This is a genomic window from Candidatus Villigracilis proximus (genome assembly GCF_016717045.1).
Classification (GTDB): Bacteria; Chloroflexota; Anaerolineae; order Anaerolineales; family Villigracilaceae; genus Villigracilis; species Villigracilis proximus.
Map to the genome: position 1 here is coordinate 110,677 of NZ_JADJUO010000008.1, position 98,019 is coordinate 208,695.

General features: G+C 49.0%; 101 protein-coding genes and 10 pseudogenes (1 of these 111 only partly in view). 61 read left to right on the top strand and 50 right to left on the bottom strand.

The features are described 5' to 3' along the window. Positions 1–1,269 (top strand): annotated as a pseudogene (malQ, locus tag IPL71_RS10465) (4-alpha-glucanotransferase); it begins 236 nt to the left of the window's first position. 178 nt (positions 1,270–1,447) lie between these two features. Here the strand turns inward: malQ and IPL71_RS10470 are convergent. Genes IPL71_RS10470 through IPL71_RS10485 form a run of 4 tightly spaced genes read right to left on the bottom strand, consistent with a single transcriptional unit; the run spans position 1,448 to position 3,861 of the window. Further along, on the bottom strand, positions 1,448–1,966 hold the full coding sequence (locus IPL71_RS10470; protein ID WP_345321349.1) for a peptidylprolyl isomerase: 519 nt from the start codon (positions 1,964–1,966) through the stop codon (positions 1,448–1,450). A gap of 1 nt (position 1,967) precedes the next feature. Further along, positions 1,968–2,456 carry an aminoacyl-tRNA deacylase gene (locus tag IPL71_RS10475; RefSeq protein ID WP_345321351.1) on the bottom strand — a complete coding sequence of 163 codons (489 nt, stop codon included), beginning with the start codon at positions 2,454–2,456 and terminating at the stop codon, positions 1,968–1,970. Then, positions 2,453–2,935 (bottom strand): gluconokinase, encoded by a 483-nt coding sequence (locus IPL71_RS10480; RefSeq protein ID WP_345321352.1) that lies wholly within the window; start codon positions 2,933–2,935, stop codon positions 2,453–2,455. The genes IPL71_RS10475 and IPL71_RS10480 overlap by 4 nt, the downstream gene beginning before the upstream one ends. Further along, the gene (locus IPL71_RS10485) at positions 2,932–3,861 is read right to left on the bottom strand and encodes a DMT family transporter (protein ID WP_345321353.1); all 930 of its coding nucleotides are present in this window, start codon (positions 3,859–3,861) and stop codon (positions 2,932–2,934) included. The genes IPL71_RS10480 and IPL71_RS10485 overlap by 4 nt, the downstream gene beginning before the upstream one ends. Before the next feature lie 161 nt (positions 3,862–4,022). Here IPL71_RS10485 and IPL71_RS10490 point away from each other — a divergent pair, with 161 nt between their 5' ends. Next, positions 4,023–4,628, top strand: coding sequence for a superoxide dismutase (locus IPL71_RS10490; protein ID WP_345321354.1), 606 nt, complete (start codon positions 4,023–4,025; stop codon positions 4,626–4,628). 131 nt (positions 4,629–4,759) lie between these two features. Here IPL71_RS10490 and IPL71_RS10495 read toward each other — a convergent pair whose 3' ends face one another. From IPL71_RS10495 to IPL71_RS10515, 5 genes are all read right to left on the bottom strand, one after another. Then, positions 4,760–5,182 (bottom strand): hypothetical protein, encoded by a 423-nt coding sequence (locus IPL71_RS10495; protein ID WP_345321355.1) that lies wholly within the window; start codon positions 5,180–5,182, stop codon positions 4,760–4,762. A 76-nt stretch (positions 5,183–5,258) separates the two neighbouring features. Next, the gene (locus tag IPL71_RS10500; protein WP_345321356.1) at positions 5,259–5,795 is read right to left on the bottom strand and encodes a cytochrome b; all 537 of its coding nucleotides are present in this window, start codon (positions 5,793–5,795) and stop codon (positions 5,259–5,261) included. Between the two features lie 16 nt (positions 5,796–5,811). Continuing rightward, positions 5,812–6,192: a hypothetical protein gene (locus tag IPL71_RS10505; protein ID WP_345321357.1), complete on the bottom strand. Its 381-nt coding sequence runs from the start codon at positions 6,190–6,192 to the stop codon at positions 5,812–5,814. Between the two features lie 57 nt (positions 6,193–6,249). Beyond that, complete coding sequence (locus tag IPL71_RS10510; RefSeq protein ID WP_345321359.1) at positions 6,250–6,570, bottom strand: cupin domain-containing protein; 321 nt, start codon at positions 6,568–6,570, stop codon at positions 6,250–6,252. An 84-nt stretch (positions 6,571–6,654) separates the two neighbouring features. Further along, positions 6,655–7,341 carry a Crp/Fnr family transcriptional regulator gene (locus tag IPL71_RS10515; protein ID WP_345321360.1) on the bottom strand — a complete coding sequence of 229 codons (687 nt, stop codon included), beginning with the start codon at positions 7,339–7,341 and terminating at the stop codon, positions 6,655–6,657. A gap of 107 nt (positions 7,342–7,448) precedes the next feature. Between IPL71_RS10515 and IPL71_RS10520 the strand changes: the two genes are divergently transcribed. The 11 genes from IPL71_RS10520 (at position 7,449) to purB (ending at position 20,203) form a co-directional block, all read left to right on the top strand. Then, positions 7,449–9,275 carry a phosphoribosylformylglycinamidine synthase subunit PurS gene (locus IPL71_RS10520; protein WP_345321361.1) on the top strand — a complete coding sequence of 609 codons (1,827 nt, stop codon included), beginning with the start codon at positions 7,449–7,451 and terminating at the stop codon, positions 9,273–9,275. Then, positions 9,265–10,281, top strand: a complete 1,017-nt coding sequence (locus tag IPL71_RS10525; RefSeq protein ID WP_345321362.1) for an AIR synthase related protein — start codon at positions 9,265–9,267, stop codon at positions 10,279–10,281. Before IPL71_RS10520 ends, IPL71_RS10525 begins: the two co-directional genes overlap by 11 nt. Before the next feature lie 36 nt (positions 10,282–10,317). Further along, entirely contained in the window at positions 10,318–11,109 is a 792-nt protein-coding gene (gene purQ / locus IPL71_RS10530) for a phosphoribosylformylglycinamidine synthase I (RefSeq protein WP_345321363.1), read from the top strand. 23 nt (positions 11,110–11,132) lie between these two features. Next, on the top strand, positions 11,133–12,104 hold the full coding sequence (locus IPL71_RS10535) for a phosphoribosylaminoimidazolesuccinocarboxamide synthase (protein WP_345321364.1): 972 nt from the start codon (positions 11,133–11,135) through the stop codon (positions 12,102–12,104). Positions 12,105–12,106: 2 nt separating this feature from the next. Further along, positions 12,107–12,607 (top strand): AIR carboxylase family protein, encoded by a 501-nt coding sequence (locus IPL71_RS10540; protein ID WP_345321365.1) that lies wholly within the window; start codon positions 12,107–12,109, stop codon positions 12,605–12,607. Between the two features lie 24 nt (positions 12,608–12,631). After that, positions 12,632–14,080 carry an amidophosphoribosyltransferase gene (gene purF, locus IPL71_RS10545; protein ID WP_345321366.1) on the top strand — a complete coding sequence of 483 codons (1,449 nt, stop codon included), beginning with the start codon at positions 12,632–12,634 and terminating at the stop codon, positions 14,078–14,080. Between the two features lie 54 nt (positions 14,081–14,134). Next, a complete protein-coding gene (gene purD, locus IPL71_RS10550) occupies positions 14,135–16,378 on the top strand; it encodes a phosphoribosylamine--glycine ligase (protein WP_345321368.1) in 2,244 nt (747 codons plus the stop codon). 69 nt (positions 16,379–16,447) lie between these two features. Further along, positions 16,448–17,623 (top strand): phosphoribosylaminoimidazolecarboxamide formyltransferase, encoded by a 1,176-nt coding sequence (locus tag IPL71_RS10555; protein WP_345321369.1) that lies wholly within the window; start codon positions 16,448–16,450, stop codon positions 17,621–17,623. 1 nt (position 17,624) lies between these two features. Next, entirely contained in the window at positions 17,625–18,227 is a 603-nt protein-coding gene (gene purN / locus IPL71_RS10560) for a phosphoribosylglycinamide formyltransferase (RefSeq protein WP_345321371.1), read from the top strand. 49 nt (positions 18,228–18,276) lie between these two features. After that, positions 18,277–18,813: a hypothetical protein gene (locus IPL71_RS10565; protein ID WP_345321373.1), complete on the top strand. Its 537-nt coding sequence runs from the start codon at positions 18,277–18,279 to the stop codon at positions 18,811–18,813. Positions 18,814–18,844: 31 nt separating this feature from the next. Further along, a complete protein-coding gene (gene purB, locus IPL71_RS10570) occupies positions 18,845–20,203 on the top strand; it encodes an adenylosuccinate lyase (protein ID WP_345321374.1) in 1,359 nt (452 codons plus the stop codon). A 39-nt stretch (positions 20,204–20,242) separates the two neighbouring features. Here purB and IPL71_RS10575 read toward each other — a convergent pair. Next, positions 20,243–20,592: pseudogene (locus IPL71_RS10575) on the bottom strand (FKBP-type peptidyl-prolyl cis-trans isomerase); the annotation flags it as partial. Positions 20,593–20,813: 221 nt separating this feature from the next. Between IPL71_RS10575 and IPL71_RS10580 the strand changes: the two are divergent. From IPL71_RS10580 to IPL71_RS10600, 5 genes are all read left to right on the top strand, one after another. Continuing rightward, on the top strand, positions 20,814–21,494 hold the full coding sequence (locus IPL71_RS10580; protein ID WP_345321376.1) for a metal-dependent transcriptional regulator: 681 nt from the start codon (positions 20,814–20,816) through the stop codon (positions 21,492–21,494). Between the two features lie 12 nt (positions 21,495–21,506). Next, on the top strand, positions 21,507–21,758 hold the full coding sequence (locus tag IPL71_RS10585; RefSeq protein WP_345321377.1) for a FeoA family protein: 252 nt from the start codon (positions 21,507–21,509) through the stop codon (positions 21,756–21,758). Then, entirely contained in the window at positions 21,751–22,251 is a 501-nt protein-coding gene (locus tag IPL71_RS10590) for a FeoB small GTPase domain-containing protein (RefSeq protein ID WP_345321378.1), read from the top strand. Before IPL71_RS10585 ends, IPL71_RS10590 begins: the two co-directional genes overlap by 8 nt. An 11-nt stretch (positions 22,252–22,262) precedes the next feature. Further along, entirely contained in the window at positions 22,263–23,894 is a 1,632-nt protein-coding gene (feoB, locus tag IPL71_RS10595; protein ID WP_345321379.1) for a ferrous iron transport protein B, read from the top strand. Between the two features lie 63 nt (positions 23,895–23,957). Further along, positions 23,958–24,200 (top strand): FeoC-like transcriptional regulator, encoded by a 243-nt coding sequence (locus IPL71_RS10600; protein WP_345321381.1) that lies wholly within the window; start codon positions 23,958–23,960, stop codon positions 24,198–24,200. A 29-nt stretch (positions 24,201–24,229) separates the two neighbouring features. Here the strand turns inward: IPL71_RS10600 and IPL71_RS10605 are convergent, their stop codons facing one another. The 18 genes from IPL71_RS10605 to IPL71_RS10690 form a co-directional block, all read right to left on the bottom strand. Beyond that, positions 24,230–25,843: an ATP-binding protein gene (locus IPL71_RS10605; protein WP_345321383.1), complete on the bottom strand. Its 1,614-nt coding sequence runs from the start codon at positions 25,841–25,843 to the stop codon at positions 24,230–24,232. Positions 25,844–25,845: 2 nt separating this feature from the next. After that, a complete protein-coding gene (locus IPL71_RS10610) occupies positions 25,846–26,061 on the bottom strand; it encodes a PAS domain-containing protein (protein ID WP_345321385.1) in 216 nt (71 codons plus the stop codon). A gap of 71 nt (positions 26,062–26,132) precedes the next feature. Then, complete coding sequence (locus IPL71_RS10615; RefSeq protein WP_345321388.1) at positions 26,133–26,711, bottom strand: PAS domain-containing protein; 579 nt, start codon at positions 26,709–26,711, stop codon at positions 26,133–26,135. Beyond that, positions 26,671–26,973, bottom strand: a complete 303-nt coding sequence (locus tag IPL71_RS10620) for a hypothetical protein (protein WP_345321390.1) — start codon at positions 26,971–26,973, stop codon at positions 26,671–26,673. The genes IPL71_RS10615 and IPL71_RS10620 overlap by 41 nt, the downstream gene beginning before the upstream one ends. Then, a complete protein-coding gene (locus tag IPL71_RS10625) occupies positions 26,937–27,356 on the bottom strand; it encodes a PAS domain S-box protein (RefSeq protein WP_345321392.1) in 420 nt (139 codons plus the stop codon). Before IPL71_RS10625 ends, IPL71_RS10620 begins: the two co-directional genes overlap by 37 nt. Further along, positions 27,353–28,627 carry an oligosaccharide flippase family protein gene (locus IPL71_RS10630; RefSeq protein WP_345321394.1) on the bottom strand — a complete coding sequence of 425 codons (1,275 nt, stop codon included), beginning with the start codon at positions 28,625–28,627 and terminating at the stop codon, positions 27,353–27,355. Before IPL71_RS10630 ends, IPL71_RS10625 begins: the two co-directional genes overlap by 4 nt. After that, positions 28,624–28,998, bottom strand: coding sequence for a response regulator transcription factor (locus tag IPL71_RS10635; RefSeq protein ID WP_345321396.1), 375 nt, complete (start codon positions 28,996–28,998; stop codon positions 28,624–28,626). The genes IPL71_RS10630 and IPL71_RS10635 overlap by 4 nt, the downstream gene beginning before the upstream one ends. Positions 28,999–29,001: 3 nt before the next feature. Further along, positions 29,002–29,346, bottom strand: a complete 345-nt coding sequence (locus IPL71_RS10640) for an STAS domain-containing protein (RefSeq protein ID WP_345321398.1) — start codon at positions 29,344–29,346, stop codon at positions 29,002–29,004. A gap of 36 nt (positions 29,347–29,382) precedes the next feature. Further along, on the bottom strand, positions 29,383–29,604 hold the full coding sequence (locus IPL71_RS10645; protein WP_345321400.1) for an ATP-binding protein: 222 nt from the start codon (positions 29,602–29,604) through the stop codon (positions 29,383–29,385). After that, a complete protein-coding gene (locus IPL71_RS10650; RefSeq protein WP_345321402.1) occupies positions 29,601–31,286 on the bottom strand; it encodes an ATP-binding SpoIIE family protein phosphatase in 1,686 nt (561 codons plus the stop codon). The genes IPL71_RS10645 and IPL71_RS10650 overlap by 4 nt, the downstream gene beginning before the upstream one ends. A gap of 2 nt (positions 31,287–31,288) precedes the next feature. Further along, on the bottom strand, positions 31,289–31,624 hold the full coding sequence (locus tag IPL71_RS10655; RefSeq protein ID WP_345321404.1) for an STAS domain-containing protein: 336 nt from the start codon (positions 31,622–31,624) through the stop codon (positions 31,289–31,291). Positions 31,625–31,635: 11 nt separating this feature from the next. Further along, positions 31,636–32,556 carry a glycosyltransferase gene (locus tag IPL71_RS10660; RefSeq protein ID WP_345321406.1) on the bottom strand — a complete coding sequence of 307 codons (921 nt, stop codon included), beginning with the start codon at positions 32,554–32,556 and terminating at the stop codon, positions 31,636–31,638. Between the two features lie 322 nt (positions 32,557–32,878). Further along, positions 32,879–33,595: a dolichyl-phosphate beta-glucosyltransferase gene (locus tag IPL71_RS10665; protein WP_345321407.1), complete on the bottom strand. Its 717-nt coding sequence runs from the start codon at positions 33,593–33,595 to the stop codon at positions 32,879–32,881. Between the two features lie 101 nt (positions 33,596–33,696). Then, complete coding sequence (locus tag IPL71_RS10670) at positions 33,697–34,884, bottom strand: mannosyltransferase family protein (protein WP_345321409.1); 1,188 nt, start codon at positions 34,882–34,884, stop codon at positions 33,697–33,699. Then, entirely contained in the window at positions 34,884–37,352 is a 2,469-nt protein-coding gene (locus IPL71_RS10675) for a hypothetical protein (protein WP_345321411.1), read from the bottom strand. Before IPL71_RS10675 ends, IPL71_RS10670 begins: the two co-directional genes overlap by 1 nt. A gap of 41 nt (positions 37,353–37,393) precedes the next feature. Next, positions 37,394–37,792, bottom strand: a complete 399-nt coding sequence (locus IPL71_RS10680; RefSeq protein ID WP_345321412.1) for a hypothetical protein — start codon at positions 37,790–37,792, stop codon at positions 37,394–37,396. Positions 37,793–37,799: 7 nt separating this feature from the next. Then, positions 37,800–38,705: a hypothetical protein gene (locus tag IPL71_RS10685; protein WP_345321414.1), complete on the bottom strand. Its 906-nt coding sequence runs from the start codon at positions 38,703–38,705 to the stop codon at positions 37,800–37,802. Then, a complete protein-coding gene (locus IPL71_RS10690; RefSeq protein WP_345321416.1) occupies positions 38,702–41,464 on the bottom strand; it encodes a polysaccharide pyruvyl transferase family protein in 2,763 nt (920 codons plus the stop codon). Before IPL71_RS10690 ends, IPL71_RS10685 begins: the two co-directional genes overlap by 4 nt. Positions 41,465–41,678: 214 nt before the next feature. On the opposite strand from IPL71_RS10690, the pseudogene IPL71_RS10695 reads away from it, so the two are divergent. Next, a pseudogene (locus IPL71_RS10695) lies at positions 41,679–41,888 on the top strand (4Fe-4S dicluster domain-containing protein); the annotation flags it as partial. 249 nt (positions 41,889–42,137) lie between these two features. Here IPL71_RS10695 and IPL71_RS10700 read toward each other — a convergent pair. The 9 genes from IPL71_RS10700 to IPL71_RS10740 all read right to left on the bottom strand — a co-directional run bounded on the left by IPL71_RS10700 (position 42,138) and on the right by IPL71_RS10740 (position 47,361). After that, complete coding sequence (locus IPL71_RS10700) at positions 42,138–42,503, bottom strand: hypothetical protein (protein WP_345321418.1); 366 nt, start codon at positions 42,501–42,503, stop codon at positions 42,138–42,140. Beyond that, positions 42,475–42,951 (bottom strand): penicillin-binding transpeptidase domain-containing protein, encoded by a 477-nt coding sequence (locus tag IPL71_RS10705; protein WP_345321419.1) that lies wholly within the window; start codon positions 42,949–42,951, stop codon positions 42,475–42,477. Before IPL71_RS10705 ends, IPL71_RS10700 begins: the two co-directional genes overlap by 29 nt. Next, the gene (locus IPL71_RS10710) at positions 42,951–44,159 is read right to left on the bottom strand and encodes an FtsW/RodA/SpoVE family cell cycle protein (protein WP_345321421.1); all 1,209 of its coding nucleotides are present in this window, start codon (positions 44,157–44,159) and stop codon (positions 42,951–42,953) included. The genes IPL71_RS10705 and IPL71_RS10710 overlap by 1 nt, the downstream gene beginning before the upstream one ends. 142 nt (positions 44,160–44,301) lie before the next feature. Further along, complete coding sequence (locus IPL71_RS10715) at positions 44,302–44,523, bottom strand: hypothetical protein (RefSeq protein WP_345321423.1); 222 nt, start codon at positions 44,521–44,523, stop codon at positions 44,302–44,304. 76 nt (positions 44,524–44,599) lie between these two features. Further along, positions 44,600–45,463 (bottom strand): S-methyl-5'-thioadenosine phosphorylase, encoded by an 864-nt coding sequence (gene mtnP, locus IPL71_RS10720; protein WP_345321425.1) that lies wholly within the window; start codon positions 45,461–45,463, stop codon positions 44,600–44,602. After that, positions 45,460–45,852 carry an FHA domain-containing protein gene (locus IPL71_RS10725; RefSeq protein WP_345321427.1) on the bottom strand — a complete coding sequence of 131 codons (393 nt, stop codon included), beginning with the start codon at positions 45,850–45,852 and terminating at the stop codon, positions 45,460–45,462. The genes mtnP and IPL71_RS10725 overlap by 4 nt, the downstream gene beginning before the upstream one ends. 84 nt (positions 45,853–45,936) lie before the next feature. Beyond that, complete coding sequence (locus IPL71_RS10730) at positions 45,937–46,575, bottom strand: FHA domain-containing protein (protein ID WP_345321429.1); 639 nt, start codon at positions 46,573–46,575, stop codon at positions 45,937–45,939. A 55-nt stretch (positions 46,576–46,630) separates the two neighbouring features. Beyond that, positions 46,631–46,753: a hypothetical protein gene (locus IPL71_RS10735; protein ID WP_345321431.1), complete on the bottom strand. Its 123-nt coding sequence runs from the start codon at positions 46,751–46,753 to the stop codon at positions 46,631–46,633. Positions 46,754–46,773: 20 nt separating this feature from the next. Next, entirely contained in the window at positions 46,774–47,361 is a 588-nt protein-coding gene (locus IPL71_RS10740) for a zinc ribbon domain-containing protein (RefSeq protein ID WP_345321433.1), read from the bottom strand. A 47-nt stretch (positions 47,362–47,408) separates the two neighbouring features. On the opposite strand from IPL71_RS10740, the gene IPL71_RS10745 reads away from it, so the two are divergent. Continuing rightward, complete coding sequence (locus tag IPL71_RS10745) at positions 47,409–48,020, top strand: SH3 domain-containing protein (protein ID WP_345321435.1); 612 nt, start codon at positions 47,409–47,411, stop codon at positions 48,018–48,020. Between the two features lie 820 nt (positions 48,021–48,840). Here IPL71_RS10745 and IPL71_RS10750 read toward each other — a convergent pair. Continuing rightward, positions 48,841–49,257 carry a HesB/IscA family protein gene (locus IPL71_RS10750; protein WP_345321436.1) on the bottom strand — a complete coding sequence of 139 codons (417 nt, stop codon included), beginning with the start codon at positions 49,255–49,257 and terminating at the stop codon, positions 48,841–48,843. 206 nt (positions 49,258–49,463) lie between these two features. On the opposite strand from IPL71_RS10750, the pseudogene IPL71_RS10760 reads away from it, so the two are divergent. The 16 genes and pseudogenes from IPL71_RS10760 (at position 49,464) to IPL71_RS10835 (ending at position 64,389) form a co-directional block, all read left to right on the top strand. Further along, positions 49,464–51,837: pseudogene (locus IPL71_RS10760) on the top strand (sodium-translocating pyrophosphatase). Positions 51,838–52,034: 197 nt separating this feature from the next. Beyond that, complete coding sequence (locus IPL71_RS10765) at positions 52,035–53,357, top strand: GH1 family beta-glucosidase (protein ID WP_345321442.1); 1,323 nt, start codon at positions 52,035–52,037, stop codon at positions 53,355–53,357. A 47-nt stretch (positions 53,358–53,404) separates the two neighbouring features. Then, on the top strand, positions 53,405–53,737 hold the full coding sequence (locus tag IPL71_RS10770) for a GNAT family N-acetyltransferase (protein WP_345321444.1): 333 nt from the start codon (positions 53,405–53,407) through the stop codon (positions 53,735–53,737). Then, entirely contained in the window at positions 53,689–53,955 is a 267-nt protein-coding gene (locus IPL71_RS10775) for a hypothetical protein (protein WP_345321446.1), read from the top strand. The genes IPL71_RS10770 and IPL71_RS10775 overlap by 49 nt, the downstream gene beginning before the upstream one ends. 34 nt (positions 53,956–53,989) lie before the next feature. Continuing rightward, the gene (locus tag IPL71_RS10780; protein WP_345321448.1) at positions 53,990–55,678 is read left to right on the top strand and encodes a beta-L-arabinofuranosidase domain-containing protein; all 1,689 of its coding nucleotides are present in this window, start codon (positions 53,990–53,992) and stop codon (positions 55,676–55,678) included. Further along, on the top strand, positions 55,647–55,841 hold the full coding sequence (locus IPL71_RS10785) for a hypothetical protein (protein ID WP_345321450.1): 195 nt from the start codon (positions 55,647–55,649) through the stop codon (positions 55,839–55,841). Before IPL71_RS10780 ends, IPL71_RS10785 begins: the two co-directional genes overlap by 32 nt. Positions 55,842–56,577: 736 nt before the next feature. Continuing rightward, positions 56,578–57,362, top strand: a pseudogene (locus tag IPL71_RS10790) (glycoside hydrolase family 38 N-terminal domain-containing protein). Continuing rightward, the gene (locus tag IPL71_RS10795) at positions 57,359–57,697 is read left to right on the top strand and encodes a hypothetical protein (protein WP_345321452.1); all 339 of its coding nucleotides are present in this window, start codon (positions 57,359–57,361) and stop codon (positions 57,695–57,697) included. Before IPL71_RS10790 ends, IPL71_RS10795 begins: the two are co-directional and overlap by 4 nt. A gap of 4 nt (positions 57,698–57,701) precedes the next feature. Next, entirely contained in the window at positions 57,702–59,006 is a 1,305-nt protein-coding gene (locus IPL71_RS10800; RefSeq protein ID WP_345321454.1) for an alpha-mannosidase, read from the top strand. 34 nt (positions 59,007–59,040) lie between these two features. Continuing rightward, positions 59,041–59,445 carry a YbaK/EbsC family protein gene (locus IPL71_RS10805; protein ID WP_345321456.1) on the top strand — a complete coding sequence of 135 codons (405 nt, stop codon included), beginning with the start codon at positions 59,041–59,043 and terminating at the stop codon, positions 59,443–59,445. Positions 59,446–59,523: 78 nt separating this feature from the next. Further along, positions 59,524–59,858: pseudogene (locus IPL71_RS10810) on the top strand (family 4 glycosyl hydrolase); the annotation flags it as partial. A 48-nt stretch (positions 59,859–59,906) separates the two neighbouring features. Further along, entirely contained in the window at positions 59,907–60,671 is a 765-nt protein-coding gene (locus tag IPL71_RS10815) for a family 4 glycosyl hydrolase (RefSeq protein ID WP_345321528.1), read from the top strand. 418 nt (positions 60,672–61,089) lie between these two features. After that, positions 61,090–61,575, top strand: coding sequence for a hypothetical protein (locus IPL71_RS10820; protein ID WP_345321458.1), 486 nt, complete (start codon positions 61,090–61,092; stop codon positions 61,573–61,575). An 11-nt stretch (positions 61,576–61,586) separates the two neighbouring features. Next, positions 61,587–61,886 carry a hypothetical protein gene (locus IPL71_RS10825; protein ID WP_345321460.1) on the top strand — a complete coding sequence of 100 codons (300 nt, stop codon included), beginning with the start codon at positions 61,587–61,589 and terminating at the stop codon, positions 61,884–61,886. Positions 61,887–62,153: 267 nt separating this feature from the next. Continuing rightward, the gene (locus IPL71_RS10830; RefSeq protein WP_345321529.1) at positions 62,154–62,477 is read left to right on the top strand and encodes a transglycosylase domain-containing protein; all 324 of its coding nucleotides are present in this window, start codon (positions 62,154–62,156) and stop codon (positions 62,475–62,477) included. Between the two features lie 10 nt (positions 62,478–62,487). Beyond that, positions 62,488–64,389: a penicillin-binding protein gene (locus IPL71_RS10835; protein WP_345321462.1), complete on the top strand. Its 1,902-nt coding sequence runs from the start codon at positions 62,488–62,490 to the stop codon at positions 64,387–64,389. Between the two features lie 7 nt (positions 64,390–64,396). Here IPL71_RS10835 and IPL71_RS10840 read toward each other — a convergent pair whose 3' ends face one another. Both IPL71_RS10840 and IPL71_RS10845 read right to left on the bottom strand, forming a co-directional pair. Further along, positions 64,397–65,437, bottom strand: a complete 1,041-nt coding sequence (locus IPL71_RS10840; protein ID WP_345321464.1) for a sensor histidine kinase — start codon at positions 65,435–65,437, stop codon at positions 64,397–64,399. After that, the gene (locus IPL71_RS10845; protein ID WP_345321466.1) at positions 65,434–66,141 is read right to left on the bottom strand and encodes a response regulator transcription factor; all 708 of its coding nucleotides are present in this window, start codon (positions 66,139–66,141) and stop codon (positions 65,434–65,436) included. The genes IPL71_RS10840 and IPL71_RS10845 overlap by 4 nt, the downstream gene beginning before the upstream one ends. A gap of 165 nt (positions 66,142–66,306) precedes the next feature. Between IPL71_RS10845 and IPL71_RS10850 the strand changes: the two genes are divergently transcribed. Then, positions 66,307–67,248, top strand: coding sequence for an alpha/beta hydrolase fold domain-containing protein (locus IPL71_RS10850; protein WP_345321468.1), 942 nt, complete (start codon positions 66,307–66,309; stop codon positions 67,246–67,248). A 63-nt stretch (positions 67,249–67,311) separates the two neighbouring features. On the opposite strand, the gene IPL71_RS10855 is transcribed toward IPL71_RS10850, so the two are convergent. Next, on the bottom strand, positions 67,312–68,544 hold the full coding sequence (locus IPL71_RS10855; protein WP_345321469.1) for an ATP-binding protein: 1,233 nt from the start codon (positions 68,542–68,544) through the stop codon (positions 67,312–67,314). A gap of 216 nt (positions 68,545–68,760) precedes the next feature. On the opposite strand from IPL71_RS10855, the gene IPL71_RS10860 reads away from it, so the two are divergent. Beyond that, positions 68,761–69,342 (top strand): LysM peptidoglycan-binding domain-containing protein, encoded by a 582-nt coding sequence (locus IPL71_RS10860; RefSeq protein WP_345321471.1) that lies wholly within the window; start codon positions 68,761–68,763, stop codon positions 69,340–69,342. Positions 69,343–69,466: 124 nt separating this feature from the next. On the opposite strand, the gene IPL71_RS10865 is transcribed toward IPL71_RS10860, so the two are convergent. Next, complete coding sequence (locus IPL71_RS10865) at positions 69,467–69,661, bottom strand: PspC domain-containing protein (RefSeq protein WP_345321473.1); 195 nt, start codon at positions 69,659–69,661, stop codon at positions 69,467–69,469. 142 nt (positions 69,662–69,803) lie between these two features. Between IPL71_RS10865 and IPL71_RS10870 the strand changes: the two genes are divergently transcribed. Beyond that, positions 69,804–70,463, top strand: a complete 660-nt coding sequence (locus tag IPL71_RS10870; RefSeq protein ID WP_345321475.1) for a response regulator — start codon at positions 69,804–69,806, stop codon at positions 70,461–70,463. A 69-nt stretch (positions 70,464–70,532) separates the two neighbouring features. Here IPL71_RS10870 and IPL71_RS10875 read toward each other — a convergent pair whose 3' ends face one another. Further along, on the bottom strand, positions 70,533–76,418 hold the full coding sequence (locus tag IPL71_RS10875; RefSeq protein WP_345321476.1) for an Ig-like domain-containing protein: 5,886 nt from the start codon (positions 76,416–76,418) through the stop codon (positions 70,533–70,535). A 424-nt stretch (positions 76,419–76,842) separates the two neighbouring features. Between IPL71_RS10875 and hisG the strand changes: the two genes are divergently transcribed. The 22 genes and pseudogenes from hisG to IPL71_RS10985 all read left to right on the top strand — a co-directional run bounded on the left by hisG (position 76,843) and on the right by IPL71_RS10985 (position 92,567). Beyond that, the gene (hisG, locus tag IPL71_RS10880; protein ID WP_345321477.1) at positions 76,843–77,844 is read left to right on the top strand and encodes an ATP phosphoribosyltransferase; all 1,002 of its coding nucleotides are present in this window, start codon (positions 76,843–76,845) and stop codon (positions 77,842–77,844) included. 2 nt (positions 77,845–77,846) lie between these two features. Continuing rightward, positions 77,847–80,300 carry a histidinol dehydrogenase gene (gene hisD, locus IPL71_RS10885; protein ID WP_345321478.1) on the top strand — a complete coding sequence of 818 codons (2,454 nt, stop codon included), beginning with the start codon at positions 77,847–77,849 and terminating at the stop codon, positions 80,298–80,300. Between the two features lie 82 nt (positions 80,301–80,382). Continuing rightward, positions 80,383–81,004 (top strand): annotated as a pseudogene (hisB, locus tag IPL71_RS10890) (imidazoleglycerol-phosphate dehydratase HisB). A 5-nt stretch (positions 81,005–81,009) separates the two neighbouring features. After that, positions 81,010–81,627: an imidazole glycerol phosphate synthase subunit HisH gene (gene hisH, locus IPL71_RS10895; RefSeq protein WP_345321479.1), complete on the top strand. Its 618-nt coding sequence runs from the start codon at positions 81,010–81,012 to the stop codon at positions 81,625–81,627. Beyond that, positions 81,624–81,695, top strand: a pseudogene (locus IPL71_RS10900) (hypothetical protein); the annotation flags it as partial. The gene hisH and the pseudogene IPL71_RS10900, both read left to right, overlap by 4 nt. A 22-nt stretch (positions 81,696–81,717) precedes the next feature. After that, positions 81,718–82,371 carry a 1-(5-phosphoribosyl)-5-[(5-phosphoribosylamino)methylideneamino]imidazole-4-carboxamide isomerase gene (locus tag IPL71_RS10905; protein WP_345321480.1) on the top strand — a complete coding sequence of 218 codons (654 nt, stop codon included), beginning with the start codon at positions 81,718–81,720 and terminating at the stop codon, positions 82,369–82,371. 44 nt (positions 82,372–82,415) lie between these two features. Beyond that, entirely contained in the window at positions 82,416–83,171 is a 756-nt protein-coding gene (gene hisF, locus IPL71_RS10910) for an imidazole glycerol phosphate synthase subunit HisF (protein WP_345321482.1), read from the top strand. 35 nt (positions 83,172–83,206) lie between these two features. Beyond that, positions 83,207–83,557 carry a phosphoribosyl-AMP cyclohydrolase gene (gene hisI / locus IPL71_RS10915; RefSeq protein WP_345321484.1) on the top strand — a complete coding sequence of 117 codons (351 nt, stop codon included), beginning with the start codon at positions 83,207–83,209 and terminating at the stop codon, positions 83,555–83,557. A gap of 65 nt (positions 83,558–83,622) precedes the next feature. Continuing rightward, positions 83,623–83,898, top strand: a complete 276-nt coding sequence (hisE, locus tag IPL71_RS10920) for a phosphoribosyl-ATP diphosphatase (RefSeq protein ID WP_345321486.1) — start codon at positions 83,623–83,625, stop codon at positions 83,896–83,898. Further along, a complete protein-coding gene (locus IPL71_RS10925; protein WP_345321488.1) occupies positions 83,895–85,169 on the top strand; it encodes a hypothetical protein in 1,275 nt (424 codons plus the stop codon). Before hisE ends, IPL71_RS10925 begins: the two co-directional genes overlap by 4 nt. A 272-nt stretch (positions 85,170–85,441) precedes the next feature. Further along, positions 85,442–85,945 (top strand): annotated as a pseudogene (locus tag IPL71_RS10930) (pyridoxal-phosphate dependent enzyme); the annotation flags it as partial. Positions 85,946–86,032: 87 nt separating this feature from the next. Next, a pseudogene (gene epsC / locus IPL71_RS25895) lies at positions 86,033–86,541 on the top strand (serine O-acetyltransferase EpsC); the annotation flags it as partial. 675 nt (positions 86,542–87,216) lie between these two features. Continuing rightward, positions 87,217–87,435 (top strand): hypothetical protein, encoded by a 219-nt coding sequence (locus tag IPL71_RS10940; protein WP_345321491.1) that lies wholly within the window; start codon positions 87,217–87,219, stop codon positions 87,433–87,435. A 565-nt stretch (positions 87,436–88,000) separates the two neighbouring features. Then, positions 88,001–88,165, top strand: coding sequence for a hypothetical protein (locus IPL71_RS10945; RefSeq protein ID WP_345321493.1), 165 nt, complete (start codon positions 88,001–88,003; stop codon positions 88,163–88,165). Next, a complete protein-coding gene (locus tag IPL71_RS10950; protein ID WP_345321494.1) occupies positions 88,135–88,356 on the top strand; it encodes a hypothetical protein in 222 nt (73 codons plus the stop codon). The genes IPL71_RS10945 and IPL71_RS10950 overlap by 31 nt, the downstream gene beginning before the upstream one ends. 3 nt (positions 88,357–88,359) lie before the next feature. After that, the gene (locus IPL71_RS10955) at positions 88,360–89,043 is read left to right on the top strand and encodes a hypothetical protein (protein ID WP_345321496.1); all 684 of its coding nucleotides are present in this window, start codon (positions 88,360–88,362) and stop codon (positions 89,041–89,043) included. 2 nt (positions 89,044–89,045) lie between these two features. Further along, the gene (locus IPL71_RS10960; RefSeq protein WP_345321498.1) at positions 89,046–89,378 is read left to right on the top strand and encodes a hypothetical protein; all 333 of its coding nucleotides are present in this window, start codon (positions 89,046–89,048) and stop codon (positions 89,376–89,378) included. Next, a complete protein-coding gene (locus IPL71_RS10965; RefSeq protein ID WP_345321500.1) occupies positions 89,333–89,875 on the top strand; it encodes a hypothetical protein in 543 nt (180 codons plus the stop codon). The genes IPL71_RS10960 and IPL71_RS10965 overlap by 46 nt, the downstream gene beginning before the upstream one ends. Next, entirely contained in the window at positions 89,872–90,378 is a 507-nt protein-coding gene (locus IPL71_RS10970) for a hypothetical protein (protein WP_345321502.1), read from the top strand. Before IPL71_RS10965 ends, IPL71_RS10970 begins: the two co-directional genes overlap by 4 nt. After that, a complete protein-coding gene (locus IPL71_RS10975; RefSeq protein ID WP_345321504.1) occupies positions 90,375–90,857 on the top strand; it encodes a hypothetical protein in 483 nt (160 codons plus the stop codon). Before IPL71_RS10970 ends, IPL71_RS10975 begins: the two co-directional genes overlap by 4 nt. Beyond that, positions 90,832–92,196, top strand: coding sequence for a hypothetical protein (locus IPL71_RS10980; RefSeq protein ID WP_345321506.1), 1,365 nt, complete (start codon positions 90,832–90,834; stop codon positions 92,194–92,196). Before IPL71_RS10975 ends, IPL71_RS10980 begins: the two co-directional genes overlap by 26 nt. Further along, a complete protein-coding gene (locus tag IPL71_RS10985; RefSeq protein WP_345321508.1) occupies positions 92,193–92,567 on the top strand; it encodes a hypothetical protein in 375 nt (124 codons plus the stop codon). Before IPL71_RS10980 ends, IPL71_RS10985 begins: the two co-directional genes overlap by 4 nt. 49 nt (positions 92,568–92,616) lie before the next feature. Here the strand turns inward: IPL71_RS10985 and IPL71_RS10990 are convergent, their stop codons facing one another. The 7 genes from IPL71_RS10990 to IPL71_RS11020 form a co-directional block, all read right to left on the bottom strand. Next, positions 92,617–92,946 carry a hypothetical protein gene (locus tag IPL71_RS10990; protein WP_345321510.1) on the bottom strand — a complete coding sequence of 110 codons (330 nt, stop codon included), beginning with the start codon at positions 92,944–92,946 and terminating at the stop codon, positions 92,617–92,619. Further along, entirely contained in the window at positions 92,927–94,744 is a 1,818-nt protein-coding gene (locus IPL71_RS10995; protein WP_345321511.1) for a VWA domain-containing protein, read from the bottom strand. The genes IPL71_RS10990 and IPL71_RS10995 overlap by 20 nt, the downstream gene beginning before the upstream one ends. Positions 94,745–94,927: 183 nt before the next feature. After that, positions 94,928–95,488: a VWA domain-containing protein gene (locus IPL71_RS11000; RefSeq protein WP_345321513.1), complete on the bottom strand. Its 561-nt coding sequence runs from the start codon at positions 95,486–95,488 to the stop codon at positions 94,928–94,930. A 41-nt stretch (positions 95,489–95,529) separates the two neighbouring features. Then, entirely contained in the window at positions 95,530–95,916 is a 387-nt protein-coding gene (locus IPL71_RS11005) for a four helix bundle protein (protein WP_345321515.1), read from the bottom strand. Positions 95,917–95,919: 3 nt separating this feature from the next. Beyond that, complete coding sequence (locus IPL71_RS11010) at positions 95,920–96,117, bottom strand: hypothetical protein (protein ID WP_345321517.1); 198 nt, start codon at positions 96,115–96,117, stop codon at positions 95,920–95,922. Between the two features lie 73 nt (positions 96,118–96,190). Further along, on the bottom strand, positions 96,191–96,829 hold the full coding sequence (locus IPL71_RS11015) for a hypothetical protein (RefSeq protein ID WP_345321519.1): 639 nt from the start codon (positions 96,827–96,829) through the stop codon (positions 96,191–96,193). Between the two features lie 246 nt (positions 96,830–97,075). Further along, complete coding sequence (locus IPL71_RS11020; protein WP_345321521.1) at positions 97,076–97,792, bottom strand: BatA domain-containing protein; 717 nt, start codon at positions 97,790–97,792, stop codon at positions 97,076–97,078. Between the last annotated feature and the right edge of the window lie 227 nt (positions 97,793–98,019).

The window sequence follows — 98,019 nt, forward strand, 5'->3', positions numbered from 1 at the left end:
TGATGGATTATTGACTCAGGAAGATCTAAACGGGATGAAAGACCTGCCCGCATCTCACGTGGACTTTGGCCTGCTCATTCCCCGCAAGCTGGATCTTTTACAAAAGGCATTTTCCACCTACCAATCCCAACCCGAACAGTTACGTCCAGCCTTTGATTATTTCTGCGCTGAGAATGCTTCCTGGCTTGATGATTACACTCTCTTCATGGCCCTCAAAGAATCCAACGGTGGCGGCTCATGGAGCGGATGGCCTGAACCATTGCGTTCCCGCAAGAAGACCGCTCTTCGCAAAGCACAAAGTGAACTTGCTGAAACAATCATGCGTTATGCTTTCTATCAATTTATCTTCTTCCGCCAGTGGAATAAATTGCGTGCCTATGCAAATGAACGCAGCATTCAGATCATTGGTGACCTTCCAATTTTTGTTGCCAACGACTCTGCAGATGTTTGGGCTCATCCTGAATTATTTTACATGGACAAAGCCGGAAACCTGACCGTTGTGGCGGGCGTCCCGCCTGATGGTTTTTCCGCTACCGGACAGTTATGGGGTAATCCGCTCTACAATTGGGAAGTCCATAAAAAGATGGTTATGCCTGGTGGCTGACCCGTGTACGTTCCTCTTTGCAGATATTTGATATTTTACGCTTTGACCACTTCCGTGGTTTCGCTGGTTATTATGAAATCCCAGCTGATCATAAGACTGCCGAATTTGGACGTTGGGTTACAGGTCCCGGCAAGGATTTGTTCCGCGCCATCGATAAGCACCTTGGTGATGGATTGCTTACTCCGGGTACCGGTCTGCCATTTATCGCCGAAGATCTGGGATTGGTCACACCAGATGTGATCGAATTGCTTGAAGCCTTTAACCTACCCGGTATGAAAGTTTTGCAGTTTGGATTCTCCGGGCCGGATAATCCCTTCCTGCCTCATAATTATGTTCCAAATTGCGTGGCCTATACCGGCACACATGACAATGACACTGCGCGTGGTTGGTTTGCTGCCGCTGAACCGCACGAACGTGAATTCGCTCAACGTTATTTGCGCGTTGATGGAAGCGACTTCGCCTGGGACTTGATCCGCGCGGTGTGGGGATCAGTTGCTGACATTGCGATCACTCCCATGCAGGATCTACTAAACTGCGGTGGAGAAGCCCGCATGAACTTCCCGAGTAAATTGGGTGGCAACTGGGAATGGAGAATGAGGGAGGAAGATATGAATGACGGTCTTGCCGGCGGATTACGTGAATTGAACTGGTTGTACTTAAGATAACTAAAAGACGCCTCATTTTCAGAGGCGTCTTTTTTATTTACATCATCTTATGCCGTATAACTCCGAAGAAGTGAAATGATTCTAGAATCAATGCAAAAATTTGTCCAACCCCGAAGGGGTGTCATATCATTCCCTAAAATAGATTTCTCGAAGAAAACAGCGTAAGGCGAATTAAAGATTAATCCCTGCTGATTTTTAATATCCTAACCTCAGGCGTAAGAGCCTGTTCAATTGCGGGTTGACTTTGTATTTTCCGCACAACATCCATGCCGCTGATTACTCTTCCAAAAGCGGCAAATCCCTGACCGTCGGGATTGCGCATGCCGCCAAAGTCCAGAGCCGATTGATCCCCGATGCAAATAAAGAATTCAGAAGATGCGGTGCCCGGTTCATTCCGTGCCATCGAGATTGTCCCGTCTGTGTGTTGGATTCCCGTTTGAGCGGTGGTCTCGTGCGGAATTAACGCCAGCACCAGCGGATGATCGTCTGCCTTTAGACCGCCTTGAATCACTTCGATTTTTATTTTGTTATTCGGCTGATTATCAGCGCGGACTGTGCGATAAAAGACCGCGTCTGTAAAACGATCTCCGTCCACATAGCGCAGAAAATTATCAACGGTGACGGGTGCCTGCTCTGGGAAAAGCTCAAGGATGATCCCGCCGAATTCGGTGCTGATCGTGATGCGTGGATTTGTCATCTTAAATCTGGACTGGTTTGTCGCGTTCGGTCAAGTTCACCACAATCGCATTGCTGGCTTTTATTAAATTTTCAGGCGTGATCATGATCTCTTCGCCCCATTGACCTCCGCCCGTGCCGAGGATGGGTTCGTTGAGTAGACTCGCCTCAAGGAAGGATCTGAAATTAACGGGCTGCCAGCCAAAAGCGGGAATGGATCCGATAATATATCCCGTTGTTTCCTTAACCACTTCCGGCGCAGCCATTTGAATATTGCGTGAGCCGATGGCCTTCTTCAAATTTCCAGAGACTGCATTCTGATCGCCGCCGAGCATCACGAGCACCCGTTCGCCGGTATCCACTTGAAATATGAGAGTCTTCACGGCTTGTCGTTCAGAGAAATTCAAAGCATGTGCTACATTGGCTGCACCTTTTTCTGTCTCAGGTGAAAAACTACGCGCTTCGTAGGGAATATTTAAATTGTCGAGGTGAATGTGCGAGGGGAGTTTCATAAGTTGAATCCTTTGCGTATGATGGTGAGAATATCTTGCGGGGTGTTTGTAATATCAACGATCAGTGCGTTTTCCGGTTCTTCGAGAATTTCAAACTGACTGTCCAACATGCCCGCGGACATGAAGTGACCGGGGCGGTTTTGCAGGCGTGTTTTGATCTGTTCGTAGCTTCCCTGTAGATAAACAAATTTTACATGCTCGTTTACTTGTAGTTTACTGCGATATGTATTTTTCAACGCCGAGCATGCAAGAACAGCCGATTTATTTTCCTGTAAATTTTCTTCGATCAGTTTTCTTAAGGAAGCCAGCCAGTCTGCGCGGTCTTCATCGGTCAACGCGATGCCTTGTGACATTTTTGTGCGGTTCGATTCAGAATGAAAATCATCTGCGTCATAAAAACTCCAATCAAGCTCTTTCGCGAACAGTGAACCGATCGTTGTCTTTCCTGAGCCCGCCACACCCATGATAACGATCATCATGGCTTGGACTGCCGTGATGCAAGATAAATCCCCGCGAGGATCAACACACCGCCAATAATGGTCACGAGTGTGGGAATCTCGTTCAAAATAAAGAATGCCAAAATAGCCGAGCCAACCGGTTCACCAAGAATGGTGATTGCCACAAAAGCTGCGGGCATATATTTAAGACTCCAATTAAAAGTAGAGTGACCGATCAACTGCGGCAGCACAGCCAGTAAAAATATCCAGCCGTATGTTTTGGGGGCAAAGCCGAGCGGCGAATTGCCGGTTGCAAACATAATGACGATCAATGCAATCGCGGCAACGCCATACACCATGAAAATATATGGGATGAGCGTAATACCGTCGCGCAATTTTCTGCCGATGATGAGATAACCGGTTAACGCAAACGCACCAAGCAGCGAGAGGAAGTTGCCCCACATTGCACGGCCTTGCAGGATATCTTGCATCGCCGGACAGGATAACCCAGACTCCCAGACACACGCATCAGACAAGCCGATAATTGTTCCGCCTGCGAGTGACAGGATCAACCCGAAGATGGCTGTTCGCGCGAGATGTTCCTTCAGTAAAAACGGAGATAGCAACGCCACCCAAAGCGGCCCCGTGCTGACAAAGACCACAGAACTCGCCACTCTGGTGTACTCAAGGGATGATATCCATGTGGCGAAATGTAAGGCGAGGAAAATGCCCGAGAAAACACCGAGCAGTATTTCGTTAAGCGTGAGGCGTTTTATTTCGTCGATATGTTTCGTGAGCGCAAGCGGCATCAGAATCAAAGTTGCAATTGACATTCTGAGCGCAGCGATCACCAGTGACGGCGCGCCATCATTCTGCGCAAAGCGGATAAAAATACTGGATGTGGAAACGGCAAGGATGGCGATGGTGATGGCAAAGGGGAGCAGCAGGCGGGCGCGGGTGTCGGTCATTTTTATTCCTAAAGTCAGGTTTCGCGGACTTGATTTATATGATATTTGTATAAAAATTGTCCAAATTCTTGTCGGGAACGTTATATCAAGGTAAAATCGAATTATACGTGGAAAGAATGTAATTTCATAAATTATCAGGATCAACTCTAAGGAGAAATACTATGGCTTTTGAATTACCCAAACTTGCTTATGCCTATGATGCTCTGGAGCCGCACATTGATGCGCGCACCATGGAAATTCATCACACCAAGCACCACAACACCTACGTCACCAATTTGAATGCTGCGATCGAAAAGACCCCCGAACTCGCCGGCAAATCACTCGAAGAATTGCTCGGTGACTTGAATGCTGTTCCTGAAGGCGTGCGTATGGTTGTCCGCAATCACGGCGGTGGCACATACAATCACAACTTATTCTGGGAAGTGATGGGACCCAACGCCGGCGGCGCGCCAAAGGGCGAGCTTGCCAAGGCCATTGATGCTTCCTTCACTTCGTTCGATGCTTTCAAGGCTGAGTTTGAAAAAGCCGCCACTACTCGCTTTGGCTCAGGCTGGGCCTGGCTCGTCAAAAAAGGCGACGGGTTGGCTGTTGTATCCACCCCCAATCAGGATTGCCCTCTCTCCGACGGCCTGACCCCGATCCTGGGACTCGATGTTTGGGAGCACGCTTACTATCTCAACTACCAGAATCGCCGCCCTGATTACATCAGCGCATTCTGGAATGTAGTCAACTGGGATGCTGTCGCTGCCCGCTATTCTGCAAAATAATTAACATACAGTTTTTACAAAAAGAGTCTCCGCTATTTTTGCGGAGACTCTTTTTGTTTGTGGCTATGAAAATCAACGGTTGAATTAAGTGGAGATCTTGTTTGTGGCAGGCCGGTGATTTTTGGCAGGTTCTAAATATCCTTCGCCTGTTTCATTTGGACAACCGCCACGCCCAGTACAACTGTCGCAAGAAACATGGAGAGTCCGCCGACCAGTACTGTATAGAATGGCAGCCCAAGATACATTTCACTCAAGATTCCCAAGGGCATGAGCAGACCAGCCAATGCCAGCCCGGAGACCCATTTTGCGTAGTTCTCTTTTACTTGCAGTTTGATGAGTAGAAAGCCAAAGACGATGTTCAGCAGAGAGAATAGATTTCCGTGGACGTGCGCGAGCCGTGCTTCAAAATGCGGGCTGACGTTGTACTCCGCGATCCATGCTTCTTTGCCGGGGGCAAAATCCCGCAGATAGATCAGTACAAAACCATAGATCATGAAAGATGCCATTACCCAAAGTCCGATGCCGATATTCCATTTACCAATTATGTTTTTCATTTTTTCTCCTTGCTGTTTTTCTAACTTACCAAACTCGTCAATGAAATTCACGAGTGAAACTCTGATTCGGGTTTAATTATTTTCCGTACCACATCCGCGCCAAAAGATTATCCTTAAGCATAAACTGGTGATACAGCGCCGCCCCGGCGTGCAGGAGGATTAACAACACCAGTGCGGATGCGATAAAGCCGTGCAGCATACGTGAGGTAAAGGCAAGAAAATCCACGGGCAGGGCTGCTCCTGAATTTCCAAAGACAATGGGCATTAACCCCGATTGAAATGAAAGCGCCATGCCGCTGATCGTCATTAGAAAAACGAACACGTAAAGTGCATAGTGAACCAGTTTGCCGATCTGATCGAGAAAGGCATTGCCTGTCGTGGCTGAATCAGGTTTGGGCAGGCGCAGACGCGTAATAAATCGGGCGATGATTACCATCAGTGTGATTCCGCCCAATAGCATGTGTATACCGAGTGGTGCAATTTTCCCCGCTTCGTTGTTGGGGAGGCTGCTTATGTACTTTCCAAGAATAAAAGCAATGAACACGAGAACAACAACCAACCAGTGAAAGCTGACTTGTAACGGGTGATAACGAACAGGTGCGATTTTTGACATGATTAACCTCTTGTGTCTATGATTGAGAGCTTTTCTTTCGTGCTCCGAAAAATATCAGTGCCAGAATGGTGAGCCAGACCATCAATCGAAACAACATGGCGTAGATACTTTGTGCTGCGGGTGTGCCGCGAAATGCAGAGAGCAGCAGCAATGTCACAACCGCGTGGATTCCAAATGTCGTCAGCGCTACTGGCATTGCGTATTGACTATTTTTCCAAATTAAAATGGCCGGGATAAAAACTGTCAGCACGCCCATGATGAAATTGTAAACAGGCAGCCAGTGGAGAACAAAATACCCCGGGCTCCAGCCCCGCATTGCCATTCCGCCGGCCAGTATTGATAAAGCGCCGACAATGAAGGCAAGAACGGCCGCGATCTTATTCAATCTTGTATTCACAGTGAACTCCTTGCAATGCATCAGGTCTTTGATGGGAAATATGACAACACAGTTTTATTACTCGCCTTTTGAGCCAAGAAATATAATTCGCGTCTTTGCGTTCATCCCGCGCTTTACACCGCTCGGCACAACCACTGTCACACCGGGTTTGATTTCAAAGGCATCTTCGCCGACTGTCATCAAGCCAGTGCCTTCAAGAAAATGATACATTGCCGCCTCACCAGGGTGAGCGGGGATTTGTCCGCCGGCTTCAAGCCCAACGACCAGCGCCTTAAATTTTGGCGTATCAATTAAAAATTGCGGCTTGGGTCCGCCTTCTGAAAATACAGCCTTTGCCTTTGTGTCTACGAAATAGAATTGTGAATTTGTGTCAGACATTGAAAACTCCTTTTGGATATATCTGACTTTATCTCTTTCCCCCGCATCCCGCCCCGACTTTTGTCGGGTTTTTGCCCCCGGTTATTATTTGCCCTGAATCATTGCCCGCTTCGTTAATCCCTCGCGATCCAGAATGCGGATGTGATTTTTGTCCATTTCGATCAACCCTGCTTTGGTTAACTCGCGGATCACGCGGCCTAACACATCCGGCACCGTGCCAAGATGCGAAGCCATTTCCGTTTGCGTTGTCCAGCGGCGACGTTCGATCACGCCTTCTTCGGCTTGCTCCAGTAAAAGATTTGCAAATCTGGCTTCCACGCTTTTCAAAGTAAGGTCAGCGGCAAGCGACACAAGCCCGATGATCTTATCCGCCATGTTTTCGATGATCTGCATCGCCGCCTGCGGGTGAGCAAGGATTACCTCCTCAAGCAGCTTGCGTGGAATCAACCATATTCCCGATTCTTCAAGCGCAACCGCCGTTGCCGGGTTTGGACGGTTCGCCAGCACACCCACCTCATTAAATATTTCACCGGCGCCAATAAATCTCAGCACCTGTTCGCGCCCATCGCCCGAAGATTTTAAAACTTTCAACGAGCCATATTGCAGATAATATAAATTACTTTCGGTATCGCCCTCCCAAAATATGACTGTGCCCGCCGCAAACACCTTCCAGGTGGAATGCTTTGCCATTTTTTCGAGAGTCTCTTCATCCAGCCCGCGCAAGAATTCAAAGGTCTGTAATCGTTTAAGTAGAACTTCGGTTTGCGCCATATGGCAAGTGTAGCATGGAAACATTCACCGGAATTTGAAAAAATTCGCATGTTGACTAGACAAGTTTCAAAGGGTAAAATGGCCTCGGTTTTCAAAAAGGATCACCCATGCCCACCTATAAATTCATCGTTCACTTTGTTAATCAAGACCCACGATCAGCCTCTTTTATGAAGGAGGCTCAAGCGCTGGGCTTTCACACCCTGCAACAGATCACAGTTCAAGACCTCTACTTCATCGAGGGTCAATTGTCTCAGGAGGATTGCAGACAGTTGACCCTCAAACTTTTAACCGACCCCGTGACTCAAACCGCTTCCTGGATGGAGATCCCGCATCTTTCTGCGCCCCAGCCTGATACGGTTATTCTGGAAGTAGCCCTGCGCCCGGGCGTCACCGACCCGGTGGCCGAGCAAATTGTCCGCGCCGCGCACGAGCTGGGATTCAACGGCGTCCATCACGCCGCCACCGGTCAACGCTTTCTTCTAACGTTCAATACATCCGTTGACCTTATCCGTTCATCCGATTCGCGAAGCGATCCGTTGCCTATTGCGTCTCTGTTCGCCAATCCCGTCATTCACCATTGGACAATTGGCGATATCACTCCGTCCTTTCCGCAGGAAACAGAATCCAGTGGGGCAGTGGAAGTTATTCCCGTTCGCAGTTTGACCGATAACGAACTGCTCGCTCTCTCCAAAGATCGCCGCGCCGCGCTTGATCTGGCAGAGATGAAAGCGATTCAAAATTATTTCACCAAAGAACAACGCGACCCCACCGATGTCGAATTTGAAACCATCGCCCAAACCTGGAGCGAACACTGCGGACATAAAACATTCAAAGCCAAAGTGACGATAGACGATAGACGACAGACCGCGTCTGCCGATGGTCAATTGTCCGTGGTCGATAGTCTGATCAAAACCTACCTCAAATCTGCCACCGACAAAATAAACGCGCCGTGGGTCATTTCTGCTTTTGTGGATAACGCCGGCATCATTGACTTTGACGACGAATACGAAATTTCATTCAAAGCCGAGACGCACAACCATCCGTCAGCCATTGAGCCGTTTGGGGGAGCCAACACAGGCGTCGGCGGAGTCATACGCGATGTGATCGGGGTCAGCGCAAAACCCATCGCCAATACAGATGTCCTATGCTTCGGTCCGCAGGATCTAAATCCAGATACTTTACCTGAAGGTGTTTTACATCCGCGTCGCATTCAATCGGGTGTGGTCGCGGGCGTGCAGGATTATGGCAACAAGATCAGCATTCCAACAGTGAATGGCGCGATTCTTTATGACGAAGGGTACACAGCCAATCCGCTCGTTTTTTGCGGCTGTGTGGGACTCGCGCCAAAAGGCAAACACGTCCGCACACCGCGCAAAGGTGACCGTGTGATCGTGCTCGGTGGCCGCACAGGTCGTGATGGATTGCGCGGCGCGACGTTTTCTTCAATGACCATGGATGCACAGACCGGTGAGGTGGCCGGCGCTTCAGTGCAGATCGGCGACCCCATCACCGAAAAAGGTTTGATCGATGTGATTGTCCGCGCACGTGACTTGGGCTTATACACAGCCATCACCGATTGCGGCGCCGGTGGACTTTCATCCGCGGCTGGTGAAATGGCTTCCACCATCGGCGCGGATATTGAACTCTCGCATGTGCGGCTCAAATACGCGGGACTCGCTCCGTGGGAGATTTGGCTTTCAGAAGCACAGGAACGCATGGTGCTGTCGGTTCCTTTCGAAAATATTTCTGACTTGCAAAAATTATGCGACACCTTCGATACTGAGTTAACCGACATCGGCGAATTCACAGGCGATGGCAGACTTATTGTCCGCTATAACGAAAATATCGTTGTAAATATGAACAACGAATTTTTGCACGATGGCATTCCGCAGAGAGAACTGAGAGCAGTAATCGAAAAACCGAGTGGTCAGTAATACGGTCCATCGTCCATCGTCCATTGTCAATGTCAAAGAAACCTTGCTTAATCTTTTATCATCTCCAAACATCGCCAGCAAATCAGCAGTGATTCGAATCTATGATCACGAAGTGCAGGGCGGTACAGTAGTCAAACCATTGACAGGTGTCGCAGCTGACGCGCCATCGGATGCGGCAGTTATTAAACCGATTGGCACAAGCGGCGTCAAAGGCATTGTGCTCTCCAATGGAATTAATCCCGAATACGGTAAACGCGATGCCTACAAAATGGCATGGTCAGTGATAGACGAGGCCATTCGCAACGCAGTCGCTGTCGGTGCCGACCCGCAGCGTATTGCCATTCTCGACAATTTTTGCTGGGGCGATCCGCTCCGCCCTGAGACGATGGGCTCACTCGTCGAAGCCTGCCGCGGTTGCTACGATGCGGCGCTGTTTTATGGCACACCTTTCATCAGCGGCAAAGACTCGCTCAACAATGAATACCTCGGCGCCGACGGTCAACGGCATGCCATTCCGCCCACGTTGTTGATCTCAGCCATCGGCATTATTCACGATATCAACACCGCCATCACAATGGATTTGAAAGCAGCGGGAAATGTGATTTATTTGATCGGCAGTGATTTGGTAAATGGTGACCAGTTGGTTCCTGATATTCACAAAGATACAGTGCAGGTTTATCGCGCATTACATCAAGCGATACAAAATGGCTTGGTCAAATCTGCGCACGATCTAAGCGAAGGTGGTCTCGCTGTCAGCGCTGCGGAGATGTGTATTGGCGGTCGTCTTGGATTGGAAGTAAACACAATATCCAATCTTTTTGCCGAAGTTAATGGCTGCCTGCTTGTCGAAGTCGCTCCTTCAAATATGCCGGTGTTTGAAGCCCAATTTTCAAACCTGCCCATCACGAAAATTGGCATAGTCACCACCAACCCCATTCTCAAATTTGCCGATATAGAAATTCCCGTAGAGGAACTTGTCCATGCCTTTAACATTCATCCTTCATAATTCACGCGAAGCGTTCATCCTTCATCCTTTCTGCTTATGAAACCAAAAGCCCTCGTCCTCCAAGCTCATGGCTCCAACCGCGATTTCGACGTAATGGATGCTCTCTCCCTCGCCGGTGCCGACCCGACAGGAATCCCATTAAACGAATTGCGGATGAGCAACACGCTCTTTCGTAACTTCAACCTGCTCGTTGTTCCCGGCGGTTTTTCCTACGCTGATGCATTGGGCGCCGGCAAACTTCTGGCTCTTGATCTTTCATCTTATTTTGCTGATGAAATATCCGCTTTTGTGGAGTCAGGCAAACCCGTGATCGGTATTTGCAATGGATTTCAAGCGCTGGTGAAATCAGGAGTCTTGCCGTTTGGAAAGAAAGATGAAAGAGGAAAGAACGATGCAGAGGTGACATTGACTTTTAATGCTCAAGGTCATTTTGAATGTCGTTGGGTAGACCTCAAACCGGTTTCACAAAAATGCATCTGGACAAAAGATTTAAGCGAAAATATCACCTGTCCTATAGCGCATGGCGAAGGCAACTTCCAAACTACAGATCTCTTTCCCCTTTCCTCTTTCATCGCTAACGATCAAATTGCTCTTACTTATATCCACGCAAATGGATCGCCTGCTAATGGCGAATATCCTATCAACCCCAACGGCTCGATTATGGATATCGCAGGGATTTGCAATCCGCAAGGCAATGTGCTGGGACTCATGCCGCATCCTGAGAATCACATCCACCTTTGGCAGCATCCACGTCACACACGTGGTGAGCATGGTGGCAGCGGCTTGAAGTTATTTGAAAACGGCGTGAAGTACGCAAGTCAAATATAAATTTAATAGTATAAGGAAAAGATATGATCTCAAAAAATGAATTATTGCAACGAATTCCGCAGGCGCTTAATGAAACAAATCTGCCATTGGGTGGCAAACAATCAGGCAAGGTGCGTGATTGGTACGATCTTCCAGATGGGCAGCGGCTTATCGTTACAACAGACCGTCTGTCTGCGTTTGACCGTGTTCTGGCGCAAGTTCCATATAAGGGACAGGTGCTCAATCAATTATCCGCCTGGTGGTTTGAGCAGACGAAAGATATTATCCCCAATCACCTGATTTCCATGCCTGACCCGAATGTTTCGATTGTACGTGTGGCTGAGCCTATCCTTGTCGAAGTCATCGTGCGTGGATATATCACGGGCGTTACATCCACAGCCTTGTGGTATCGCTATTCATTAGGCGAGCGCGAAATTTATGGTTACACATTTCCTGACGGCTTACAGAAAAATTCCGCTTTGCCGGAGCCGATCATTACTCCCACCACCAAAGGCGGCGAGACAGGTCACGACGAACGCCTGACCTGTGCTGAAGTTGTTGAAAAAGGCTTGCTTGACGAGAAGACATGGAATCAAGTGCAAACTGCCGCATTAGCCATCTTCAAGCGCGGACAGGAGTTGGCGCACAAAGCAGGCCTGATCCTCGTGGATACAAAATATGAATTTGGAATCGCTTCTGATGGAAGTGTGGTGCTGATTGACGAAGTCCACACACCAGATTCGTCCCGCTTCTGGAAAGCGGATACTTATGAAGCAAGATTTGCCGCAGGTGAAGACGCCGAAAACTTTGACAAAGAATTTGTCCGCATTGCGTATGCAGGCAAAGGCTATCGCGGCGACGGCGAAATCCCTGCAATGTCTGCTGAGTTATGGGCGGCGGCCAGTGAGCGTTACATTACTATTTATGAGATGCTGACAGGCGAAACATTTGTGCCCGGAGAGTATCCTGTTCAGGAACGATTGGTTGAAAATTTAAAAAAAGCCGGAGTGATTTAATTATGTCGAATGCACTTGTTGTAATTTTGATGGGTTCCAAAGCCGATATGGAGCATAGCAAGAAGATAGCCGATGCATGTAACCAGTTTGGGGTTGAATCGGTCATGCGCATTGCGTCAGCTCACAAGACTGCGGAACACGCGCTGAAAATACTGCGTGACTACGAAGCAGATGCGCGTTCAATAGTTTATATCACCGTTGCGGGAAGAAGCAACGCCCTGAGCGGATTTACAGACGGCACCGTGAGCGCGCCGGTCATTGCCTGCCCGCCGCCGTCTGATGCATTTGGCGGCGCGGATGTTTATTCGTCACTGCGAATGCCTTCGGGAATCGCGCCTGCGGTTGTTCTGGAACCTATCAACGCGGCGTTGTTCGCTGCAAAAATTATCGGGTTGGTGGATGAATCAGTACGGGAGCAGGTAAAAGTGAGTCAGAAACGGGCGGCAGATAAAATCATAGAAGACGATGCGAGCGTCCAGTATTCGGTTGGTAATGATCGGTAGTCAGGTTTTAATCCAGAGGTTTGAATGAAGTTTGAAATGGAAGATGATTCACCAAAAGAAGAATGTGGTGTGATCGGGGTATTTGCTCCTGATGAAGATGTGGCGCGTATGACTTTCTTTGGGTTGTATGCGCTGCAACATCGTGGACAGGAAGCCGCAGGTATGGCCGTTGCAGATGGGCGCGCGATGTCGATACATAAAGGGGTCTGGCTGGTGTCGCAGGTATTTACATCGTCAGTGATGGATAAGTTGAGCGGGCATTATGCGATTGGGCATACGCGTTATTCAACAACAGGATCGTCATCGGAACGCAACGCGCAGCCATTTATGATCGAGACCATGCATGGTCCGCTGGCGTTGGCGCATAATGGTAATTTGGTGAACTCGGCTGAGTTGCGTGAAGAGTTGATGCAGCAGGGTGTTGGGCTTTCATCGTCATCTGATACCGAAGTGATGACGATGATGCTGGCACGTAATGGCGGCAAAACCTGGGAGGAGCGTATTAAGTATGCGATGAAAAAATGGGTCGGTGCTTATTCGCTGGTCATTTTGACTCGTGACAGTGTTTATGCGGTGCGCGACCCGTGGGGATTTCGTCCGCTGTGTATTGGGCTGCTCCCGAGCGGCGGACATGCTGTGGCTTCTGAAACAGGCGCTTTGCAAACACTAGGCTGTGAAGCTATTCGTGATGTGAAACCCGGTGAGATCGTGGAGCTTTCAGATAATGCGCTAAAAGTAATGCAGGCTTTGCCGTCAGTGAAGCCTTCGGCGATGTGTGTCTTTGAGCATATTTATTTTGCGCGGCCTGATCAGGTGTGGGATGGGATCGGTGTGCATACTGTGCGGCAACGATTGGGGGAGGAGTTGGCGCGGGAAGTACTCAACGGATCGCTTCGCGAAACGGATGATTTGATTGCGGATGTGGTGATTCCTGTGCCTGATTCTTCGGTGCCTGCGGCGATCGGGTTTTCGCATGTGAGTGGGATTCCGTATAACGATGGCTTTATTAAAAACCGTTATGTCGGGCGGACTTTTATTGAGCCGACCGATTCTTTACGCAAGCGCGGTGTGGCATTGAAGTTTAATGTGATCAATGAGAATGTGCGCGATAAGCGTGTGATTATGATTGACGATAGTATTGTGCGTGGGAATACAACGGGACCGTTGATCAAGTTACTGCGTAGTGCCGGCGCGAAGGAAGTGCATGTTGCGATTACTTGTCCACCGATTGCTCATCCGTGTTTTATGGGGGTGGACATGGGCAAGCATGATAATTTGATCGCCCATAAAAGAACGGTTGAGGATATTCGTCAATTCGTTGATGCGGATAGTTTGTATTATTTGTCGTTGGATGGCATGATGCGCGCGGTGGGACGCAAGGATGGATTTTGTCAGGCTTGCTTTACGGGGCAGTATCCGATACAGGTGGATGTGGATACGGTGAAGACCGGGTTTGAGCGAAGTCTTAAATGATCAAGTAACGGATTGCCTTCGGCAAAATGGATAAGCGGATTGAGGAAAACAGTTATGAATGTATTGATCATTGGTTCGGGTGGGCGGGAACATGCGATGGCGTGGAAGGTGGCTCAGTCGCCGCGGTTGACGAAGTTGTATATTGCGCCTGGCAATGCGGGGACAGGTGAGTGTGGTGAGAATGTTTTGCTGGATGTGGCGAGTCATGCGGATGTTATCCGCTTTTGTAGGGAGAAGCAGATTGACCTGGTGCTGATCGGGCCGGAGATTCCACTTGCAGATGGGTTGGCAGATTCACTATCAGCGGAGCGAATCCGCTGTTTTGGGCCGAGTCAGGCGGCGGCGCAGATAGAGGCGTCGAAGTCATTTGCAAAAGATTTCATGGCGCGGCATCATATTCCAACGGCGTGTTATGCCACGTTCGATAAAGTCCGCGATGCGATTGGTTATCTTGAGAGCGTGGATTATCCGGTTGTGATTAAGGCTTCCGGTTTGGCGGCCGGAAAGGGTGTGATTTTGCCTGAGACACTGGATGAGGCCAAGGCTGTTGTTGAATCGATTTTGATTGATAAAACATTTGGCGAGGCGGGAAGCGAAGTGATTATTGAAGAGCGCCTGAGCGGACAGGAAGTATCGTTGATGGCGTTTACGGACGGTGAGATGATTATCCCGATGCTGCCAGCGCAGGATCACAAACGTTTGCTGGATGGCGATAATGGACCTAATACTGGCGGCATGGGCGCGTATGCTCCTGCTCCTGTATTCACTGCGAATTTGATGCACGAAGCTGTTGAATCCATTTTGAGACCTGCGGTTGACGGATTGCGAAATGAAAATATTCCTTTTGTCGGTGTGTTATATGCAGGGTTGATGCTCACCCAAAACGGCATATATGCGCTGGAGTTTAACTGCCGCTTTGGCGATCCTGAGACACAAGCTGTGCTTCCATTGCTTGAAACGGATTTGCTTGATATCGCCGATGCCTGTGTGGACGGAAAATTAAAGGATGTAAATATCCGCTGGAAGGATGGCGCGGCGGTTTGCGTGGTGCTGGCTAGTAAGGGCTATCCTGAAAAAGTGGAGAGCGGCAAGATCGTAAAGTTTGAAACATTGTCAGCAAATACAATTTGTTTTCATGCAGGTACGAAATTTAATAATGATGAGGTTATTACTTCAGGAGGAAGAGTCTTTGGGCTAACCTCTTGGGCTCGTGATATTAATTCTGCTGTGAAACAGGTTTATGAAAATATAGATAAGGTTTCTTTTGATGGGATGCAGTTTCGTAAAGATATTGCACATCGTGCTTTGAAAAAATCATCTTATGCAGATTCGGGTGTCTCCATTGATGCGGGCAATCACGCAGTTGACTTAATGAAAGACGCAGTCAAATCCACATACACCTCATCCGTTCTTTCTGGTCTCGGTTCCTTTGGCGGACTTTATGATGTGTCTGCGTTGAAAGAGTTTGATAAACCCGTGCTTGTTGCATCCACAGATGGCGTTGGCACAAAAGTAAAATTGGCGGCTTATGCCGGGCGCTATCGCGGTATTGGTCACGACATCGTCAATCACTGCATCAATGATATTCTTGTACAGGGCGCACGTCCGCTTTTCTTTATGGATTACTTCGCCACCTCAAAGCTTGACCCGGAAATTACCGCAGAAGTGGTGACTGGCATGGCGGAGGCTTGTAAAGAATCTGGCGTGGCGTTGCTCGGCGGTGAGACCGCCGAAATGCCGGGCGTTTATCAGCCGAACGAATTTGACGTCGCCGGAACAATTGTCGGTGTGGTGGAGCGCGATGCGATTTTGCCGCGTAATAATTTACAGGCGGGTGATGTGCTGATCGGCCTCGCGTCGTCAGGTCCGCATACGAATGGCTATTCACTCATCCGCAAAGTTTTTGCCGATACGCAGCTTGACCCCGCCCTCGCTGATGCATTGCTCGCTCCGCATCGTTCTTATTATTCCGCGCTCCAGCCTGTGCTCGCGCATGTCAAAGCTCTTGCGCATATTACCGGTGGAGGATTCATCGAGAACATTCCGCGCGTCTTGACAGAGAATCTTGACGCACAGATTCACCTCACCTCATGGACGCCTCCAACTATCTGGAAACTGATTCAGTCCGAAGGGCATATCGCCACCGACGAAATGTACCGCGTCTTCAACATGGGCATTGGCATGATTATCATTGCCGATAAATCTGATGTCGTCAAAATCCAAAGCCTCATCCCCGAACAAACCTTCATCATCGGTGAACTTGTTAATGGTGAAAAGAAAGTCCGCCTGATTCCCTAATCTATTTCATCCGTTTATCCGCTTTGCTAAAGGCGATCCGTTACATAATCTGATCAAAGGAAATTATCCATGCCATCTTCTCTTCCTCTTCGCTACGGCGCCAATCCTCAACAGGCACCCGCCCGCGTTTTCATGAAATCTGATATTGACATGCCCATCACAGTCCTTAGCGGCTCGCCCGGTTATATTAATCTACTTGATGCGCTGAATTCATGGCAGCTTGTCCGCGAGTTGAAATCGGCGATTAATCTGCCAGCGGCGGCATCTTTCAAGCATGTCAGTCCGTCTGGGGCGGCGGTGGCGATGCCGCTTTCAGATGTGCTCAAGAAAATCTACTTTGTAGATGACATTGAACTTTCACCGCTTGCCACTGCCTACGCCCGCGCCCGTGGCGTGGACCGTATGTCCTCGTTCGGTGATTGGATTGCGCTCTCAGAGCCCGTAGACGTTCCCACCGCCAAACTCATCAGCCGTGAAGTTTCAGACGGTGTCATTGCTCCTGCTTATGAACCCGAAGCGTTGGATATTCTCAAAAAGAAAAAGCAGGGAAAATACGCCGTCGTCCAGATTGACCCGGCTTACGAGCCATCCAATTTGGAAACACGCGATGTCTTTGGCGTCACGTTTGAACAGCATCGCCATGATCGTCTCGTCACCCCCGCGGACTTTGCCAATATCGTCACAAAAAACAAAGACCTCCCTGAAAGCGCCATCCGCGATATGTTGATCGCGTGGATAACACTTAAGTACACCCAGTCGAATTCCGTTTGCTACACCGTGGATGGGCAGGTGATTGGTGTCGGCGCAGGTCAGCAATCGCGTGTGCATTGCGCCCGCCTCGCCGGCTCCAAAGCGGATTTGTGGCGACTGCGTCAGCATCCATCTGTTTTGAATCTTCCGTTTAAATCAGGCATCAAACGCCCTGACCGCGATAACGCCATTGACCAATTTTTGCAACCCGATGTCACCGAAGCCGAAAAATCCAACTGGGCAAATGTCTTTACAGAATTACCGGATCAACTATCAGTTACAGAAAGACGCGCATGGCTGGATGGCATGTCTGATGTTGTGCTTGGTTCCGATGCATTTTTCCCGTTCCGCGATTCGATTTACCGCGCAGCCAAAAGCGGTGTGAAATATGTCCTGCAGCCTGGCGGCTCCAATCGTGACGAAGATGTTATCGCTGCTTGTGACGAATATGGCATGATGATGGCCTTCAGCGGCGTTCGCCTTTTTCATCATTAGAATGACAGCGCGACTCGTTGTGCTCATTTCTGGAAACGGCACAAACCTGCAAGCCATCCTTGATGCCTGCGCTTCAGGCGAACTTGATGCAACTGTTGTGTCGGTCATCAGCAACAAAGCCGATGCGTATGGATTGATCCGCGCAAAGAATGCAGGTATTGAGTCTGTTCACTTTGCAAAACTCGAAAATGAATCCCGCAACGAATACGATTCCCGCCTTGCCGCCTACGTGTCTACTTGTTTACCTGATTACATCATCCTCGCCGGCTGGATGAAGATTCTTTCCTCTTTCTTTCTTTCGTCCTTCCCAAACCGCGTCATTAATTTGCATCCCGCTTTACCCGATACATTCCCCGGCACGCACGCCATCGAACGCGCCTACGAAGCCTGGCAACGCGGACAAATAAAACACACCGGCGTCATGGTGCATCTCGTCCCCGATGAAGGCGTAGATAACGGCCCCATACTCGCCACCGAAATTGTCCCCATCTTCGCAGACGATACATTAGAATCTCTTGAAACCCGTGTTCATCAAACTGAACATTCGTTGTTGACCAATACTCTAAAAACCATTCTCTCTGCGAAGAACACAGAATTGCACTAAAGTTTTCCTTTGTGTCACTTCGTACCCTTCGCAGTAAAAAGGAAACCAAATGCCTACAGCTATTCTCTCTGTTCACAATAAAACCGGCCTTCTCGAATTCGCCCAGGAACTCACCGCCCTCGGTTGGAATCTCCTTGCCTCCGGCGGCACTGCCAAACTCCTGCGTGACAACAACATCAACGTTACCGAAGTTGCTGATTACACAAAATCACCTGAGCTTCTCGGTGGACGTGTAAAAACTTTGCATCCTGCCATTCATGGCGGTCTGCTCGCACGCCCCACTGAATCTGATCATAATGAACTGCTTAATCTTGGCTGGGATTATATTGATCTCGTCGCTGTTAATCTTTATCCATTTGAAGAGACGATCGCCAAGCCAAATGTTACATACGCCGATGCGATTGAGAATATTGATATCGGCGGTGTCACACTGATTCGCGCTGCTGCCAAAATCACGAACGCGTCACTCTCGTTTGCGATCCCGCTGATTATGCCGAAATGTTATCCATGCTGCAAAATGGTGAAATTCCTTTGCGATCAAAAAGAAACTTGCAGTCAAAGGCTTCAAGTCCACGGCGAATTATGATGCACTGATTTCAAAATATCTGGATAACTAAATGACTCATCCGCTTAATCTTCTTTCTTCTTTGGATGGCCGCTACGCAGACTCAACCGCCCCTTTGAGCGGACACTTCTCCGAGTTCGCTTTTCTACGCGATCGGGTGCGCATCGAGCTCGACTTTTTAGCTGCTCTTTCCAAAATCGGCCTGATCCGCCCTTTGACATCTTCCGAGTCTGCGCAACTGGAGTCTGTAAAATCCAATTTCACCATCGCGGATGCAGAGTCGATTCAAGCCCATGAGCGCAAGACTCGTCATGACGTAAAAGCTATTGAATATTTTTTGCAGGATAAATTACAAGATACATCTCTCAAAGATTTACTCCCGTGGATTCATTTTGGCCTGACCTCTGAAGACGTAAATAATATTGCGCAAGTCATTGCTTTACGAGACTCGCGTGATACAGTCCTTCTCCCGGTGTTAAATGCGCTGATCAATTCGCTGGTTGAATTCGCAAAACAAAACCGCGCTCTGCCCATGCTCGCCCGCACACATGGACAGTTCGCCGTACCAACTACCTTAGGAAAAGAATTCGCCATTTATATTGCCCGCCTGAAAACCGCTCGTGACGAAATCTCAGCGCACCGTTTTGAAGCCAAGTTGACCGGCGCGGTGGGCAACCTCAATGCATTACAGGCTTCCATGCCGCAAGTGGACTGGCTGACTTTTGGCAAAGAATTTATTGCCGGTTATGATCTTGTATCCAACCCGATCACGACTCAAATTTTGCCCTACGATAATTGGATACGCTACTTTGATGCATTGCGATTAACCAATTCCATTTTGATAGATTTCTCGCAGGATGTCTGGCGTTATATCAGCGATGGAATTCTCAAACAGGCTGTCGTTCAAGGTGAAGTCGGTTCTTCGACCATGCCGCAGAAAGTGAACCCGATTGATTTTGAAAACGCAGAAGGCAATCTTGGTGTAGCGAATGCGCTCTTTACACATTACGCCCAAAAATTGACAGTTTCAAGATTACAGCGCGACCTATCTGATTCAACTGTCCGCCGTACATTTGGGACGGCGCTTGGGCATACGCTGGTGGCATGGCTCAACTTGCAGCGCGGCATGAAGCGCATCGCCGCAGACGAGGTGAAGATCAAAGCCGAGTTGAATGCTCATTGGGAAGTCATCGCTGAAGGTGCGCAGACGATCTTGCGGGCTATCGGCAAGCCTGGCGCGTATGAGTCACTCAAAGAGCAGACCAGAGGCCGCATCGTAGCCGAATCAGATTATAGGTTGTGGTGCGAAGCGGTTGATGTGGATGAGGAAACTCGCGGGCGTTTGCTGAGTCTCTCGCCAGAATCCTATATCGGGTTAGCCATCCAATTAACAGATAGCGTGATCGGTTAAAAAGTACAGCCCATCCAATTTTGGACGGGCTGTTTTGTTTTATTTGATGCCGACCAGTTCCACATCAAAAGCAGGGTCGCGTTTGGGGGAATGACTCCGCCTGCGCCGCTTTCGCCGTAGGCCAGTTGCGGCGGGATGGTGAGGGTGGCTTTGCTGCCGACTTTCATCAGGGCGATGCCTTCGTCCCAACCGCGGATGACGCGGCCTTTGCCGAGCGGAAATTCGAGCGGTTCGCCGCGGCTGACGGAGCTGTCAAAAACTTTGCCATCAAGAAATTTACCTGTGTAATGCACGCGCACGACATCGCCAGCTTTGGCTTGTGCGCCAGTTCCTGCTTCAACTTCCACGTACTCCAATCCGCTTGCTGTTTTCATTTTGTCTCCTTGAGTTGACTATTAATATCATCCACGTTTTATGGAAGGCTTTTATTTTATCAGGTGAGCAGGGGAAAACCAAAAGGGAGAATTTATTCTTTGGGCAGAATCAGTTTTCAGGGAGGAAAGACCGGTTGTAACTTCTGTCACAAATAAGAATGACATCCGTCAATGTTCAACAGATTGGGTTTCGGGAATAATAAGGTCAACCATACATAAATTAATAGGTGAGCCTTATGATTGCGCAGCACTTAAGTGAAAGCACGGAAATGTATCTTAAAGCGATGGCTGAATTAAGCGATCACGACGATGTAGTAGCTATTGCGCGTCTTGCAGAGCGTTTAAGCGTGACAGCCGTTTCTGCCAATGAAATGATGCGGCGCCTGGGTGAGCAGGGACTGGTGACACATACACCGTATAAAGGTGTGGCGTTGACCGTGAAAGGGCGCGAGGTGGCCTGTAATGTGGTGCGCCGTCAGCGGTTGTGGGAATGTTTTTTATATGATCATTTGAAGATCGAGTGGTCGCAATTGTATGAACTGGCTTGTTCCCTTGAACATGCCACCGCGCCAGAAGTGACCGAGGCTTTGGATACGTTTCTAGGGCATCCGAAAACTTGTCCGCGTGGAAATCCAATTCCGGATGCAAAAGGTTCGTTTGTGCCTTTGAATGGAATTCCATTAAGCGATGTGGAAGTAGGGCAGACGGTGCGCATCTTGGCGGTGAATGCAACAGCCACCGATGTGTTGAAATATTTATTTGAACGAAATCTTTTACCGGGACATGTGGTGAAAGTTATGGAAGCTGCTCCGCTTCAAGGTCCGCTGACATTGCGCCTGGACGGAAAAAACAAAGACGTGGCGCTTGGGCTGTCACTGGCTGAGTTTGTGGTTGTGGAAGAAAATTCAAATCAATGAGGAAACATCGAAATGCCTGAATCAATTCAATTACATTTATTACGACCTGGTCAACGCGGAACGATCACACGCATTAATGGCGAGAGTGCCTTGCGTCGTCGATTTGCAGAGATGGGTATTGTTAAAGGCGAAACGATTTTGATCGAGCGCAACGCGCCAATGGGTGACCCCGTGGAATATTTCATCAAGGGCTATCACCTCGCATTGCGCAAGGAAGAATCTGCAAACATTGAAGTGACTTTGATCGGGAGTGAAAATGGCTGATCTGACGATCGCGCTGGCGGGTAACCCAAATGCCGGCAAGACAACCATTTTCAATGTGTTGACGGGTTTGCATCAGCACACGGGTAACTGGCCCGGCAAGACCGTTGAAAAAAAAGAAGGGGAAGTTTTGCATGGTGAGATGAAGATCAACATTGTGGACCTTCCCGGCACATACAGCCTGACGGCTTATTCACCCGAGGAAATTATTGCACGTGATTACATCATTGAAGAACGCCCCGATGTGGTTATCAATGTAATTGATGCCACCAATCTTGAACGCAATTTATATTTAACCGTTCAAATTTTGGAGCTGGATGTTCCCGTGGTGCTGGCGCTAAACATGACCGATGATCTAAAGAAGAACGGGGCGAAGATCAACCTCGATCAACTCTCGCAATTGCTTGGCAATATTCCCATCGTATCCACCACGGCGAATCAGGGAAAAGGTATCTCTGAACTGATCGAAAAGGCTGTTCGTGCAGCACAAAAATAACAGGAAGTTATATGACCACATCATCCATGCAATCTTTATTTCGGCTTGATTACGGCGGCAAAATGGAACGTGCCATTGAGCGTATGCTCGCCGCGTTTGAAGAAAATAAATTTGATACCGGTCGTTATCCACGGCGCTGGTTGGCGATTAAATTACTCGAAGGCGATGCTGATATTTTGAGTCGGGTGCAGACCATGCCGCAGGGCGCGCAGCTTATTGCATTTGCGCAGCAAAACGCCGAACACTTAAAATCCATGCTGGGCGATGAAGTGGATCTGCTGACCGCCGACCGCCGCTATGGTTACATCAACGGCATCGTGCGTCAGTCGCTTCAACGTCCGCTTATGGATCGCATCACACTTACAGATCGCATCGACGATATTGTCACGCATAAATGGCTGGGCTTGCCTTTCTTCTTCATGATCATGTATGTGGTCTTTAGACTCGTGATTGACGTCTCTGCCCCGTTTTTAGATTGGACCGACGCTGTGATCAACGGTCCCATCGCGCATCTTTTCTCGTTCATTCTTAATCTGATAACTGCTCCCGCGTGGATACATTCTCTCGTCATTGACGGAATCGTCGCGGGCGTGGGCGGTGTGCTGGTCTTTGTCCCCGGGCTGTTGATCTTATATTTTTTCCTCGCCCTGCTCGAAGACTCTGGCTATATGTCTCGTGCTGCTTTCGTGATGGATCGCTTCATGCGTGTGGTTGGCTTGCATGGAAAATCATTCATCCCGATGATTCTCGGCTTTGGCTGCGCTGTCCCTGCCATTTATGCCACGCGGACAATCGCCAGCCGCCGCGATCGTGTGCTGACTGCGCTGCTTGTTCCGCTTATGTCGTGTTCGGCGCGGCTGCCCGTGTATGTTGTCTTTGGGTTGGCATTTTTCGGCGCACGCGCAGGGACGGTCATCTGGGCCATGTATGCGCTTGGGATTATTGTCGCCATGCTGGCTGGGATGGTCTTCACTCGCACAATTCTCAAACCCGATGCCTCATCCGCATTTGTATTGGAGCTGCCGCCGTATCGTCAGCCTGCGTTGAAGAGTGTGTTGATCCACATGTGGGAGAACACCCGTGAATTTGTCCGCAAGGCTGGTACGACGATCCTGTTTGCTTCGCTTGTAATGTGGCTGCTGCTCAACATGCCGTGGGGTGTGACCAATCAACGTGACTCGTATTTTGGAAAAGTCAGCGGGATGATCGCGCCGGTCTTCGCTCCGCTGGGATTTGGCAACTGGCAAACTAGCGGAGCACTGGTGACAGGTTTTATGGCAAAAGAGATCGTTGTCAGCACCATGAGTCAGGTTTACCTTAGCGGAGAAGATACGGTAATTTCTGAACCTCTTTCATTTGGCGAAGAAATGATCAGAATGGGAAAAGGATTTATTACCGCATCAATTGATTCAGGGAAAATTTTGCTAAGCATCCTGCCAGGCGTGGATTTAATCCCCGCTAATGAAGCGGCAGATGATACCGCTTTGAGCAATGCCTTGCAGGGACAATTTACGCCATTGAGCGCCATGTCTATGCTGGTATTTGTTTTGTTGTATGTGCCGTGTGCGCTACGTTGGGCGCGATCAAACACGAATTTGGGACTTCATGGGCTGTTATCTCCGCTGTTTATCAAACATCAGTAGCCTGGATTGTTGCCCTTATTGTTTATCAAGGTGGAATGTTGTTGGGGTTTGGGTAGGAAGATCATGCTGAAACAATTAGTTGATCTGCTTGAAAATAAAGAAAATGGATTAAGCTTGTCTGAGATCAGTCGTGCCATGAATGCTCAACCTACGGCGGTCTTATCTATGATCGATTTATTGGTTCAAAAAGGGAAACTGATAGAGATCGGCCCTGACGGAAAATGCTGCACAACCTGCGGCGCACAGTCAGATTGTAATTTGCTTGCTGCGCGCGGAAAACGCTATATGGTTAAGCCACAGAATTAATGGGTACGGGTTGTTCCTGAAAATGAAAATTACAGCCATTTTTCAAAAACAGCATGGATTGTTTCAATCATGGCGGGCTTGGTAATGAAATCGTCCATGCCGGCTTCCAGGCAGGTTTCACGATGTCCCGCCATGGCGCTGGCGGTATTGGCAATAATGATCGAGTGCTTCCCAGTTTTTGTTTCATGCTGACGGATAATGCGCGTGGTACTCAAGCCATCAAGGTCTGGCATTCCAATATCCATCAGGGTTAAACAAAAATCGTGCGGACGAATGGTCAGCAATTCTATGGCATCCTTGCCGGAAGAAACTGCAAAAGAGGCCAACCCGAGTTTTCGCAGTTGGAAAATTAAGAGTGTACGATTGATCTCATCATCTTCAACGATCAATACTGGCTTTGAAACATTGAAAGTAGGGGACGGATTGGATGAGGCGGGAGCAGCCTTTTTTATTTGAGGAGCGCCGAGCGGTTTATGCCCGAGCGGCAGGGAAAACCAAAAAGTGGAACCTCGTCCTTCCACTGATTCAAATCCGATCTCGCCATTCATCAACTCCACAAGCCGGCGTGAAATGGCCAACCCCAGCCCGGTCCCGCCGTGTTTGCGCGTCATGCTTTCGTTTGCCTGAGTGAACGATTCAAATAATTGTGGTTGCAGCCATTCAGGAATTCCAATCCCTGTGTCTTGCACAGAGAATGTGACTACGTGTGCAATCCCCTGAATCATGGTGCCGTTAATCTGTAGTGAGATAAGACCTCTTTCAGTGAATTTCAATGCATTCCCCACGAGATTGATGAGCACCTGACGGATACGGCCCGCATCTCCAAACAAAGTTTGAGGAAGATGTTCGTCCATTTGCACCTCAAGCAGCAGACCTTTTTCTGCGGCCAGAGGTGTGAACATGTCCACGATCTCTTGTGTGAGTTTCTGCACTTCAAATGCTTCGGGATGCAGCACCAGTTTGCCAGCTTCGATCTTTGAAAAATCCAAAATATCATTGATGATTGCCAGTAATGCCTGAGCGGAACTTCCCACGATGCCGGCGAATTCCCGTTGTTCCTCGGTCAGTTCGCTTTCCATTAATATTTCATTCATGCCAATGATCGCATTCATCGGTGTGCGTATTTCATGGCTCATGGTTGCAAGAAAGCCGCTCTTAACGCGCGATGCTTCCAGTGCGCGGTCACGGGCAATGGCGAGTTCCCGGTTGTTTTGCGCAATTTCACTGGCGTATTCCTCCAGTTGATGCGTGGATTCAAGGCGCTCCAGTTCTGTCCCAACCCATTGCGACATTAGTTTGAGAAACTCTTTATCCGCCGGGGTAAATTTCTTGATTCGCGGTTTTGCGCTTGAAAAATTTAATGTGCCGTAAATCCGTCTGTTGACCGTGACGGGGACTCCAATATACGCTTCAAGATGTGTCCGTTGAAAACATGGGTGAGTTTCCCATGCACTCATTGTGGCCTGTTCAAAACCGGTTGGCTCATCAAATTGCATGGTCTTTGAGCAATAGGTCTCCCCCAGATCATATACAGTTCCAGGAAAAACTTGCTCGCTGGGAGTTTCAACCGCGATGATCGTGTAAATCTCATCCACAATATTGGAAAGAATACCGGTTTCGAGTCCGAAACGTTCTGCTCCCATCTTTAATAGCTTGCTGATCTTTTGTAAAAATGTTCCTGTGATGACGAAATAATATAAAGCGCCCGCATGGATTCTTCGCTCTGACGGATGGCGGCTTCCATGGCAAGGCGTTCGGTCAAATCGGTGATGACAGTTATCGTTCCACCGAATTTTCCTTCCATCATGCGTGGACCACCGGTGATCAGTGCAAATAATTCCCTGCCGCTTGCATGGCGCAATCTGATTTCGTACGATGTCCGCCCTCCCTTTTCCCGTTTGCTCCTGGCATTACGTATGGTTTCGTGGTCTTCTAAAAGGTAATATCAAACGGAGTCTTGCCAATGAGTTCCTCGGGCTGGTAGCCGAGCATGCGCCCGTAAGCCGGATTTATATATTCAAAGTCATTGCTGGCATTGGTAACGGCGATTCCCTGTCCCATGGTCTGGGTGAGTGTATAAGCAAAATCGCGCTGAGTTTTTAATTCGATGTCAATGGATTTTAGGTCTGTGATGTCTGTGCCGATCCCGATCAATAGATCGCGCGGCCCTTTTGCATCGGCAAGCATCAACCAGCGCCATGAACCATCCTTGTGCATAATTCGATGTTCATAAGGCCTATTGTCTACAACTATTTCGCCGCGCGCCGCTTTACTGACGTAATTCTGCTCGACTTTGATATCTCCGCCCGATATGCGTTCGATCTCCCACCAGCCGCCACCTAAAACTTCATGGGTTTCATATCCAAGAATATCCTTCACAGACTGACTGATGTAAATTACCTCGCCATTTCCGTTGGCAACTAACACCAGATTTCCAATCGATTTTAATATCTGATCTGATAGTTCGAGTTCATTGGTGGCCTTTTTCGCGCTCTGTAATATCCAAAGCATAAATATTGATATATGACATATCCATGACCGGTATAAATACAAATGAATATGATCGACTTTCGTACCGGTAAATGATATCTATTTGGCGGGCGGATTTAAATGCCAGGCTTGCTGCTTCCATCCATTCAGGCGGAGCAGACTCCGCGTTTGCCTGTCCGGCGGTCTCAAGCAGTTTTTTTCCTTCGGCATTGGTAAACAAAACCCTGCCATCAAGGTGAATGCGAATTATCGGGTTTGGATTCTCCTGCGGGAATAATGACATGGAGCGCAGCAGGGCTTCTGCGTTATTTTTACGGCGCGGTCACGCACAATTGCGATAAGCAGGGTTCTGTCTTCCAGGTCTCCGCGGCCAATGGCAATTTCTGCTGAAAACTCGCTGCCGTCCTTTTTCATTGCACACAGATCGTGAAATTCACCCATCTTTCGGGCGCTTTCGCCTGAGTCGAGAAATTCCTTAAACAAATTAAAGTGGACAGCGCGGAAACGTTCAGGTAACAAGTCAGATACTTGCTTTTTATTTACTTCCTCTTTTGAATACCCAAACAATCGGCAGGCTTCGTCATTGGCATCAACAATCATACCGTCTGGTTGAATAAGAAGGATGCCATCAGGACTTTGAGAGAGAAAGAATTCGTGTAATTTCATTTTGCAAAAGGATATTTCCAATTGGTTTCATGCATCAGATCTCTGATGAGCAAGGTTACAAATAGTGCCGCCATGATGCTGACCTGCACCCAAACCACCTCGGCAAGTGTGCGATGGAAGAAGATGATTCCAAATACCTGTGCAACGCCAGCGGTGATTGCCAGCCCTGTTTCACGCCCCATGCCGAGTGACAGACGATAGTTGACGATGACATTGGCGAGCGCGTACAGGGTTGTGGCAAGCGCGTATACCCACAAAAGATTTGCGATGCCAAGATATTGTGTGCCGAATAAAAATCCAACAATGGCTTTCGGGAAGAAGAATGTAAGGATCACAACCGGCACGGAAATCCCTGAGACTATGCCTATGGAAACCCAGAGCAGGTGACGATGCGGTTCACCAAGTTTGTGTTTTCTGGCAACGATCGGGAACATGGTGGTTACAACTGACCAGGTTGCAAAGAATACAATGCGGCCGATCAAGGCCAGGGCAGCGTATTGCCCGGCGGATTCTGAATCGTAGAATCTGCGTACGAGCAGGATGTCGCTATTGTTGATCAGGATCTGTCCGATCTGCGAAACCATGACCGGCAGGGCGAACAATGCGACAGCGCCACGAATGTCCTTTTTGGGGAACCCGGTTTGAGGAAGTCCGATGCGGGCTGGCAGGGTGGAGATCCAGGTTGCGATGAAGGATAAACTGATTCCGAGGACAGCGCCATTGACCGAAAATCCCATCCATACAAAAAATAAGCCGAACAATAGACGCGACCACATTTCTGTCTGATAGGTGAGCGCGAGTGTGGTGAAACGGGTTTGGCCTTGCAATATACCGCGATTGACACCTTGCAGTAAACTGAATGGCAATGCCACGCCAAAGATCATGAATGGAGTAAAAGAGGATGTGTGAAAAATATTTTGAAGCAGGGGCGCGCCAAGTATAAAAAATAAAGCGAATACGATGCCAATGCCAATACCCAGCCATGCAAGAAATTTTTGAATCTCAGCCAGATGTTTATTGTCATCTGCTGACGTATGGATTGCGGCGTAACGCGCGGCGGTCATTTGCAAAGGGACGGTAATAAATGTAACTACCAGTAGTAATGTGACGATCAATGAAATATCGGCGAACAGTGATGGTCCCAGCCAGCGCCCCATGATTAAGTTGTAAACATAATTGCCCGCGTTGACAATGGTCTGGCTGATCATGAGCAGCGCGCTTGCCGATGCGAGCGCACCAAATTTGCTGCGCAATGTTTTTATATACTTCATTTGACTCCGGCTTGTACGATCTCCTGCACCAGATCAAGGATCGCGCGTGAACTGGATGGTTTTGTGAGGAAGCCGCTGACGCCCATTTCTTCCGTGATCAATCGTTCCTGATCATCGCCGCTCGCGGTGAGAATAATGACAGGCGTGCCATTAAAGACGGAATGTGCGCGTAATTTTCTGAGCATGGTCAGTCCGTCCATGACGGGCATGGCAACATCCAGCATGATGAGGTCGGGTTTGTTTTTTTCAATTTCGAGCAATCCCAGTTCTCCGTTGGCGGCAATGCGAACCTCGTGCCCTGCTTTTCGCAAGGTATAACTTAACATGCGTTGATTGTTTGAGTCGTCTTCCACGACTAATATGTTTGCCATTTGCTAAAACCCCTTTGGTACGATTTGTGAAGACTCGATGGATTGAAAAACCTGATCGAATTTTGTCAGCTTTAAGATACGTGATGCCGCTTCATGCTTCGGCCAGACCACCCGTACTTCGCCTTCATTTTGACGCGTACGTTTTAGCACACTGACCAAAACAGCCAGTCCTGCCGAGTCTAGCATGGTGACCTCGCTTAGGTCGAAGACAAAATGTGTTACGCCTGATTCGAAATATGCTTCGCACATTTTTCGGAGCGTGGGTGCTTCAAAGGCATCCACGCGGCCTTGCGGTGCGATAACAACAATTTTCAAGGTGTATTCAGTCGTTTTTATTTCAATAGGCATGTTGATTTATCTCCTTTTATATGCAGTGGATGGAGCTTATATTTTTTTCGTTAATGTCCATAGATTCTTTTCGTTTTTATACTGGTGCTGAACTTCATCCATGAGTGCCTGGATGATCGCCATGCCGTATCCGCCAACTTGTAATTCAAGCGGATCGGGCATGGCCACAGATTCAAGTTTGATGTTTGCCGGAATCCCGGAATCTCTGGTTTCAATAATGAGGCGTTTCCCATCCACTTGAAGCCTGACTTCGATCATTTGTCTTTGTTGCCGCTGTAGGAGTGCTCGACAATATTGGACAGCAGTTCCTGCATTGCAAGCTCGCAATTATTAATGACACTCTCTTGAACTTTATGGAGCATGAGCAATTCTCGCAGCGCTTTTGCTGCAATACGTAGATCTTCATAGCCTGCCGGGATTTGAAACGATACTGATTCCATTCTTTCACTAACCTTTAGAACAATGATGGTACGGTCATCATCCTGCGGATGATCTTCCGAAAAGTTATTAACTGCCTTGAACAGGCCATCTGCAATTCCTCTGGCGCTGAGGCCGCGAAGATGTTTTAGTGCGAGCAGCATGCGTTCCATGCCGAACATTTCGCCTGCGTTATTCCGCGATTCGTTGAAGCCATCTGTTGCCGCCACAAGCACATCCCCCGGAACGAGGGATAATGTCTGCGAGATATATTCGTAATCTTCAAAAATACCGATCGGAATATCCTGCGCTTCCAATAATTGTGGTTCACCTTGAACAGGCATGAAAAGAATTGGACTTTGTCCGGCATTGGAAAAAAGCAGGCTTCGGTTAACAGGGTCGAACGTTCCGATAAATGCAGTTGAGAACATTGAAACGGTTGAGAAATCATCCAGCAGGTCGGTGTTGAGGCGTTTCACGATCTGGTCTGGCCGGCTGAATGGCATATTGCGTGCGGCTGAGCGGGCTGTGGTGCGGGTCATTGTCATCAAGAGTGCGGCGGGCATGCCTTTTCCCGTTATATCCCCCAGCATGAAGACCAGCGGTTGACCTTTGCGCGCGATAATGTCAAAAAAATCTCCACCCACTTGCGAGGCAGGCGCAGATGCCCCGTAAATATCCAGCCCATCCAGCGTCGGTATGGACTGAGGCAAAAGCGCGATCTGCACCTGGCGAGCAAGGTCCATTTCTGTTTCAAAGCGGGTACGCGCCAGGGCCTCTTGATATAAAAGGGCATTATCAATTTGCGCGCCAGATTGCTCTGCAATGGCACGCAGGAGTTTGATATCATGCGAGGTGAAGTCGCCTGTTTTATTGAAAACGCCAATGCAGGCAAAAACATTTTCACGTACCGGCAGCGTGGACATGATGACATTGCTCAGTCCGCGCGGAAGTGTCATGCTATCTTTGAAATTATGGCGGCGCGTGTCCTTGCGATAAATCGTTGAGGCCGCATGTAAATGTGCTTCCGGCAGCGGCTCGATTGCAGATTGCCGGATTTGCGGACGATGATTGTTGAAATAAATGGCAGTGAATGCGCCATCTGCATCAAGCAGGCGGCGTGACTCCTGGATCAATAGATCAAGCAGGTCGTCTATTTTTAATGCGCGGCGGGCAGATTGGGTCAACTCGTATAACGCCACCAGTTTGTCCTGAGTTTCAACCAGGCTGGCGGTGAGCTCTTCCATTTCTGTTTCGGTGGTCAACACATGTGAAAATAATTCAGTCATCGCGTCGGCGATGGATTGCCATGCGCCGTCGTTCATGCCGTGAATATGTAGTTCCAGGCTGCCGGAGGTGTTGCGTCCGATGATCTCTTTTTTTGAAAATGAAATATCCTTTGGCATGGAGGCGATCATCTCGCCATGTTCCACCAGACGAATTGCCTGTGCGCCAACACGGATCCATGCTTCGGCGATGGTTTGAAAATCATTTTGATGAAGATGGATCAGGTCGGCAAACATAATCAAGCCTGAAAGGCGGTTGCTTCTTCTTCAGATGTGTAAATACTAAAGGCTTTATCAAGTCTGGTCAGTTCGAAAATAACCCGTACGGGCTGCTGCATACAACAAAGATGTAACTCTCCGTTTTTTTCACGGCAATGTTTCAAACCCTGCACAAGAGTCGAAAGCGCAGTTGAGTCGATGAAATTTACACCGGCCAAATTGACAACCAGGTTAACTTTTCCGGCCTCTGCGTGTCCTTTAAGCCACGCCACAACCGGTGCGACTTCATGGGCGTCAAAACGACCGCCAAGTTGAATGATGTTGATCGAATTGGAAACTTTGTGTGTGATGTCCATAAAATATTCCTTTAGTTTTTCCTGTTTAGTAATTCTTGAAAATGGATCAGATACCAATCCACTACTTCACTGATGGGTAATCCATTTGCCGCCAGATAATTGCGTGAGCCGATCTCCAACATGCGCTGCGGATGATCGATCACACGGCAGATCGCATCAGCGAGACTTTGCGCACTTTCGGGCTCAAAGAACTCACCATCGTAGCCTTCTTCGATCACCAACTCTTCAAGGTCTCCAAGTTTTGGTAGAACCACCGCTCTGCCAAATCCGCCGGCTTGATGAAGCACACCTGAACTGCCTGTTGTGCTGGTATAGGGAAACACCACCACCCACGAGTCGTTAAAAATTTTTGGCACATCTTCCTCTGAAACATATCCAGTGAAATGAATATTTTGCACATGTGAGAATTTATTTTTCACGCCATCTAAATAACCTTTTACGTTGGGGTTATCCGTCCCTGCAATAACAAGTTTGGCAGTTGGGTGTGAAGGTTGGAGCCTTTCAAAGGCTTCCATTAAAATATCCACTTTTTTATAAGTGCCAAATTTTCCAAAGGTCATAATGTTTGGCGCGCCAGTGGGCGCAGATGCCGGCACATCTTCACTTGCTTCTTCGAATGAACCGTGCGGCGCGAGCAATACATTTTTTGCCTTATATTTCTCAACCAGAATATCCACATATTTTGGAATGGTCACCGCAACAATATCGGCCTTCAAAATAAAACGTGTAACGATATTTCCAAATAGCCGGATCACTGACTCAATAATTTTGCTTCCACCAAAACCGGCCTGTTTCAGATCCACCGTCTCCATGATGTTGTGCAGCAGCACCGCCGTTTTGACTCCAGTCAAACGTACAGCCCACGGAGTAAGCAAACCAAGTGTGGCTGGAACTTTTCCCGCAGCAAAGGAGGCAAATTGAATATTAAACAACACAATGTCTGGATTAATTTTTTTAACTTCCCTGCGGATGCGGAGGACGTTATCCCAGGCACCGAATTTCCAGCAGGGAACGGCTCTGACCCGTATCTGGCCTGCTGACTGTTCAAAGGAATATTTTCACCCTCGGGCAGTTCATCCACGAAAAGCACGATCTCCGATACCATGTCGGTTTTGGTTTGTAAAAATTTAACAAAGTGAAATCCGTATTCGTTGAGCGAACCTTTGCCAGGCGGAAATGTGTTAACGATGGCAATGCGCATCTTACATTCTCCTATAAACACCCTTGAAATTATTCACTTGAATATTGACCAGATCACGCAGGAACCGTTGTATCTCTTTTTGTGTCCACTTTTGAACCGGGTGCATCCACCCATGAGACAGGAACTTCCGCGATCCTAAATCCATACTTGGATGCAAGAAATAGGATCTCAAGATCAAAGGAAAACGCCATGATGGGTTGCATGGCGTGTAATTCCTTTGCGGCTTTTTGTGTGTACATTTTGAATCCGCACTGGGTATCACGGACGTTAATTCGTAAAACATTTTTTACGATCCAGCGCAGACCGCCGCTCAGCAAATGCCGTAAAAAGGATTTGTTTGATTCTTCGGCCCCTTCCACAGCACGGGATCCAACGGCGACATCGTAATTTTCCTTTTCGAGCTTGGCGAGTAATTTGGATATTTCTTCAATCGGTGTGGAATTATCGGCATCTGCAAATAAGACATATCTGCCTTTTGAGGCGATCATACCGCGTTGAACAGCATTGCCTTTTCCGCCGTTCTTCGGTGTTTTCAATAGACGCAGATTGACAAGCCCCAGTTCTTCCACGAGCTTGACGGTGTCATCTTTTGAGCCGTCGTCGGCGATCAATAACTCCCATTCAAATCCAAGGTCTGAAACATGAGACGCAATTGCTCCAATGGTGGCGACAATACGTTCCTGCTCGTTATACGCCGGGATTACGATGGATAGATGTGGAATTCCGCTGATCGCTTTTGTTTTCCAGTTCTTATAATTTTCGTAGGACATGATCATTTACCTCGCTTTAAACTTTATTCTATGCAATATGCAGTTGACAATGGATAACAGGATGGTTGCAGACTTTCAAACAATTATGCAAAGTGTGAAGGTCAGGCCACAAAAACCCAATTAACAAATATCGTGACAAATACGCCTAACAGCACAGTGAACGCCAGTGTTAATGTGCGGTCAAGCCAGTGATGCTTTCCCCAATCTGCCAGTAAAAGAAAAGCGGGAAACATTGTGAGCACATAGCGGATGATGCTCCCTGTTGCGCTTGATGAGGGGACAATTAGCTGGATTAATACATAGATCGCGTATCCTTCGCCAAATCTGATCCAGATAAATGGAACAAATGCAAGAAAAGCCAACAGGGAAAATGTATTCCAAAATCCTGTGAACCAACCTCTGTTTAATTCACCATTTATTAATTGAGAGAGGCTTCTCTTGACAATGGCAATCGTGCCAACGTTTTCGCGCCCCCAGGCGGCCTGAGTTTCGATGAAGGCGAGTGGTCTGCCAAAGTTTTGCTGAAGGAATAAAATAAAAATGAGCATCCCAAACGGCACAACACAAATAATCACGGCTTCCATCCAGTTGACACGCGCATTTTTCCATAAATTGAGCCACATCTCTTTTTTGAAGATATTTCCGATCTGCCAGCCTTGCACACGCAGCCATTCCCAAAAGATTAATGGCCAGATCAGAATTCCAATATTACGAGTGGATGCGGCCAGTAAGCCCAGGCCGGCAGCCACGACCCAATTATGTTTGCGCGCATAGTACATGGCTGAAATTGTTAGAAACAGAAACAGGCTTTCGGTGTAAACACTATTGAAGAAAAATGCTGTAGGAAACAGAGCCAGATAAAAGACGGCGCGTTGCGCGGCTGGTTTATCCAGCTCTACTTCGGCGAGTAGATAGAAATAGGCGAGTGTGCCAAATAAAGCAAGGTTGCTGATAATAAAGCCGGCAAGAATTAAATTACCGTCAGTAAAATTCGACACTATGCGCATAAGCATTGGGTAGAGCGGAAAGAATGCAACATTGCTTTGCTGCTCAGGTTTGAACCAGTAGCCATTTTTGGCAATATCCACATAATATTGGCTGTCCCATTTAGCCCACATGCTAAGGAAGGGACTCTCGGGGTCGGCGACCCAGTGACCTTCTTCGGTGGGGAGCATGGTATCGCCGAGAAAACCCACGCTGAAAATTAATCCACGCGAAAGGATGAATGCAAGAATGGGGACGGCGAGCCAGCGATAGGGGGCAAGGAAAGTGCGAATGCGCGCGATCATTATTCGGGTTCTCCTGAAATGCCAGTGACTGTCACTTGCAGGTTTTCAAATTTCACTTCACCGCCGTAGGCGATCACGCCCAGCCAGCCCGAGGTGCGATTTAATTTCGCGTCATTGACCACAGGCAGCCCGTTGACGGTGACATCCATTAAGTTGCCGCTGACCGCCATTGTGATGACGTACGAATCAGCCTGGACCAGGGTAGTGGATCCCAATCCTTGAAATTTGTTTGCGTCGTCGTAGTAGCCCCAGAATAAGCCTTCACCGCCATTGATCAAGCGCATGATGTATGCGCCTTTGCGTGATCCGCGATCTGGCATGTGGAAGATGAATCCGCCGCCGATGTCACTATTCTTTGGGATGGTGATCTTCGCTTCGATGGTGAATTCGTCAGTGAAGATGCCCGAGTTGATGATGTAATCTCCAACATCGGTGGCTTGCTGAAGAAGGATATTATTTTCAGTGTTCCATTTACCGCTTAAAATTTTAAGGTTGCTAAATCCATCTGTGGTTGTGGTGCTGGAGGAAGCGGCTTGTGTTCCACTAATATCCACTTGATCGTATTCCACTGAACTCTTTGAGGTGAGCAGACCGATGTTTCCAAAATTTTGCTGTAAGGGCAGGTCTTTGACGATCAGGGTCTCGTCCAGATAAATATCATAGGTTGCGCTTTTGCTAACGATTTGCAGTATGTGACGATCTGTGCTTGCAGCAGTAACATCGGCGTATCCCTGACCAATGAATTTGCCTGTCTCATCATAGTAGCCCCAGAAGATGGCATCGGGGCGGTTATCTGAATAGCGGACGAGATGCGCACCGTTGAGTCTGTCTGTGTATGGCATGTTGAATAAAACGCCGCCACCGAAGCCTTCTGTGTGAGTCAGTCCAACAGTTAGGGTGAAATTTTTATAAGTATTTGGTGTGTAAACAATAGCCCAGTCTGAGCCTTGTGGATTAGGCTGTACAAGATTGCCGGCTGTGAATGACCAGTTGCCGCGGATCGATTTCCAGCCTGACTGGGTGATGTCTCCATTGAAGATGCCATGATAGGCTGCGTCTGTGCCGTTTTGCGCGCTGCCATTATCCGGCAGGGAAGTTGCGGCGGGGAGTATGTTTGTCGAAACAGGAGCAGGTGTGGGCGTGGCTGGAAGCGGGATTTTAGTCGCAGTGGATGCAGCGATGGGAGTCAGTGGTTGTGCGGTTTCTGACTCCGTACTTGCTCCAAATAATGGGAAGGCTTCAACGGTTGAAAATCCGGCAGAGGAAAGTGAAGTGATCAATCCGATGTGGCCGCGAGTCTCGTTGAGCAACGGCACATCGCGCGCGATGATCTGATCGTCGAGATAAATATCGTAACTGGTTTCGCCGGAAAAAATTTGAAGGTTGTGCAGTTCATTGTCTGGCGGCGTGATCTCAACAAATCCCTGACGATTGAATACGCCTTCGTTGTCGAAGTAGCCCCAGAGCAGCGCGTCGGTTTCATCGGAGTAACGCACCATGTACGCGCCGTTGACTTGATATGGTGACGGCATGTTGAAGAGCAGCCCTGCGCCGGCGCCTTCCTTGTGATCGAAGGTGGCCTGTAAAACATAATTTTGGAACGTGCTGGTTTCATACCCGATGCCCGCATCATTAACAAGTGGATCATGCTGAGTCATTTGTTTCTCTGTGATGCGCCAATCGCCGCTGAATGGAACCCAGCCTGCGCCGCCCGGCTCCTGCTCAAAATCGCTGGCGTAGACCATATCGCCGGGGTCTTCGTTTTCTGCTGCGGTTAATTTGAAGGTGTCAAATGAAACCGCGCCAATGGAATAAAATCCGATCATTCCATTTTTATAAAAGAGCGGGCGTTTTTCAATAATGCGTTGTCCGTTCACTTGCACAAGATAAGTATTTTCGTACACAAAAAGGTCGAGCCGAAACTCCTCGGTATTCATTGAGATTGGAATTTGCGCCTGTGGTACAAAACTTCCGGTTTCATCAAGATACCCGGCAACAAGTTCGAGCGTGTCTTTGTCTGGCCGGTGCAAATAAACGCGGTGTTGTTTTTGTGAGAGTTCGGGGTATTGCGAGTTAAAAACAAAACCTGCGGCTTTTGTGTCTTTCTTCAGAATTAGATACGTGCTGGCGTGATAAGCAACGTCTTCTGGTAATTTCAGCGGGATATGCAATTGAGCTGGTTCTTCACCACCGATGGTCTGGGCAAGGGTTTGTGTGCGGAGAGTCCACACGCCGCCGTTGGTATACCAGCGGCGTAAATTGATATCGTCAAAATTTTGCGTGTATGGCAGGGTGTAGGTGGTGACGGGTTCATCCGGCCCGAGCACAACTTGAATTGTCAAAAATAAAACCCCGGCCAGGATCACCAGTCCGCCGGCGAGTAATAACTTTTTGTAGCGTATCAGAATCGGTTTGATGCGATCTAGAAGTGGTTGGAGGCGTTCAAAAGGTTTTTTTATGGTTGTCATTTTATACCTGTGAAAATGAGATGATTACAAATTGTGATGGATTAAGGAAGTGTTTCTGTTTCTTGAATTAATGAGCCGCAGCATAGATCGTCTATTTGCAGAAGTTGTACATCTTCTGGCAGGATTAAATTCTGATATAACGCTTCTGGCACAATCACCACACCTTCCACGAGCAGCGGGGAATTATCCAGTTTGTCAAAGTACAGGGTGTACTTGCCTTTTGTGCCAGTCACCTGTGCCAGATCAAAAAATTGATATTGATAATTGACAACCACCACATCGGCAGGGATCAATTTGTCGAGCTCAGACTGTGTGTAAATACTGATGTCCATTGGCTCGCGCTTGGTTGAGAAAACCTGTGACTTGTCAAAAAAGACAAGATTTTCCTGATCTGATGCGAGATGCAGCATGAGCGGTTCAGGCAGGAATTTTGCGTCCATTTCCAAATTATTGGAGGAGGCCGCGCCGCACTATCAGCAGATAATAGGTGCCATCCTCGGGTAGAGTCACGTCAATACGAAACTGGGTGGCGCGCGGCACACCGATAAATCCGCCATTGATCGATCCCCATAAACCGGGCGTGATCATGTTCAAACGATTCCACTTGCTGTCTGAAAAGAATTGAAAGAGCCGGAACATGGGCGAAAGATAATAAGAGCTTGAGATCAGATCAGGATTAAAGGCCATGATCGTGCTGCTTGGGCGAAAATATGAAGTTGGATTTTGTTTGATATACAAATCCAGCGTGGTGCTGCGTTCGTCATCTGTGACCACTGAGAGCCGGTCGTAACTTTTCAGATCGCTTGAGATCATGGAATAGCGCAGATCGTAGTAACGGGTTAATTCAAGATTGCGTGAAAGGATCTGAATGAAAGTGTTCCAGCTTGTGTCAATGTAAAGCGGAACCCGCTCCGCTTTTGGCAGGTCGGTAAATTCATACAACGCGTAACTTTCATTCTCCATGATCTTTTTTACATATTCACTGCGTCTGTCCAACTCGGGCAGAATGAAGCGCTCCACCTCACGTAAATATTCCTGACCGCCGATCGTGTTCGCCACCAGCTCCTTGTTTACAACAATATATTTCAAGTCAATATCGCGCGCGATGTTGACCCACCACGGCTGTTCGTAATACATAGCGCGTAGCAGTAAAAAGAATTCATGCTTATTATCCGAGTCGCCTGTCAGCCCGTAATAAAAACTTGGCAGGTCAAGATAGTAAATATGAAACTTGTCTATAAATTTATGCGCCACGCCGTTAATGTCCACGATCTCTTTTGCAGTTTCAGTCGGCGGCAGCACCACCACTTTTCCGGGCGGTAATTTAAGCAATGCCTCTTTCACTTCTTTCAAAGGCCCCACGGGATAGGGCGTAAGAAATTATTGAAATCGCCCGAAAAAAATACTTTTGTATAGGCCGTGTTTGAAAACATTGGGATAAGCGCCATAAGAGTCACAACAAGCGGAAGATGACCAGCGCGGGTCAGACGTGCTGTTAGCTGTTTCCAGTTAATTAACTTGTTCCGCCCGTTGACATTTTCCCGGCGACGCTGAATATGTGGCATTGCCCATTTGGCGATTTCGCCTTCGATCCACACCAATGAGATCGGCACCAGCAAACAGCCTGTGACGAACATAATGAATTCAAAGCGATGGGGAAACCGTAATACCTGCACCACCGTCCCAAACAAGCGGACAACAAGATCGCCCGCTGTGGTCCGCGTGCTATAGGCGATATTGCTGATGAATAACATCGTACGATGGAAAGTTGGAAGCCAACTCGGTTCGGTATATCCAAGCGTAGCCCACATGGAGAAGAATGTGCTTGCATACGCCACGATCATGAAGGCACGCAGCGGCTCAGTGTTAAAGATTTCATCGCGTGCGCGTTTGTAAAATAAAGGCATGAACATCAGCGCGGTATAGATCGCATTGGCCCAACGCGGCACCTTGGATAGATAATCGCCGGTGGTCATTTTGTCCATAATGCCGGCCATGTCAAAGGCGAGCAGATGCCCGAGCGAGATCGAGGCATCCACGATGAAGTAGTAGTCTGCTGGAACGGTCTCAGAGAGGTTTGCCACGCCGCGCAAAGCATAAAATTTAACGAATGCTCCGTATGGTGCGAGGGTAAATAAAGCGAGCATCACAAATGCGCCAATGCTGCGCCAGAAGCGGACTTCCACAAAAAGACGCTTCCAATCCTGCCTGAAGGTTTTTATCCCATCCCACCATACACGCGGACGGTAGATGTTGCGCCAACTACCTGAGCGAACAACACTTATCGCATCCATGATCATGAGGACGGCCACGGTCAACGACATGAATAAGGCGAATAAGACTAGGTAATGAACAGCAGGATTGAATAATGTAATTAAACAAGCAGCAGTGATCGGCTTGTATGGATTTTTTTGCGGGAAGATCAACCCATAGGTCATCAGTGCGATTGCGACTGCGTAGAGTGAGAAACCTAAAATTAACGTGTAAAAGTGTGTGATCTTTGCGTAGGTCATAATTAAAAATATGACCAGAACAGGCGCGGCCGTGATGGTGTAGATCGTTGCCGCTTTGAATTGCGGCAGAGTTTTGCTTAAGAACCATGCTACAGCCAGGTAACTCCAATATGCTACCATCGGGATAACGATCACAATGGCAAAAGGTAAAACCTTGTAATAACGCACCCAGGTTGTATGGAAGGCGTAACGCACACGAAATTCATAGCCGTTTGTTAATTGGTTAAACTTCCCGGCGGCTTGATCCAGTAATTGGCTGTATGGATTAAAGAATGGAACAAGCTCATCCCCGTTGATGACGGCATCCCCGCTTAAGATGATCGGAATGTTCAGAATGACATTTCTAAACATAACCACAGAAAGCAGGAAATATAACAGTCCCACCGTTAACGCAATTCTGCGCACAGGATTTGCGGTGCTGATTCGCGGAATGCGAAAGTAAGAGAGGATCATGTCCGCTGGTTTAGCGGGCAATGACCTTTTGCGGAGGTCATTGAAATAAGCCATCAATTCTTTTCTTAATGAGGCGCTGCGCTCAAGCAGGTAGGTGCGTACCGAGTCAGAGTTGTTTATTACGCGCGTGATTCCTTCAAACAAGGTTTGCGCGGTGAAGGGCTGATTAATGTCGAGTGAGTGTTCCAACATGCCTAAATAATCAAGCAATTCACGTACTTTTACATCATAGATCAAACCAAAGAAAGGTTTGCCGATCACTGACGAAATCACCAATGTGTGCAGCCGCTCAGCGAGGACAAGGTCACAGCCTGAGATGATTGAGGCAACATCCTGCGCAGATTGTGGCTCGTGGAAGATAAATTCAATTTCAGGAATTCTTTCACGGAAAGCTTTCAACACACTGAGATCGTCGTTGGCTTTGAATTTGCTTTGCATCGGCAGGGCATGGATCTCAAGTTTCTGACGCTTGTCCATCAGTTGCAGACATTCAGCAAGGCTGGTGACAAACCCCTCCCAGGCATCGCGATTTTCAATGTCGTAGTTAAGATTCAACGCCACTCGCAATTTGTTTGATGGTGGTAAAGGCTGAGGGTTTGGTAAAAATACTTCGGGCGCGTTGGCAAAAACAGCGTCCGGGACACGAATCACTTTGCTCGGGGCCAGACCAAGTTTCAGTACAGTTTGAAGCGATTTGTCATCCCGCACAGAGAGAACATCCACTTGATTTAATATCCAGCGGGCGAGTCTTTCTCCAGTGGGTGTCATGATTGGCCCAACACCGATATTGCTCATCACAACCGGTTTGCGTGCAATTTGTTTTGCAAAAGTAACTGTTGCAAGGATCATAAAAAGTGTGGAGTATGGATTGCGCCCCACACTGGCGTAGAGTTCCTTAATGATGCTTCCGCCGCCAAAGAAAAGCAGATTGGATGTGATCAGATATTTCAGGAAACGTGGCAACTCACGTGTGGTATGAAAAGATTCAATATCGAATTGCGGAGTCATCATACCTTGTGTGAAAACGGGATCATACGAGTTGACCGCGTAACGATGCTCACGGCCAAGCTGTGCAAGAAACGTTTCAAGCAAAAGCTCATCGCCGAGGTTGAATTGTCCATGGGTGCCTAGAAAGAGTATCTTCATATATTCATTCTAATGAGTATGTCTGAAAAGAAAACTATCAGAATGATTACAACAGAAAAAAAAATTGCAATTATGAAAGGATGGTTTTTTGGGGAAATATCGGGCGTTATCATCATTTTTAGATGAAATATCGCATGTGACCCTTGTCACGAATATAAACAAAGATATAATACATGTATTAAGTTTATTCACAATTCCATAAGGAGTAAATAAAATGACCCACATTATTACCAGTTTGTGCATTCGTGATCGTGGTTGCGTCGAAGTCTGCCCAGTTGAGTGTATCGTTCCTGGACAAGCCGGAACAGAATGGCCTTGGTTGTACATTGACCCGGATACCTGCATTGATTGCGGCGCTTGCGTCCCTGAATGCCCGTACGCTGCGATCTTCCCGGAAGATGAAGTACCTGCTGCCTACACTGCCAAAGGCGGTGAGTACATCAGCAAGGTTGGTCTCACTGGTCACTACGAAGGAACCAATCATCATGGCAAGGCAGTTGTCGTTGAGACCACTCGTCAACTCACGGCCGGTGAAACCATCGACCTTACCCCCGACATCAAGCCTAATTACGACTTCTTCAAGGGCGGCCCCGGTTACGCCGCGAAAGATAGCGATACCGGTTCATAAATTACAAGTCAATAAAAAAGGTCAGGCACATGTGCCTGACCTTTTTTATTGACTTAATGCTGCTTCCAGCAGACTATCTCCAATATATTTTGCAAGATAGGTATTATTTTCTTCCAATATCACAACCAACGTCAATGGCGTGCCGCCCCAGTCAGGCAGTGATCCAGCGAGCAGCCAGGTGATGATCGTGTCTTCATCTGCGCTGGCTTGACCGACATTTTGCCAGTAAGGTTTTCCTTCGACGATAAATGAAAGAGCCGCTTCATTCGCCGCCGATGCCTGAATCGCCTCTCTGGGTTGATTCTCGGCTGAAAGCACCACCCATCCCTGCTCGGGTGTGTTGACCGCTGTGGCAATCCGTGGGGCAGGTGCAATACCCTGATTACTTAAAGATGCGGCAGCAATACTCATTTGCAGCGGACTGACTTGCAGGTCTTGAGTGGAGTTGCTCTCTGCGCTGGATGTAACCGGCATGTTTATGAGCGGGAGCCTGATACAAACCCAATCTTTCATAATAAGCTTTTAATTCCGCTTCACTGGGTGTGATCTCTCCATATTGCGCGCGCATCAGCGGCAGCATGGTTGTGCCAATTGGATATAACCCTTGTGCGGCGCGGTTAACCAATGGTGCAGATTCGTTTTGAGAAAGCGCTTCACCTTCATCATCCAGTTTGTTTGGGTCATAAGTTGGATGTGAAGCCATTGCGAGAATCTCACCTGTTTCTGCATTCATGAGAATGATTGCGCCGGTGTGTCCACCTAATAACTGATCTGCTTTGGATTGCAGCGGCAGGCTTAAACTTAAGCGTACGTCCAATCCAGGGGGAGGTGTGCCATAAATCAAATGTTCCCACCACATCAGAGAGGCGGGGTTTCCTGTAAGCCGCGCAGATAATCATCCAGTGTGGCTTCCAACCCGGCCTGACCGTATATGGGATGTGTATATCCGGTGATTGGGCCAAGGTTAGGGTAAAGGTATACGCGTGTAAACGTTCCGCTTTCACCTTCGGTAATGTTAATGGGCTGATTATTTCTGTCGAGCAATTCACCGCGCGGCACATAGCGGTCTGCGATGGCGCGGCGCGGATTGTCGGTGCGATTCAATAGATCTGGTCCGCGGATGATGGCCCACCAGCCGACTGAAATGGCGCAGGCGGCAAGTCCGAGGGCGAGCATGCCTGCCAGTATTGAATATGATTTTGAGTCTTCCAGCGCGGCGGGTTCGCTATCTTCTACATTGCTAATGACAAGCAGAATAAATAAGGCGATGTATGAGGTTAGTAATGAGGAGCCGCCATAGGAAACGAATGGCAAGGTAACGCCGGTAAGCGGGAACATACGCAGGTTGCCGCCAATAATGAGCAGACTTTGAATGCCAAGATAGGTGACAACACCCGCCGCAAGATAACGGCGGAATCTATCAGCAGCACGCAGGGAGACGATTAAGCCTCGAGCTAGAATCAGCCAAATAGTGGCGAGCAGGCCTAAAGTCCCGACCAGACCCGTTTCTTCCGCTATTGCTGCAAAAATAAAATCTGAGATGGCAACCGGCACAAGAAGCGGGCTTCCCATCCCAAGTCCACGACCGAAAGTGCCGCCATTGGCGATGGCAAGTATGGATTGAACGATCTGATAGGAATTCCCCGATGGGTCTTCCCACGGATTGAGCCATCCTTGAACACGAATGTGGATGATGTCGATAAAGAAATATCCAACCACCATGGCTGTCATTAAAAATACAAAAGCACCCAATAAGACACGCCGCTTTCCTGTTGCGAGAAAAATGATGACTGTGAAAATGGAGATAAAAATGGAAGCGGTGCCGAGATCGCGTTGAACGAGCAGCAGCAAAAGTGCCAGCCCGGTGATGACAAGGGTGGGTACAAGCAGAGGCAGCGAGGAAAGCCGGATGCTAATTCTGTCTGCGAGATAGGCGGAGAGATAAATGACGAGTAAAAGTTTGAGCGGTTCGGATGGTTGAAAATAAACGCCGCATCCAAGCCATAGGCGCGGCCCAACCCCAAGCGGGTTCGTGCCGAATAATAAGGTAAGCGCAGTGATAAGCAATCCACTTTTAACAAAATATATTTGTATCGTCTAAGAAAAGCGAGGTTTTGTGGAACGTAAAGCGCAAGAATAAAAACGATCATGCTGATGCCGAGCCAGATGGTCTGACGCAGGCCAAAGGCTTCGTCAAGCCGCCAGATGGTCAGCAATCCCCAGCCGCTTGAAGCGCTGTCAGCGGCAATAGGTAGGGGTCGCGTTCGGGTAAATATTTAATGGTTGCGCGATCTGCAAGTGTTGTGAGCACAACCCATGCAAGGAAGCCGATCCAATGTGACAATCGATAATCCACATCCCAGGAACGTTCGCGCACAGCGGGTGAGAGTGTGAGGATCACTGAATTGACGAACAGGAAATATCCGCCCAACGTAAAAGGCGGCTTTGGATCAAATCATGCATGTTTCAATGGTACATCATTTTTTAGGTTAGGGGAGGAGAAAGGATTAAAAATATTTGCCGATCAAAAGGTCAAGTTTTTGACGCGTTTCAGCAGGGACTACTTTTGGGTCTGTGATCAGCGCAGCCGCGAGTGATTGTCCGCAGGCACAGGTGCGTTCGTCTTTTAATCCGCGTATCAGGTTAAGGATGGCGTCTTGTGCTTTTTGGGTGTTTTTATGTAGTGTTTGAATCACCATGTCAACGGTGACGGGGGCTTCATTTTCATGCCAGACATCGTAATCAGTGACATGTGCCATGGTGGCGTAGCATAGTTCAGCCTCACGTGCGAGGAATGCTTCCGGGGAGGCGGTCATGCCGATAATGGACATGCCCCATGTTCGGTATGTATTTGATTCTGCTTTGGTGGAAAAGCGCGGTCCTTCAATGGTGATCAATGACCCGCCGCGATGTGTGATCGCGCCAGTAGCACGCACAGCTGATTCCACTTGATTTGAAAACTCACTGCAAAATGGATTGGCCGCTCCAATATGAGCTACGAGTCCATCGCTAAAGAATGTTCGGTCGCGGTCTTTTGTGTGGTCAAAAATATCATCCGGGATAACGATATGCCCCGGAGCATAATCTTCACGTAGAGAGCCACAGGCGCTAATGCTAACTACACGTTCCACACCGAGGGATTTTAGCGCGTAAATATTTGCCCGGTAGGGAACCTCTGTGGGTGAGAGGTGATGCCCGATTCCGTGCCGTGCCAGAAAAGCGATTCGCACGCCTTCCAGCGTGCCAACTGTGATCGGTGCGCTCGGCTCTCCAAAAGGAGTATCTATATGATGTTCTTTTACATCCTGCACCCCAGACATGTGATACAAGCCTGAACCGCCAATGATTGCAATGGATATATTCTTTGTCATTTTTTTTTCTCCAGGCGCTGTGTGGGTTCTATCACTACATTTTCTGAAAGACTGACAATTAATCGCGTTCCCCCGCATACGATTTCATCCCCAGAAGTAATGACCGTCGGCATGTTTACGACCGCTTCATTGAGGATCGTCCCATTTGTAGAGGCAAGGTCTTCGAGCCACCACTGCCCGTGATGATAAGTTAATTGTGCATGACGGGTGGATACGGTATCGTCAGTGAGTGGGATATCACAGCCGGGGTCACGCCCAAGAATGATCTCTGATTGAAAAAAATGTTTTACGATTGGGGCTTCGCGTTCGCGCCGAATCATCAAACTGATGCCGGGAACACGGCGGTTTGCAAGTGATTGTCCCTGCCTTTGCACTTCACGCCAAAGCATGTACAAGGCCCATCCAAGAAACCCGTAAAGAGTAAGAGCCATTATCAGCCGCAAGGCCAATACAATTGGACCACTCATCTTGATTTATCTCTTGAATTTGGCAGTGGAATGTGGATCTCGTAAGGATGCAGTTGGGCGGTCTGCTGATGCGTGCTGAAGCGGAGCAGTGTCTTTCAGGTCTGGGCGTGGCGGAGGATTGTCCTGTCCAAAAATAAGCGCAACACCTGCCAGTGAAATTACATCTCCGGGATAAAGCACACTTTGGCTGGTGCGTTGTCCATTTACAAATGTGCCCCCGGTTGAATTTAAGTCAAAAACCACATAGCGTCCTTTGATGGAGCGTAGTTGTGCATGATTGCGAGATACACGCGGATCATCAATGATCAATTGATTATCCAGTCTGCGGCCAATATTAACCACGGAAAGCACGAGCGGGAATACTTTTACCCCTTCCACAATTAAAAAAGCGTTCTCGGGTAATTTTCCATTGTCTTCAAGACTTCCAGTGTCAAGTGGGGTTGCGTTTGTTTCTGCCATTGATTCGACCCTATGTGATGCCACAATTTCAGCATCACTTGTTGATATTTTTTCATCTGTTGCGATGGTAACTGTAGGCGTTATTGTAAACCTAAAACCTGCTTCCTGGGCAACCGTGGTAATGGAATGCAATAGTACTGTAAGCAATTGCGCATCCTGCCACTTGGCGGCAGTCAACGGATGCATGATCAGCGTATATACATCCGGCGCTGCGATTGAGCCATCTTCCAGAGGTATTGTATTACTGGATCGCCGCTGCCAGTTTCTGGATGATCACATCTTCAACTTTTTTACCCGGCAGAACATTTAATAAATCCACTTCAACCAACGATTGCAAACGTGCTTCAAGTTCTTTTAGATTCATTCTCTGTTATCTTTTTATCTCTATTTTAAGGCTTGCTTACAATTCGGGCACTTTTTATCACTACTCTTAACTACATAACCACAATTTCTACACGTAACAGGCTGCATGTTTCCAAGGGGTGCGCCGCAAGCCAGACATGAAGGCTCTCCCACAGGGTTTGCCGTATGGCAGTATTCACAAGTCAAGCGTTTGAGTTTGTCTGATAGATCAGTGGAGGCCCCAAGCGCCCGCGCAGACTGATCGATCACCTGCCAGATGCGGTCACTCATTTGCAGATGTTCAATATCCTGAGCGATATCATCCAATCGCCCCAAAAGGCTGAATGGATTGCGTAAAGCAGCAAGCGCGCTCATGCCAAGGCTTGCTGCCACCCCCAGCCAGGCTTGTTGCCCCAGCTCGATCATAATTCCATCCTCAATTTTTTGGATGGTCACCGTCATTGCGGTTTGCCCGCCAGACATCGCTTCGGGGCGTGAGCCGATTTGCACAACCATCTTATCGCTTTTTCCAAGTGTTTGCGCGCGCAGATTCCCTTGATTGAATTCGCCCAGTAAAGTCTGTGCAACATCTACAGGTTTTATTTTTCCGTGAAAGATCCGTCGTTCCATAAGTAGATTATAATCGTCTTTACGATTCTCTTAAGAGTTATACGAAAATGAAGCGACCCTGGTTTCACCCCATTATTTTTATCCCCCTGATTGTCCTGCTTTCTCTTTGGACATTTTCCGCATCCACCCTGACCGTTGTACTGGCTCAGCAACCGACAGAGACTCCCGCCGCTGGTGCAGGGATGTTCATTACCGTTGTCACCGATGAACCGCAAATTAATGTGCGCCTGGGACCAAGTTCTTCCATCTATCCGATCGTAGGAACATTGTTACGCGGCGCAACTGCTCCTGCCTTGGGCCGCTCCTCAGGCGGAGATTGGATTCAGATCGAATATCCGGGCGCGCCAAACAATAAAGGTTGGGTATACTCTCCGCTCGTGCAAGTTTCTCCGGGAGTATTGTTATTAGTAGAACCGCCTCCTACCCCTGCGCAGCCACCAACAGCCACGATCGACCCAACCCTTGCTGCGCAATTTAATATTATCCCTACAAATACCCGTTTGCCGACCTTCACTCCACCTCCGTCGTTAGCCATTACGGTATATACGCCAGCACCTTCCTTAAATCGTGATAATTCCGTTCCTTTGGGAATTATTATTGCAGCTCTTGCGATATTAGGCGTAATCGGATTTTTTCTTTCCGTGTTTATTCGCCGCTAGTTTTTGATAACTACATAAACTCATGTATAAATTTAAACTTTTTGTCTTTATGTTTCTCATGTTTGGGGGCATTGGATTTGCGTTTTATTCTCCACTACAGTCATCTGTCCATGCCCAGCAGCCAACCGGGTCTGTCCCCACAGTTACAGGCACACCGTCTGGTGCGATAGTGGCTTTGTATCTTGACGAGAATCGACCTCAGGAAAATGTCTACTCTGGGCCAAGTTCCTATCTTTATCCGGCAGTTGGGCTTTTATTGGCCGGGCAGGAAGTGCCGGCTTATGGTTACTCTGAAGACAAAGATTGGATTCAAATATATTACCCCGGTGTACCTAATTCTGTGGCGTGGGTATATGCACCATTTGTAAAAGTAGTAAAGGCGGGTGATTTACCTATTCTAAGAGCCCCCTCTACGCCAACACCAGGTTCACCCCCACGATAGATCCAACTTTGGCCGCAGCATTTATTGACCCCGTCACCCCCACCCGATTGCCCACTTTCACACCACCGGCCCCTCTGGAGATCGTAACCTTTGTTGATGATGCATCAGCCGCAAACCGCATACCCATGGGATTGCTTATCTTTGGTTTGGGATTCGTTGGCGGGTTGGGTGCTCTAATTTCGTTTCTACGCGGTCGATAGATTACGCCGTGTTATTTCACCAATGTGATTAACTCATTTTATGCAGTTTTTTCTTCAAAAACCTGTTTCCTTGAATTGCAGATGTTGGCTTTATAGTCCTGAAGGAATGACACGCGGTTTATCCCTGTGCCCAAAAAAAAATGACCGGATTGTCCGGTCATTTTTGTATATTTCTAAATTAGTTACTGCAACCGCACGATCCACCGCCGCCGCAGCCGCAGGAACCACTATCCGCACTGCTGTTGCTTCCACATGCGCAACCGCCTTCGCCATGTTCCTTTTTAGCGCTTGGGCTGTTTACTGCGAACCCCGCGCCGTGTTGAGGATCATTTACAAAGTCAATTGTGGCATCGCGCAAATAGTCGATGGAAACATTATCAATAACAACCTGCACACCATTTGCGTTGAAGGTTGTGTCAACATCACGGAAGTTATTATCAAGCGCCATTCCAAAGTTGACGCCGCAACAGCCGCCGCTGGCAACATACACACGCAATGCGTAACCTTCAAGATTGCGTTGTTCAAGAATATCTTTGACTGCCTGGCTTGCCGCCGGGGTTAATGTGAAGAGTTGGGTTTCAATTTCTTGGAGCATGTTTTTTTTCTCCTTATGGGGTACGTCTAATTTCGCCAAATATTATCAGGTTTGGAGTGCAATGTCAACTTTTATGCTGTGCCTGCTTCGCCTGATGGTATTGCTTTTCTTGACACATTCTATTTGCAACTGTAAAATCTCTTTACCAAATAGGCGCAAGCCTATACATATCCTATATCTTGGAAGGAATAACCTACATGTTTGAAATGGGACTTACTTCGTTGGAGACAACCGCGATTTGGGCTGTATTTGGAATCGCAATTGTCGGTTTGTTGTATGCAGTGTTTCTGCGTTCGCAGATTTTGCAGGAAGACAAAGGCACTGAAAAGATGCAGGAAGTTTGGAACCCGATCAAAGCTGGAGCAAATGCTTACTTACAGAAGCAGTTACGCTCCATTTTGCCTTTAATCGCTGTTTTGACTGTGGTACTTTTTTTTCTCAGTCTATATTGGTCCGCCAACTCCTGAGGCGTTGGAGCGTTTTGGTAATTCTTCGCCCGATCAAGTACGTTTAATTATTGGCTTCGCGCGCGCGATCGCTTTCGTGATGGGCGCAGGTTTCTCTTTGGCTGTAGGTCGAATTGGTATGCGTATGGCAGTTGAAGCCAACGTACGCGTCGCATCAGCTTCCAAACGTTCATTTGGTGAAGCACTTCGCATTGCATATCGTGCGGGCACTGTCACAGGAATGTTAACCGATGGTCTGGGCTTGCTCGGTGGAACCATCATCTTTATGATCCTTGGTATCGCAGCTCCTGATGCTTTGCTTGGCTTCGGCTTTGGCGGCACACTCCTCGCGTTGTTCATGCGTGTGGGTGGTGGTATCTTCACCAAAGCAGCAGACGTCGGCGCTGATCTGGTTGGGAAAGTGGAAGCAGGCATCCCCGAGGATGATCCGAGAAATCCCGCTGTGATCGCTGACCTCGTTGGTGACAACGTCGGCGATTGCGCAGGTATGGCCGCTGATATTTTTGAATCCTATGAAGTGACGATCGTTTCCGGCTTGATTCTTGGTTTGGCGCTCTGGCATATTACCGACCGCCTTGAGTGGATCATCTTCCCGCTCATGGTTCGTGGTATCGGCGTATTTTCCTCCATTATTGGAACGTATTTTGTGAAGGCTGGAAAGACTGGCAAGAGCGAAGATGCGATGAAGGCCATTTTTAGCGGCTTTTTGACTTCTGCTGTGGTTTCTGCTGCGCTTTTCTTCATTGCTGGTTTCTTGTATTTAAGTACGCCTGAAATGAGTGAGTGGGGTGGATGGTGGCGTTTGCCGATGGCAGTAGGTGTTGGCGTTTTGCTTGCGATCGTGATTGATCGTTTGACAGAGTATTTCACCGGTACACATGCTTCTCCAGTGAACGAAGTGAAAAAAGCTGCTGATACCGGCCCTGCGACTTTGATCCTTAACGGAATTTCTCTTGGTTTTGAATCTTCTGTTTGGTCAGTGCTTGTGATCGCAATTACCATTCTCGCGTCCATTGCTATTTTCGGCACAATTGACAATCCTTCTCTTGATGCCGTTGGCCGCTCAACCTTTATCTTGTATGGGGTTGCAATGACTGGTATCGGCATGTTGACCCTCACTGGTAATAACGTAGCGATGGACTCTTTTGGTCCAATCTCTGATAACGCGAATGGTATTGGTGAAATGGCCTGGTCTGGTAAAACAGATAAGGAAACCAAAGATGCCCAGCAGATCATGGCTGATCTTGATGCAGTTGGCAATACAACCAAGGCGATTACAAAAGGTGTTGCCATTGGTTCCGCTGTAATTGCGGCTGTTTCGCTTTTTGGCTCATTCCTTGTGGATGTATCCCGTGCGCAAGCCAGTCTGGGAACTCCTTTATCTGAGCAGATTCAGGCAATCGGTATTCGTGTGGACGTTCCCCAGGTATTTGTAGGTATGTTGATCGGTGGTGCCTTACCCTGGTTGTTCTCTTCATTTGCCATTCAAGCAGTTAGTCGTGCTGCCTCTCTCATTGTATTGGAAGTGCGCCGTCAATTTAAACTGGGTGTGCTCGAAGGAAAAGTTAAACCTGATTATGCACAGGCGGTTGAAATTTCCACAACTGCTGCACAAAAGGAATTGGTATCTCTTGCCTTGCTCGGCATTGTGACTCCAATTGTGGTGGGATTGTTCTTGCAAGTTGAAGCTCTTGGCGGTTTCCTGGCAGGCATCATTGTTTCAGGTCAATTGCTGGCTGTATTCTTGAATAATTCCGGTGGTGCATGGGATAATGCGAAGAAATTGATCGAAGATGAACCCAAAGACCCGGCTAAGAACCTTGGCAAAGGTTCCGAACGTCACAAGGCTGGTGTAGTGGGTGACACTGTTGGTGATCCTTTCAAGGATACTGCTGGTCCTGCGCTTAACCCGATGATCAAAGTAGTAAACCTTGTGGCTGTTATTATTGCTCCGATCGTAGTGCAATATGCCGGTGCAACAGGAGTTACTCAGTTTGTAGTTTTGGCTGTTGGTGCGGCTTTGCTTGGCTTGCTGGCTTGGGCAGTCATGCGTTCCAAAGCGCCTGCTCCTTCAATGATTGTTGCTGAAGAAGTGAAGCCTAAGAATAAATAAATTTAATTACCCAAGTTGTTGGGTGTAGTAAAAGGACAAGCCTTCCGGTATATTTATTGTGCGAAAGCACAAAATATGCTGGAGGGCTTGTTTTTTATGGGAACTTTACGAAACGCAAAGTAAGTTTATCTGCCTGATTTGCAATTTTGTACATGTCAAAAGCAGTAAAAAATAAACCGCATTGGAGCATAAATAGTATGGCTACTTATAAATTTCCTCATAACTTTCTCTGGGGTGCAGCATCTGCCGCTTATCAAGTTGAAGGAGCGTGGAATGAAGACGGCAAAGGCGAATCCATTTGGGATCGCTTTAGCCATACGTCTGGCAAGATTGATGATAATTTGACCGGGGATATTGCCTGTGATCATTATCATCGCTTTGAAGAAGATATTGCCCTCATGCGCCAGCTCGGACTAAAAGCCTATCGCTTCTCTATTGGCTGGGCGCGTGTCCTTCCCAATGGACGTGAACGGATCAATCCTGCGGGACTCGATTTCTATGACCGTCTGGTGGATGCGTTATGCGCCGCTAATGTTGAACCATTCCTAACTCTCTACCACTGGGATCTGCCGCAAGCCTTGCAAGACGAAGGTGGCTGGGAAAATCGTAACACCGCCTATGCCTTCGCTGATTATTCCGCATTGATGGTCAAACGCCTCGGTGACCGTGTGAAGTATTGGACGACTTTTAATGAACCCAGCGTTGTTACTTTTGATGGAAACCTTTCCGGTAAACATGCTCCTGGTATTCAAGATGCGCGCGTTGCATATCAAGTGGCGCATAATCTAATGGTTGCACATGGACTTGGTGTGCAGGCAATTCGTAATACAAATTCAAAAGTGGAAGCTGGGATCGTTCTCAATCTTTGGATGGCCGACCCGGCTACAGACTCACCTGAAGATATTGCAGCAGCCGAAACTGCCTGGAATAGCAGTGAAACCCTTTTTCTTGATCCCATCTTTAAGGGGCATTATCCACTGGCTGCGTACGATCTGGTGGGTGAGGATATGCCGAAGATCCAAGATGGTGACATGGCGTTGATCTCACAGGAGCTTGATTACGTCGGTATTAACTTTTATTCACGCAATCTTGTCAGTGCCGCGCAGAAAATTGACAAGGTGCCAGGCTCGGAATATACGGAGATGGGCTGGGAAGTTTGTGCGCCTGCCATGCGTCGTATGCTTGTAAAAATAAATAACGCTTACAAATTGCCCCCGATCTACATCACAGAAAACGGTTCGGCGTTCAAAGACGAAGTCAGCGCAGACGGGAAAGTCCACGATCCACGCCGGCTCGACTATCTAAAGCAGCATTTCATTCAGACCCGCCTCGCCATGCAGGATGGTGTGGATATACGCGGATACATGGTCTGGTCGCTCATGGATAATTTCGAATGGGGGCATGGTTTTACAAAACGCTTTGGGCTTGTACGCGTGGATTATGAAACGCAAAAGCGCACCGTCAAAGATTCTGGTGACTGGTATGCGGAAGTAACCCGCACGAATCAAATCCACGATTGAGATTGATGTTAACAATATAAATAGAAGATTCCAAGCCTGGTGAGAACATGAAAATTATCACTTTGACAAAAGAGGACGAATCCCTTGTTCAACAAGCGGCGCAATTATTAATGGACGCTTTTCGCGAGCATTGGCCGGAAGCATGGCCCACTATGAAAGAAGCGCAACAGGAAATTCTCGAAATGCTGGAGCAGAGCGCATCCGTCGCTGTAATTGATGATCAGAGAAAACTGCTTGGCATTATCGGCGGGATCCCGCAATATGACGGTCATGTGTGGGAACTTCATCCGCTTGCCATTCAACCGGAGATGCAGGTCGGGGAATTGGCAAAATGTTGGCCGAAGATTTTGAGGAACAGGTGCGCCAGCAGGGCGGATTAACCATCACGCTTGGTTCGGACGACGAAGATCATATGACTTCACTTTCTGATGTTAATTTGTTTGTAAACTTGTGGGATCAGGTTAAGAATATTCGCAACTTGAAACATCATCCCTATGAGTTCTACCAAAAAATGGGATATGTCATCACGGGCGTTGTCCCGAATGCGAATGGAATTGGCAAGCCCGACATTATCATGTCAAAGCGGGTTATAAATTAAATCCGCGTTTTAGTTGGCGCATATACTATAAATTATGAAATTTCAAACTCTCCCTCTTGGTACGGTACGCCCCACAGGCTGGATTCTGTCTCAACTTCAAAATGATTTGGATCAGGGTTTTGCTTCGCGGCTTGATTCTTTAACCGAACGTGCCGCAACGGATCTGTTCAGCAAGCGCATCGAGTCATCCTCTCAGCAGTTTGCATGGTGGGATAGTGAAACACGCGGCAATTGGCTGTGGGGCTATACGATGATGGCTGGGCTTGCAGAAATTCCAGAACATCAGTCGCGTGTGCTTGAATTGTTAAATATTTTGAAACAAACGCAGGATGCCGATGGATATATCGGCATTTATTCGGCTGCGTCACGTTATCAGCATGGTGATGATGAGAATGGAGAACTATGGGGGCAAAGCCGTGCCATGTTGGCAATGCTCGCGCAATACGAATTGACAAACGATGCAAACTGGCTGCTTGTTGTGCAGGCAGCGGTTGATCTAACTTTACAGAAGTATGGTGTGGAGCATTCATACTTTCGTCAACCAAAGACACGTAATGATTTGATCGGTATGACGCATGGCCTGTGTTATGTGGATGTGGTGGAATGGTTGTATCGCATTACAGGTGAAGCCCGTTATCGTGATTTCGGCGTCTGGTTATATCAGGATTTCAATCAGATGCAATTGCCGTTTGCCAATGATGATATGGCTCTCTCAAATTTGCTTGACCCTCATCACCATCTGAATGGACATGCAGTGCATACTGTGGAACATCTCCGTGCTTTGTTGTTTGCCAGCGAGATGGGGGATAGTCCTCAATGTACCGAAGCCCTGAAAAACGCCATGTTGAAATTGAGCCATTACACGCTGCCGAGCGGAGCAGTGCTTGGCGATGAAGGGCTGCATGGTTTGCCAACACCTGATATTGGCTATGAATATTGCACATTGACTGAATTATTGTTAAGCTTGAGCAGCGCGCTGCAAAAATCCGGGGATGCCAGTCTTGGGGATTGGATCGAATCGTTGTCGTTCAATGCCGCGCAGGGCGCACGCTTTGCAAATGGCAGCGGACTTGCCTACCTTTCACTCGACAGCCGTTTTTCCGCGCTAAATGACCGCCCTGATAGTTATTCTCATTTACACGGCAAGCATGGACGTTTTAAATATTCACCAACGCACGAAGATGTCGCTTGTTGTTGTAATCCGAATGCCGTCCGTTTTATGCCGCACTATATCAGCCGGATGTGGATGGGGCTGAGTGATCGCCCTGGCTTCGCCGCAGCGACATATGGGCCTTGTGTTTTAAAAAATCAAATTGATAATGTAAATCTGACCATCACCGAAGAAACGGACTATCCTTTCTCAGACACGATTCGGTTTACGATTTCAACGGATCAGGACATTAACTTTGAACTGTTCCTGCGCAAACCGGCCTGGTCAGCCGCTGTGACAATGGAAGGCGCAGTTGTGCGTGAAGAAAATGGCTGGCTTATTGTTTCAAAGACATGGATGAATGGTGATTCGTTTGCATTGACCTTTCATCCAAAGGTCGAGGTCATGCCATACCCAAACGGCGAATACGCTATTAAACGCGGTGCTTTGCAGTATGTGTACCCGATTGAATATCAACTGCGCTCCATAAAAAACTACCCGCTTGATGCTTTTCATGATTGTAGAGATTTTTCCAAAAAATATGGAACAGGCGTATCGTTCCATTATTCTTGATGAATCAAAATCTGATTATGGATTAAAGTTTGTGCTTGATGAAAATATACAGCCGGGCTGGGGGCAGCCTTCGGGTTGGCTCGAGTTGGAAACGAATCGCCTCGTCCCGATCGGCTGTACTTTGCTGCGTAGAGCTTCATTTCCATTAAAACTAAAACGTTAATTGGAGGACCATGTATCATAAACAGCGTTGGACACCTGAAAAGATCAAGCAGCGTCTTAATTTGATTTTGCCATTGGTATATCTCAAGCGGAAAAATATATCCGCCTTCCGCTATCGTGAGCTGGATGGCCCGCTTGCTGCCTCTCCAGCAGAGATCAGCATGGACGATTCACATTGGCAGGAAATATCCGCCAATGAATATTGGGGCTCATGGACTCAGGATTTTGCACTCCGCGCTGCCTTTGAAGTTCCCGAAGATTGGGACAAATCCCAGCCCATCGCGTTGTATTTGCCACTGGGCGACTCAGGAGATTTTTCACACCCCGAATCACTGGCATACATTGACGGACAACCCTACGCCACCTGTGACCGTCACCATCAGGAGATTTTGCTAAACGCTGAATGGCTTGATGACAAAGAACATTTTTTAACCTTGCGCGGTTGGACGGGACTCGGAGGTTTCGCAAGCGGCGAAGCATTTACCAAACTTTTCATGCGCCAATGTTCGGTTGTCCAAATTCATCAATCTACGCGTGATTTCACCGTCCTCGCGCGGATCGCTTTGGAAACCGCAAATAATCTTGATGAAAATAATTCCGCCCGTCATCATATTTTCAACGCGCTCAATGATGCCTTCAATGTGCTGGACACCCGCGACCCGTTATGGGACGGAAAGTTTTATGCCAGTGTTGACCCTGCATTGCAAACTCTCCGCATCGGAATCGAAAAAGCGGGAATGCCGCTCGATGCCATCATCCATGCCACAGGTCATGCCCATATTGACGTTGCATGGTTATGGACTCTCGGCCAGACCCGCAGAAAATCAGAGCGCACATTTTACAATGTTCTGCGCCTGATGGAACAATTCCCAGATTATCACTTCTCGCAAAGTCAGCCGCAGTTATATCAATTCATCAAGGAAGATCAGCCCGCGTTGTTTGAGTCTATCAAACAGAAAATAAACGAAGGACGCTGGGAACCAATGGGCGGCATGTGGGTCGAAGCGGATTGTAATCTCAGCGGCGCGGAATCTCTTGCGCGCCAATTTTTGCTGGGCGTACCTTCTTCAAGGAAAATTTCGGCAAGGATGCAGAGACTCCCGTCTTATGGCTGCCTGATGTTTTCGGTTATGCCTGGGCGCTTCCGCAATTGATTCAACAGGCGGGTCTAAAATATTTTATGACCATCAAGATCGGTTGGAGTCAATACAATCGTCTGCCGTACGATACTTTCATGTGGCAGGGCATTGACGGCACGCAAATCCTCACGCACTTTAGCACGGTCAAGGAATTTGGCAGTGAATATGCCAGCACGTACAACTCAATGGCGAATGCCAGCGAAGCGCTTGGCACATGGCAAAATTTCCAACAGAAGGAACTTCAAAAAGATTTGCTCATGGCCTATGGGTATGGCGACGGCGGCGGTGGTCCCACTCGTGAAATGTTGGAAAACATCGAAGTGATGAAAAACTTCCCCGCGCTTCCCGCAGGTCAAACAGTCAAGCGTCAAGGAATTCTTTGAGATCCATCGAGCCGCTTACCGAATCAAAAATGATGCCGGTCTGGAATGGTGAACTGTATCTCGAATATCATCGCGGCACCTACACCTCGCAAGCCCGCAACAAACGCGCCAATCGCAAAGCCGAATTTCTGTTGCACGATACTGAGTTCATTGCCGCGCTCGCCTCAGTAACTACCAATTATCAATATCCCAATTCCCTATTTACCGAAGCTTGGAAAACCATCTGCCTTAATCAATTTCGACATCATCCCTGGTTCGAGCATTGGGCTCGTCTACGAAGAGTCACAGGCGCAATACGCCGAACTCACAACGAATATCACACAACTTCGCAATGAGGCCTTGCGATCTCTTTCTCAAAAACTGGATGGGGACATTCTCCTCGTCAACCCGACTTCGTTTCCCCAACAGGGTTTGGTCTTCATCCCCGGCGACTCATTTCAGCGCTTCGCTCTTAACGGTCAGCCTGTCTCTGCACAACAAACAGACTCTGGTCTGTGGGTGGATGCCGGCGAACTCGCGCCCTATAGTGTGACCGCCCTCTCTGGAGTGGGTTATGGAGTAGGGCAGCTTGCTGCCCCAGATTCTGGAGCAAACTCTAGTACTCAAAAACTGGAAAACAAATTCCTGAAAGTTGAATTCAACAATGGCGGTGACATCACTCGCATCTTTGATAAACAGGCCAATCGTGAAGTGCTTGCACCAAATTCAATCGCCAATCAATTCCAGGTCTTTGAAGATCGCCCAAAGAGTTGGGACGCATGGGATGTGGATATCTTCTATGATGACAAAATATGGCTGGCAGAACCTGCAACATCCATCACGATGATCGAAGATGGAGAACTGCGTCAGATGATTGAGATCAAACGCAAGATTCAAAGCAGTGAATTTACCCAGCGCATTTCACTCAATCACAACTCCCGTCGTGTAGACTTTGACACACACATTAACTGGATGGAACGTCACACCATGCTCAAGGTTGCCTTCCCGGTGGATGTGCTTGCGCCGCAAGCAACATATGAAATCCAATGGGGCAATGTGACTCGTCCCACGCATCGCAATACCAGTTGGGATTGGGCACGCTTCGAAACCTGCGCCCAAAAATGGGTGGATTTATCCGAAGGTGATTATGGGGTCAGTCTGCTCAATGACTGCAAGTACGGACATGACATTCACGATAATGTGATGCGTATTACGTTATTGCGTTCTCCCACCATGCCCGACCCGGCGGCTGATTTTGGTGAGCATGAATTCAAATACAGTCTATATCCGCACATCGGCGCGTGGAATGAAGAAACGCAAAAAGAAGCATATTCGCTGAATGACCCGATTGTGGTGTATCAGATGAAAGAAGAAAGAGGAAAGAAATCAATTACGACTCTCCAATCTCTGGTTTCTTGCTCTTCACCGAATGTGATTGTCGAAACGATCAAACGCGCTGAAGACGGCGAAGGAATCATCGTCAGATTGTATGAAAGCCAGAGAAAACGGGGACAGGTTCAGGTTAAGATGGGAGGCGTAGTGGATTCTGCCTGGGTGACGAATCTGCTTGAGGAGAACGAGTCTGCATTGAGCGTGGAGAATGATTCGATCCTCCTGAATTTGAAACCCTATCAGATCATGACTCTGCGTGTGAAGTTAAAATAATATGATGACATCAGAATTGGAATTTCTCAGTTTCATGAATACCAACAACTTTGTTTTTCAGCGCATTGAACATCCTGCTGTGTTCACCTGCGCCGAAGCAGACTTGTATCATACGGGCGTGGTAGCCGTGAGCACCAAGAATCTTTTTCTGTGTGATAAAAAAGGACGCCGCTTCTTTTTGGCTGTCACATCCTGTGAGAAAACTGTAAAGATGGACGGCCTTTCCGTGCAGTTAAATTCCCCGCACCTGCGTTTTGGGTCTGAAGAAAATCTGATGCGCCTGCTGGGTGTGACCCGCGGATCAGTGACCATGCTGGGGCTGGCGAACGATGCCGATCATCAAGTTGAGTTGTGGGTGGATTCTGAAATCTGGAGTAGTGAAAATTTTCTTTGTCATCCGTTGGTGAATACAGCCACTCTGGTTCTTTCAAAAAAGTGAACTCGAAAGATTTTTTAGTTCTGGTTGATGGATATTGACAAGGAAAGATTGGAGATCGTCGGTGGATTTGCGCAACGCATGGTCAAAGCGAAAGGCGATCCATTCAAAGTGGTGCTGAGTACGAATCAACGTGAAGCGATTGCGGGCGCATCATATGTATCCACGCAATTGCGAGTTGGCATGATGCCCGCCCGCCGTGGTGACGAATATCTTGGTCTGCGTCACGGTTTGATCGGACAGGAAACAACCGGCGTGGGCGGCATGGCGAAAGCCCTGCGCACCATCCCCGTGATTTTGAGCATCGCAAAGATATTCGCGAAACCTGTGGACAAGGCCAGCCCATGCCTTTGCTTGCAAATTTCACCAACCCCGCCGGCCTGGTGACTGAGGCGCTTAATCGTTACGCGCCTGATATTCCGGCGGTGGGCGTGTGTAATGTTGGCATTACCGCTAAAATGGAAATGATCAAAGGTCTTGAAAAATTCACCGGCGCAAAGATCGAATCAGACCGCGCCGCATTGAAGACGCTCGGATTAAATCATCTCACCTGGCATTACGGCTTCACAGTAGACGGCGAAGAAATGTGGCCGCATATTTTCCCTGCGTATCTTGCGGAACTGAAGAAAGAAGAAGAACCTGAATGGGATATTCGCACGCTTGAAACGCTGGGCATGATCCCAAATTATTATCTGCAATATTTTTATTACACCGATAAAAAATTTGCAGAACAAAAAAAGTGGCCGCCATCCCGCGCGGAGGCAGTGATGGAAATTGAAAAGGATCTTCTGCGCGAATATGCTGACCCCGCCCTCACCGAACCGCCCGCGGACTTGATGAAACGCGGCGGCGCATATTATTCCACGCTGGCTACGCAGCTGATCAACTCGCATTTCAATGATCTGGGACAGGTGCATGTGGTCAACGTCCGCAACGCTGGAGCAGTGAAGGAATGGCCTGCAGATTGGGTCTTGGAATTGCCCGCCAAAGTGGACGCGGACGGGATCCACCCGCTTCCCGCTGACCCGTTACCTGCTTCGTGCTTCGGGCTTATCTCTCAGGTCAAGATGTACGAACTACTGACCGTGGAAGCCGCGGTGCATGGCGATCGAAACGCCTTATATCAAGCGCTGCTTACTCATCCGCTGGGACCGGGTGCAGATAAGATTCAAGAAGTAATGGATGACATGCTTGAGACCAATAAACAGTGGCTGCCTCAGTTTATTTAGGAATTTTTTTAAAGGCTTTTAACCACGGAGACGAGATCCAGAGACAACAAAAAACTCTGTGCTCTCTGGGGATGCTCTTTCCGTGGAAGTGTCAAAGCAGTTTTCTTACAAACACTAAGTCACGGAGATACCAAGAGAGAAAAAACTTTGTGACTTCCCTGGCACCGCCCGCCAGGGCAGGTGTGAGTCTTTGAGACTTTGTGGTTAATTTTTCAGACACTCTCTAAGAAATACCGGATGTGAACACATGAAATACTTTTTAGGAATCGATGTCGGCTCGTCAAAAACACACGCCCTGATTGCGGATGAATCTGGGGAGTGCTTAGGCTTTGGCAAAGCCTGGGCGAGAAATCATCAGAATGTAGGGTTATGACGGTCTGCAAAATGTCCTCAAGGAATCTTTGAGCAAGCCAGAGAAATGGCTGGAATCTCTGCAAATGAAATCGCCGGAGCCGGATTTGGCATCGCAGGCTATGACTTTCCATCAGACCACGAGTCGCATTTACAGGCAATTGCCACACTCGGGCTGACCTGTCCCTTTGAGCTGGTCAACGATGGCGTCAATGGCTTGCTCGCCGGTGCGGACCGTGGCATCGGCGTGAACGTCACTGCCGGGTCTTCCAACAACTGCCGTGGGCGCGGCCGCGATGGACGTGAAGGCCGCATTGTGGGCAACGGCCCGACCTTTGGCGAATTTGGCGGCGGAATCGAAATTGCGATCAAAGCCTTGGCCATGGTCAACTATGCGTGGATCAAACGCATCCCGCCCACAAAGTTGACTCAGATCCTGCTCAATGCCACAGGCGCAAAAGATGAAGTGGATCTGATGGAAGGTCTATCAAATGAGCAGTATCATCTTTTCCCTTTCATCGCCGTGGACGTGATCAACGCCGCGCGAAGGTGATGCTGCTGCGAGTGAAGTTGTCCGCTGGGCAGGGGAGGTTGGGCTGGCTGGCTGTTTCCGTGGCGCGCCAGATCGGCATGGAAAATGATGCAGTGGATATTATTCAATCGGGCAGTATCTTTGAAGCGGGCGAGATCATTACCAACCCCATGCGCGATATTATCCTCAAGCATTGCCCCCAAGCGCGGATCATTCGCCTTAACAGTCAGCCCGTTGTCGGTGCGGTGATTTTAGGCATGGAACAGGCACACGTGGATGGTTACGCCATCCGCGATAATTTAATCCGCGCTGCGAATGAGATTGTTAAATAAAAAATGTATGGAGTCGGACAGCTTGCTGTCCGGTTTAATTACGAAATCAAAAACAAAAATCATCCAGACTCACCCAGCAAGCTGATGGAGTCCAAATTGAGCATCTTATGCGTACCCTCCTGAAATCCAAACCGGTTCGTTTTTGCTTTTCACTTTTTTACTTTTTTACGGCTTTCCTCGTCTACCTTTTTTTACGATCTTCCCTCTATTAACTCTTTCTGAAAATCTAAATCAACCCAGTGTGAAGATCACCGACCGCAGCGGACGATTGCTCTACGAGATCTCCCCACCGAAGGCGGACGAAACGCCGCGCTTGCCGTGGAGAATATTCCGCAGTGTATGAAAGATGCGACCATCGCCGTGGAAGATAAGAATTTTTATAAAAACTCCGGCGTGGACGTGGTGGGAATCGTCCGCGCGGTGTGGATCAATTTACGCGGCGGAGAAACCCTCTCAGGCGGCAGTACCATCACTCAGCAGGTTGCGCGCACTTTGTTATTAAGTGATGAAGTGATACAGCGCACCATACGCCGCAAATTACGCGAGACCGTTCTTCGCCTGGCAATTAACCCGTGCCTATTCCAAAGATGAAATCCTCGCCTTGTACTTAAATCAAATTTATTATGGCGGCATGGCCTACGGCATCGAAGCCGCATCGCAGACATATTTTGGTAAACCCGCATCTGACCTGCTTTTGCCTGAGTGCGCATTATTGGCCGGCCTGCCGCAAACGCCGGGAATCTATAACCCATTTACGAATCCTGAGTTGGCAATTGAACGTCAGCGGGTGGTGCTGGGATTAATGGAGAAGAACGGATTCATCACGTCCGCACAAAAACTGGATGCAGAGAATGCGCCGCTCAGTTATAACGCCGCGCCCTATCCAATTGAAGCGCCGCATTTTATCTGGATGATCAAAGATCAACTGGATGAACTCTTTGCGTTGGGAAAATTAAACGCAGCCCAAAGTTTGGAAGTCCGCACCACGCTTGATCTGGATATGCAGCAGCGAGCGGAGGAGATCGTAAAAAGGCGCATCGCGCTGTTCAAGCCGCTCGAAGGCCAGATCAATCACAACGTTAATAATGCCGCGCTGGTCATCATCCACCCGCAGACTGGCGAGCTGCTCACATTAGTCGGCAGCGCGGACTATTTCGACTCGTCCATTTATGGTGCGCTCAACATGGCGCTTGCGCCGCGACAATCAGGCTCGGCCTTTAAGCCCATCATCTACGCCGCCGCGCTTGACCCAATCCGCGCGAATCCATTTACAGCGGCAACTTCCATTTTGGATGTGACCACAACATTCAAAACACAAAATGATCAGCCGTATAAACCTGTCAACTACGATGGCCGTGAGCATGGATTTGTTTCCGTGCGCGAAGCGCTGGCTTCATCATTGAATGTGCCCGCTGTGTTGACTTTGCAAAATGTTGGTATTGAAAATGTGATCGCACTTGCCAATCGACTTGGCATTCGCTCATTGAATGAACCGCAGCAATATGATCTGTCGCTGGCCTTGGGCGGCGGAGAAATGAGTCTGTTGGAGTTATCGCGTGCGTATGCAACTTTTGCGAACAACGGAAACTACACCGGCACAACCTCCATTCTTGATATTCGTGATGCCGATGGAAAAATTTTATACACACCCGAGTTAACACCTGCGCAGCAAATTATTGATCCGCGTGTGGCCTGGCTCATCTCGGATATTCTCAGCGATGAACGCGCCCGCACCACTGGCTTTGGAAGCAACAGTGTTTTAAAGATTGATCGCATCGCCGCTGTAAAGACCGGCACCACAACAAATTTTCATGACAACTGGACCATTGGATATACACCCGATCTTTTGGTGGGTGTGTGGGTTGGCAACAGCAATTATCAAGCCATGCACAATGTCACCGGCCTGACGGGCGCCGCGCCGATTTGGGCTGAAACCATGCGCTCCATTTTGCAAGGCCGCCCCGATAAAAAATTTATTCAACCGGATGATTTAATTCAAATTGAAGTCTGTGATCTTTCGGGTTTGCTTCCCACTGAAATTTGTCCGCACACAAAAACGGAATGGTTCATCAACGGCACGCAGCCTGTTGAATTTGATTCTTTTTATCAACGCACGTCAGAGGGGCAGATTGTTTTAAACCTCCCCGTCGAAGCACATGATTGGGCGCGTGCGCAAGGTCTGCTTTTATTGGATTTCGCCAACGGCGCGCCTCGCACAACCAGCGGATTAACCCTCACATCTCCAACTGATAACACAACCTACCGCATCACCCCGGACCTGAGCCTGAGTGCCCAACAATTAACATTCTCCACGCTGACAGAGCCCGGCCTGGCGCAAGTCACATTCTTTGTAGACGGCATTGCATTAACGACTCTCTCCGCGCCGCCATACCAAACCTGGTGGACGTTATCTTTAGGCGAACATCACTTCTGGGTTGAAGGGTTGACTATAAACGGAGAAGTGCTAAAGAGTAATGTAGTGACGATTTATGTTGTGGAATAAGAGTCACTTATATCGGCAAATAGATCAGGAATTGACTTCCTTTCCCTGCTCCATCGCTCAGCGCTTTTACATGTCCGTTATGTGCCTCAACGATCGCCTTGACGATTGCCAGCCCCAGGCCTGTGCCGCCTGTTTCGCGGCTGCGTGATCTATCAGCGCGATAGAAGCGGTCAAATACTGCGCTTAGTTGTTCGGGCGTTAATCCATCTCCGCTATCTTTTACAGACAGAATAATTTCACCGGTAGTATATGTGCCGGATACTTGAATTTCACCATCTTGTGGTGTGTGCCTCAAGGCATTTGATAATAAATTGAAGAGCACCTGTCGAATACGGGTTCCATCCACTTGGATTTCGGGAAGTTGTTTTGAATTACTAATAAGATGGACGCCCTTTTCAAGCGCGAGTGGTTCCAATGCTTGAACAACATCCGCGAGTAATGAATTTAAATCAGTGGACTGTTTCTCCAAATGGAGTTGACGCGCTTCAGCCAAAGCCAGTTCACGCAGATCGTTGACCAGACGAGTCAGATGGCGGGTTTGCCCATATAGATTGGCGATCTCGGCTTCATCCAGTGGGACAACTTTATCAAGGGCAGCGCGCAGGTTGCCTTCCAGTACGGTCAATGGGGTACGAAGTTCATGTGCGACATCAGCCATTAAATTATTTCTTAAAGTTTCCGCGTGTTGCAAGTCCGAAGACATCTTGTTGAACGTGGTCGCCAGATCGATCATCTCCTGACTGCCGCGTGCAGGAACATGGATGTTTAACTCTCCCTTACCGATTCGATGCGCAGCTTCAACAAAATCTGTGATCGGCGCGCTGATTACACGTCCGATCAGGAATCCTCCGCCAATACCAACAATAATTGAAAACGCCATGAATTCGATCAGCCGGCGTTGAATCTCTGCCGGTGGTGCCTGCGGACCTCCATCAAGGTCTGGTTTGTCGCTACCCTGATCGAGATTGATCGCCACAAATTGCATGAAGAACATAAAGAACAATACCCCGCTGATCATCAAGCTAAGACGTACCCATAAACGTTTCATGCTTTATCTCCTGCCAGACGATAACCAACGCCATAAACAGTTTGGATGTAGATGGGATTATCAGGGTCAGTTTCAACTTTGCGTCGCAGATTGCGGATGTGCGTATCGAGCGCGCGTCCCAGTCCTTCGTAGGCATAGCCCATGGATTTTTCGAGCAGGTCGTCGCGGGTTAAGGTGAAGCCGGGGTTGGATAAAAAGGCTTCGAGTAAATTGAATTCAGTACGGGTAAGCTCAACGATTTGAGAATCCACAGTCAGCGTGCGTTGATCCAGATCCAGTTTTAAGCCGCCCTGAGTGAGTATGTGTGGCGCGGCATTAGGAGATTGATCCAGCCGCACACGGCGCAGAAGCGCTTTGACCCGCGCCACAACTTCACGCGGATTGAATGGCTTGGGAATGTAATCATCCGCGCCAAGCTCCAACCCGACGATCTTGTCTGTATCATCAATACGGGCTGTGATCATAATGATCGGTGTGGGGGCAAGTGTTTTGTCTGCGCGCACGATCTGGGTTACTTCCCAACCGTCACGATTGGGCATCATAAGATCAAGCAGGATCAGGTCAGGCCGTTCGCGCCGCAGCACATGTAAAGCGGATTCGCCGTCATAGGCCGTGCTGACCTGATAGCCGGATTGTTCCAGATATCCAACAAGCACCTTGACAATGGATTTATCGTCATCAACGACCAGGATTCTTTGAGCCATGTAACCTCGCTTTGAAATAATGCGAAATCATAGCATATCATTCTGAAGGAAATCTCAAGAATGGCTGAAAGAACCTGTAGAAAAAACACAGACCATCTTCAGAATTTCTTGAGATGCATCCTTGATAATCCACACAGTTAAAAAATTACATTCAAGGAGAATATCATGTTGAAGATCAAATCGTTTATTTTTCTGGCGCTGGCTTTGCTTGTCGTCGTGAGTTCCACTGGTTGCAGTGGATTGTCTGTCCTGCCTGGCGGCTCGGCTACTTTTGCATCTGTTGATCCATCTTATACAGACCTTGCTTATGCAAGCGGCTCAGATGCGCAAAAACTTGATCTGTACATTCCTACAGCCGGTACAGGTCCATTCCCTGTGGTTATCATGGTGCATGGCGGCGGTTTCATGTTCGGCGATAAGGCTGACGGCGCTGGCTTGACTGGGGTGGATCAACTTCTAGCGGCGGGATATGCTGTGGCGAGTATCAATTACCGGCTAAGCGCAGAGGCGCAGTATCCGGCGCAGATTTATGATGCGAAAGCATCAGTCCGCTTTTTGCGTGCGAATGCTGAGAAGTACAATCTCGATCCGGAAAATTTCGGCGCGTGGGGCGCATCCGCTGGTGGGAATTTAGTCTCGCTGCTTGGAACGACTTGTGGTGTGGCCGAGCTTGAAGGTGACTTGGGAAATGCCGAGCAGTCAAGTTGTGTGCAAGCTGTGGTGGATTGGTTTGGCCCGATCGACTTTCTGAAAATGGATGAACAATTTGCAGGGACAAGTTGTGAGCAGAGTCATAACGATGCAAATTCACCGGAGTCGAAGCTGGTGGGTGCCGAAATTCAAAGTGTGCCTGAACTGGTCAAGACCACGAACCCGATGAATTATATCGATGCAACAGATTCACCATTCTTCATCGAGAACGGTACAGCGGATTGTAATATTTCTCCCGTTCAGAATAAGGATCTGGATGATGCGCTCACCGCAGCCATTGGCGCAGACAAGGTTACCTATGTATCCCTCGAAGGTGCCGGTCATGGCGGCACACAATTTGAGACTGAAGAAAATCTGAAATTGGTGATCGGCTTTTTAGATACCCACTTAAAATAGACAATATCCTTCGTAATAAAAATGGCTGCCCATTTTTTGGACAGCCATTTTTATTTTCTGAATTTATGCTGCAGGCGTTATCGGATCTATTGGCAGTTGTAAATAAAATGTGCTGCCGGGGAAATTAACTTCATCGTGGCCTGTGCTTTCCACCCAGGTCTTGCCGCCATGCGCGCGCGCCACACCGCGCACGATGGCCAGCCCCAAGCCGGGCCCGCCGCCTTTGTAGGATGTTTTGCCAGATGAGTGAATGGTTACATCACCAACCTGATAAAACTTTTCAAATATCAGTTCATGGTGCTCGGCGTCCAGTCCGATGCCGGTATCTGTGACGCTGACCTCAACGCCGGGTATGTTTTTATCCATTGTAATTGGACGTGAATGTAGAGTGACCCTGCCGCCATCGGGTGTGTATTTGATGGCATTGACGATCAGGTGATACATCGCTTTTTGGATCAAGGTCGGGTCGGCATTGATATTGGGCGTATCTGAGTCCTGTTCTAAGGATAATTCAATATTGCGCTCCAAAGAGGCTTTGATAAGCTCATGAACTGTATCCACGACGAGTCTTTTCAAAGGTACAGGAGTAGCCCGCAGCTTTAAGGTCTCGCTGTCGATGCGAGTCACATCCAGCATGGTGTTGACCACTTCGTGCATACGGTCGGCGCCTTTGATGATTCCACTCATTACTTCTGTGATAGCGGGGTTTGTTTTTAATTCAGAAAATGAATTCAATACATTAACATAGCCTTTGAGCACGGTCAACGGGGTGCGGAGTTCGTGCGCTGCGACTTGAATGAATTCCAGTTTATTACGGTCAAGGTGATGTAAAACTTTGTTGGTGTTTTGCAGGTCCTGAATCGCGATCTGGTCATTCTCGCGAATGCGATCGAGTGTGGTGCGGATAATATTGATCGCCATACTTGGGCTGCGGCTGAGCAGGGTCTCAAAATCTTTTTTGTCCATCTCCAGCACGGTGCAGTCTGTGAGCGTTCGCACCGTAGCTGAGCGCGGAACGTTTTGGATCAGGGCCATTTCTCCGACCAGGTCTCCCTTGCCCGCGATGCGTAAAACCCGCTCACCATCCTGCTCGCTGACAATTTTACAGATGACAGCGCTGCCTTCAGCGATTACATAAAAGACATCTTCATAAGCACCTTCGCGGCATAAGATATGTTCAGGCGGATATGTGCATAGTTGAGATGCGGCTGCCATCTCCTGCAGCTCTTTATCCGTCAGTCCGTTAAATGCCAGATGTAAAAGGGAAATTTTGTCGAAGGGTAGTGTCTCACTCATCTTAATAGTATAGCTGTGACAGGAGCGGACAATCATTGCTTTTGAATGATAAATTTTCAGGCGGGAATTTATTTGAAAAAAATCGCAGGCCGTTCATAAAAATATACTTCTGGTTGTATTTGTAAAATAATTGTTGTATAGTGATGTTGGCAGGTCTTTTTGAGCAGCTCTTTCGTTGTGTTTTCTTGATCGATTTATAAAAGAAGAGAGGATTCCATGTCTGCAAAAAGAATTTTTCAATGGATTATGATTGTTGCAATTTTGACTGCATCTTTTGCACCGGCAGGCGCTGCGCTGGCGTGGCCGGGCTGTGCCAGTTACATCACAGTTCAGTGGGGGGATACGTTGAGCGGTCTCGCGGCACTCTGCGGGACTACGGTTGATGCCATCCGTGCTGCAAATCCCGGTTTGGGCTGGTGGGTGTATACCGGAGCCGTGTTATATATCCCGACCGGATACGCAACTGATCCAGTGTACTATTACCCGGCTCCATCTTATGGCGGGACTTATGTAGTGCAGTATGGTGACACGCTTGGGATCATAGCCGCGAGAATGGGTGTCAGTGTGAGCGACCTTCTGGCTGTGAATCCTGGCATTTGGAACGCAAGTTTGATCTATGTTGGGCAATACATTAATCTGCCTGCTGCCGCTCCAACTTACTACACTGTGCGATATGGCGATACACTTCGTATTATTGCCAATATGTTCGGGACATCTGTGTATAGTTTGCAGTTGCTTAATCCCACCATCTATAATCCGAACTTAATCTATCCGGGGCAGGTGCTTCGTGTTTATTAGAATCAATGCTCTGCGAACTTCGCGGTTGTAATTTAGGGCATTGTTTGAATTGTTAAAAATTAAAAACACCGGAGTCAGGTTAGACTGACTCCGGTGTTTTTAATTCGCAATACAGCGAATACAGCTATTCGTTCGGCACGATCAGCATGATGATCAGATACACAAGGATGCCTGGCACGCCGCCCGGGATGAGCGCGATCAGAAATGCGAGACGGAACCAAAAGGAACTGACGCCGAAGAACTCGGCCAATCCGCCGCACACTCCTGCGACCATGCGGTTACTGCGCGAACGTCTTAAAGCTTGTTGTCGAATTGTCATTTGAACCTCCAAATTTAATTGATGTTATCTATATATACGCGCGTTTGTAAAAATGGATGCACCACCGGACTCACAGGTGCGTTTTTATAATGGCAACATAATTGCAATATCTAAACGATTGTGCGCATACTACAATATGATCATGAATGAGCAAACAGGTTATTTACTTGTCGTGGAAGATATTCCCAATATTTTGAATTTGATCGATACCACATTGAAGTTTAAGGGCTATCGTGTGATTACAGCACGGAACGGGGAAGAGGCGTTGGTGGCTATTGAGAAGGAACACCCGGCGATTGTCATCACCGATATTTTGATGCCTCGTATGGATGGGTTTAGCCTTGTGCATCGATTGCGCTTGGATCCAAAAACTCGTAACATCCCCGTGGTTTTTCTCTCAGCCACGTATGTTGCGCCGGAGGATAAAACATTTGCAGTGTTGATCGGTGCGACGCGTTTTCTCGAAAAACCAATTGACATTGAACAGCTTATGCGGACCATCACCGAACTTTTGACGGAGGAGATTCCTATTGCCACAGAACCGCTCAAGGAGTTTGAGTTTTATGATGGATATCGAAAACGCCTCAAGATAAAACTGGATCAAAAAATTACACAGATCGTACGTATTGAGCGCCTGCTGCCGACCATGTCGGAAGAGGAAAAGGCTACTTTTGCGAACTCGCTTTTGTCTGCCATTAATGAACGGGATGAAATTCGTTTCCAGCTTGATCAGGTCAACGAGCGGATTGAAGTGAATACAAAGACTGAAGAAAAAATCCTGCGCGGAGATGTGGAATCATAGTTGCAAAAAATAAGAATTATTAAAAAGCAGGGACACATTTGCAAATGTGTCCCTGCTTTTTGATTCACGTTATTTCACAATGAAAATGCTGCCTGCGCCGCGTCCGCCAACATCGGGGAAGTAGAACTCTGCCGCAGTGGGCGGGATGACTTTGAATGTACCCGCTGTGCTGGCGCGCGCGATATATGTGTACACATATGTCCCTGCGGGCAGATAATCAGCCGAGAGCACCAGCTTTTCATCACGCAATTCAATGTGACTGAAATACCACCAGCCCCAGCCGCGCTCTTTATAATCCTGCGCCGTGTACGAGGATGGGATTGCCGTGTCTCCGGCCAGTGCGGAATTGATCGCTTCCATCCCCGCCGGTAACGGGTCATTGACAACGACAAAATGTACCGCCGCCGGGACCACTACCGTCAAACGCACTTTGACCAATTCTCCGCGCTCGATCTCTGTGATGGGAGTCTTCGGGTCATTAAGGGCGAAGTATTCACGTGAAAGACTCATGCCCTGATCAAGCGGTTGAATTGATTCGACCGGCAGGCTTGCGCTAAGATAAGCCGAGTAATACAAATTACCTGTGCCGTTCCCGCGAGTGAATACCAAAGCATTGACTTGTTCTGTCAACAGGTCTTTGAGCTCCACTTGCAGGTTGGTAGTGTCGGTCAGATTATCTTTGTTCGACCGGCCTTCTTCGAGCAATTCGCCATTTAATCCGATCGCGAATTTGTAGTCTGTTTCATACTCGTTGGATGCCACCAGCCAATTAGTGAGTGCGATCAGTGACCATGTGGTTTCCTGGGTCGAGTACCAATGTCCATTATCACGATGCGCCATCAACCAGCGGACAGCATTGGCAGTGATCGGATTCGTCGGGTCGATTTGCACGAAGGTATTTAAGACGATGGCTGTCGTGCGTGTATCGGAGTTCCAGTTCCAGTAGTCTTTGGTGGTTTCCTCCCAATGGGCACCGGCTGCCGATTGGACGGTGGCAGTTGAAAGGTCCGAAAGAAGCGTGTCGATGCGTGTGTCCTCTGGATCGAGCAGGAATAAAGTCTGGGCGAGATAGGCTTTCCCGTACAAGTCCAATGAGGTGCGGTGTTCAAAGATGAAATTGGTTTGCCCTGCGCCGAGTTCATTTGCGCGCGCGAGGACGTATAACATGAAGGCCTGCCGGTTATATTGCCAGGGCGCATCGTTGCGGTTGAGTGTGGGGATATTTTCCTTGAGATAGGCGAGACCGTTTTCAAGTACGAGTTCAGAAATTGCGTAGCCTGAGTCTCTGGCTTCGATCAAACCGTAAACCACATAGGCAGAAGTTTGCGGATCACTTTCTTCGCCGTCCCACCAATTCCAGCCGCCGTCGTATAACTGTTTGGAATAAATTTTCTGCAAGGCAATGTTGACCTGTGTATCAAGGTCGCTTTGCAGCGGTGACGGAATGCCCTGTTCCTTCAGTGCGCGGGTGGTAATAACATTTGGCAAAAAGCGCGAGACCGTTTGCTCCATGCAGAGATATGGATAATCTTCGAGATATGCCAAACTTGATTCCATGGATGCAGCAAGCGAAGGCGAAACCTCAATCGATAGATTTGCGTTATCGAAATTCATTGATGTGGGGAGTTGTATATTTTCAGTAACCGAGTCAGCGGATGTAATCATGCCCGATGTGCCGACCGTTTCGACCGCTGTGAAGTTGAAGACAGGAAGACCTTGGTCGGTTAATGTGCCGAGCGCGGGTTTGCTCGCATCAGTATACGATCCGCTGGCTGCGGTGGCGGTCATATCAACCCGTTGGATGTTGTCTTTGACGGTCACATCCCATGTGACATAACCTTGTTGTCCGCCTTTAATTTCGACGATCTGTTTTGATTCTGATTGCAGTTGAACGCCTTCTGCATCCAATGAGACATTTACCTTCAATGGTTTTTGCGTATTGTTGAAAACGATCGCGCCGACTTGTGCCTGATCGCCAACAATAAAGAAGCGCGGCGTTTGCAGTTGAATAAAGAGCGGTTTGGTGCTGACCAGTTCAGATGTGGTTTGCCCCACACGGCTGTCTGCGGTGACAGCGCGCACATCTGCAACCCAGGTGGTGAGATTTTCAGGCAGTTTTACTTTTACTGTGGCGATGCCGTTTTTATCAGTCGTGACATGTGCTTCGAAGACCGCTGTATCTTTGAAGTTTGAGCGCACAGTAATAATGCCCATATCTCCGCCGCCACCGCCGCCGCTCATGGCTCCATCGGGAATGGTTTTTTTGTAGTTGGCGTTGAAATCATCTGCACTGGCAACAATCCCAAGCGCAGTGATTACGCTTAGTCCCTGCTCTGAATAGAAGCTGTCTAACAATGGCGCAGAATTAGACGGAGCCAATGCCAGCGCGGCTTTATCCACGACTGCGAGTGAAACATCTGCTGTGACCGGATTGCCGTTAATATCTTTGGTTTCGATCGTATATGTAACTTCATCGCCCGGCCCGGCGGATTCTTTATCTGCTGTATCAATGTTGATGCGCGCCATACCGATCTTGAAATCTGGTGCGCCGCCACGCTCCGCACCGCTGATGACTGTCACCGAAACATACGCAATCGGCGCGAACTCATCAGTGATCGGTAATTTGTAGATCGTGCTGTTGCCTTCGAGCAGGATCACTTCCTGTTTATAAATGTGTCCGCGTTCATAGGTGACCAGTGCGTACACTTTTCCTTCGAAAGGCTGCGCGATCAAAATTTCAGCGGTCTCGCCGGGCGTGTACATTTCCTTATCAGCGATCAGGCTGAAGGCGCGGTCATTGGTCTGTCGCCACGAAATCTCTCCGTCGCTGGCAACCCAGATATAAGTCGAGGCTTGATGCGTGTTTCCCTTCGAATCGCGGACTGTGACCAGCGCTTTATAGACTCCACCTTTGGGCGGGATGAAATCAACGCGCGCGGTTCCATCTGCGCCGGTAACTGCATCCTGTTTACTGACGGGGATTTCCTCCACCGAAGTTTCCCAGTGCAGCTGTCCCTGCTCATCTTTTTGCTGCACGCTATACCAGCGCCGCTCAACAAAACTGACAGAGATATTTTGCTCTGCAACAGGCTGTGCCTCCCAATCCAATACAGCCACGTTGAAAGGCTGTGATTCACCTTGTGAGCCGATGTATCGCTCAGAGCGGATGCCCGCATAATATTCGCTTTGATGTACCACCACGCTCGTCCCGCCGCTGACTTCGTTGCCGGCAATGTCGGTCACATTGGCATGGATCCCCATCTGCTGGCTGACCTTGTTTTCGCCCGCCTCAAATGTTTCAGAAAAATCAAGATGACCATTTTCGTCAGTCACGCCTTCTTTTTCTTCCTGTACATCAATGTTCGCGCGTTTTTGCGGCGACCAATACATGTCACGATCCCAATCCATGAAACTGTATTGACTGTATTTTCCTGAAGGAGTGAAATAAAAGGTTGAAGATTCTACGAACCAGTTGGCTTGCGCGTTTGGCACATTGCCGCCTGAATAATAAACAGCATCCAACCCAAAGTTGACTGTCTCTCCGGCGAGAATATTTATCTTGTCAGCTGCGACGCTTACTTCGAATTCAGGCTTTTTATATTCTGCAATGTTGAAGCCGACATATCCAATAGGCGCTTCGCTTGTGCTTCCCGCATATACATATATGCTGTACTCGCCGAGCGAAACATCTGACGCGAGTTTGACTTTGCCGCTGAAACTTCCCTGCTCGTTAATATTTACATAATCAGAGAAAATGGTTTCTCCCCATTGATCGATCACCACGTAAACCTGATCGTTCTCCGATAACGTATAGTGCAGGTCATCATTTTCGCGCAAAATGCCCTTGAAGAATACTTCCTGATCGGGGCGATAGACCGGTCTGTCAGTATAGACATAACTAAACAATGAAGGCCCTTCACTGTAGTAATTTTGGTACAGGCCAAAATCGCGCGCAGAAACATCGCTGCCCCAATGCAGAGCAGTTAGCCCGAGATGACCGTTTCCCTCAATGCTTGCATAGTTGGCTGCCTTGATGTTATCGAGATAGGCGATCCCATCCTTGTTTGTGGAGGTTTCGCCGATCTTTGCAAATTCATCGTTATAAAAAGTAACTTCCACGTTTTGTTGGGGCGCGCCGCTTTCCAGGTCAGTGATCCACGCCAGCCCTTCGGTAGGGGTGGTCTTTAAAGTGATGTTATCGGTTGCGACAATAAACACAAAACCCTGATAGAAATTGGCACCATATTCCAGCGGTTTGCCCTGCACACCGATAAAGTAATAGCCCGGCTCAAGCGCCTTTCCGTTTTCATCGGCGAAGGAAAAATTTTTATAATGCATTAAATTTCTTGGGTCACTTGCTTTAATCTCAAATTCACGGACGGCCTGTGCCTGTGGTTTATAGGCTGTCGGGTCAAGGTCACCGCTCATGATACTTTTAAACGTATTTAATTCGATCGGATGAATTGAAATTTTCGCTTCTTCAAGATTGCGATGTTCGAAATAAACTTCCTGCTGTTTGAGTCCTGCCGCGCGATACACAAGCGGAGTCCATGGCAGTACGAGTCTGGCGTATGGCGCGCGGTCTCCATTTTTAAATGCAAATGAAATCTCATCTCTGATCTTGTTGCCATAGACATCTTCGATGCCAGGCAGGATCCGCACCACATAATCAGTGGCGGGCTGCAAGCTGTAAATATAAAGCGTCTTATCGTATTCGTTGTAATACCATTGTTTTTGATCGGGTGCTGAAGGCGCAATGTTGATGCGTCCCTTCATGCTCTCAAAGTCCATGCGAGAAGCGAAGGTGATGGAAATTCTGTCTTTATATGTTGTGTCGCTAATGTCTTCTGATGGATAGTAACTTACCACCGATGGAAAAGGTACAGTGGCAATTTGAATCGTCAAACCTTCCTTGATGTATCCGCCATCTTCGGCCTGTGCCTGTTCTGAAACGACAAGATCATAATAACTTGCAAGTTTATATTTCCCATCCGGCTCAATGGTCAGTATGCTTGATGTTTCGTCCCATGAAAAAGTAACAGGGAAGGGCTCAAGTGTTTCACGGTTGGTTAATGTCACCGCATTTTCCACGCTCTTCTGATCCATGGTTTGAGTGAACATCACAATGAACGCCTGATCGAGCGGCACATCGGTCACTTCCTCTTTTGGATATTGCGCCCCGTTCTTTAAAGAATAATTTGCAATGAACGGACCCTGAGTCTCGAACTGCCATTGGAATGACTCTTCCAAAGCGTTGCCGTTCGTGTCCTCTAACCCCGCTGCGATCTGGACCTGATAACTGGTCCCGCTTAATAAGATTTCCTCCGGCTGAAAGACATACACTGACGAATTTACCCATTCGCCTTTGCCTTTTACTGCGGGTGTGATTTCTAATGGCTGCGGCAGCTTGCTTTGTTCTTCCACGATCGTTACAGGTACAACCGGATGATTAAAGATGACTGTGATACTCGAAGCTGTTTCTACTTCCCGAGTGTCCTGCGCCGGGAAAACCTGTGCCACAGTCAACGCTTCGACGGTTTTGAATTCGAGTTTTATATTTTCCTGTAGAGTTGAGCCGTCTGCGGCGACGGCTTGCGTGGAGAAGGTGGCCGTGTAGACAGTGCCGGAATCCAACGCGGAGGCGGGGGTGAAGATAAATGTTTGAGCGTCAGACCATGTCCCTTGGCCAGAGACAGTTTCCCCGTTAGGGTCAAGAAGCGCAAATGAATCGCCTGTCTTAAGCGGATCCATTTCACGGTCAAATTTAATTTCCATTGGTGAAGTTAAATCCAGTCGTTGTCCCTCAATTGGATTTTGTGCAATAATCTGCGGACCTGTCGGCTGTGATTCAACGGAAAGCGATGTGTCCTTGAAGAACGTGACTTTTATGAGCACCACGACCAATGCAATCAGCAAGATCGCGCCCACCACACGTAAAAGTTGTTTATTGTTCATGGCCTGCCTCCAAAACGAGTATGCCTTTTGTAAAGAAAGATGTCAAGTGACTTAAAGTTGGATTTCATTACAAAACGAATTTTGGAGATGAGATGTTCCCGTTTTATGGAAAAATTAAACACAAAGTACACGAGGGCGCTAAGGCTTTTCTTCGTGTACTTTGTGCCCTTTGTGTTTAAAGATTTTTGCTTGCCAAATCAGGTTGACGTTGGTATACTGCCAACCATTATGAGTTCAGTGTTTGCGCACCGCCACCATACCCATCATCACATCCCCTTAAATGGCCGGGATATTCTTTGCGCATACCTGAAATAAATCCATCAGGATGAGTACCTTGTAATATCAATCCCCGGTCATTGGCCGGGGATTTTTGTTTTTCAGATTGCGGACTTTAGTCCGCAAATATCATCGTCAAGGAAATTTTATGACCTCACAACCAACCATTCGACTCTCTCTTCCATCCAAAGGCCGTCTTGAAACAGACGCGCTCGAATTTTTATCCGCTGCCGGATTGAAAATATTCAAACCCAATCCGCGCCAATATCAAGCGGAATTACCGGCACTGCCCGAGTTAGGCGTTATCTTCCAACGCCCCGGCGATATTGTCGTTAGTGTGCGCCAGGGCAGTATTGACTTTGGCATCACCGGCCTCGATATGCTCGAAGAAAATGGCGGCAGCAGTGAGGATGTTCTCATCCTGCATGACTCTCTTGGGTTTGGAAGCTGTGCTCTGAAATTAGCCGTCCCTGAAACTTGGAAAACTGTGACAGATGTCCCGTCACTTAAAGAATATGCCGCGTCACTGGAAACACCCTTGCGTGTAGCGACGAAGTTCCCATTTCTTACTGAACGTTTTCTTAATCAACACAATATTGCCCACTCACTGATCTCAGCCGAAGGCACGCTCGAAGTCGCGCCAACCATCGGTTATGCCGATATGATCTCAGACCTTGTTTCATCGGGACAAACATTAATTGATAATCGCCTGCGCCCGTTGGCTGATGGCGTCATTCAAAAATCACAAGCGGTGTTGATCGCAAATCGCAAAGCCTTGCAGGCTCGTCCTGAGGTTTTGGAAATGGCGCGCCGTCTGCTTGAATATATTGAAGCTCACATGCGTGCCGAAAATAATTTATTGGTTATTGCCAACATGCGCGGCGACAACCCGGAAGGCATTGCGAAAAAAATATTTACTCAAACCAATGTCGGTGGGTTGCAGGGACCAACCATCAGCCCGATCATGACGCGCGAAAGCGATCAAAACTGGTATTCGGTCACGGTTGTTGTGCGCCGCGATCATTTGCCGCAGGCCATTTCTGAACTACGTCTCATCGGCGGCAGCGGCATTATCGTTTCGCCCATCACTTATATTTTTGAAGAAGAGCCGCCACGCTACAATGCCATGCTCGCGGCACTAAAAGGATAACCATGCTAAAACAATATGATCCGCAAACTGCAAGACATTCCATTCTCAAGCGCACGCCGCCCGATGAATTTCCAATCAGCCAACGCGTGCTGGATGGAATCAAAAATCTCTTCGGTGAATCTTTGACAGCGGAACAAGCCGTCACAAAAATTTTGAAGGATGTGCGGACTCGCGGCGATGCTGCCCTTCAAGATTGGACAAAGCGCCTCGATTCAATCGACCTCAAGCCTGCTCCCGTTTCGAAAGACATGATCCAAGCTGCATTCGATTCGCTGCCGCCCGCGCAACGTGAAGCGCTTGAAAAAGCTGCCGCCCGCGTGGAAGCCTTTCACCGCAAACAGCCGCTGACCTCATGGTTCACAAACGAACTCGGCGGCACGATCGGACAGATCATCCGCCCCATTCAGCGCGTGGGCTTGTACGTCCCAGGCGGCACAGCTCCGTTGCCGTCCACAGTTTTGATGAGCGCCATTCCTGCGCATGTTGCGGGCGTGAAAGAAATTGTAGTTGTCACTCCGCCAAATAAAGCATTCGCAAATTCCGAAGCTCCCATTGACCCGATCATCCTCGCCGCCTGCGCCGTTGCTGGTGTGGACGAAATCTATCCGCTCGGCGGAGCGCAAGCCATCGCCGCACTTGCGTATGGTACTGAAACCGTCCGCCCAGTGGATAAAATTTTCGGGCCGGGAAATTTATTCGTCACATTGGCAAAAAGACAAGTCTACGGCGTGGTTGGCATTGACGGATTAGCTGGCCCCACCGAAACAGTGGTCGTCGCCGATGAGTCCGCGAACCCTGCATGGGTCGCCGCAGATTTGCTTGCCCAAGCCGAACATGACTTTTTAGCTTCCGCTATTTTATTAACTCCCTCGCAATCATTAATTGAAAAAGTACAGATCGAAGTCGGCAAACAGTTGGAAGACCGCAGCCGCGCAGAGATCATCACTGCCTCCCTTGAAAATCGCGGCGGCGCAGTGTTGACCCGCGACCTCGAAGAAGCCGTTCAATTGGCAAATGATTACGCCCCCGAACATCTTGCGCTGTCTGTGAATGAGCCGTGGAACTGGGTGGAGAAAGTAAACAACGCGGGCGGAGTCTTCGTCGGTGAACATTCCTTTGAAGTGCTGATGCCGACGGGCGGATCTGCACGATTTGCGTCCCCGCTCAACGTGTGGGACTTTGTGAAGATCGTCAGCCTGGTGGCTTTGGATGACAAGACCGCGCAGGCTGTTGGCCCAGTCGCCGCAACTCTCGCCCAAGCAGAAGGGTTGGATGGACATGCGAATGCGGCGTTGTTGCGGACGATTCGGACGACGGACAATAGACCACAGACCATGATCAATTGCATCGTCCGTTGTCCATGGTCAATCGTCAAAGGAAAACTCATGAAAATCCGCACTCACCTTGAATCCCTTCCGCCCTATGCCCCAATCGAACCGTTTGAGGTTTTATCCGCACGCCTCGGACGAACCCCAGATCAGATCGTCAAATTGGATGCCAATGAAAATCCATACGGCCCGCTGAAAGTTGTCCGCGAGGCGTTGGCGAACATGGAATTTCCGCATATTTATCCCGACCCTGAAAGCCGCGCTTTGCGAAAGTCACTCGCGGAATTTACTGGCGTTCCTGCTGAATATCTCATGGCTGGCGCAGGCGCGGACGAATTGCTCGACTTGCTGATGCGCGTCTTCCTTGAACCGAATGATTGCATTCTTTCTTGTCCGCCCACCTTTGGCATGTACTCTTTTGATGCAGAACTCAACGCCGCCCGCTGTGTCGAAGTCCCACGCCGCGCAGATTTTTCGCTGGACATGGATGCCATTCGTAAGGCAGTTGAAACTCACAAGCCGAAGCTCTTCTTTATCACGTCACCCAATAATCCAGACGGTTCTGTTCTTGACGCAAAGACAATTGACGAATTACTCGAATTGCCGACTTTGATCGTTCTGGATGAAGCCTATATTGAATTTGCAGGTGAAAATCTCGGCGCAAGTTTGAGCCGCATTCGTGAAGTCCCTGCACGGGAGAATTTGGTGGTTCTGCGAACATTTAGCAAATGGGCAGGGTTGGCAGGGCTGCGGGTTGGATACGGAGCATTTCCGCTCTGGCTGATGCCCACCTTGTGGAAATCCAAACAGCCATACAATATCAACGTGGCCGCAAGTGTTGCGGCGCAAGTTTCACTTGAACATACCGATGAGTTGGCAAAGACGGTTGAGCTTCTGAAAGCCGAACGAACCCGCTTAATGACGGAATTGCAGAAGATACCGTATTTGAAACCGTATGCCACGCAATCAAATTTCATTCTCTGCCAAGTGGATGGACGTAATGCAGCAGAACTCAAGGCAAGGTTAGCGCAGGAATTCGGAGTCTTTATCCGCTATTTCAACAAGCCTGGGCTGAGAGACAATATCCGCATTAGTGTGGGCAGGCCCCAAGATACGGATGTTTGTTAGAAGCGTTGAAAAAGTTATAAAAAAGTCGAAGGTCGAAAGTCGTTCAAACCTTTAACTTTTGACCTTCAACCAAAGGAGAAATATGCGAACCGCAGAAATATCACGACAGACAAATGAAACACAAATTACCATCAAACTGGATCTGGATGGCACAGGCAAACATGAGGTTTCCACAGGAGTTGGATTTCTCGACCATATGTTGACTCACCTTGCAGTACATGGGTTATTCGATCTCAATGTCCAAGCGAAGGGCGACTCTGCACATTGACGTCCATCACACGGTGGAAGATGTGGCGCTGGCGTTGGGACAAGCCTTTGATAAGGCTCTCGGTGACCGCAAGGGCATTGTCCGCATGGGAGATAGTTTTGCGCCGATGGATGAGACTCTGGCTCACGTCGCCATTGATCTATCGGGGCGCCCATACGCAGTCATTCAAGCGGAATGGCACTCGCCTTATGTTGGCAATATCCCAACGACGTTGTTCCCGCATTTCTTTGAGTCTTTCGCCGTGACCTCGCGCTGCAATCTCCATGCACGGGTTTTGTACGGACGCGACGATCATCATCAGGCTGAGGCATTGTTCAAGGCATGGGCGCGCGCGCTGGATATGGCAACTCAGTTCGACCCAAGACGCGGCGGGACAATCCCATCTACAAAAGGAAGTTTGAAAGCAAACGAAATGACAGAATGCACGCAAGGATGAAGGTGATGAATAAAGAAATTATTTTGATAGACGCAGGCACAGGGAACCTCCGCTCGGTGCAGAAGGCTCTGGAAAATGTTGGCGCAAACGTGATTCGTACGGATGACCCGCAGAAGGTTTTATCTGGAGGGCGGATCGTTTTGCCTGGCGTAGGTGCGTTCGGCGATTTTATGTCTGGGCTGCGGGCACGGGGATTGCATGATGCGGTGAAGGAAGTTGTCTCGCGCGGTGTGCAAATGCTTGGGATATGCGTCGGGATGCAAGCCTTGTTCGAGATCGGCGAAGAGATGGGCGACCATGAAGGTTTGGGGTTGCTGAAGGGCACGGTGGTGAAGTTTGCTGATTCACTATCAGTGAAGATTCCGCATACGGGGTGGAATCAACTCACAGTTAAGCATGATGCGCTGCTCTTTGATCAGATAAAAGATGAGGCGTATGTTTATTTCAATCACTCGTATTATTGTCAGGCGGGAGATTCATCCGATGTAATTGCAACAACCGATTACGGGATCAATTATGCGTGTGCGGTGCGGCGTGAAAATATTTTCGGCGTGCAGTTCCACCCTGAAAAGAGTCAGGCGGTTGGGCTGCAAATTTTGAAAAACTTTGTGGAGGCGTCATGAGCTTTACGATCTATCCTGCAATTGATCTGCGCGGCGGAAAAGTTGTGCGGCTGAAAGAAGGCGACCCCGCGCGGATGACATCGTACAGCGATGACCCCGCGGAGACGGCGCGAAAGTGGCTGGGTGATGGGCGCGCAATGGCTGCATGTTGTAAACCTCGATGGCGCGTTTGGCGAAGGCGATAATGCAAACCGCGCTGCGCTTGAGTCTATTTTGAAACTTGGCGCGCGCGTGCAATTTGGCGGCGGCATTCGTTCGATGGATGCAATTGCGGATGTTTTGAAATTGGGTGTGAGCCGCGCCATTTTAGGAACGATCGCAATTGAGCAACCCGCGATAGTGGCAGATGCGTTGACTCGTTTTGGCGCTGAACAAATTGCAGTTGGGATTGACGCACGCGATGGACTCGTCCGCACGCGGGGATGGAAGGATAACAGCGGAGTCTCGGCAATTGACCTCGCGCTTCAAATGCGGACCGTTGGGCTGGGTACTGTTATCTTTACAGATGTCAGTCGGGACGGTTTGGGCAGCGGGCTGAACATCCCGTCCACCCGCGAGTTGGCTGAACGCAGCGGACTTGATGTGATCGCTTCTGGCGGCGTGCATACGATCGATGATGTGAGGGCCGCGAAGGATGCTGGGCTGGCGGGGTGTATTATCGGAAGAGCGCTGTATGATGGAACGGTTGATTTGAAAGGCGTTACAGGTTTGAAGGTTGAAAAGTTGACAGATTACAGTTCTTAACTTGCAAATCTTTCAACTTGCAACTTTCAACCGATTGGAGGTTTATGTTAGCAAAACGAATTATTCCTTGTCTTGACATCAAAGACGGGCGCGTTGTAAAAGGTGTGAATTTTGTAAACCTGCGTGATGCAGGTGACCCTGTGGAACAGGCGCGTCTTTATGATGAGCAGGGCGCGGATGAGTTGGTGTTCCTTGATATTTCCGCAACGCATGAAGGACGCAAGACCACTCTGGAATTGGTCAGCCGCGTGGCAGAGACTGTCTTCATGCCGCTGACGGTCGGTGGCGGAATCCGCGAAGTGGACGATATGCGCAATTTACTGCTGGCTGGCGCGGACAAGGTCAGTGTCAACTCGGCGGCGGTGAAACGACCTGAGTTGCTTTCTGAAGGTGCGGCACGGTTTGGAGCGCAGTGCATTGTGCTGGCAATTGACGCACGCAGAAATGGCTCAAGCTGGGAAGTGTATGTGGCTGGCGGGCGAACCCCAACTGGCATTGATGCCGTTGAATGGGCAGTACGCGGCGTGGAGTTGGGCGCGGGCGAAATCCTACTCACCAGCATGGATGCAGACGGCACGCTTGCAGGCTATGACATCGAATTGACAAGTATTATCTCAAATATGGTCTCTGTGCCTGTCATTGCTTCTGGCGGCGCTGGGACTCCGCTCCACTTTGCGGAGGTACTCACCAAAGGTAGCGCGGATGCGGCGTTGGCGGCTTCGCTGTTTCACGATGGAAAGTTGTTGATACCTGAGTTGAAACGGGAGTTGAGGGGCTGGGGTGTGCCTGTAGGGGAGTGAAAGAAGGAGAAAGTGGTCAGTCACGGTGGTCAGCCATGGAAAGAGGAAAGATGAAAGAAGAGTTATTGAGCCAGATAAAATATGATAGCAATGGACTTGTCCCTGCAATTGTGCAGGATGCTTTTACAAACGAAGTATTGATGATGGCGTGGATGAATGCTGAGTCTTTGCGCTTGACGATTGAATCAGGCGAGACTTGGTTCTGGTCACGCAGTCGCAGTGAATTGTGGCACAAAGGTGCGACTTCGGGGAATATTCAAAGCGTGGTGGAAATCCGCGTGGATTGTGATGAGGATACGCTGTTGGTATTGGTCAACCCTGCGGGGGCGGCATGCCATACTGGCGAGCGGACGTGTTTTTATAGAAGCATGACGACGGACGGTTGACGAGAGTGATGGTTGAACGATTTCCAACTTCAGTCGTCTGTTATCCATCGTCAAACAGGAGAAAAATGAGCATTCAATGGCTGTTTGATGTAATTCAAGACCGCAAAAATAATCCGAGCGAAAAATCCTACACAACAAGTCTTTTCAATGAAGGCTTGCCGAAGATCGCGCAAAAAGTTGGCGAAGAAGGGACGGAAGTTGTCGTGGCGGCGCTGGCACAGGAAGATCAACGTCTCATTGAAGAAGTGGCTGACTTGACCTATCACACGCTTGTCTTGTTGGCGGCACGCGGATTGACTCCCGCCCACATCGTGGCGGAGTTGGAGAAGCGTCATAAATGAAAAAGGTGATCCTGCTTGATATTGACGGCGTGCTTGTCCATCACGGTGGGTATCGTGCCGCGTTGCACGCCACGCTAAATCACTTTGCCAGTCTGATGGGATTATCGCATTTTGATTTTCCAGAGGAAAAACTGGCAGAGTTGGAGAAGCGCGGGATTTTCAGCGAGTGGGACATGGTTCCGTTGTTGCTGGCTACTTTGTGGAATGACATCCTCGAACATCGCCCAGGCTTGAAACTACCTGCGGATCTATTTTCTGCTGCTGTCATTATTGGGCACAACATGAACGGGTACAAGCCGCAGGAATTGGTCATCCCTGAATTTGAATTTATCGCTGGTCAATATCCCGCCGAAGCGGCAATGCAACATGGATGCTTCCCTTTCATTCCAATGGATCTACGGCTAAATATTTTGAGCCAGTCGCGGAATGTGAATTTCTCACAGACAATGCGTTTGTTTCAGCATTATTCGTTGGGAAGTGCTGTATTCAGCAAAACATACAACCTGCCCGCTGAAGTTGAAACTGAATCGCTATTACACACGCATGACCGTTCCAATATCAATGATGCGATCCTCGCAAAACTTCGTCAGCCGAATATTCATCTGGCAGGGCTGACGGCACGCCCATCCGCGCCGCCGCGTGAAGTGGATGATTCTCATTTTGGGTATGCACCCGAAGCAGAGATTGCATTTGAGCTGGTAGGGCTTGCCGATATTCCATTAATTGCTTTTGGGAATCTGGAATACCTCGCCGCCAAGCGCGGACTTGATGCGAGCGCTTTGATCAAGCCGTCCCCCGTCCATGCGCTGGCGGCGACTGCGGCAGCGTTAACTGGAGATGAATGGGCGGGATTACAGTCCGCGGGAGATTGGCACCAAACGGGCAAACTTGATGGTGTTTTTGCCAGCCTGCCGCGTGAATTTGAATTGTTCGTTGTGGAAGATACGATGGGCGGAATACGCTCCACACATGCGGCGGGAGAAATCCTCCGCCAGAATGGATTCAATGTCCCCACTCAAACTATTGGTCTAACATCTGGAAGTGCTTCAAAGATCGAAGCATTTATGCAGGCAGGTATCCCGCATTTTGAAAATTGGGAAGAACTGATCGCGCCACCGGAACTTACAAAAAAAATTGTTGTGGTTATAATGCACACCCGTTTAGACTCGATGTTATCCATCTGGAATATCTGTCGGACAATCCCTGAGGTAAGAAAAAAAGGAATCACACCTTCTAAAGGCAATGATGAGACCACTAGAATTTTGAACTGAATGTGTATACTGGCGGGGCCGCTACCCCCCTGCCTCTTACATAAAAACGGCTGAACTGCCGTGGGGGGGGGGGGGGGTCCGCCCCCCTGCCGGTATGGCTTGCGAATTGCGCCCATCGTTTGCGTAAACCGGGATTTATTCCGGTTGGCAGACAGCCGTTTTATTTATTTAAAAACCAAAATCATATTTAAGGAGAGCAGCATGAAAATCGCAAATAACGTTACAGATCTGATCGGCAATACGCCCTTGGTGCGCTTGAACCACGTTACTGTGCGAATCCTGAAATCCATCGTAAAACGACCGCCGAAGAAATCTGGCGCGACACCGATGGAAAGATCGATTTTCTGGTTTCAGGCATCGGTACCGGCGGAACCATCACCGGCACGGGTGAAGTGCTCAAATCGCGCAAGCCATCCTTCAAGGCGATTGCTGTTGAGCCTGATGCTTCGCCAGTTCTGTCGGGTGGTGCAAAAGGTCCACATCCGATTCAAGGTATTGGTGCGGGATTTGTACCTGATATTCTCAACACCAAGATCTACGACGAAATTATCCGCGTGAAGAATGAGGATGCTTTTCAAACTGCCCGCCGCATGGCGCGTGAGGAAGGTCTGCTTGTAGGCATTTCTTCCGGTGCAGCGACCTGGGCAGCTTTGCAGGTGGCAAACCGTGCTGAGAATGCTGGCAAGCTGATCGTAGTGATAATCCCTTCGTTCGGTGAACGCTATTTGTCCACTCCGCTGTTTGCTGATCTTGCCGAAGCACAGCCGACCTTATAAAAAAGGCGTAGGGACACAGCGCTTGTCCTGAGCCTTCAGGCCGCTGTGCCTCCATACATGAATGAGAAAAATGCTTAAAAACCATTCAAAGAAGATGTTCAATCTGTATTAGATCGCGACCCCGCCGCCCGAAGCGTTTGGGAGATCCTTTATGCTACCCTGGTGTGTATGCCATTTGGATACACCGCCTATCCCATCGCCTGTGGAAGGGTGGTTTCAAATTGCTCGTTGGCTTTCCCAACTGGCCCGTAGTATGACCGGGATCGAATCCATCCGGCGCAACCATTGGTCGTAATTTTTTCATTGACCATGGCATGGGGGTTGTGATCGGTGAAACTGCGGAAATCGGTGAGAACGTCACACTGTATCACGGGGTTACCTTGGGCGGCACCAGTCTGCAAAAGACCAAACGCCATCCCACGATTGAAGATCATGTTGTCATCGGTGCGGGAGCAAAAGTTTTGGGCGCAATTACCATCGGTGCACATAGCCGTATCGGTGCGAATGCGGTTGTGGTGAAATCATCCCCGCCAAACTCGGTGATCATCGGAGTGCCGGGCAGATCATTGTCCGCAGTCAGGAGAAGGCGATGGTGACAAGCCCGACCTTGAGCATGGTCTCCTTCCCGATACCATTGGCGAGACACTTGCGGCATTGGTATCCCATATGGAGAAACTCGAAAAAGATTGGACGGTCACACTACCATTTCTCCGGCTTTGCATACATCCGATCATGGCATCTGGCATGGTGAGGATTTTGCGATTTAATCTGTTTTGAATCTTTGTATGCTTCGATATACGGTGAAAAAATTTGTTTTGTGAGACAAAGAATGTGTGAATTGTCCATTAATAAACTTTTTACAAAAAGTACTTGTATTTACAAATTTATTCTTGTATACTGATTTTACTTTAGTACCTTGTGTGGGAATTTAGAAGTAATCCACCGTGAAATAAACCCAGTGAAGAATGAAAGCAGGGATTGAAAAACACGGGTTTGTTTATTGGTGGAACAGGGATTTCCTTTTAGATATAAGAAGACAATTGAATATGTGATTTGGAAGCAACGATCCAATGACCTGATTTGGTCGCTTGTCCTGTCGTAATAGACAAAATGGACAGATCTTTGGGGAGCTAATAGCGAAACCGGCCCGAGTGGTCGGTTTTTAATTTAATTTCAAGAAAGAAGAGGTGGCTCATCGAAGAAAGTAGAGTGGGTGTCTTGAATAGTCTATCATTTGTTCATTAAGTCTATGTTTTTGAAAGGGAGAAAACATGAAACGAGTCAAGTACTTCGGCATGATGGTTGTGGTGATGCTTATCTTCACCGCGCTATCGATTCAAAACGTAACGGCCACAAGTGAATCTGTTTTTAACAGCATTCCCGATCCACTGCCTGGAAATTTGCCCAGTCAGCCTTATCAGGCTCAACAGGCGGCAGGAGTTCGGCGATCATATTCAGTTTGCTGGAACAGCCGTAACCTTTCAGTGTGACGGTAACCCTGAGTAATTGGGCAAGGCATTCCAGAGTATCCAGATATGCCCGCTGATGGGTTTTCTCCTCCCGCTCACCTCAACATCTACAATGTGGATAAGAGCGGTGCTGTACCGCTGCTCTTGGAACATTGATCGCAAGTGTGACCCAGGATTTTGTAATGCAATGGCGGCCTGAGGAGATCCTTCCTGCCCGGATCCGGGTACGGTGCGGGTTTTGCATGGAAGGCGGCCAATGGCACTTGCTACTAATGGATTTGCCTTCAATGTCGTATTTGATTTGAGCGGTGAAGGCATTGTCTCTGCCCGATAAGGATCATTTACGGTATCGCATCGAATACTCAGACGGCTGGGATATACCCAATGGGAGTGCCTGGCCCATACAACTCGCTTAACTTCGCGCTGTAAATACGATTGGCCCCAGCACAGGAACCGATGTGGAGCCAGATGCTGTTTTCTTGAACACTAAAACGCAGGTTGGTATGCGGACGGTGGTGCAGGCGGAGTTGGTGTTTTCCGCCGTGACACAGGCTGGACTGGCTATGTTCCCGCAGTTCGCTTTGATGTGGAGGAAGCAGTTGCCACGCCCGAATTGACGGTCAAAGCGCAGGACAGCCTTGGCAATCCCATCGAAGGCGCTGTCATTACGTACGCAGTTGGCAGCCCCAATGCTGGCTGGCAGACGTTTGGCACGACAGGGTGGATGGCACGATCAGCCGTTCAGACCTGACCGTTGGCACGAACTACCATTTCTATGCCAGTTACAACGCCTCGACATCCACTTCGCAAGCGCTGGTTTTCGATGGCGATGATGAAGTCGTTTTCGAGACCGTTCTGGTCAAAGCGAAAGTGGAGACTTGTCCGGGCGTTGCGATCGAAGGCGCGGCTGTCACCTACGGCAGTGTCAATGGCGGATTCTGACCTTTGGCACAACCGGCAGTGATGGCCTTGTTTCAAGGAATTGTTCCCAGCTACGACCGCACATTCTATGCGTCGGCAGATCACACTTCTTCGCCGCTGCAGACTGCAACAGTGGTTGAGCAGGGTGACTCGCTGGTAACATTCACGACCACGAAAGTTGCGATCAACTATAGTGGTTCGATCAACCATGGCAGCGCCAACGGTGGTTGGTATCCATTTACCAAACCAGCCATGGAAATGTTTGCTGGTACGCGGACCTTCCTCATCAACGGAACACAGGTCACTGTGACTGTGCCTGAATGCGATTTCTCAACAGGCGACCTGACTGTGAAATTCCCGGGGATCGGCGGCGTTCACGCTTATTTGAAGAAGAGCGATGGTGTTAATGGCGTCGCAAACGGGCTTCAAGTTGCATCTCTGACCTGGAAGAATGATGAAGCGATCTTTGCCGATGTACCCAACGATGTGTATGACATCGTATTGGTGAAGGGCGCACAGACCAAGATCGTTGACAACGTCATTTTGCTCGGCGATAAAACCGTGGACGGACTCATTGCCACGCTGACTGTTGAATTCCACGGCATTGGCGGTGTCCATACCTATGCAAAGATGCCTGATAGTGTCGCTGGCACGGCTGGCGGCGGGGCGTTGAAGAGCGCACCTGGAAGAACGACCAGGCTGAATTGATCGTGTTCAAGGGCACCTTTGATGTACAGGTGGTTAAAGGCGCAAAGATCTATGTTGTAGATGACGTGGATTGCACCGGCGAAACCTGTCTCGTGGATGGTATCGTCGCTACGTTGACGGTGAAGTTCCCCGGCGTTGGCGGAGTCCATACCTATGCTCGGATGCCCGATGGTGGAGGCGTGGAAGAGCGCACCTGGAAGAATGACCAATCTGAGATGGCCGTGCTCAAGGGCACATATGATGTTTCTGTGGTCAAGGGTGCGAAAACTTATCTTGTGGAAGATGTGGATTGCCCGGTGACACCTGTCTGGTGGAGGATATCGTCGCCACGTTGACCGTGAAATTCCCCGGCATTGGCGGTGTCCATACCTATGCAAAGATGCCTGATGGCGTTGCTAATACTGCTGGCGGCGGGGGCGTTGAAGAGCGCACCTCGAAGAATGACCAATCTGAGATGGTCGTGCTGAAGGCACCTACGATGCAGGTGGTCAAAGGCGCGAAAACCTACGTGGTGGATAATGTCGATTGTACCGGCACCAGTTGTCAGGTAGATGGAATCGTCGCCACGTTGACCGTGAAATTCCCCGGCATTGGCGGAGTCCACACCTACGCTCGGATGCCCGATGGCGTCGTGAATATTGCTGGCGGCGGAGGCGTTGAAGAACGCACCTGGAAGAATGACCAGTCTGAGATGGTCGTGCTCAAAGGCACCTACGATGTTTCTGTGGTCAAGGGCGCGAAGACCTATGTTGCCGATGATGTTGACTGCAGCGGCGAGACCTGCCTTGTAGAGGGAATCGTTGCCACATTGACCATCAAATACCCGGAATGACGGGAATTCATAACTACGTCAAGATGCCCGATTCAATCAGCAATTCAGCCACGGGTGGAGCTGTGGAAGAGCGCACCTGGCAGAACAATGAATCGGTCATGATCGTTTTGCGTGGTTTCTATGATGTGCTGGTCGTGAAGGGCAGCGACTCGTTCATCTATGATGATGTGGATTGCACGGCCTTGACTTGTACTCTGGATAAGGCCAGCCTTACTGTGAAGTTCCCCGGAATTACCAGTGTGCATACTTATGTGCGCAAGAGCGATAACGTTGCGGGAACGGCGACCGGGACACAGGTTGCGTCTCAAACCTATAAGACCGATCAGGCTGTCTTTGCCGATCTGCCCAACGGTTTTTACGATGTGATCGTGGTGAAGGGCTCTCAGACCAAGCTCATTGACAATGTGACCGTGCTTGGCGGTTGGGCCACCGTGGATAAGATCGTGGCCACGCTGACGGTGAAATTCCCGGCATTGCGGGTGTCCATACCTACGCCAAGGTGAATGACGGCGTAGCTGGTACAGCCGCTGGTGGAAGTGTTGAAGACCGCACCTACAAGAATGACGAAACCTCGATGGTCGTGTTGAAGAGCACCTATGATGTCATGGTGGTCAAGGGTGCGAAGCAGAAAGTCATCGACGCGGTGGATTGCACGGGTGAAACCTGCGTGGTGGAAAACATCGTCGCTACACTGACCGTGAAGTTCCCCGGCATTGCCAGTGTGCACACCTACGTCAAAGTGAATGACGGTGTGGCGGGCGCATCTGGTGGTGATGTGGAGAACCGCACCTACAAGAATGACGAAGCATCCATGGTGGTATTGAAGAATACCTACGATGTGGTTGTGGTCAAAGGTGCGAAGCAAAAGATCATCGATGCGGTGGATTGCACGGGCGAAACCTGCGTGGTGGAGAATATCGTCGCTACACTGACCGTGAAATTCCCCGGCATTGCCGGTGTACACCTACGTCAAAGTGAATGACGGCGTGGCAGGCGCATCGGGTGGCGATGTGGAGAATCGCACCTACAAGAATGACGAAGCATCCATGGTGGTATTGAAGAATACCTACGATGTGATTGTGGTCAAGGGTGCGAAGCAAAAGATCATCGACGCGGTGGATTGCACAGGCGAGACCTGCATGGTGGAGAATATCGTCGCAACACTAACGGTGAAATTCCCTGGCATCAGCGGCGTCCACACCTATGTGAAGGTGGATAACAGCATTGCTGGCACAGCCACTGGCGGTGATGTGGAGAACCGCACTTATAAGAACAACGAAACCTCCATGGTGGTTTTGAAGAACACCTACGACGTGGTCGTGGTCAAGGGCGCGAAACAGAAGGTCATCGACGCTGTGGATTGCACAGGGAATACCTGTGTGGTCGAAAACATTGTTGCAACCTTTACGCTCAAATTCCCCGGCAAGACCGGTGTGCATGTCTATGTCAAAGTGACCGATAATGTGGCTGGCACAGCCGCAGGCGGCGATGTAGAAAACCGCACCTACCAGAACAATTCCACTACGATGGTGCTGCTCAAGAACACCTATGATGTGGTGGTCAAGATCGGAGCAGATTCCTTTATCCTCGATGATATCAATTGCACCGGGAATACCTGCACCTACAGCCTCGCGGTGGTCAAGCTGGTCAATAGCGCGAACGCGGCGCTGGCCGGAGGCGTGGTGAAATATTATGACGGCAGTTGGCATCCCGTTGGCAATACAAATGCAAGCGGACTGATAGCTTTTGGGTTCCCTGGGACATCAACCAACCTGCTGTTCAGCGTGGACTATGCGTTCACGCACAACGAAAAGTGGCAGAATATCGCCACCAATCCGATCGTTCTGTTCCAGACTAAAAAGGTTGAAGTGCAGCTGAAGAACAGTGGCGGAGCATTTGTCGATGCCGGTGTGGTCAAATATTACACAGGCGCCTGGCATGATCTTGGCAATACCTCCGGCGGCAAGGTCAGCATGGAATTGCTGCCCTCCAACATCCTGTTCAGCATGGACAATCAGTTCGTGCACAATGAAAAATGGCAAAACACCACTACAGATGCCACGGTTGTTTTCCAGATGAAGAACGTTGAAGTCCAATTGAAGGACAGCAGCGGCGCGCTGATGGACACCGGCACGGTCAAATATTACACAGGTGCATGGCATGATCTTGGCAGCACCTCAGGCGGCAAAGTGAATGTGGACTTACTGCCTGCGAACATCCTGTTCAGCATGGACAATCAATTCGTCCATAACGAAAAATGGCAGGATACCGGCGGCAACGCAACCGTGTTATTCCAAACCAAAAGATCGTGGTGCAATTGAAGGATAGCACTGGTGCCCTGATGGACACCGGCACGGTCAAATATTACACGGGTTCATGGCACACCTTCGGCACAACCTCTGGCGGTGAAGTCAGCATGGAATTGCTGCCTGCCAACATTTTGTTCAGCATGGACTATGCCTTTACCCACGCTGAAAGATGGCAGAACACTGGCCTCAACGAAACTGTTGCATTCCAGACGGGCAAGGTAACCTCGGCCACTGGAACCTGCGCGCAATATTACACGGGCAGCTGGCACGCCTTCACGAATGGCATGGAATTGCTGCCGTCCAACGTCCTCTTCCAGTTCAATGACGGGAATCCGCAAGCATGGTTCACGCCTGTATCTGGAGTGACGAACAACATCCATTAACAGAACGCATTGCTTGAAAAAATGTGCCCCGAATTTTCGGGGCACATTTTTATTTTCGAATATTCTTTTTTCTGGCGAGCAATGCGGATGTGGTCGATGTGGATTCTTCCACCTTCGATGGAGTCTCCCGCGCTTCTTTTTCTGGCCTCGAGACTGAATCTGTTTCAACAGGCATTTCCTGCGCCGATGAATCGACTCTTGTCACAGGCGCATTGTCACGCACGCGACTCTTCGCGCTGAACAACGCTTCCATTTGCGGGCTTGTTTGTGCGGGTACTTCGCCCTGAGCACGTCGAAGGGTGGTCTTTTGTTGTACCCATTCGCGCAGGCGAAGCAGATCGGTCTTTGTGACGATGAGTCTACGGATGGCGATATCCACGGGAAGGAGCAATGCGGCAATCAACAGCAGCAACGGGGCGATTGGCTGTGTGGCGCGGGTGGCTTTCAGGTCGTGCTTGAAAACGTCTGCTGGGAGGGGAGAAGCAACTTGCCCGTTGGCCAATGCCGATAGACGCAGGAGCAGGTCCGGGTCCGATTCGATGCGCTGATATTCTGGTGAGTAGGATAATGCCCACCCTGTCGTCTCTGCAAAGAGGCGGATTCACTTCAGAGTCAGCTGTCCCCGAAAAATGAATGAGATAGATTCCCTGTTCGGTTGGCGTGAATGCGGATTCGTATCGCCCGGGCGCGGTTTGCGTAAATATAACGGTTTGCGCTTCGCCATTCGGCGCGACGATGCTGGCTTCCACTTGATAGCCGTTGAGGAAACCGCCCGCACGGTCGCGCGCGTCGAGGGTGATGCTGGCGTTTTCACCTTGTGTGTCGATGCTCATTTGCAGCGCGGAGTTGAGCGAGTCGTTGATGGTGTAGCGCACGGCCTGCACCCAAAAGGTTGGGAAAATTTCAGAGCGTGCCCAATCACGCGCCCAACGGCCCGTTGCATCGGAAGTGAATGCCACGGATTTACCGAGGCCGTATTGCCATGTGGCGAGGATCGGGTCGCCTTTTTCTGATTCGAGAATCACCTGTGCGAGGTCTTTTGCACTGGAGGCAACATAACCGTGTAGTTGCGGCACTTCGGTGATGTTGGCGAGAATCGGCGACGAATTGACCAGAGTCGGGAAAAATGATTCTTCGACGATGTAGGCGCGCGTGGCGAGTGTGGTTTCTTCGGTGAAGATGGTGGCGATGGTGCTCGCGTTATTGGTGAAGTGATAACGGCCGCCGCCGATTGCGGCGATGTCTTTCAGAAAAGGCGCGGCATCGTTGCCAACGCCAACAGTGGAAAGTGTGATGCCATTTTCTTCGTACAGTTTTTTCACAAGTTCGGGAATGCCAGTGATGTCTGCGCCGCCATCGGTAAGTAGAATGACATGTTTGGCTTTTGACGGATCATCGGGCAGAATCTTCGACATGGCGAGCAGGCCTGCGTAAATATCGGTGCCGCCGCCGATTTGAATTGTACCGATAGCGTTGACTATGTCAGCAGGGTTTTGCAGATCGGTGATCGGCACCACCCAGCTGGCGGTATCGTCGAATGCGATCACACCGACATGGTCATTCGGGAAAAGCAATTCCACCGAACGTGCTGCGGCTTCTTTGGCAAGTTCGAGTTTGGTGACGCCGCCGCTGGTTTCAGACATGCTTCCAGAATGGTCAATAATAAAAACAATCGTCAGTGACGGGCGGCGTTTTTCGTCTTTGATTTGCATATCCACAGGCAAGGCATCTTCGAGTGGCGTGCCATAATAGCCGCCGACGCCATAACTGGTTGGCCCGCCTACAGCTACAAGTCCGCCGCCGAGATCGCGCACATAAGATTGCAGGGTTTCCATTTGATTGCGGTCAAGCTGCCGCGCAGGGACATCTACCAGCACAACCGAGTTATATTGCGCGAGCGTGGGCAAATCAGCAGGCAGGAGGTTCGGCGCGATCATCTTCACATCAAAGCCTGCGGATGTGAGCGAAGCCAGCAGTAATGAAGTTTCATCGGGGCGGATCTCACCGCCAGGAATTACTTCACCTTCGGGCGGGGCCACCACTAAAATACGCGGCGGACCTTCCACCTGCGAGAACGTATCCAGCCGATTGTTTTGATAGAAGGCATCTTGTTGAGGCGTGACCTGCACCTGATACGTGACAAAGCCAGGGTCTTGCGCGGTGAGCGGCAGGCTCAAGGTTTGCAGGCCTTTATGCAGATCATGCCGCCTTCGTAGATCATTTCGCTTTGCGAAAACACGCGCACAGTCGCCTGCATGGATTGGTTTGCTTGAATGGAAACATTCAAATCAAATTTTCGCCGCTGCGTAAATGCGTCGGCGCATCCACTTCGGTGACGAGGGCTTCGGCGTCAATCTGATTCACAAACGGGACAACGACGATCTGCGCATCGGAAGCTGCAGCGAATTCGGCGGCCTTGCCGCATTACCAGTGGTTTCCGCGCCGTCAGAGAGAATCACCATGCGTTTTGCGAAACCGGATGGGAACATCGCCAGCCCGAGCTGAATCGCCTCCGCGAGATCGGTTTGGTTTGTGATCGGTACAGATGTGATCTCGGCGAGTTCATTCAGTGCTGACATCGGTCGCTCCACCAATGCGTCCGCGCCGAAAAGAATCACCGCGGCTTGATCGTCCACGCCCATGGATTGCAGCGCCTCGAGGATGTAGCCCACTTCCGCATCCACCGCTTGTTGCGGCATGGAGTCTGAAACATCCACGAGAAAGACGACGGCAAGGTTATCACCGCTTTGGACGATTTCCAATCCAGAGATGGCGAGAATCAAACATAGGACGATCACAAGCCGCAGAATTAACGAAGTAGGTTCGCGCTTCCTTGACTGACCCGCAGCAGGATACCCCAGCCAGACAGTGATCGGCAGGAAGAGAAGAAGCAGAAGGAAGAGCGGAGAAGTGAAACGCATTGGAAAGGATGAAGGATGAATTATGAAGGATGAAAAAAGTGCTAAATCTTTCCCATTCTTTTCTTTATTTTAGTCACTATGGTTGTAAAAATTGCGAGAAGTTCATTGGTTTCCTTGATAAGTTCCTCGGCTTTTTTGGAAGGTAGAATGCCGCTTTTTACCAGCAGATCGAGCCAATAACCGGTTTCGTCCAATTCTTGCAAAACGGACTCGAATTTGTTAACGATATAAGCGTCGGATTTTGCGCGATTTCCTTCACGATAATTTGCGCCTACGGATGTGCCAGAACGGAGAGTCGCCGCCGAGGACTTGCGCTTCTGTTGTTTTCGCAGATAGCTTGACGATCCGCAATGCGAAGTCAGAGGTTCGGGTTTGTAGATCAAGCGGGCCGCTTTTTCCATATTTGTCTTTTCTCCGATTTTATTCATCCTTTATCCTTCAGCCTTCATCCTTATCCTTAGTGGTTTGCGATGAAACACCTGCCATTCGATCATCAGAATGACCAAAGCAAAACCCGCCATCCATTTCCAGAATTCTTGCAAGCCGATCTGCTGGGAAACGGTCGGTGTGACGGATGTGCTGCCAAGTTGCAGGCTTTTCGCGCGGCTGGATGTTTGACCTGGCTTCATCGAAAGATTGACGGCGAAATATTCCGGCGCGGGTGGAGGTTTCGGTGATGAAATTCACGGCATAAAGCCGAGTTCATCGGTGTTGCTGAACAGGTTTTGCCCGGGCGGCACGGAATAGATTATGCCTGAAGGCGAAGAAACGATCACTTGTTTTGCATCCGTTTGCGGGACGAGGAAAGGCTTTCACCAGCTTGCAGAGATTGTGACGAGTCAAATGCGCTGGGCGGCGCGAGGTAATTGATGAGGTTGGAGAAAGGATCGGATACGCGATCTGCAAGGGCAGGTCACTTTCGCGTAAATCAAATGACAAGGCGGCGATTCTCTGTCCGTTCGTTTCGCCTGCAAATACCAGTGGATTGTCATCGGTTTCGATCAGAACACTCATCCAATTTGGCAGGGTCACTTTATGCGCCTGCAACACGTGGACGGTTTTCCAGTCCACAAATTGAGTGAGCGCATGTTCGTTGACTTGAAATTCGCCCATTTCTTTGAATACATCGCCGACTTCAAAAAGGATCGTCGGCGGGTTGATGAGCAGTAAATTTGACTTTGGCAACTCGGCAGGAACGTACCCGTCGAAGACATACAAGTCAAACGGGTCGTTGGGGATCTGCAGAGTTCCATCGTCAGCGGGCAGGGCTCGGAAGGGTTGAATGCCCGGGAGTGAAGCCAATAATTGTTCGAGGAATAAATTCCCTTTTGAAACCAACAACGCACGTCTCGCTGCGGACGATTGATAAATTGCAAAAGCGGTGTCGTCTTGTGAAAGCGAATCTAATTTTTTGTTGGCGTCTGCGGGGTCGGAAATGCGCTTTGTATACCGCCGTTGTCACAGGCAGGTTTTCCATCGAAACGCTTGTTTTCGAATTTGCAGAAATATTCAATTGACGCGCATCGAATAATTCATCTCCGCGATAAAGCGAAAGCAAAACGGTGCGATTGGCTGCGCTGTAATTGGTCACTTCTGCGAATAGCTGCGGAACGCCGTTTTCAGCGCGTAACGCCAGCGCAGAAATGGCGATGTTGTCATTGCCCGTTCCAATGGGAATATAACGCACTTCGCCAGGGCAGGAGGCAATCCGCTTTCGGGGAGGCCGCCATCAGAGATGATGACGATGGTGGGGGACGTGCTGTTGCGGGTTGCGCCTGCGGCCAGCGCGAACGCGGCTTCCCAATCCGCGCTGCCTTGCGTGACCTGTGCTTTGGTCAGCGCTGCTTTGAGCAGGGACGAATCTGATTCAGCGGCGATCAAGGTCTGCGGGGTTTTTGCAACCAGGATCAGGGTCATGGATGAAGCGTTTGTCAGTCCATTGATCAGAGCCAGCACGGATTTCCGCGCCTCCTCAAAACGGGATGGAGTCACATCCGTCGCATTCATCGAAGCGGACGCATCCAACAACACGATGACGGATCCTGATGCGACGACTTTTGTTTGCAGGGCGGGGCGTGCCAACGCAAAGACCAGCGCGGCGAGGATGAGCAATTGAAGAAAAAGTAAAAGATTGCGTTTGAGTTTTTGCCACGGAGCATTCGCCTGCCTGTCGCGCAAGAGTTGTTCCCAAAGCAGAGTTGAAGAGACTTGCGTCTGTCTGCGGCGCAGTTTGAGCATGTAAAGCAGAAGGATGGGAATGGCGAGCGCACTGAGCGCGAAGGCGAGCGGGGTGAGGAATTGCATTTGAAAGGATGAAGGATGAATTATGAAGGATGAAACCTATCGGTTTGCGTTACCTGCGCTGGGGCGGGGACGGCGAAGCCGTCCAGTCAGAAAAATGAAAAGGCGTAGTAAACTGCTTGGGATTTGCGCAGAATCCCCAGCGTCAAATGCACACTTTGTTAGGCGCGGTTTTTACGCTGATGTTGTTTTTCAATTGAATCTCTAGGTTCTCTCAAACAATAACGCTA

Coding starts and splice junctions, on each gene's coding strand:
- purN (WP_345321371.1), top strand. CDS start 17,625: ATGACAGCGCGACTCGTTGTGCTCATTTCTGGAAACGGCACAAACCTG.
- IPL71_RS10860 (WP_345321471.1), top strand. CDS start 68,761: ATGTCTGCAAAAAGAATTTTTCAATGGATTATGATTGTTGCAATTTTG.
- purQ (WP_345321363.1), top strand. CDS start 10,318: ATGAAACCAAAAGCCCTCGTCCTCCAAGCTCATGGCTCCAACCGCGAT.
- IPL71_RS10620 (WP_345321390.1), bottom strand. CDS start 26,973: ATGTCATTATTCCCGCAGGAGAATCCAAACCCGATAATTCGCATTCAC.
- purD (WP_345321368.1), top strand. CDS start 14,135: ATGAATGTATTGATCATTGGTTCGGGTGGGCGGGAACATGCGATGGCG.
- hisG (WP_345321477.1), top strand. CDS start 76,843: ATGACCTCACAACCAACCATTCGACTCTCTCTTCCATCCAAAGGCCGT.
- purB (WP_345321374.1), top strand. CDS start 18,845: ATGACTCATCCGCTTAATCTTCTTTCTTCTTTGGATGGCCGCTACGCA.
- IPL71_RS10690 (WP_345321416.1), bottom strand. CDS start 41,464: ATGAAGATACTCTTTCTAGGCACCCATGGACAATTCAACCTCGGCGAT.
- hisD (WP_345321478.1), top strand. CDS start 77,847: ATGCTAAAACAATATGATCCGCAAACTGCAAGACATTCCATTCTCAAG.
- IPL71_RS10490 (WP_345321354.1), top strand. CDS start 4,023: ATGGCTTTTGAATTACCCAAACTTGCTTATGCCTATGATGCTCTGGAG.
- IPL71_RS10785 (WP_345321450.1), top strand. CDS start 55,647: ATGGAACAGGCGTATCGTTCCATTATTCTTGATGAATCAAAATCTGAT.
- IPL71_RS10625 (WP_345321392.1), bottom strand. CDS start 27,356: ATGAAATTACACGAATTCTTTCTCTCTCAAAGTCCTGATGGCATCCTT.
- IPL71_RS10850 (WP_345321468.1), top strand. CDS start 66,307: ATGTTGAAGATCAAATCGTTTATTTTTCTGGCGCTGGCTTTGCTTGTC.
- IPL71_RS10540 (WP_345321365.1), top strand. CDS start 12,107: ATGTCGAATGCACTTGTTGTAATTTTGATGGGTTCCAAAGCCGATATG.
- IPL71_RS10765 (WP_345321442.1), top strand. CDS start 52,035: ATGGCTACTTATAAATTTCCTCATAACTTTCTCTGGGGTGCAGCATCT.
- IPL71_RS10600 (WP_345321381.1), top strand. CDS start 23,958: ATGCTGAAACAATTAGTTGATCTGCTTGAAAATAAAGAAAATGGATTA.
- IPL71_RS10750 (WP_345321436.1), bottom strand. CDS start 49,257: ATGCTCCAAGAAATTGAAACCCAACTCTTCACATTAACCCCGGCGGCA.
- IPL71_RS10865 (WP_345321473.1), bottom strand. CDS start 69,661: ATGACAATTCGACAACAAGCTTTAAGACGTTCGCGCAGTAACCGCATG.
- IPL71_RS10775 (WP_345321446.1), top strand. CDS start 53,689: ATGTTGGCCGAAGATTTTGAGGAACAGGTGCGCCAGCAGGGCGGATTA.
- purF (WP_345321366.1), top strand. CDS start 12,632: ATGAAGTTTGAAATGGAAGATGATTCACCAAAAGAAGAATGTGGTGTG.
- IPL71_RS10535 (WP_345321364.1), top strand. CDS start 11,133: ATGATCTCAAAAAATGAATTATTGCAACGAATTCCGCAGGCGCTTAAT.
- IPL71_RS10590 (WP_345321378.1), top strand. CDS start 21,751: ATGGCTGATCTGACGATCGCGCTGGCGGGTAACCCAAATGCCGGCAAG.
- IPL71_RS11005 (WP_345321515.1), bottom strand. CDS start 95,916: ATGAATAAAATCGGAGAAAAGACAAATATGGAAAAAGCGGCCCGCTTG.
- IPL71_RS10770 (WP_345321444.1), top strand. CDS start 53,405: ATGAAAATTATCACTTTGACAAAAGAGGACGAATCCCTTGTTCAACAA.
- IPL71_RS10970 (WP_345321502.1), top strand. CDS start 89,872: ATGACGGGAATTCATAACTACGTCAAGATGCCCGATTCAATCAGCAAT.
- IPL71_RS10665 (WP_345321407.1), bottom strand. CDS start 33,595: ATGTCCTACGAAAATTATAAGAACTGGAAAACAAAAGCGATCAGCGGA.
- IPL71_RS10840 (WP_345321464.1), bottom strand. CDS start 65,437: ATGAAACGTTTATGGGTACGTCTTAGCTTGATGATCAGCGGGGTATTG.
- IPL71_RS10730 (WP_345321429.1), bottom strand. CDS start 46,575: ATGCATCCGTTGACTGCCGCCAAGTGGCAGGATGCGCAATTGCTTACA.
- IPL71_RS11020 (WP_345321521.1), bottom strand. CDS start 97,792: ATGCAATTCCTCACCCCGCTCGCCTTCGCGCTCAGTGCGCTCGCCATT.
- IPL71_RS10855 (WP_345321469.1), bottom strand. CDS start 68,544: ATGAGTGAGACACTACCCTTCGACAAAATTTCCCTTTTACATCTGGCA.
- IPL71_RS10655 (WP_345321404.1), bottom strand. CDS start 31,624: ATGGACATCACACACAAAGTTTCCAATTCGATCAACATCATTCAACTT.
- IPL71_RS10820 (WP_345321458.1), top strand. CDS start 61,090: ATGGCTGGAATCTCTGCAAATGAAATCGCCGGAGCCGGATTTGGCATC.
- IPL71_RS10500 (WP_345321356.1), bottom strand. CDS start 5,795: ATGTCAAAAATCGCACCTGTTCGTTATCACCCGTTACAAGTCAGCTTT.
- IPL71_RS10520 (WP_345321361.1), top strand. CDS start 7,449: ATGCCCACCTATAAATTCATCGTTCACTTTGTTAATCAAGACCCACGA.
- hisF (WP_345321482.1), top strand. CDS start 82,416: ATGTTAGCAAAACGAATTATTCCTTGTCTTGACATCAAAGACGGGCGC.
- IPL71_RS10565 (WP_345321373.1), top strand. CDS start 18,277: ATGCCTACAGCTATTCTCTCTGTTCACAATAAAACCGGCCTTCTCGAA.
- hisH (WP_345321479.1), top strand. CDS start 81,010: ATGAATAAAGAAATTATTTTGATAGACGCAGGCACAGGGAACCTCCGC.
- IPL71_RS10510 (WP_345321359.1), bottom strand. CDS start 6,570: ATGTCTGACACAAATTCACAATTCTATTTCGTAGACACAAAGGCAAAG.
- IPL71_RS10805 (WP_345321456.1), top strand. CDS start 59,041: ATGAATACCAACAACTTTGTTTTTCAGCGCATTGAACATCCTGCTGTG.
- IPL71_RS10470 (WP_345321349.1), bottom strand. CDS start 1,966: ATGACAAATCCACGCATCACGATCAGCACCGAATTCGGCGGGATCATC.
- IPL71_RS10675 (WP_345321411.1), bottom strand. CDS start 37,352: ATGACAACCATAAAAAAACCTTTTGAACGCCTCCAACCACTTCTAGAT.
- IPL71_RS10740 (WP_345321433.1), bottom strand. CDS start 47,361: ATGGAACGACGGATCTTTCACGGAAAAATAAAACCTGTAGATGTTGCA.
- IPL71_RS10605 (WP_345321383.1), bottom strand. CDS start 25,843: ATGGGAGCAGAACGTTTCGGACTCGAAACCGGTATTCTTTCCAATATT.
- IPL71_RS10940 (WP_345321491.1), top strand. CDS start 87,217: ATGAAACGAGTCAAGTACTTCGGCATGATGGTTGTGGTGATGCTTATC.
- IPL71_RS10845 (WP_345321466.1), bottom strand. CDS start 66,141: ATGGCTCAAAGAATCCTGGTCGTTGATGACGATAAATCCATTGTCAAG.
- IPL71_RS10635 (WP_345321396.1), bottom strand. CDS start 28,998: ATGGCAAACATATTAGTCGTGGAAGACGACTCAAACAATCAACGCATG.
- IPL71_RS10615 (WP_345321388.1), bottom strand. CDS start 26,711: ATGCTTTGGATATTACAGAGCGCGAAAAAGGCCACCAATGAACTCGAA.
- IPL71_RS10745 (WP_345321435.1), top strand. CDS start 47,409: ATGAAGCGACCCTGGTTTCACCCCATTATTTTTATCCCCCTGATTGTC.
- hisE (WP_345321486.1), top strand. CDS start 83,623: ATGAGCATTCAATGGCTGTTTGATGTAATTCAAGACCGCAAAAATAAT.
- hisI (WP_345321484.1), top strand. CDS start 83,207: ATGGAAAGAGGAAAGATGAAAGAAGAGTTATTGAGCCAGATAAAATAT.
- IPL71_RS10640 (WP_345321398.1), bottom strand. CDS start 29,346: ATGCCTATTGAAATAAAAACGACTGAATACACCTTGAAAATTGTTGTT.
- IPL71_RS10680 (WP_345321412.1), bottom strand. CDS start 37,792: ATGGACGCAAAATTCCTGCCTGAACCGCTCATGCTGCATCTCGCATCA.
- IPL71_RS10700 (WP_345321418.1), bottom strand. CDS start 42,503: ATGAGTATTGCTGCCGCATCTTTAAGTAATCAGGGTATTGCACCTGCC.
- IPL71_RS10515 (WP_345321360.1), bottom strand. CDS start 7,341: ATGGCGCAAACCGAAGTTCTACTTAAACGATTACAGACCTTTGAATTC.
- IPL71_RS10725 (WP_345321427.1), bottom strand. CDS start 45,852: ATGCTTTGGCGTGAAGTGCAAAGGCAGGGACAATCACTTGCAAACCGC.
- IPL71_RS10670 (WP_345321409.1), bottom strand. CDS start 34,884: ATGATCGCGCGCATTCGCACTTTCCTTGCCCCCTATCGCTGGCTCGCC.
- IPL71_RS10495 (WP_345321355.1), bottom strand. CDS start 5,182: ATGAAAAACATAATTGGTAAATGGAATATCGGCATCGGACTTTGGGTA.
- IPL71_RS10815 (WP_345321528.1), top strand. CDS start 59,907: ATGATCAAAGGTCTTGAAAAATTCACCGGCGCAAAGATCGAATCAGAC.
- IPL71_RS11000 (WP_345321513.1), bottom strand. CDS start 95,488: ATGCGTTTCACTTCTCCGCTCTTCCTTCTGCTTCTTCTCTTCCTGCCG.
- IPL71_RS10645 (WP_345321400.1), bottom strand. CDS start 29,604: ATGATCGAAGTCAGGCTTCAAGTGGATGGGAAACGCCTCATTATTGAA.
- IPL71_RS10735 (WP_345321431.1), bottom strand. CDS start 46,753: ATGAATCTAAAAGAACTTGAAGCACGTTTGCAATCGTTGGTTGAAGTG.
- IPL71_RS10875 (WP_345321476.1), bottom strand. CDS start 76,418: ATGAACAATAAACAACTTTTACGTGTGGTGGGCGCGATCTTGCTGATT.
- IPL71_RS10870 (WP_345321475.1), top strand. CDS start 69,804: ATGAATGAGCAAACAGGTTATTTACTTGTCGTGGAAGATATTCCCAAT.
- IPL71_RS10480 (WP_345321352.1), bottom strand. CDS start 2,935: ATGATGATCGTTATCATGGGTGTGGCGGGCTCAGGAAAGACAACGATC.
- IPL71_RS10905 (WP_345321480.1), top strand. CDS start 81,718: ATGACCCCGCGGAGACGGCGCGAAAGTGGCTGGGTGATGGGCGCGCAA.
- IPL71_RS10555 (WP_345321369.1), top strand. CDS start 16,448: ATGCCATCTTCTCTTCCTCTTCGCTACGGCGCCAATCCTCAACAGGCA.
- mtnP (WP_345321425.1), bottom strand. CDS start 45,463: ATGACAAAGAATATATCCATTGCAATCATTGGCGGTTCAGGCTTGTAT.
- feoB (WP_345321379.1), top strand. CDS start 22,263: ATGACCACATCATCCATGCAATCTTTATTTCGGCTTGATTACGGCGGC.
- IPL71_RS10475 (WP_345321351.1), bottom strand. CDS start 2,456: ATGAAACTCCCCTCGCACATTCACCTCGACAATTTAAATATTCCCTAC.
- IPL71_RS10705 (WP_345321419.1), bottom strand. CDS start 42,951: ATGTGGTGGGAACATTTGATTTATGGCACACCTCCCCCTGGATTGGAC.
- IPL71_RS10585 (WP_345321377.1), top strand. CDS start 21,507: ATGCCTGAATCAATTCAATTACATTTATTACGACCTGGTCAACGCGGA.
- IPL71_RS10780 (WP_345321448.1), top strand. CDS start 53,990: ATGAAATTTCAAACTCTCCCTCTTGGTACGGTACGCCCCACAGGCTGG.
- IPL71_RS10925 (WP_345321488.1), top strand. CDS start 83,895: ATGAAAAAGGTGATCCTGCTTGATATTGACGGCGTGCTTGTCCATCAC.
- IPL71_RS10485 (WP_345321353.1), bottom strand. CDS start 3,861: ATGACCGACACCCGCGCCCGCCTGCTGCTCCCCTTTGCCATCACCATC.
- IPL71_RS11010 (WP_345321517.1), bottom strand. CDS start 96,117: ATGAAGCCAGGTCAAACATCCAGCCGCGCGAAAAGCCTGCAACTTGGC.
- IPL71_RS10630 (WP_345321394.1), bottom strand. CDS start 28,627: ATGAAGTATATAAAAACATTGCGCAGCAAATTTGGTGCGCTCGCATCG.
- IPL71_RS10650 (WP_345321402.1), bottom strand. CDS start 31,286: ATGTTTGCCGACCTGATCCATCTTCATCAAAATGATTTTCAAACCATC.
- IPL71_RS10580 (WP_345321376.1), top strand. CDS start 20,814: ATGATTGCGCAGCACTTAAGTGAAAGCACGGAAATGTATCTTAAAGCG.